Source organism: Staphylococcus equorum, from assembly GCF_029024965.1.
GTDB lineage: Bacteria > Bacillota > Bacilli > Staphylococcales > Staphylococcaceae > Staphylococcus > Staphylococcus equorum.
Window position 1 is genome coordinate 1499458 of sequence record NZ_CP118982.1, and the last position, 115343, is coordinate 1614800.

The window sequence follows — 115343 nt, forward strand, 5'->3', positions numbered from 1 at the left end:
TTAGAGAAAAGACTAGCAGCAATAACCTGATTGTCGTCATCTTTTAAGCCTAATAGTACAACTTGAAATCCATCTTCTTCTCTTGTTGCAATATTTTCTTTTACTTGAAAGTAATGACTCTCTAATGCCGGGTTTTGTACAAAATTGTCATACTCTTTGACGGTTAACTCTGTAAATTTCATTCTAGCTTAGTTCCCTTCTATAATTTATATCTACTTCTTAATATCTTTTAGTTTTTTTAATGTCGTATAAATTTTGTACATTGGCTTATTAATAGGTTTTACAAAATCTCCAACGTATTCTACGACTTCGGCATTAAATCCTTTTTTGAATTTCACTACGCCTGCATCTTCCGCATCTTCTGTGAAATTACCACTGATACCGTAGAAGTTATATCTATCTATATTATTGTCAATAGCGTAATTAATCATCTTCCACTGTATCGCATAACTACCAGCAAAGTGTCTAAATTCATTTGAAGTACCACCTGCATAATAAACCACTTCATAGGGATTAATAATAAAGTAAGCTGCAGAAATTGGTAATTCATTACCGTGTTCAGCCTGTAATGATTGCGCTTCTTCTATTTTTTGTTGATTTGCAATAAGCTGTTGTTCTAAATTATCTCGTTTATTATAAGCCTTTTTATTTTCAGGTCGCTTTTCTATATCTTTAATCGCTTTGTTAATATCTTTACTTAAGACATCACGCTCTGCTTTTAATTCTTCGATATACTCATCGAAGTCCATATAAGCTAATGGAACCAAGATACGATTCTTATAATATCTCAATCTATTATAATAAAAGCTATCTTCCCTATCATCAAATTCTTTTGATTCAGATGTATCTTCCATAAACGAGCGGAAGATTGGTAATTCGTCTTCTTCTAAGAATCTTACTTTAACACCATTCTTCTGAACTTTTTTTGTATTACGTTTACGTAGACTATCCATACCGTTAAGTACATCTTTAGCTGTTTTACCTGCTAAATCTAATACTGAATGGTATCTAATTTGAAGAATTGGATCAAAGCCAGTTAAAAATCCTTGGTGTTTGTATCCTAATTGTTTCATTTTGTCGAAAAACCAGTCATGACCAGCATTTTCTAACACTTCTCCGTCATGGTTACGATATTGATAAGCTAAATAAGGATCAACTCTTAAATGTAAACCTTTATGTTTTTTAACATATTTAGTTAATTCATTAAAGAAGTAATGAACAAGTTCTTTATTTTCAAAATCTATAACAGGTCCTCTGTTTGTATAAAAATATTTATAAAACTTCATTACTGGTACTGCAGTAAGTAAACATGCTGCAATGACTTCGTTTTCATTGTTTTTAATACCAACTAAGTGCGTTTCTGTACTTTCTGCAATTTTCAATTCGTAGTTTCCTACCATTTGTGTGAAATGACTATTTGGCATATTATCTGTAAATGTACCGAACTCTTTAGCAGTTAAATTCGTAAATTTCATTTTGTATACTCCTATTTGTTTATAATTCTTTTTTTATTTGAGTTTAAACTTCAATCTTGATTATTATACAATAACCATTTATAAAACTAAATCAATAGCATATATAAATTCATTATACATGAACTTTATGTATGACTTATTATATCACTACTTTTATTTTAACAAAGAATGAGCAATTAAACACATTTGCCCATAGTTATAACAACAAAAACTGGAAAACTTAATAAGTTTTCCAGTTTTCTTTATAGTTGGGAGTGGAACATGTATATCTGTCCCACTCCCTATCATACTATGTTCTAATTTAAAGCGTCTCGTAATGTTTCACCTATTACTACGCTTGATTGTGGATTTTGACCAGTAATAAATTGGTTATCTGTTTCTACGTGTTCAGTGAAGTTGTCTTGAGTTACAAATTGAGCACCTTGGTTTTCTAATTCTGACTGAGTTAAGAAAGGTACTTTGTCCTCAAAGCCCATTGCACGTTCCTCTTCATCTGTAAATGCAGTTAACGTCACACCCTTCACTAGGAAGTTACCTTTCTTATCTTTAGCACCGACAAAAGCACTCGGTCCGTGACATACAGATGCAATAATTTTATCATCTGCTTTAAAGTCAGCAAGTACTGAAGCTAACTTCTGATTATGCGCAAAATCAAATACAGTGCCGTGACCTCCTGGTAAATATACAGCGTCATATTGACTCACATCTATATCTTCTATACTTGATGCTGATTTCGTTTGCTCAACAAATGCTTTATATTTATTAAGCTCACCATTCTGTGTGGAATTGGGATCTAATGGGACTTCCCCGCCATTTATTGTAGCAATATCTACATTAATGTTTGCTGCTGTTAATATATTATAAGGTTCACTTGCTTCTTCTAACCATAATCCTGTTGGTGTACCATCTTCAAATTGGTTTACACTTGTTATGATAAACAAGACTTTTTTACTCAAATTATGTCACCTCTTTTAAAAAATAAGAGAATAGCTATATTTTATTCTATGAAATTGCATCACTTTAAATTACATGCTACATACTTCAAAAATGTATTCTCTCTTAGTAGCGTACCCATAATTCCAACGTATTACACACACAATGCTTTATTCACTTTTTTTATCGAGCGCACTTCTAATAGAATTAAAATAGCTGACTGTGTCTTCTTTTGGATCTCGTGCTAATCGTTTAACAATTTCACTCCCTATAACCACACCATCAGAAGCTTCTATGATATCTGATACATGTTTTGGTGTACGAATACCAAATCCTGCAACCACCGGCACATTGGACATTGATTTTATATGTTTAATTCTATCTTTAAGTTCAGGATGGAACTTACCATTTTCTCCTGTTGTCGCATTCATTGTTACTGTATAAATAAATCCTTCCGCATCTTGAACGATTTGATTACTACGTTCTTCAGATGTCGTCATAGCAATGAGTGAAATAATATTCACTTTTCTGTCAGGATGACGTTCTTTTAATTGTTGCATAAGTTCATGTGGCAAATCAGGAATGATTAAACCGTAGACACCTGCTTTTTCACAAGCTTTAAAAAATGCATCTTCTCCATAAAAATTAATAATATTATAATAAGTCATTAATACATATTTACTTGATATTGAGTCACGATGTTCAGTAAGTTGATCTAAAATATACTGAATATTGACGCCTTCTTCTATAGCTTTGCTACCAGCGTCCATAATGACTGGTCCATCAGCCACTGGGTCTGAAAATGGCACACCTACTTCAACAATATCAGCGCCTGCATCACTGACGGTTTTAAGATTTTCAATAAAAGATTTATTACCCATAATATATGGAATGAATAGTTTACGCATTAGAATCACCGCCTTCTTTCATATAATTTCTAATCGTTTCCATATCTTTATCGCCACGTCCCGAAACTGTAACAACAAGAATTTCATCTTTGCCCATCGTTGGTGCTAACGTTTCTACATAGCTTAATGCGTGTGCACTTTCTATAGCTGGAATAATACCTTCAGCTTTTGTAAATCTAACTAAAGCATCCATCGCTTGTTTATCACTTGCAGTTGCAAACTTCACTCTACCTATATCGTGATAATACGAATGTTCTGGTCCAACACCAGGATAATCTAAACCTGCAGATATGGAATGTGCTTGTTGAATTTGACCATTTTCATCTTGAATGAGATACATTTTAGTACCGTGTAATACGCCTTCTTTACCTTTGTTAATCGCTAGTGCATGTCTATCTGTATCATAACCTTCACCTGCAGCTTCTACGCCATATAATTTCACATCATCTTGAACGAATGGATAGAATGTACCAATGGCATTAGATCCACCACCAACACAAGCTACAATTGCATCTGGTAAACGCCCTTCTTTTTCTTGAATTTGTGCTTTGATTTCTGTACCGATGATTTTTTGTAAATCTCTTACAATAGTTGGAAATGGATCTGGTCCTAAAGCTGAACCTAATAAATAATGCGTATCATCTACATGGCTTACCCAGTATTGTAATGCTTTATTAACAGCGTCTGATAACGTCCCTTGACCTTCAGTTACAGATTCAACTTTCGCACCTAATAATTCCATTCTAAATACGTTTAACGATTGTCTTTTAATATCTTCTTCACCCATAAATACTACCAATTCCATATCAAATAATGCAGCAACCGTCGCACTCGCAACACCATGTTGACCCGCGCCTGTTTCAGCAACAAGTTTATTTTTACCCATTCTTTTGGCTAATAGTGCTTGGCCTAATGCATTGTTTATTTTATGCGCACCAGTGTGATTTAAATCTTCACGTTTTAAATAAATTTTGGCGCCACCAAGGGCTTCTGTATATGAATCAGCATATGTCAATGGTGTTTCACGACCAACATAGTCTTTAAGGTAACCATCTAATTCTTCTTGAAATTTAGGGTCTGCTTTGGCTTCTTGATAAGCTTGTTTCAATTCTTGAATTGCTGGCATTAACGTTTCTGGTACGTATTGACCACCATAAGCACCGAAGAAACCAAATTCATCTGCTTCTGTTTGTATGTTTTTATTCATAATTAATTTGCTCCTTTTACGAGTTTAATAATTGCTGCCATTTTTTCCATATCTTTTTCATTATTTGTTTCTATGCCACTAGCGATATCATAGCCTTGATGTTCTAAATCTAAAGATGTTACAGCTTGTATATTGTCGTAATTCATACCGCCTGCGATTAAATAGTTAACATCGTTGAGTGTTTTTAACATTTCCCAATCATATACTTTACCTGTACCACCATAAGACTTCGATGGTGTATCAATAATAAACATATCTACATTATCTTTATAATAATCAATAGCTGTCGTTAATGTTTGTTGGTCTGTTGCGGGTAAGGCTTTGATAACTTTAATGTTCGGATTACTTTTTTTAATAAAATGTACAGTTTCTAACGGTTCATTACCATGGAGTTGAATTGTTGAAATCTGCGTCTGCGTTATCAAATTGGTAATCGTGTCATAATCTGGATTAACAACGATGACTACTTTTTCTTTATCGTCAGGTATAACTTCAGTCAATTGTTTAATGGTTGGAATATCAACATATCTTTTACTCTTTGGAAAATGAATAAACCCCATTGCATCAATATTTAAGTCTTTTGCTTTGTTTACATCGGCTAATGTGCGGAAGCCACAAAACTTTAACTTCATCGTTGTACCTTGTCTAATTTTAGACCTGGTAAGAATTGACTTAAGTCATCACATTTCATTAATGATTCACCAATTAATAAACCATCTATACCCGAATCAACGATATTTTGAACATCTTGCTCATCTTTGATACCACTTTCTGAAATATAGTAATAACCTGTTTTTTTATCTTCTAAAATCTCATTTGTATGCAAGACATCTGTAATGAAACGCTTTAAATCTCTATTATTCACGCCGATAATTTTCGGATCTAATTTATATGCACGTGCCAATTCTTCTTTATCATGAACTTCTACGAGCACTTCTAAATTTTGCGATGTAGCATATTGATATAGTTCTCTTAATTCTGGGTCAGTTAAAACGTTAACGATAAGTAATATTATCGAAGCGCCTGCTTTTTTAGCAACATCAATTTGAATAGGATCTACTACAAAATCTTTACACAATACTGGTAATGATGTTTCTGTTGTCAATGCTTGTAAACGTTCATAGCTACCACCAAAATAGTGTTCATCAGTTAATATAGAAACTGCATTCGCGCCATGCGCTTCATAATCTTTCACTTGTTGCGCTAAGTCTCTTGCTGGTAATCCATCAAGTGTTGGACTTTTAGATTTAATTTCAGCAATTACCCCAAGTTGATTTGAATCGTCTAATTGTGATTGGAATGTTTTTTTATGTGAAATATCCACTGCTTCTAGTGTTGATAACTTATCTTCATAATAGCCTTGCTCTAGTAAACCTCTTTTATATGTTACAATCTCATCCAATATAGTCATACGTTTTGCCTCCCATTTTATTATATTGCGCTAAAGCTTTACCACTTTCTATTAATGCTCGTGCTGCTTTCACACCAGCTTCTATTGTTTCAGTTTTTTCTGCTACATAGAGTGCGATGCCTGCGTTCAAGATAACAACATCTCTCTTAGCACTATGATCTGTTCCATTTAATATATGCTTCGTGATTTCTAAATTGTCTTGTGGTGTACCTCCAACAAGTGCTTCGTTTGGCGCATAATCTAAACCTACATTTTTTGCATTCAGCGTATATTGTTTAATTTCTTCATTTGCTGTTACTTCATAAATAATATTGTCGCCAGATAATGTAGCTTCATCCATGCCATTTGCACCGTATACAACGATTGCTTTTTTACGTCCTAAATCTGCTAAGGTTTGTGCAATTTTTTCTAATTTTGATGTTTCGTAAACACCCATGACTTGATAATCTAATTTAAAAGGATTAATGATTGGCCCAGTAATATTAAATATTGTTGGATTGCTGATACCTTTTCTGATAGGTTGAATATTTTTCATTATCGGATATGTTTCAGTAGCATTTAAAAAGACCAATCCATTGTCGTCTAATTGTTTTGGTGTATCTTCAACAGTGCTTGACTTAATAGCCATTGCATTTAACAAATCCGTGCTTCCAGATGATGAAGTGACACTTTTATTACCATGCTTAATGACGGGTACACTTGCACTAGCGATAACAAAAGATACAGTTGTTGAGATATTAAAACTATTTGATTTATCTCCACCTGTGCCACAAACACACATAGCATTAGGATAGTACGGTTGTTCACGATACATAGAATGGATTAAACTATTTGATATATAAGTTAACTCCTCTTGTGTAGTTTCTTTTTCAGAAAACGTTTCGAGTAACTCGATTTTTACGCTGTCTTCTAGATTTTTAGAAATAAGTAATTCTATAAATTCATTCATTTGTGTTTGGTTGAGTGGTTTATATTGTTTTAACTGTGTTTGTAGCTCCATCTTCTGTTACCTCCTTCATTATGTTTAAAAAGTTATTAATGATTTGTTTACCATGTGCCGTAGCAAATGACTCGGGGTGATATTGAATCCCATAATGTAACAATTGTGTGTGTTCAAATGACTGTATGCAATCTTCTGTTTGTGCCGTTATTGTTAATGTTTCAGGTAGCGTTTGAGGGTTACTCATCAATGAATGATACCGCATAATTTCTGAATATTCTGGAATATCAGTGTATAACAATGTTTCTTTTGTGATACGCATTTGGTCTTTTTTACCATGTTTTATATAATCACATTGGATAACATCGCCACCATGATAACAAGTCAAAGCTTGCGACCCTAAGCAAACGCCTAAAATCGGTTTATTTTTATAATGATCAATGATTTGCATTAAATCGTTTGTATCTAATGGATGGCCAGGACCTGGTGAAATGATTACTCCGTCAATATTCAGATTATATATAGATGGGTCATCCGGATATTTAACTATCACTTCTTCTTTCTGTGCAATCATATCTACTAAGTTATAAGTAAATGAATCATAATTATCAACTATAAGTATCATGGTGACACCTCCAATAAGCTTTTAGCTTTTAATTTTGTCTCTTCAAGTTCTTTTTCTGGTATTGAATCATAAACCACACCACACCCTGCTTCCACATTAATGTGCGTGTCATCAATCATCATTGTGCGAATCGCTAATGCGAAATCTAAGTCGTGATTACAATTAATATAACCAATACCGCCACTGTATACGCCACGTTTTTGTGGTTGTACTTCATAGATACGTTGAATCGCTCTTAGCTTAGGTGCGCCTGATACAGTACCTGTAGGTAATAAACTCGCAATCACTGTCATCGGTGAATAATTGTCTTTAAGCTTTCCAGTAACTTCACTAACGATATGCATCACATGTTCGTAACGTTCAATTGTCATTAATTTACCGATTATCGAAGTCCCTGTTTCACTTACACGATGGATATCATTTCTACCCAAATCAACAAGCATACTGTGTTCGCTTAATTCTTTTTCATCGTTTTTTAAACTTGCTTCGTTTGCTTGGTCCTCTGCTTCAGTAGCACCTCGTTTTATCGTTCCAGCAATTGGATTAGTCACTACTGTTTGTCCTTTTACTTTTACAAAGCTTTCCGGTGAACTACCAACGACAATCGGCTGATCCATATTCAAGTAATACATATATGGACTTGGATTTTGACGTTTTAAATTTTGATAAAGCTGATAAGACATGGCTTGTAATTGTTGACCAAAATGATGTTCGTAACTATAAACGATAGATGGTACAACTTGGAACATATCACCTTGTTGAATAAGTGACTTCATTTTACTAATTGTATTAATAAATTGTTCAGGTGCAATATTTGATTTGATCTCTTTTTCTGTAGCTATATGTTCAAGCTCAGAAGGATAAATCGTAATTTGTTTTAATTCTTCTACACGTTTTGCCACGCGTGCTTTTAATTGCTCGTCATTTTCTTTTGAAAATAAGTTTGTTGCAATAACGTATAAATGCTCTTTGTAATGATCAAATATATATGCATCTTCAACCATATGAAACTTAGCATCATGTTGTGGATGATCTTCAAGATTGATTTGTTTCAGTACTGGGAATTCATGTCTTACTAAATCAAAACTACATGACCCTACAAAACCAGAAATAAAAGGTAATAACGCTAATGCTTCGTCTTCAATTTCTGCTTTATATTGATCAATTAAATCTTTCATTTTTTTATAAGGTTGCTCATGTTCTATTCTGTTTTCTTCTGGTGTACATACAGTCATTGTTTCATTATCTAACGTGATTGAACCGTAAGTATCGAAAATCACTATAGAATAACGCCCCTTTAGTTTCGATTGTTCTGAACTCTCTAATACGATTTTATTTTCTCTCAATCTTGCTAACGCTTCTGGTGTTACTTCTGCATTTAATCTTTGATATTGCACTTTCATTTTATTTTCCTCCTCATAAAAAAATCAGCATCCTTAAACATTGTTAAGGACGCTGACGCGCGGTACCACCTAAATTAGTAGATATATACTTGCTTTGATCTACTCTCTCATTGATTTATTCATTTGTTATCCAACAAAACCCAATTTCAGTATATGTAGGTGTTAGTTTCCATCAACCACTAACTTTCTGCTTGTTACCTTTACATCACTTACTTCATTTTGCTTTCTTATTTTTTGGTATATAAAAAACACCACACTAACGCATATCTGTAAGGACGCGTTACCGTGGTGCCACCTTAGTTAACAAATTATTTGTTCACTTTAAATATTATAATTTTTAATTACATCTAAAAGCCCAATTCACATTATATGTAGTGCTAATTTCCATCAACCATTAGCTTTCTGCTTGCTACATGTCATATATGCTACGTTATCTTTCAAATGGCAACCTAAGTTGCGAAAAGTAATTACCTAGTATGCTACAAGGATATTTTTAATTTGTCAACATTTGAATTTATATTAATTATTATTTTACTTTAAGCGATGATTATTGTTGAAATCATTTTGGTTATACTTTTTGAAGTTGGTTTTGAATACATAACCCCCAATGACTAGCATTAAAATAGGCATAATAATAATGACATATATCGCCTCACTACCAAAAAAGTTAGTGAAAAATGCTAAAGCAAAAATAATGAATAATATTAAAAACAAAAGGTTTAAGATTACTGTTTTTTTCATTCTGTATCTCCTTTTCATAAAACAAAAGTTACATTCAAGCTTATTTTTAGCATAGATTATCATCTTTGTACATGGAATCCGCTGAATTTCCATTACTATTTTATGATATTTTATATGAAAATCAATTATTTATTATCTATGAATACGATGCTTAATAAACAAAAATAGAATAGAATATATTTTTAATATTATAAATGATATAATATTAGTGTCGTCTATCTCTCAGGTGTCAATATGACGTAGAGAGGAGGTGCATATTAATGATCGAAGCTCTTGTTCATACCACTGTCACAGTAATTAGTGGTTGCATCGTTACCTTATTTGCGTATTGGTTACGTAATCGTAATGACAAGTAAAAGGCGACATTAACCACACCAAAAAAACCCCCTAGCTATTAGTGGTAGCGAGGGGGTTGGTGCATTCAATGCACGAAACTCTTGTTAAATATATTATAACATCATATATAGGGGCATTGCAAAATTAAATAGATAATCTAGGGTTCAATATATTTATGATTGAATCGGTGCTAAACAATAAGCATGTAACAATGCTTGTGTCGCTTTTAGTGAATTAATATGCGTACGTTCTAGTGCATGTGATGATTCGATACCTGCACCGAATAAGCCATGTTTTATATCTGCACCTGCTTTTAATGCTGCTGAAGCATCAGAACCATAATATGGATAAATATCAACTTTGTATGGGATTTTATTTGTTTTACATAGATTTACGAGTTGTTCACGTAATGCCTTATGATATGGACCTGATGCGTCTTTAGCGCAGATAGAAACCGTATATTCATCTGAAGCTTGACCGTCCCCTAAAGCACCCATATCGAATGCAATAAATTCAACAATATTTGATGAGATTGAAGCATTGGCACCGTATCCTATTTCTTCATTATTAGAAATGTAAAATTGTATCGTATGCGGTAATTTGAGATTTTCTTTTTTAACTGTTTTTAAAAACTCTATAATCATGGCAACACTTGCTTTGTCATCTAAATGACGTGATTTTATAAAACCCGAAGATGTGATTTGTGTTCTAGGATCAAAACTTATAAAATCACCTACCTCGATACCTAATTGTTCTGTATCTGCTTTTGTATTTACCTTTTCATCTAGTCTTACTTCCATATGGTCTATGTTTCTAGGCTCATTATCATTATTACGATATACATGTACGCTTGTTTCATGTAGACATATTGTCCCTGTGTAAGTTTGTCTTGCAGAAGTTTCAATTTCGCAATATTCCCCTTCTATTGCGTTATAACTAAAGCCACCAATTAAATCTAATGCTAAGCGACCGTCTTCCTTAATTTCTTTTACCATCGCACCTAATGTATCCACATGGGCTGTAATACATTTATGGTCTTGATTATTCTCGCCTTCTACAGTAATAATCAACGCGCCTTTGTTAGTAATATGAGTCGTATAACCTAACTTTTCAACTTCATCTTTAACGTATTTAACTGCCTTTTCTGCATGCCCTGAAGGACTATTAATATTCGTTAATGCTTGAATTGTCGTAAAAATGGATTCCGTCATACTATACCCTCCTTATATGTATATCTTTAGTTTAACTGTTATTTTCTAAAATTGGTAAGATTCTGAATAGAAATTCCTATTTGATAACAGTAATGCTAAACGCAAAAACTTTATCCTTTTATACAAATAGTATAAAAAAACTTTAAAATTGATTTACAGCATATGGAATTTATTATAAAAATATTGTAACAAATTACATCTCATAATAAGGTGGATGAATTATATTGAAAAAATTAATTTTAAATATAATTATGTGGGCTTTGTTTATAAGAAGCATAGTAACTTTGATAAATTGGTTTAATGGGAACAGTGACGTAAATATTATAATTATATTTGTCTATTTAGCTATTCTAACTTGGGTAATCATTTATCTCGGTTATAGCTTGGTTAAAAATCACCTTTATAAGAATATTAAAAAATGAGTCTTAATTCATAAAAGACTCATTTGCTTTTAATATGAAACTTTATTGCGATCAAGATCCAGTAAAAAAATCATACTTTGTACATTAAAACACAAATAACTTATATTTTTATTACAATTTAATAACCTCTACTGCAGTCTACTTGATTGGATAATGTTTCATCTCTTTCTATATGCTCTAATGTGTTATAGAAGCATGAAATAGCATCATCTAAATCTGTTAATGCTGAAATATGTGGCGTTATCGTAACATCTTCCCTGTGCCATAACTCTGATGATTTGGGTAATGGTTCTGACTCAAAGACATCTAATACTGCATGTCTGACTTTTTCAGAATCTAGTGCCTTTATAAGATGATTTGTATCAACACCCTGTCCTCTACCAACATTTATAAAATAAGCATTGTTTAAATAACTAAAGATTTGTTCATTAAATAGTTTTTCAGTTTGTTGTGTTAACGGTAAGGTACTAATAATATAATCCGATTGTTCAATCAATGGTTTGGATGTTTCTAACGTATTTACTTGTTTAAAGTACCTTTTGTTTTCTCCACTACTTGAAACACCGTATACAGTTGTGCCAAATGACGATAAAACTTTTGCTATTACTTTTCCAGTTTCACCAGTGCCGAATATCGTTATCGTTTGATCTTTCAAGGCAGCGGGTGTTTCGCATGACCAGATCTTATCTTTTTGTTGGGATTGGAATAATTTGTGATGTTGCAAATCTTTTAATATATAACTCAAACAATATTCACTCATTTTTTCTCCAAAGTCACTCACAGTTCTAGTTAATACCGTATTTGATGTCTTCCAGCCATCTATTGCTAAAAAATTATTTACACCGGCATTAAACGCATGGACCCAACTTACCTTAGCAGGATGAAATACTTTACTAGGCGCAAAGCCTACATAAGCATCTGCCCACTCCATATCACCTTCTGAAATCATATCAATCGATTGAAAACGCAAATGATACTTTTCTAAATGCATCAAATATTGCTGAAAAGCAGATTCATATTGACCAGCAATCAAAATATTTTGTATATTCAATTTCACCACTCCTATATAATTTAAATACTTTTTATTTTGTTTTTATTCTTTCATACATAAATCTTTATTGAATTATCTCATACCTTTTCATCATACAAAGTATATATCAATTCATTAAATTATAACTTGCTTAGTAAGTTAAATCTTCATTTCAGAATTTATGCATATTGCGAAATAACATTTGCTGCTTTACAATGTTACTATTCTGAAAATTTTGATAGAGGTGATTCGCACAATGAAACAAATACTTTTCGTTGGCTTAGGTCTTATTGGCGGAAGTCTAGCGAGTAATTTAAGATATTATCATGATGATATAGAAATCACAGCTTATGATGCAGATACCTCTCAATTAGATAAAGCTTTATCTATAGGTATTATTGATTTTCAATCGACAGATTATAAATCGAGCGTTGAAAGTGCAGATATCATCATTTACGCAACACCGGTACAACAAACGATAAAATACTTACAAGAATTACCAAACTATCATATGAAAAAGAATGTGATTATTACAGATACTGGCAGTACAAAGTCAACCATCCAACAATATGAACAACTTCTTTTATCTCACGATATCCATCTGATTGGTGGACACCCTATGGTGGGTAGTCATAAGTCAGGTGTGTTAAATGCTAAAAAACATTTATTTGAAAATGCATTTTATATACTCGTTCATGATGAATCAGCTAATGATATGGCTTTTGAAGAAATCCAAAGTTTATTAAAAACTACAGATGCGAAGTTTATTTCTATAACTCCAAAAGAGCATGATTTCGTGACAGGTGTCGTAAGCCATGTCCCCCACATTATTGCTTCGAGCTTGGTACATTTAAATGCCAAACATGCTGATGAATCTAGCCTTGTAAAAACACTTGCAGCTGGTGGCTTTAGGGATATCACAAGAATTGCGAGTGGTAGCCCTGTTATGTGGCGAGACATTACGATTGAAAATAAAAACACAATCTTAACTATTTTAAACGAATGGAAAACACAAATGGAAGATGTTATTGCTCTCATTGAGCGTGATAGCTCTGATGACTTATATGATTTTTATAACGATGCTAAAATATATCGTGATGAACTTCCCCTTAAATCACAAGGCGCGCTATCTATTGAGTATGATCTATATGTGGATATTCCGGATAAATCGGGTATGATAAGCAAAGTTACAAATATCTTGAGTTTACATAATATTTCTATAAGCAACCTAAGAATTTTAGAAGTGCGTGAAGATATTTATGGTGCATTACGTATTAGTTTTAAAAACCCAGAAGATCGCAAGAAAGGTGCTGAAGCACTGAGCGATTTTGATACTTATATAGCCTGATTTAATTAATAAGCCAAACGCTAATAAAGACGTTTGGCTTATTTTTATATTTAACATTATTAATTCCTAACTATTATTTAATAATGATAGTGATTTGAGCTGAATCTTGCGAAAAAAGCACGAGCCGAAGACTATAGGCTGATGCTGTGATCGAGAATATCGCGTACAAATCAATGCTTTACGTCGAATAATTTTATCAACAGGTTTAAACACTTCATTATCTAATATGCTAAGCATTTTTTACATCTTATGACCTGCCATGAGTCCTAGACGGCCGTGTTTTGTACCCGCATCAGTATAAGATACAGCTTTAGATACGATGCCTCGACCAAATTTCTGATGTAAGGCATCAATGGTTTTTGCTAATTTTTCATTTCTTTTTCTTTCATATTCATCTATAAACAAGTTTAACTGTCTGTCTTTTTCATCTATAAATTTCGTTAATGAAACACTTACAGTTCTAAATAACATAGTATGATCACATAATTTATCTGCGAAATGTTCAACGACTTTATAAATTTGCTCTTCCAAATTCGTCGGATCCGGTAAGGTGTATTGTTTATTAACGCTACCTTCATCACTATAACCAAATGAAAAATGAATTGTTTTTGCTAATTGATTTCTTGCCCTAACACGACTAGCAACATCTTCAATCAACTCACGCATGACAACCTTAGCTTCTTCATAATGATAATCGCGCATCAGTATTTGACTCTTACAAATCGACGGATTCATTACTTCATATTTATCTCTTACTCTACTTTGGTCTATGCCATTCGCATGTAAATGTAAATCAACGCCTACAATCCCTAAATCTCTCTTTAAATATTGATAAGGATAATTGGCTAAATCACCTATAGTAAAAATACCTCGTTTATTCAATTTTGCTTCTGTTTTCCTACTAATTCCCCAAAATTCACTTAACGGCTGAATAGGCCAAAGTTTATTCGGGACATCTTGGTAACGCCACTCTGCAATTAAACTAGAAGAATGTTTCGCTTCTACGTCCATTGCGATTTTACTTAAAAGCATATTTGAGCCAACACCAATAGAACAGTTAATTCCTGTTTCTTCTTCGATCTCACATTGCAATTTTTCACAAAAAGAATGAATCGTAGTACTAAAACGGTGATAGCTATCCGTAACATCCATAAAAAACTCATCAATACTATATTGATGTAGATCTTCTGGCGCTACATAACGTAATGCAATTTTTGATATTGCTACGGACACTTCCAAATATTTTCTCATACTCGGATTAATAATATATATGTCGCTTCTATGTGGTATTTCGAACAGTCTTGACCCAGTTTTAATACCTAGTGCTTTTAAAGGTCCTGTAGCAGCTAAAACAACTGATCCTTGTCTCTTCGTATCGGCAACAACGGCTAATTTCTCCTTCAATGGATCTAATCCTTTTTGAATACAAGACACACTTGCAAAAAAACTCTTTTGGTCTATACACAATACATCTCTTTCTTCCACTAGATTATAATCATACATATCAAATACCTCCCTCAATTAATTCTATTATATACGAACAAGTGTTCTCATTCAATACTAATAAGAACAATTGTTCTGTTTTAATTGTTTTTAGAATTTTGAGAATTTTCATGATATAATAAGTTCAAACTGTTATAGGAGGAAATACATATGCCAATCGTTAATGTAAAATTATTAGAAGGTCGTTCAGATGATCAACTTAAAGATTTAGTCTCTGAGGTAACACAAGCTGTAGAAAAAACTACAGGCGCTAATAAAGAAGCAATACAAGTTGTTATTGAAGAAATGAAAGCATCACACTATGGTGTTGCTGGCGTTAGAAAATCCGACCAATAAATTATCTATGCTAAATTTATACTTATAGACAACCCCAAACAAAAATTTTAATGACAAAACAAAAGGTAGGCAATCATAAAAATGACTGTCTACCTTTTGTTTTGTCATTACCACATATGGTAACTTCCTTATATTATTCGTTTAAAAACTTCTGAACTTCTTCTTTATTTTTCGCTTTATCGATTTCTAATGCACTACCATCACCAAATGTTTGAATATCTTGGTAACTTCCTTCGACAGGTAACGTTAGAGAATCAACATTTTTATCGCCTCGAATACCAAAGTTTAAACCTGCTTGCATAATTGCAGAGTCTGGCATGTTCGTATTCAAGTAACCTCTTAAAATACCAGCAACACGTGGCAATTTAGGAAGTGTATCGATACTTGCAAGTTCTCCTTTAAGTGCTTGCATCACTTGTTGTTGTCTACGGACACGACCAAAGTCCCCTTCAGCATCATGTCTAAATCTAGCATAACCTAAAAGCTCTTTACCATTTAATCGATGGTGACCTTCTTTCAGTGATACACCTATATTTTTCGACATATCTTTTTCAACATCTATAGGTACACCGTTAGGTTCTAGTTCATCAATCATTTTTTCAAAACCAGTAAAGTCTAAAATAGCGTAATACTCAGGATCTACACCTAAGTTTTTCTTCAGCGTTTTTCTCATTAATTCTGGACCGCCTATAGAATATGCAGAGTTAATCTTATGTTGCCCATTTCCAGGAATATCCGCATAGATATCACGCATGACAGACATCATTTTCAACTTTTTATGCACAAAATCATATTGAGCAATCATGATAGAGTCTGTTCTGGAGATACCGCCTTGCTCCTTATCTGCACCTAACACCATGACTGTAATCTTACCATCATTTTTTTGAGCACCATTAAATTTATGCTCTTTCAGTGTTTTACCATGGTCTTTAGCATAATCAATACCTGAATTATAACCATGAATTGCATAACCAATCACTATCGCCAATAGGATAATGATAATTAAAATAATGAAGGGAAGCTTTCTAATCCGCTTCTTTTTCACCCTTCGTAAAGGGGCTTGTGTTGTTTCTTCGTTCGCATCTGATGTACTTCTTTTTTTGTCCTTATTCATTAGTATCAACCTTATATCTTCAAAATTGCACTTCTATGTACTATAATTAACATATATTAAAGTTATATAAAAAGAGTATAAAAATCAAGTAATATCTTAATATATGGTACTAAGGTCTAATACAGAAAGGATGTTAAGCATGAATATAAACAAAGCATACTTCGCCGGAGGTTGCTTTTGGTGTATGGTCAAGCCTTTTGACACGTATGAAGGTATTGAACAAGTAACCTCTGGTTATATGGGAGGTACAGTTGATAACCCGTCATATGAACAAGTCAAGACTGGCAACACTGGGCATTATGAAACCGTCGAAATCGAATATGATGTCGCATTGTTTTCATATAATAAATTATTAGAAATTTTCTTTTCTGTAATAGATCCAACTGATGACGGCGGACAATTCCAAGATAGAGGTTCACAGTATAAGACAGCTATTTTTTATTCTAATGACAATCAAAAGGAAGTAGCTGAAACGTATATCGAAAAATTAAAACACACGATTAATAGAGACAAAGCAATTGCAACTCAAATCTTGCCCGCTTCTAAATTTTATAAAGCTGAAGCAGAACATCAAGAATTTTATAAAAAAAATCCAGAGCGTTATGCCGAAGAACAAGATGAACGTCAAAATTATAAGCATTAACAAATCAATCATAAAAGCCGGAGCATATCTTCTATGCATCCGGCTTTCTTATACTATATGATCGTACTCACTTATTAATATGCTATAGCGTTTCAAGCTATTTTTAGCTACTACTCTTGTTTTTTCATTTCTAATGGAATCTTATTCTTCTTCTCTATTTCCTTACCATTGTGTAAATCTATTACTGTTTTCAAACTTTCTTCACCCATCAAATCAGGTTGTTGCGCGACCGTAGCATATAACTTACCTTTGTCTACTGATTTAATTGCATCTTCATTACCATCGAAACCAATAACTTTAATATCTTTGCTGCCAACCGCTTCTATTGCGCCTAATGCCATTTCATCATTTTGTGCAAAGATGGCTTTAATATCTGGATGTGCTTGAATAATATTTTGAGTTACGTTCAATCCTTCTGTTCTATTAAATTTCGCACTTTGTTTGGATACCACATCAAGTGAGTCATCTGCTACGTTATGGAACCCTTTACCACGTTCTCTTGTAGCACTTGCCCCAGGTATACCTTCTAACTCTGCAACTTTAGTACCTTTTCCAAATTTATCAACGATGAGGTTTGCAGCCATTTCCCCACCTTTAACGTTATCTGACGCAATAAATGAAGCGACTTCCCCTTTAGCAACTTCTCTATCTAAGGTTACTACTGGTATATTCTGATCATTCGCTATTTGTATACTACCAGAAATTGCATCTGAGTCTGTAGGATTCACAATAAGATAATCTACATTTTGCTGTATTAAATCATCAATATCGTTTGCTTGTTTTGCTGCATCATCTTGCGCATCTGCAAACTTCACTTTAACACCTTGTTTTTTTGCCTCGTCTTCAATACCATCTTTAATTTTCACAAAAAATGGGTTGTTTAACGTGGATATACTTACACCGACGACAATATCAGATTTTTTCTTATCTGACTTACCACCATCATTATTTTCCAAAGGAGACTCAAGTGAACATCCTGTTAAAAATAATAAAATAGCAATTGCACTGATTAATATTTTTTTCATCTTGTTAACCTCCCACACTATTTATTCTTTCTATCAATTAATACAGCTATGATAATCACTACACCTTTAACAACCTGTTGATAGAATGATGAAACTCCTAATAAGTTCAAACCATTGTTTAACACACCGATAATAAGTACACCGATTAATGTACCGAGTATGCGTCCCTTACCACCCGTAAGTGATGTACCACCCAGTACAACGGCTGCAATCGCATCTAGCTCATATGACATCCCTGCTGTTGGTTGAGCAGAGTTTAAACGTGATGTTAATATTGCACCTGCCATTGCCGACATTAAGCCAGCTAAGCTATAAATCATGATTTTTAATTTATTTACTTTAATACCAGAAATAAATGCTGCCTTCTCATTACCTCCCATAGCATAAGTTTGTCTACCAAATACTGTTTTATGTAGCAAAATATATAAAATGATAAACGTAACAAACATTGTGACTGCCGGAACAGGTATGCCTAAAAAGTAACCACGACCAAATAATTGGAATGCATAGCTCCCATTTAAGTTTGTAATCGGGTTACCATCCGTAATTACGAGTGTTAAGCCCCTAAAGACGGTCATAGTAGCCAACGTTGCGATAAATGGTGCCATCTTACCTAAAGTAATTAACAAACCATTAACTGCCCCTAAAACTGCACCAAAGATACATCCAAGTAATAGGGCAATTATTGAATCTACACCTGATACCATTAAAATTGCTACCATTGCACTTGATAACGCCAATGTAGAACCGACCGACAAATCAATACCGCCCGTTAAAATAACAAATGTCATACCAAATGCAATGAGTCCATTAATCGATACTTGTCTCAGTAAATTAAATAAGTTGGATGGTTCTAAAAATGCACTGTTTAATGCACTAATGATAATAACTAATAAGATTAACCCAATAAATGGAATTATTTTTTCTAAATATGAAATTGATAATTTAGACTGTGTCATGTACTTCCCCTCCAGTAGCTAATGTCATAATACGTTCTTCTGTTAATGATGCTTTCTCTAACACGCCTGCAATATTTCCTTCATGCACAACGGCCACTCTATCACTCATACCTATGATTTCAGGTAATTCTGATGAAATCATAATGATAGACATGCCTCGTTCGGTCAATTCATTCATCAATTGATAAATCTCTCTTTTCGCACCTACATCAATACCACGCGTAGGCTCGTCTAATATGAGAACATGTGGCGCAGTCGCTATCCATTTGGCAATCACAACTTTTTGCTGGTTACCACCTGATAAATCCACACAAGCATCATTTTTCTTACCTTTAATATTCAAGCGTTGAATCATTTGTTCTGCATATTGCTCCATAGAACTTCGTGTTAAAAAGCCGGATTTCGAAAAACTTTTCAACGCTGGTAATGAGATATTTTCTAATATTGAATCTTGCAGCACCAAACCTTCTTCTTTTCTGTTCTCTGTGATAAATGCTAAGCCTTGTTTGATAGATTGATTAGGATTATTTATCTGTAATTGTTTATTATTGAGCGTTACTTGCATATGCCCTTTATCTAAACCGAACAATACACGCATAATTTCAGAACGTCCTGCACCCATCAATCCGCTAAAACCTAAAATTTCACCTTTATGTAGATTAAAGTGAATATCATTCAATTTATGTTCAGTTGAACTGAGGTTTTTAACAGAAAGAACAACTTCCTCATCTTGTGTGTAATGTCTATCTGGGTATTGATTATCTAAGTCTCTACCAATCATTGCCTTAACAATCTTCGCATTTGTTGTATCTGCAGTTGCAGAAGTTAAAATAGAACGTCCGTCTCGCATTACTGTAATACGATCTGAAATACTGAAAATTTCTTCCATTCTATGAGAGATATAGACAAATGACACGCCTTCACTTTTTAGTTTTCGAATTTGTTCAAATAAAATATCAATCTCGTTATTTGTTAATGCTGCAGTAGGCTCATCCATAATAATGACTTTTGAATCTTGCATTAAAGCTTTACTAATTTCTAACATCTGTTGCATACCTACAGATAAAGCACCCGCTTCTTTATTTAAGTCAATATTAATATTCAACTTTTTGAAAATAGCATTCGCCTGTTTTTTCATCGCTTTATTATCAACAATACTTAAGAACTTTGTTTCCTCTTTACCGAGAAATAAATTTTCTAATACCGTTAAATTAGGCCATATATTTAACTCTTGTTGTATGAACGACACACCATTAAGTTCCGCGTCTTTGGTATTTTTAAATTGAATCGCTTCACCGTTTTCTTCCACAGACCCACTATCCGACTTATATACACCAGTGAGTATTTTCATCAATGTACTTTTTCCAGCACCATTTTCTCCCATTAAGGCATGTATCTCACCATCACCGATTTCAAAATCCACGCCTCTTAATACGTCATTTTGCCCAAATGATTTATATATTTGTTCCATCTTTATCATCTTATTCACCCCTTAAAATAAAACACCGCTTGTTAGTACGACATTAGCAAATGGTTTAGCTTCGCCTGTGCGAATGATGGCTTTAACTGTTTTACTTTGGACTTTGAATTGCTCATGTGATGTCGTTTGAATTTCAATATTTTCATCTGATAATGTCTGGTATAATGTCGTGTTTTGCGTTATCATTTCTTCAGCTAATGTCATTTGCTCGATTTCCATATGTTTTTTTATAAGATTAAACACTTCTATAAAAGAAGGCTTTCCAAATTCCAATGCTAGATCAATCTTTTTCACACCTTCTGGAACTGGAAGTCCACAATCTGCAATGATAATTTGATCTGTATGCCCTAAATCACTTAACAATTTTGAAATTTCACTATTTAATATACCTGTCTTATACATTCAATCACTCCTAAAATTTTATGTAACCCGTTACATGTTGCGCATTAAAATCTCGTACTTTCCCTTCGCCTCACTGTAATTGCTACTTGATCAACGTGATGTTCGTCTCCCTCCTCATATAAATTGAGTAGTTTCGATACAGCAAGCTCACCTATACGGTATGCCGATTGGTCTATTGTTGTAATTTGAGGAAATGTCATTTTTGCAAATGGTATGTCATCATAGCCAACAAGTTGTATCTCATTCGGCACTTTAAATCCATGTTGTTGAATAACACCTAATATTTTAATCGCAATTAAATCATTACTACATATAATGCTATCGATATGATTTTGCCGTATTTGTTTAATAAATTGTGCTTCGTCATCTATTTGGTCTTCTTCACAACGGCAATATGACACATTATGTTGGTTGAGTACTGTTTCTACACCATTCACGCGTGAATGGAATGCACGTACATTTAAATCAGAATGCACGATTAATACATGCTGTGCCTGTCCTTCAATGATTAATTGAGCTTGGAGTTGGCCACCTTCAAAATGATTTGTTGAAATCCCTTTATTGCCATCATGAATGCGATCAACAAATACAAATGGAATACCATATGAATGAAGTGTATTTTCAATTACATTTTCATTTAGTGCTGTTGAAATCATACCCGTACAATTGTGTGCTACAAATGTAGAAAGATAATTTTTCGCTTTATCAATATCGTTATCGCTATTACCTATCAATACTTGGTAACCGTGTGCTAAAGCGACATCTTCTACTCCACGAGCAATAAGTGTGAAAAACGGATTACTAATATCTGGAAGCAATAATCCTATCATTTTAGATTTTCGCTTATACAGCGTACGTGCCGCTTCATTCGGTTGATAATTCAGCTCGCTAATCGCACTTTCAATTTGTGCTCTTGTTTGTGCTTTTACGTAACCATTATTATTGATTGCTCTAGAGACAGTTGCTACTGAGCATCCTGCCAATTGAGCTACTTCTTTTATAGTTGCCAATGCAATCACCTCAATTTGTGTAACCGCTTTCATATTACCACACCTTTTTATAATTTAATAGAACAATCATATGTTCTATTTATTAGATTAATTTTCTGTAGAGATATTTGCAGTTTTTTAAAATAAAAAACGGTATTCTTTTAACTTTAGAATACCGCTCTTACATATCAATGCCTTTATCAAATTATATGTAATGTCGTTCAATACTAAGACTATTGATCTAGTTATATTAAATAGCAAAATTACCACATTGTACTTTTTAACGATTACCGGTTACTTGATCAATACTTTCTATCCCCTTAATTTCACCATTTTGACCTACATAAACTTTTACCGAAAATTTATTATTAGGATTATCATCATAAATCATTGTATTTTTTTCGTAGTTTATTGTTCTTGTACCATGTACTTGTCTAAATTGTTGGACATTCACGTCTTCCGGTATGATAAAGAAGCGGCTCACTTTATGATTCGTGTAGTGAACCCCAATGTTACCGTATTTAACAACTTTCACACCGGCCATATCAATTGTTTGCTCACTTTTACCAAATTCAGCTTCTATTTTATCTTTGTGCATGCCCTTTGATACTTTATGATAACCATGTCTTGTATCATGATTCATGAAATCTGTGCTAAATTGCTGCGCTAACACATCTATTTTCGGCGGATGACCGTTACTTTTTTCTTTATTGTGCTCGTTACTCTGAGAAACTTGTTTTGTCCCTTTATAATTAGAATTAAGAGATTGGTATAAAAACGTGCCAGCAACAATTAATGCAATGACTAATAAGGCTAAGATAATACTAATTATGATTTTCTTCATTTTAATACGCCCCAATATTTTTAATTTATTTTATATCTTACTACAAATGATGAACTGATTGAATCTATTTTTAATATTAAATAATTATAATGCAATCTTATTTTTAGCGAGCGTTCCACTCTTAGTGAGTAGTAATAATACAATTAAATTTTAAAAGGAAATTATGTAGATAAAATGTCATTTTTTATTTGAATAATCTTACTTTCCATCATTGAAAGCGTTTTCTGATGATGATATATTATAATTATACCTTAACAAAGGGGTAACGAGAAATTCATATATAGTTAGAGTCAAATGATATTTAGAACAGTTCTACCAGTTAGTTTATTTAAAGTAGTTAATAACTTCTCCAGATATTAACTACAGAAACCATTAAACACTTTTAAACTCCTTAAAAAAGCAACCAACACATAAACGTGTGTTGGTTGCTTTTATATTTATTACTTCTTATTTATGCTTTCTAATTACACGCATCACTTTTAACATACTAAGCCATAATGAATGATGTTTTCTATAAACTAAAAATCTCGGTTCCCAAATAGGATTAAATTTCTCTTTGTATCTTCTGAGACCTTGAAATCTATACAAACCATTAAAATGCTCAAACACTCTACCTGCGATTCTCTCTCCATAAAATGAGAACGGCACTTGCCCTACATTAGATAATGTAGCCATACCCATGTTAAAGTGCTCATAATTATGCGCCTTTGCCCATAACAACATATTCAAATATAAACCATCCATTAAAGGTAACTTACTATCTGGCTTCCAACGAATTAAATCTACAGAAAGTGTTGCTTTGTAATACGTAGGCATAAAGGTACAAAATGCGATGATAGCTTCATTTTTATCTTTAATGACCGCTATAGGTGCTTGCGATAAATAATGCTCATTAAAGCTACCTACAGAAAAATGCATTTCATTTCTTTCTGCTAGCCAATCGTCACTAATGTTTTTCAACTCCGCAAGTAATTCGGGTGAAAACGATGGTTCTAAAACTTCAAAAGTTAGATTAAAATCATCAAACTTATTTAATGTTGCACGTAAGCCACGTTTCTTTTTACCTGATGTAGTAAATGTAGTTAAATCTATAACCGCTTCTTCACCTAACTTGAAAAATTGATTGCCAAAATCATGGTAAAGTGACATATATTTATCACTTACTTGATAAAAAATCACATCGTATCCTAAGTATTGCGCTTCACGGTAAAACGTCTCTAATAATTCATGAAATGATTCTGGATTGCCTACTGGGTCACCTAATACAATATATGCACTGTATTTATAACGATACATAATAAAGGCATCTTCTTTTTCATTGATAAAATAATACTTATCTCCACTGTATATTAAATGGCTTAAATAGTTACCGCCATATTGCGCTATGATTGCTTCGCACATTGCAATATTATTACTTCTATTCTTTACTCTATAACGATACTCAAACCACCAGACGATTACACCCACAATAATAGCAACGAGTAAAATCGTAAACCAGAAATAATACCTTAATATTGAACTGTCCATTTCCAAATGATAAATATCTAATGTATAGAATGTACCATCTATAACAATATGATTAGTATACAAAATAAGTGAACCTACAGCGACACTTAACCATAACCTTGTATATCTAAATGGTCTTTTAATTGTATTCGAACGTCTATAAAATACCAATAGTAGGACAAACATAACTGCAAGCCAACTCAGTAGTATAAAAGAAGCATAAGTATAGGCTGTAACAATAAATATTAAACTAATCGAAATCATTGAAAATAAAATAGCACGTTTAGATAGATGATATACACCAATTATATTTAATAATAAAAGTAAACATGCCGATGTATGCACTGATACGATAATGTAATAAATATAATGATTAGGATCATATAAACCATCATATATAATCGTCATGTTATTTAAAAAAGATATTAAGCTTGTATACATCAGTAATACCGCAATTGCAAACGACGGTACTCTTGCAATAATATCTTTTTGATACGATGCTACAAGTGATGTCATATCTTTCACTGGTAACATAAGCTTTGAATCTTCCCAATAGCGTTTTGCAGTACTCTTGAATTCAAATGTAGAAAGAATCAGCGCGATTAACACTGGGAATAAATAATAAGCAAAACGATAGAGTAATAATGCTAAAACAATTTCTTCTTCCGGTACATTTAAGCTTTTCAAACCTAATAAGACGACTAAATCAAATGTTCCAAATCCACCAGGGATAAAACTAATCAAACCTGATAATGACGCAATAATAAAAATACCAATAAATGTCGTAAATGGTATGTGGATGCCTACAATGACTAAAGCCATATATAATACAAATGAAGCTATCATCCATTCAACACCAGAAACAACTGTGCAATAAACACCAAGTAATTTATGTGATTGTTTAACTGGTTTTATATAAGTTATTATAATAAATATTGGTAAAAATAGCGCCACAATATACAATAACCAACGAATCCACGGAAAAGGACTAAATATATGCGTCACGTCAAATACTTGAATCACTACAAGGATAGACAGTAAACTAAGTCCTGTTAACATTGATATTAAAACAATAGAGATTGTATGCACTAACGCCTTTTTATCATCGGTTGCATTCTTGTACAATAAGAAACGTACACTTGCACCAATAAAACCTCCAAATCCTACGACAGCATTAAGTGCATTTACAATATAACCAATACGAATGGTTTTCAATAAAGAGAGTTTCAACTTTAACGTTTTTACTAAGAGGACATCATAAAGTGATAATACAATAATAGATAAACCACCACTTAAGAATAAAGCCACTAACCATACTCTATTAATATCCCCAAATGATTTTACTGTTTCTTTAAGATTAATATGTGAGAGTTCTTTATATAATGTGAAAACAACAAAAATAAATAATGTAACTGCAAATACTATTTTTAATATAGAAAATAATTTAATTCTTAATTCCTTAGACATATTTTCACTTCTCTTTTCAGTGTTTCTATTGTGTCATAAAAAATATAGCACAACACTAAAATATAATAAATAAATTTTTAATGACATCTATATAACATAATTGTTAGGTGGCTTTCATTTAAATCATTTATACGATGCACACTAGACTAAAATAATACTAAAACTTGTTTTCGTATAAAAAAAGAGCGTGAATAAGAAATCAAAAACTGATTTCCTATCCCCACTCTATAAGACTGACTATAACATGTAATACAGGAACTTGAAAAAAACTTTATTTAGGTATCAGATAGCTACTGTGCAATCTAATTGAAGATACGTTAATATTAACGAATTTCTTCTTCTGATGAAGTTTGATACTCACCTGCATCTTGACCATAATATTTATTATATCTACGTTTATACATAGAATATAAGTGTGAAATAAGCACTTTCAAAATAGCGTAAGCTGGTATACCTAAAATAACACCAACTACACCGAGTAAGTTACCCGCACTTAACAAGATGAAAATAATTGTTAGTGGATGTATTTTCAGTGTTTTACCCATTACATTCGGTGAAATAAAGTGCCCTTCAATAAATTGTACAGCCGTCCACACGACAATTAATTTCAATAACATAATTGGCGAAGTAATTAATGCAATGATAATTGCAGGTGAAATAGCAATCGTAGGACCAATATAAGGTACTACACTCGTTACAGCTGCAATAGATGCTAAGATTAAACTATAATCTAATCCGATAATACTATAACCAATAAATAATAGAATTCCAATACAGAACGAAACAACAATTTGTCCTTGGATATAAGAACCTACTTGAACACTCATTTTGTCTAATAAATCATGAAAATCTTTTCTGAATTTTGGTGGCATTAATTTTGTAGAAAAATCTTTAAAACGATAACCATCTTTTAACATAAAGAATAATACAAATGGTGTTGTTGCAATTACTACACCAACATTGACTAATGCTTCAGCAAAATTCTTAACTTTAGATCCAAAACCATTAAAATAATCAGAAACCATACTTGGTAATTTTTTGGCTAAAGTATCAAGTTGATCTTGAATCTGCGTATAGAAATTAGATATCACAGAAAATTTAGTAAGACTATCAATAAATTGATTCACTTTATCGACATAGTATGGGAAATTATTACCAAAACTTTTGAATTGAGACCCAATCACTGGGATAAGTAGATTAATTGCCAATGATATTACACCAACGATGAGTAGGAATAAAATGATAACGCCCCAAACTCTTGGAATATTATATCGTTCCATTAAATTAACTACCGGGTTAAATAAATAATAGAGAATAATTGAAACAATGATAGGTGCTGCAAGCGTATTAAATACGATAATAAATGGTTTGAAAATGTAAGAAACTTGATCAAATATAAAAATTGAGAAACCTACTAATATTAAAATCAACAAACCAAAAAGTAAATCTTTACCGCCTAAAAACTTCATGAAGCGGGTTTCTGGAAAACTCAGTTTCAATTTATCTTTTCCACTCTTTTTTTCTTGCTTTATATTTTCTTCATTCGACATATACTCACCATACCTTAATTTGATTCTAAATTATAATTTCACATTAAAATGATACAAAATGTAGTACAAAACTACGAACGTAAAATATGTTAATGTGTTGTCGATTTATTTGCTAATATTAATATTAACACATTCGTCATCTTCCAAACATATATTTTACCACATTATATATTGTAAGAATCTTTTCGAGAAATTATACACATAAATAAAAGACAACATTACTTTCATTATTTTTGTACTACTACATCTTTTAATAAAAAAGAACAAACCAAACATGATGATTTGCTTGGTTTGCCTAGACGTTAATAGATTCTACAATAATGCGAAAGCACTAAATTATTAATTTAAAGTAGGTTCATTTTCACGAACTGGTTCTTCGGTAATAACTTTATTTTTATTAGTCTTCTTTTTGGGAATCGGAACGATATAATTGCCATAAGGTAATTTGCCAATTAAGTATACTAATAATACTGATAGTGCAACTGCTGCAATAAAGACGCTCACCAATTTACTTTGTGGTGCTATGTTCTCTACAATTGGTAATCTTTTCACAAACTGTATGGCAACATAATGGACTAAGTAAATCCCCATTGAATAGTTACCAATTACAGTTAACGTATTTAATACAACTTTATTTTTCTTAACATGCTCATACATGTAATTAAGAAAAACGATAAAGAAAGGAATATAAATGATGTTCGAAATTGTGATTGAACTATTGAGATTTTCTAAATCAATACTGATAAGTAAATCTATAAATAATATTGCAATAATTATAGAAAGCAGCGTCTTATACTTAAATATCAATTCTTTTATTTCATTATAATATTTAGCATATACAATACCTAGCATAAAGAATGAAATCCAATTCAAAATAAACAGTTTATCATTAACAAAGCGTTCGACGCCTCCGCCACCCAATGAAATTGGCTGAATGATGATCCAAACAACGTTGACAATGGTCGCTAAAATGAAAACCGATATGATTGGCCAACCTTTTTTAAATTTATGCACAAATGGAAAAAGAAAATAAAATTGAATGACAGTCAAAATAAAGTATAAATGAAAATTAGCTTTACCATAAACGAAATAGTTAATTAACTTACCGTCGTCCTCAAGGTTATGTAAAAAATATTCTCTATATAACAAATAAAAAATCGTCCAAATTATGTAAGGGATAAAGATTTTACTAAATCTAGATTTCATAAAGTAATTTAAACTAAATCCTCTATTAATAACTGATATAGTCAATAAAAAAGCACTAATAACAGCAAATATAGGCGTCCCTAATCTTGCCATTTGATTGATATATCCTAAAGCGTCAGAAGTAAATTCGCCTGTTGAAGCTGAATAACCAATACTATTGACTGTATGAATTGCTACAACTAACATAGCCGCTACTGCTCTTATAATAGGCACTTCATCATAATACTTCACGTAACTGTAGCCCCCTACTCATAATTAACCTGAAGACTAAGTCTATAATGTTCATCATAAGCTGTAAACCTTGTTGGCGCTGAAATTTTAAATCTTAATACATTATTATATGTTATTTAATATTGTCTAAATACTCTTTACATTTCAACCTTTTTAAAAAGTAAAATTACTTTTTATCTAAATTATAAATTAAAATAACAAAATTCTTTAATTTAGTTTGTGAGTTTTAAAAATAACACCTAGTCATTTGAAATGACTAGGTGTTATTAGCAGTATTAACTGGGTCATATAATAAGTTTAATACATAAGTTTATATCATTGTTCGATTTCGTAATTAATTAAATTATGTTTGATCTGACGGCTTATCAACCATAAAATGATAAACATGTAATGTTAAATAAATGACCTCTGCCTCATATACAGTAACATTCAGTTCTTGTTGCAACATTTTCATTATTTTCAAGGCGATATTAAAACACAAAGGATACTGCGTTTTTAATAATTCTTCAAACGCACTTGTTTTTTGTAATACTTCTCCTTTATTTAATCTTCTTATTAAAAATTGAATGTGTCTAATAAACCGTTGATATTGAACTGTTTCTTTATCTATTGTATGTTTCAAATCATGCTCTAAAATAAAGATACTTTTATTAATTAATTCATTTATCTTTTCCATCTCACGTATGGACATTGTATCAGTATTAGAAGCAATATGTAATGCGATAAAACCAATCTCATCTTCTGGAAAATTCACTTCTAAAACATGGTTTAATCGTTCAATTACTTTTTCTGCTATTTCATATGCCTCACCATATAATTGCTTTGTTTCCATTACGAATGGATTATTAATTAATTGGTTTTGTTTCATACGCTTATAAGCAAAAATAATGTGATCTGTTAACGATACAACCAATTTTTGATTATCTATTTTCATTACCGAATTGGTAATAATATTTACTGCGTCGATCACGGCTTGTATCAAGTTATCATCAGCTAATTCAACCAATGTTTTATAATGATCTTGTTGTGATTTTTGATCTAATATATATAATTTTTCAATGGATTGGTTTTCATGTAATGTCATTCCAATCTTTTTATTAAAACCAATGCCTTTTGCAATTAATACATATTCTTGCATTTCATTAGTACAAATAATTACATTGTTATTTAAAACCTTTGTAATAAGGTAAGAACTCATGTCACTCATCCTTCTTATTATGTCAATAAGCATTATATAGTGAAAAATAGAAAAATGAAAGTAGTAAAGCGCTTTTCTATTAATTTTATAGTATTATTACATAAAAAAACTATGTATTTTCATTTTATAGAAAATACATAGTTACTCACTTTATATCATTATTTCTTTTTCATGCCCCAGCTTTCAATGCCAAATAAATTAATTTCTAATTCTTCTGGTTTAAAGATAGGTTTTTTGCCTGCTTTACGTTGACGTTGGTAATCATTCATAACTGCAAACGCAATATTAGATAATCCTATAATTGCCACTAAGTTGACGATCGCCATTAAGCCCATAAATACATCGGCTGTACCCCAAACGGTTTCCGTTTTAATTACTGCACCCACGAATACAAGTACAACAACTAAACATCTAAAAATAAATAATAATGTTTTGTTTTTTGATAAAAATTCAATATTCGATTGTCCATAGTAATAGTTTCCTACCACAGATGAAAAGGCAAATAATGATATTGCTACTGTTAAGAAAATACCACCAGCACTACCTAAATGTTCATTAAGTGCAGATTGTGTTACTGCAACGCCTTGAGCTGCATTTTCACCAAATTCTAATCCTGTATACAATAAAATCATAATCGCAGTTGCTGTACAAACAAGCATTGTATCAAAGAATACACCTAACGATTGAATTAAACCTTGTTTTACAGGGTGAGGAACGGCTGCTGTTGCGGCAGCATTAGGCGCAGAACCCATACCTGCTTCATTGGAGAACAAACCACGTTTAATACCTTGTAAAATTGCTGCACCAACTGCACCACCAGTCGCCTGTTCAAATCCAAAGGCGCTCGTAACAATCGTAGTAATCATCGGAATAATTTGATCATAATTGATAATCAGAATAACAAATACGAGACCAATATATATGACTGCCATAAATGGTACGATGACTGATGATATTTTAGCAATACTACGGACACCACCAAAAATAATAATACCTGTTAGTACTGCTAAAATAATACCGGTTACAACAGGGCTTATGCTATATTGTGTTTTTAATGATTCAGCGATTGTATTAGATTGCACAGTATTAAACACAAATGCAAATGTCACTGTAATTAATATGGCAAATAAAATACCTAGCCATTTTTGATTTAAACCTTTAGTTATGTAATAAGCTGGTCCCCCACGGAAACCCCCATCTTCATCAGGCACTTTATATACCTGCGCTAAAGTAGCTTCTATAAAAGCACTTGCCGCACCAATCAAAGCGATAACCCACATCCAGAACACAGCGCCTGGTCCACCTAAAACAATTGCAGTAGCCACACCTGCGATATTACCAGTACCGACACGAGATCCCGCGCTTATTGCAAAAGCTTGGAATGGTGAGATACCTTTCTTACCACTATCTAGTGTTTCGGGTTTTTCGCCAATGGCACGAAACATTTCTGGAATCCATCTTAATTGAACAAATTTAGAACTAATAGTAAAGTATAAACCTGCTGTTATTAGTAGCCCAATTAGGTATTGCGACCAGATTAAATCATTCCCGACTTGAACAAAAGTTTTGAACCAATCTGGAATTAAACTATCAAAATTACTCAATTTAATCCCTCTCATCTATATAATTTGAATTTTATAGCAAAATCAAGAGATTTATAGTTATTTCATGTACATATTAATAATCAAAATGCATATGTTGCACATGAAAGTGAGCGAAAGTTTAACAGTGTTAAGCTAAAAGCCTTGCACTATCATGTCTTGCTCCACTATAAATCTCTTGGTTTTATTTTTTATTGCACCTAAAAGGTATTTTATCACTATATAGTTGTATTTACTAACAGTTTTTTCAATTTATATTATTTAACAACTAAACTTTCTACTTCGCCAAAGTCATTAATATCTACTATAAAACTACCGTTCGTATATTGTTCTGATAAATGAATATCTTTAATATCGCCAGTTTCTTGTTGTTTATTTGAATAGATTGTATATTGCTTTTGTCCTGGTTGGACAACTTCGGCAGCTACAATACGATGTGGTGCTTTCTTAAGTTCCTTCAACAATGTAAGTCCACGTTGTGCACGTTTTGCTGTTTGCAATACTTTAAATCCTATACGTTTTAATGAACCTCTTTGCGTAGCCATTAGAATTGAATCCTTTTCAGAAATCAATTGTGTAAGCACTGCATAATCCTCATCTTTTAAGTTAATAGATTTAACGCCAGCTGCTCTTAAACCAGTATCAGAAAGTTCATCACTACTATATGTTAATGACATACCTTTATGTGTAAGTACTGTAATCAGTTGTGGCTCTTCTATGCGCATGACATTAATAATTTCATCATCCGTTTTTAACTTCATTGATACTAATGGTTTATTAAAGCGTGAAGTTTTGAACATAGAAACATTACTTTTCTTAATCATGCCATCACGTGTAGCAAGAACATAAAATGCTTCAGGTTTAAAGTCACGTTCACAAAAGACATCTATAACATGTTCACCTTCATCAATAGGTACGATTTGCGATACGTGTTGACCTAAATCTTTCCATTTGATCTCTGATAATTTATGCACTGGAATATACAAGTAACGTCCTTTATTAGTAAATACAAGTGCTGTATCTAAAGTATTAACTTCTTGATATTTCAACAACTCGTCGCCTTCTTTGACACCAACTTCTTCAGCGCCACTTGCGTTAAAACTACGTAAAGAAGTACGTTTGATATAACCATGTTTTGTGACACTCATGATTACAGTTTCACTTGGTATCATAACTTCTTTGTCAATTTTGATTTCTGTAATTTCCGCTTCAATTGAAGACAAACGTTTTTGTTTATAGCGATTTCTTATTTCAGTTAACTCTTCTTTAATAACATTTAATAAGGCATCATGATTATCTAAGATATTTCTTAAAGCTTCGATAGTCTTTTTCAATTCATCATGTTCATTTTGAAGTTCAACAATATCTGTATTTGTAAGTCGATACAATTGCAACGTCACAATTGCTTCAGCCTGAGCATCACTAAAATCATATTCCGCTACTAAATTATTTTTAGCATCTTTTTTGTTTTTAGAACTTCTAATGAGTTTTATGACCTCATCCAAAATAGAGAGTGCCTTCATTAAACCTTCTACAATATGCATTCTACTTTCAGCATGGTTTAATTCATAGCGCGTACGTTTCGTTACAACATCAATTTGGTGATTGATATAGCTGTCAATAAATTGACGTATACCCATAAGTATAGGACGTCCATCACTAATCGCAACCATATTAAAGTTATATGCAACTTGTAAATCAGTATTTTTGTATAAGAAGTTCGCTACCGCTTCACTATTTACGTCTTTCTTCAATTCAATTGCTATACGTAAACCAGTTCGGTCTGTTTCATCACGTACTTCAACAATACCGTCTACTTTTTTATCTGCACGTAACTCATCCATTTTTTTAACTAGTGAACTTTTATTCACTTCATATGGTACTTCGGTAACGATAAGCTCTTTTCTGCCATTTCTTAGTTCTTCTAATTCTACTTTAGAACGGACAATAATTTTACCTTTACCTGTTTCATAAGCTTTCTTGATACCGTCAATACCTTGGATAATACCACCAGTAGGAAAATCTGGTCCTTTAATATATTTCATCAACTGGCTCACTGTAATATCAGGATTGTCAATATATTTAAGCGTTGCTTGTATTACTTCTGCCAAGTTATGCGGTGGTATATCTGTTGCATAACCTGCAGATATACCGGTACTACCATTAATCAATAAATGAGGTAACCTTGCTGGTAATACCATAGGCTCCATTGTTGTGTCATCATAGTTCGGCATAAATGGCACTGTTTCTTTATTAATATCTCTTAATAATTCTTCTGAGATACGACTTAATTTAGCTTCCGTATAACGCATAGCTGCAGCCGGATCATTATCAATACTACCATTGTTCCCTTGCATTTCGATTAATACATGGCGTAATTTCCATTCTTGACTCAGTCGAACCATTGCGTCGTATACAGAGGAATCACCATGTGGATGATATTGTCCAATGACATCACCGACAGTTTTAGCACTTTTACGGAAATTTCTATCATACGTATTTCCACTTGAATACATTGCATATAAAATACGTCTTTGAACAGGTTTGAGCCCATCACGAACGTCTGGCAATGCACGTTCTTGAATGATGTATTTACTGTACCTACCGAATCGATCGCCAATAACATCTTCTAGCGATAAATCTTGAATTATTTCACTCAATTTATTTCCTCCTCATCGGGGTTTTCCTGTTCTAGAATTTGAATTTCATTATTATCCAAAATACTTTGTTCTTGTTGTAAGCCAAATTCAACATTTTTTTCAATCCATTCACGTCGTGGTGCTACTTTATCACCCATTAACGTTGTAACACGTTTAGAAGAACGCAATTCATCTTCAATTTGTACTCTAATTAATGTTCGCGTTTCAGGATTCATTGTTGTTTCCCACAATTGATCAGCGTTCATTTCACCCAGACCTTTATAACGTTGTAATGTAAAGCCTTTACCTAATTTATCTTGTAATTGCTCTAATTCTTCGTCAGTCCAAGCATACTCAATTTTTCTCGAAGCACCTTTACCTTTTTCTAATTTATATAAAGGAGGTAGCGCAATAAATACTCTTCCAGCTTCTACTAAAGGTTTCATATACTTAAAGAAGAATGTTAATAACAATACTTGGATATGTGCGCCATCGGTATCAGCATCTGTCATGATAATGATTCGATTATAATTGCTATCTTCAATCTTAAATTCATTACCGACACCTGCACCAATTGTATGGATAATTGTGTTGATTTCTTCATTTTTGAATATATCATCAAGTTTAGCTTTCTCTGTGTTTATTACTTTACCTCTTAGCGGTAATATAGCTTGATACTTACGATCTCTTCCTAATTTAGCAGAACCACCTGCTGAGTCACCCTCTACTAGGTATATTTCTTTCTTCTCAGTATTTTTACTTTGTGCAGGTGTTAACTTCCCTGAAAGCAATGTATCTTTACGTTTGTTTTTCTTGCCTGAGCGTGCATCTTCTCTTGCTTTACGTGCTGCTTCTCTCGCTTGTTGAGCTTTCAGTGCTTTTTTCACTAGAGATTTAGATAATTGCCCTTTTTCTTCTAAATAATACGGCAATTTGTCAGACACAACAGAATCAACTGCACTTCTAGCTTCTGGAGTACCCAATTTAGACTTGGTTTGGCCCTCGAATTGAAGTAATTCTTCCGGAATACGTAATGATATAATTGCTGTAAGTCCTTCTCTTATATCATTACCATCTAGATTCTTGTCTTTCTCTTTTAATTCGTTAATACGTCGTGCATAGTCATTAAACACACGAGTCATAGCTGATTTAAATCCAACTTCATGCGTGCCGCCATCTTTAGTACGTACATTATTAACGAAACTCAAGATACCTTCTGAATATTGATCGTTGTATTGAAATGCTACTTCTACTTCAATTTTATTCGCTTCACCTGAAAAATTAGCGACTTCGTGTAATACTTCTTTGCCTTCATTAACATAACTCACAAATTCTTTAATGCCATCTTCATAGTGGTAAACATCTTCACGTTCTTTACCAGCTCTTAAATCTCTAAGCGTGATTTTTAGGCTTTTAAGTAAAAAAGCCGACTCTTGCAATCTTTCACTTAACATATCGTAATTAAATGAAGTTGCTGCTTTGAAAATTTCAGGATCCGGTTTAAACGTTACTTTCGTCCCTGTTCTTTTTGTTTTACCGTGTTTTTCAAGTCCTGATGATGGTTTACCGCCATTTTTAAAACTTTGGGTATATATCGTACCATCTCTATAGATTTCAACCTCTAACCATTCACTTAGCGCATTGACAACTGATGCACCTACGCCGTGTAAACCACCTGAAGTCTTATATCCCCCTTGTCCAAACTTACCGCCTGCGTGAAGTACCGTGAAAATGACTTGAACTGTAGGCTTCCCTGATGTGTGGATACCTGTGGGCATGCCTCGTCCATTATCTTCTATAGTAATACTTTCATCTTTATTGATAGTTACTATAATTTCACTACCAAAACCGTTTAATACTTCATCGACGGAATTATCGACAACTTCATACACTAGATGATGTAATCCACGTTTATCGGTAGAACCAATATACATACCAGGTCTTTTTCTTACGGCCTCTAACCCCTCAAGAACCTGAATGGAATCATCCGAATAGTTATTTTGTTTATTCATTGCCAATCGTTTCGCCCTCCTACAAACATACGTTCGTTTTTAAAACTATACATTAGTTATTCTTATATAAATCTGGATAAATTGCAAGCACCAAATCAATTTTCAAAAAATAATTCATTTCTATATGAAAATTTTTATTCGTCTTATTATGGTCTTATATGGTAAAATAATTTTAATGTCATTAAAGGATGTGGATTATATATGATGATGATTATAATCATGTTGATACTAAGTTACCTCATTGGTGCATTTCCAAGTGGCTATGTAATAGGGAAATTATTTTATAAAAAAGATATCAGACAATTTGGTAGTGGCAACACTGGCGCGACAAATAGCTTTAGAGTATTAGGTAAACTAGCAGGATTCCTAGTTACTTTCTTAGACATATTTAAAGGTTTCATTGTTGTCTTCTTCCCACTATGGTTACCTGTCAGTGCAGAAGGTCCTATTAGTTCATTTTTCACAAATGGATTAATCGTTGGTGCTTTCGCAATTTTAGGTCATGTATATCCAGTTTACCTTGGATTCAAAGGCGGTAAAGCCGTTGCTACAAGTGCTGGCGTTATACTCGGTATGAATCCTATCTTATTAATTATATTAGCAGCTATTTTCTTTATAATATTGAAGTTAACAAAATATGTTTCGCTTTCAAGTATTATTGCGTCAATCTGTTGTCTTATTGGTGCTGTACTCATTCGAGACATCATCTTGGTTATCGTTAGCATCGGTGTGGTTGTATTACTAATCATTAGACACCGTTCTAATATTGTAAGAATATTCAAAGGTGAAGAACCTAAAATAAAATGGATGTAACTATTACACAAGTCACTATGTAAACAATCAAGTAATTAAAAAAAGCTAGAGGACATCATTGTCTCCAGCTTTTTATTTTTAGCTTAAGACCCCTAACATCCACATACGAAGAAGTAATTTCTCCGATCACTTTAAAACATCATTACTTCTATTATACTACTAATGTAGCGCTTTAACATAGATTTTCGCTATTTCACATATGTCTAAATTGTTTTTAAATAATTTTCTAATAATTTATGCTATAATATCTTTAGTATTACTCAAAACGGGTAATGTATATAATACTAATTTTTAGATTAGTGACTAACTATCATAAGTTAAGCACTTGTGAACCGAAAGGAGACTTTTATTATGGAAATAGAACTTTCAAATAATGCAGTGTCTTGGTTTAAAGAGGAACTTGAATTACCCGAAGGTGACAAAGTCTTACAATTTTTCGTTCGTTATGGTGGAGAATTCCAGTTAAAACAAGGATTTAGCCCTGCCTTTAGCGTAGACAAAAAAGATGAAGTTGAAATTGGTTACGAAAACAATTACGAAGGTTTAGACGTTGTAATCGCTGAAAAAGATTTATGGTATTTCAAAGATGATAATTTATTCATCGATATAAATGATAGCGTTGACGAGATTTCATATACTACAAAATAATATATAGTTAAATTATTTTGAACTTAAGTTAATGTACAATAGTGTTGATTATTATCTTTCTTCTATATAATATTGCTTACACAATTGTATTGAAACTATTATATTCAAATGATTTACTATTAGTATAATTAAGCAAGGTTTCGAGATAAAGCATTAAAGTTAAATAAGAAAAAGGATGATTTCTATTAAATACTATAGAAATCATCCTTTTTTATTTGTCTTGTCATGTATCATTTCATTAATACTTAACCCAAAACATTATTAAGTTTAACACCTCATACAAGCTCTAACGTTTCGCCTGCTTTATTTCTTTGATCAATATCAAGATAAGCTGTGTGCCACTCTGGGAAATACTTGTCTAGTCTAATAGGCTTAAAGTCTTCTTTTTTAATACAGGTTAAAGTAGTAGACCCTGTAGTCGCTAGCTCGCCTACTTCATTAAAAATTTCATAACGATAGACATATCTCAACCTAGAATATTTATCTACCCAAGTCTTAATTGTTACCTTTTCTGGATAAGTGATAGATTTAATATATTTAATGTCTATATCTGTTACAGGTGAGATAATACCCGCATCTTCCATGTCTTTATAACTGAAGCCTAATTTAGAGATATAATCTGTACGTGCGACTTCGAACCAAGTAGGATAATTACCATGATAAATCACTCCCATTTGGTCAGTCTCTTGATAACGTGATTCTATTTTTGTCATACTGTAAATCATTTTACGTCCTCTTTTCAAATACACATAGTCAATTATTACACATTAAATATTAACATAAAAAAGGGAGCAGGACAGAAATCAACGTTTGATCTCATTTTCCCACCCCCACAAGACTGATTAGATAAAGAAATACAAGTGCTTAAGCTCTTGAATAAGAACTTAAAACAAGTGAATTTATATATCAGACAGTTACTGTGTAATCTTTAAGTTATTAATTACTAGCTAATTTTTTTCTTAGTACAAGTTGTAAGATACCACCATGACGGTAATAATCCATTTCCACATTGGAATCAAAACGTGCAACTGCTTCAAATTCAATGACTTTACCATTTTCTTTTTTAGCTTGCACTTTAACTAAATCATGAGGTTTAACATTTTCATCAATATCAACTGAAATAACTTCAGTTCCATCGATGCCTAAACTTTCTGAAGACTCTCCGTCTTTAAATTGTAAAGGTAATACACCCATCATAACTAAGTTTGAACGGTGAATACGTTCGTAACTTTGAGCAATAACTGTTTTAACACCTAATAGATTTGTACCTTTAGCTGCCCAGTCACGTGAAGAACCCATGCCGTAGTCATTACCTGCTAATACTACTAAACCAGTGCCATCTTCTTTATATTTCATTGCTGCATCGTATATTGGCATTTGTTCACCTGTTGGCCAATATGTTGTGAACCCGCCTTCTGTACCTGGAGCCAATTCGTTTTTAATACGAATATTAGCAAAAGTACCACGGACCATAACTTCATGGTTACCACGACGTGAACCATATGAGTTAAATTGACGAATTGGAACATCGTGATCCAATAAGTATTTACCTGCTGGTGTGTCTTTACCAATAGCACCTGCTGGCGAAATATGATCAGTTGTTACTGAATCTCCAAATTTACCCATAACACGTAAGTTCTTAAGTGATTCAATTGTTCCTGGCTCTTTAGATAAGCCTTGGAAGAATGAAGGGTTTTGAATGTAAGTAGATTCAGAATCGAAATCATATAATGGTTTATCTGTAACATCGATTTCGTTCCACATTTCATTATTGTTGAATACCGTTGCATATTCTTCTTTGAACAATTCAGGTGTAACGACATTATCTACAGTATCAGAAACTTCTTTAATTGTAGGCCAAATGTCTTTTAGATATACATCTTCGCCATCTTTGCCTTTCCCTAGAGGTTCATTTTGTAAATCGATATTTACTGTACCTGCTAAAGCATAAGCAACAACTAATTGTGGTGAAGCTAAGTAGTTACCTTTAACTAAAGGATGGATACGTCCTTCAAAGTTACGGTTACCTGATAATACAGATGTAACTAATAAATCTTCTTCTGCTATAGCTTTTTCAATTTCTTCTAGTAATGGGCCAGAGTTACCAATACAAGTTGTACAACCATAACCTACAAGATTGAATCCAAGTTTATCAAGATAATCATTTAATCCTGAATCATTTAAATAACCTGTTACAACTTTTGAACCAGGCGCTAATGAAGTTTTAACGTATTCTGGAACTTCTAAACCTTTTTCAACTGCTTTTTTAGCAACAAGTCCAGCACCTAACATTACATATGGGTTAGAAGTGTTTGTACATGATGTAATCGCAGCAATAGCTAAGTCACCAGTTTTCATTGTTGTACTTGAACCGTCTTTAAATTCAATATCAACAGTTTTATCAAATTCGCTTTCATCAAATCCGTGACCTTGGTTACCTGCTGGTGCAGTAACTGATTTTTGGAATTCAGATTTCATATCACTTAAGGCAATTAAATCTTGAGGACGTTTTGGTCCTGCTAATGAAGCTTCAACAGTTGATAAATCTAATTCAACAACTTTAGTATATTCTGGTTCGTCTTCTTCTACGGTGAAGAACATGCTGTTTTCTTGTAAATATTTTTTCACAAGTTGGATTTGATCCTCAGAACGACCTGTTAAGCGCATATATTTTAATGCTTCTTCATCGACTGGGAAGAAACCACAAGTCGCACCATATTCTGGAGCCATGTTTGCGATTGTTGCACGGTCTGCTAATGGTAAATGTTGTACACCTGGACCAAAGAATTCCACAAACTTGCCAACTACGCCTTGTTTACGTAACTCTTGAGTCACTCGTAAAGCTAAATCTGTAGCTGTTGCACCTTGTGGTAATGCGTTAGATAATCTAACACCAATTACTTCAGGAATTGGGAAGTATGAAGGTTGACCAAGCATTCCGGCTTCAGCTTCGATACCACCTACGCCCCAACCTAATACACCAAGACCATTAATCATTGTCGTATGTGAGTCCGTACCAACTAATGTGTCAGGAAATGCTACTGTTTCACCATCTACTTCACGAGCATGAACAACATTTGCTAAATACTCTAAGTTAACTTGGTGAACGATACCAGTTGCTGGTGGCACTGCACTGTAGTTGTTAAATGCTTTAGTAGCCCAATTTAAAAATTGATAACGTTCGTAGTTTCTTTCAAACTCTAATTTCATATTACGTTCTAATGCATCTGGGTTTGCATAACTATCAACTTGAACCGAGTGGTCAATAACTAAATCTACTGGTACTTCTGGATTGATTTTATCCAAATCTCCACCTACATCATTCATTGCTTTACGTAATGATGCTAAGTCTACAACAGCAGGAACCCCTGTGAAATCTTGTAGAATAACACGTGAAGGTTTAAATGGTACTTCGCCTTCTGTGCCTTTAGTGAAATCAGATAATGCTTTGATGTGTTCATCAGTGATTACAAAACCATCTTCTTGTCTTAAAACAGACTCTAGTAATACTCTTATTGAGTACGGTAATTTTGATACTTTCGTTAAACCTTGTTCTTCTAACGTGTTTAAATCATAAAACGTATATGATTTTCCGTTAAGCTCAAACGATTTTTTCGCTTGTTGTTTGATATTAGAAGCCATAAAAATCCCCCTTGAAATTTATATTGATTATATGCCGTTATCTGAATTGTATAATTAAATGCAACTTAAAACAACTACATAAGACTAGAAACCTATATAATTTAGATTTGATTTTTCAATCAGTATGTATAAGTATAACTTATCACGCTATGATTGTGTAATAAGTTAATGTTATCAATTGAGAATCATTATCAGCTATATTTAATTTTATATACATTTCTTTTTACTATTTTACATAGTTCTATTTACTTATATTTTTTATTTATATTAAATGCTTTAACATTAGCCGCTCATACTCAATACTTAATCTTTTTGCGCACAAAAAAACTGGGGATCCATTAGGATTCCCCAGTTAGTTCACATTATTTTTCGTTTTTTTCATTGTCTCTTAATGGTTTACGTCTTTCAATAATGTCATCTTCATAATCGTCTTCTTGATGTTGTACATAATCTTGCAATCTATGTTTGTTAGGTGCCAATGTTAAGCCTAAGAACTTACGCTCTTTGTTCGCATCTTTGTAGAATGAAACCATCATCATTATAACTACAAAGGAGAACGGTAAGGCACTTATAATGGCGGCACTCTGAATCGCATTCAGGGCTTGTGCGCCATCACCACCACCAGCAAATAATAATACGAAAGCAATTAATGACTGTGCGATACCCCAAGTGACTTTAACGTAATTCGAAGGATTTAATGAACCATATGTTGTTTGCATTCCTAATACAAATGTCGCTGAGTCAGCTGATGTAATAAAGAATGAAGCAATTAATACCAATGCAATTATTGATAATATAATGCCCATAGGTATTTCGTTAAATACAGCAAAGAGTTGTGTTTCTACAGTCATGTCGAATATTTCAGGATTTTTCTTACCAGTTTCAATACCTAGTACACCAAATACACTGAACCAAACGAAACTTACTAATGCAGGTACTAAGAGCACACCAGCGATAAATTCGCGGATAGAACGTCCTTTAGATACACGTGCAATAAATATACCTACGAATGGACTCCAGCTTAACCACCAGCCCCAATAGTAAAGTGTCCAACTAGACATCCATTCATTTTTTTGAGGGTTTAAAGCTGCTGTATCAAATGAATTAAATAAGAATGTGTTCAATAGACTACCTGTTGAACTTGTCATCATATTTAAAATTAATACTGTTGGCCCAATAATTAGTACAGCTACCATCAATATTAAACCTAAACTAATATTTAGGTTACTTAAATATTGGATACCTTTACTTAATCCAGACCAAGCACTCATAAGGAATAATATTGTTACAACTAATATGATAAGTCCTTGTATCCATATATTAGTTGGGACGCCAAATAAGTAATTCAAACCACCATTGATTTGTAATGCACCCATACCAAGTGATACGGCCACACCTACAACAGTAGCAAATACTGCTAATACATCAATCATTGTCCCGATAGGACCTTCTACTTTATCGCCTAAGATAGGACGTAAAGTTCTAGAAATAAGTCCTGGTTCACCTTTTCTAAATTGAGCATACGCAAGCGCTAATGCTACTACGCCATAAATTGCCCATGCGTGGAATCCCCAGTGGAAGAATGTTGCGCGTAAACCTTCAGTATACGCTTCAGTTGTTTTTGGATCTGCAGTTGGTGGGGCAGCAAAGTTAGCCATTGGTTCAGCCGCACCATAGAATACAAGTCCAATCCCCATACCAGCACTAAATAACATTGCAAACCATGAAATCGTATTAAACTCTGGCTTGTCATTTGGTTTACCTAGTTTCAGTTTACCAATAGGACTAAATATTAGGAAAACACAGAAGAAAACAATGAGCGTTGTAAGTATTAAATAATACCATCCAAGTTTGTCCGTTATCCATAGTTTGATTGTATTCGTAACAGTGTCAAACTGTTCTGGTAGAAATGCACCAATAAGTACTACAATCGCTACGATAATCGCACTATAGATAAAAACTGGAGATATCTTCTTACCGCTAGGTTGGTTGTTAGAAGAATTCATAAATAATAACTCCCTTTCTCATCTTATTTAATTTTTAAAAAACCTAAATAGAAAAATTACAATAATTTCTATTTTTATCTTTCGCCACGTCTTAGAATAACAAACCCCCGAGTTAATATCAAATTTAGTTAAAAAAACTATTCTCTTTATTTGAAACTTATTGTATAATAAAATTTATATTTAATTAAGAGGTGTTATATAATGTTAAAGGAATTTAAAGAATTTGCATTAAAAGGTAATGTCTTAGATTTAGCAGTAGCTGTAGTTATGGGTGCAGCTTTCAACAAAATTGTTACAGCACTAGTTGCATACATTATCATGCCTCTAATTGGTTTGATTTTCGGAACTGTTGACTTTGCAAAAAGTTGGACGTTTATGGGTATCGAATATGGTATGTTCGTACAATCAATCATAGATTTCATTATCATCGCTTTTGCATTGTTCATATTTGTTAAAATTGCAAATACATTAATGAAACCTGAAGAAGACGAAGTCGAAGAAAACACTGTATTACTAACAGAAATTCGCGATTTACTACGTGAAAAAAATTAATCAAACTAGCCTTAGACATTTGATGTTTATTGCTTTTAAATACCAACAAAATCTATCGATTCCGTTGGTATTTTTTATGCCTATTTTTGCGTATAATCTTAAAACTGTAAACATAATTTAGCTTTTTATTATAAAATAAGTGTTTCAATAAAAAATGATATAAACAAACCAACCAATTGTTATATAATCAATCGGTTGGTTTGTTTAATTATTGCCTTTTAAATTGTGTTGTACTTTGATATTGCTCTGTACTAACTTCAAGTATTAACGGTATTCTTTGCTTAAGTTCACTTACGTGAGAAATAATACCTACCATTCTCCCTGTAGATTTCAAACTCAGTAATGTATCTAACGCTGTTTCTAATGTTTCTTGATCTAATGTTCCGAAACCTTCATCTACAAACATTGAATCTAAAGCAATTCCTCCAGATTCTTGTTGAACTACTTCACTAAGTCCTAATGCTAAGGCTAATGATGCTTGGAAAGTTTCTCCACCAGATAATGATGAAATATGTCGAGATTGATTCGAATGCGAATCAAAGACGTCTATTTCAAGTCCACTGTAACCCTGTGATATTTGTTCTCTTCTTGTTAATTGATAGCGTTGCCCTGTCATCAATGCTAAACGTTGATTGGCTTGAGCAAGAATTCGTTCCAAGTAGTAAATTAATACATAGTTTTCTAAAGTTAACTTTTGATCATTTTTACCTGACAAGATTTCCGCTAATTGAAACACTTCTTGCTGTGCTTTCAATTCCTTTTCTAATTTTTCTATAATTGTATTAATTTCATTGATTTTCTTCTGATTAAAATCAATCTTATATTCATGTTGGCTTAATTCCGTAGCTATCTCGTCTAATACTTGTTGCTTTTGTTGATGAATTTCTTTTAAATGTTGGCTATCTTGGAGTTTTTTATTTTTAGTTTCCTCACTGAGTTGCGAAATAACTAATTCCAAAGATTGTTTCTCTTTATTGTAAGTATTAATCTCCGCTTCAATTTTATCTTTATCTGCTATTTTAACTATCGTTGCTTTCACCTGCTCAAATTTTGTGAAGCCAATTCTACCCATTTCCTCATCTATCTTCAGATTCATATTTTCCAATTCATTTTTTAATTCTTTTAGGCTTGATTCTAAATATGCTTTACTATTTTCTTCAATAGACAGTTGTTGGTTACTATTTAGAATATTTTGTTCTAATTTATAACAAACATCGTCATATTCTTTTATCTTTTCTAAATTACTTTCATAAACTTTCACAAACTTAGCAACATTATCAAATTCGGTGTTATATTCGAAGTCATTTATAGCAATGTCATTTTCTCTTAAAGTATGTTGCTTATTTTTCATATCTAATTCAAGCGTATGATAACTTTGTTCGTTTTTTTGTAATTGCTCTTTTAATTGATTAATCTCTTCATTTTCTTTTTCTAAGTTCTCTTTTTCAACATATTTATGATCAATACGCTTTTCAAGTTCATGATAATTCGTATTATTAAGCTCTTCTTGAGAAAATTTTTCTATTTGTTCATTCAAATAGTTCAATTCACTTTCACATTTTATCTTTTTCTCTTTTATATTTTTATGTTGTTCTTCTATTGCAGTTAACGCTTGATGTCTTTCCGTAAGTTCATCAAAGTCTAAATGTTGCTCAATTGAATGTACTTCATTTCCACAAACTGGACATATATCACCTGAATTTAATGCTGATTGAACTTTTGCAATAATATCCTTTTTATTGTTTAAATCTATATTTGTTTTGTCTATTTTAGAATATTTGTCATCTAATTGTTGAAGCTGCAAGTGAAATTTTTCTATATCTCTTAACTTCTGTTTTTTTCTGTTTTGTAAGCTTTCAAATTCAATTTTTTTGAGTTCATTCTGTTTTAACTCTTTGATTTCATTATTTAAATTGAAAATTTGTGAATTAAGCAATTCGACTTTTTTATAATCACTCTTACGATGGTTTAACTTCTTAGCGAGATCATCCAGTAGTTGCTTTTGTGTTTTAACCTTTTCTTCAAGTGTTTCGTAAGCTTTATTTATTGTTTCACGTTGATGATATGCCTCTTGATATTTACTTGCTTTATCATAAAACAACTTACATTTTTCTACATACTTTCTAAAACCTTCTAATATATCCGAAGTCTGTAAATGTTTTTCGAGTTGTTTTTTATTTTCATGTGCCTTATCTTTGAGAGTATTAATCGAGTTTTGTTTTTCTTCTATATCTTTTATTGATTTTTCTTTTTTTAAAGATAGCGTTTCTTTAGACTCTAGCAAATTGGCTAACGGTCTTACTTCATAAATTTCATTTAATAGTTTTATTTTCTTCTTGATTTCGTCATCGTTTAAAAGTAACTGTTCATATTGCTGTTGTTTCTCTTCAAGCTGAGTTAATGCTTCTTCAAGTTTTAAATTATGATTTAAATTATTTTCTGCCGAAGTCACTTCAGCTTTATATTTACTCTTTTTTTCTTTTATTTCCTGTTGTATTTTTCGTGCTTTTTCTTTAAATTCAGGTAATACTTCCATAATTCGATTTGTTTGTCTAGCATTGATTGTTTTATATTCAGTTAATATTTCATCATCAAATGTTTCAATGTCATGCCAATTATTTTCTAATATATTGAATTTCTTTTCAATTTGTTCTCTAACTTCTTTTACATCGTTACTCAAGTGTTTCTGTATTTCTTCAAAACGCTGACTATTAAAAAGTGTTCTTAAAATTTCTTGCTTCTCTGAGCTTTTAGATAGTAAAAATCGCTTAAATTCGCCTTGAGGTAATATGAAAAGTTGTCTGAATTGCTCAGCGTTTACGCCTAATAAATCTCTGATAAATTGATTACCCGTATTTATTTTACTCTCTCTGAGATTATACTCATCGTCTTCGTATTGGTATATGGCTAACTGGCCTAGTGTTTTATTTTTATTACCTTCTTTAATAAATGCGCCTTGTCTCACAATTTTAAAAATATGATCTCTTAGCTTAAATTCAAATTCTACAGTCATAGGAGTCTTGCTATCTGCAAAATGACTCCTTAAATCACTCTCTTTTCTATCTTTAGTAGACGCTTCACCAAAAAGCGCATACACAATTGCGTCAAAAACCATTGTCTTACCTGATCCAGTTTTACCACTGATTAAAAAAAGTTGATTATCTTTTACGTTATTAAAATCTATCACTTCTTTTAAGAAAGGTCCGAAATTATTTAAATTTAATGTTAAAGGTCTCATTTATTCAGACCCTCCTTCTAGTAAATCATTTAACACCTTAGCTACAGTTTTACTTTGAGTTTGTGTTAGTTCTTCATCAGTAATATTTTTATAGAATTTATCAATTATCGTTTCATCATCTAATTTTTGAATTTCATAGTTATCTTGATGAATATGTGCGCTAAAATCAAAAGTCTGGTTTGTAAGTGCTAATGTATTAGGATAAATTTGTTTTAAATGTACCATTGGATCACTGACATGAGACATATGCTTTAATTTGAAATGTAAATAATTATCTTTACCCTTTACCTTTAATTTTTCTTGTATCGCATCTTCGTAATCGCCTTCTATAACTTCTAATTGTCTTAAAGGCGCAATCGGTATGAACTTCTCTTTGATTGTATCTTCCTTAATTTCAATGATTCTATATCCTTTAGGTTGATTCACTTCAGAAAAAGAATACTGAAGTATTGACCCACTATAGCTTATAAAATCAGAATCTATGCTAAACGGATGGTGTAGATGACCCAGCATAACTCTATCAAACTGTTGAAACGAGTCAGCTTCAACAGATTCGACTGTCCCTATAGATAAAGGTCTCTCTGATTCTGAACGCACACCACCTTGTACAGTTAAGTGACCGATAAGAATATTGGTATTATTCTTATTTATATTATTACTCATATATTCAATAGATTTACTTAAAGCTTGTTGATAAGTTTCTATCGTATTATCTTTTAAAAAGTGTTGAGTTTCATTAATTGTTGCAAACGGTAGCGTATAAAAATCTACATTTCCAATTGAAATAGGTATATTTATGTCTTCAAGTTTTGTACGTATATATAAATTTGACTTTTCAAACCACTTGGAACCATAGTTCAATCGTTCTTTACTATCATGATTACCGCTTATCATAATAATCGGAATGCCCATCTCTAGATTCAAAGTATCAATTGTACTTTCTAATAATTGGATGGCATCTTTATTCGGATAACTCGTATCATATAAATCACCCGCAATTACTATGACATCCGGTTGTTCATTGTCCATCGCTTCTATAAAACGATTTAAAATATATGCTTGGTCTTCTAATAATGATTTACCATTTAAAATTCTGCCTAAATGCCAATCGGCTGTATGTATTACTTTCATTTTTACACCTCTAATAGAACGTTTGTTCGTATTTATATAATATAATATCTTTACCACTAAGACAAGTATAAACATAATGGTATTAAACTGTTTTTCCTTTTCTTCAACTACTGCTAATAAAACAATTGAGGCTGAGACATGTATGTATGCCCCAGCCTCCCCAAACTATTGAATTAATGTGCTTTTAAGCTTCTTATATTTATATAACATTGCTAAGCGCCAAGGAACAATCATTGAAAAACCAAGTAAGAAAAACATGCCACCAATTTCTCCTGGATCTATTTTATTGCTAATAAATATTTTAAGTAATGTACGTATTAACAGTAGTGAAATAAGAATGATAGGAAAAGCTTTAGAGCGCTTCATATATATTTCACTGCCCTGAGTTTCAAATTTAGATGTCCATATTAAAATTGTAGAAAACGCTATACCTAAAATAATACATTCTACAATTTCAAGACCAGTTAATCTAAAATATGGAACAACATACATTAAAGCACCTGTTGCCATAAAAAATGGCGGTAATATAATTTTCTTTTCATTAACTGGAAAATTTTGCGCTTTCATTCGCACAAAGATAGCACCTAGTCCCATTATAAAAGCGAAAATTATAGAAATTACTAAATATAACACACTTACACCTTCTTTAAATTTCTATAAGATGATATTTACTTTCGATAGTATATCACTTAACAAAATATTAATCAGTATTTTTAATTCGTTTTCACCTATTTTATCGTTTCTAACATTACATAGTATATATTAGCATTTTTAAATTAAGTAAATAACAACTATCAATATCTTTTCCTTCTATAAATTATAAATTTCCTATACTAACATATATGCGAAGAATATAAATTTATACTATTGTTCCTTTTTTATTCTTGGGAAAAGTGAAGTGCTATGACTAAAGCTTTGTGAACCTAAAAAATCTAAAACATACACCATAAAAAATGCCAACAAAGTCGTTAAGACTTTGTCGACAATGTGAATGAACCTTGGTAAAGGTTTATTCTATCATTTTTGCTCTATTACACATGCGAATTAACACATGCTGATAATGCATCATTTAGTGTATATCTAAGATAATTCATATCATGAGTTTGCATTGCATTATGATATTTCTTAAAAGCTTCATCGTTCGGAAAGTTAATGTGCATATTAGCTAGACGATCTAATACTTCTCTGTCTTCCATGTCATAAGCATCCTTCACTTATCGATACCTCCCTTATATATATACAATTATAACAAAAATCATATCACAATCAAATATTTTCTGAATATTTGAAATATAATACTTACATTTTATTCATTGAATACTCTAGAGTTTGCGACTTAAAACCTTTTATAATACTATCCTTCACTTTGAAAAATATTTAATATGTCTAAGTATTTAATACATTAACCTTATTGCTAAAAAATAAAGGTTCAAACCAATTCACTTATTGGCTCGAACCTTTTATAGAACATTATTTTGTTTTTTTCATTTGATCTTGTTGATTTTTGTTCATCATCGTCATCATTTGATTTATTTTCTTTTGAGATGGTTTTTGACCCATTTGCATCATCATCATACGTAGCATCTCTTCGTTAATTGGTGGGTTCTTTTTAAGATAATCCATCATATATTTTCTTGCAAGGAAAAATCCACCGACTAGTCCTAGAATTAGTGCTAACACGATTAATAAAATTGCTAACCAAGTTGCCATTGTTTCACCCACTTTCCTATCCTAATGAATTTTACTAAAATTGGTGCTCCTTTTCAAGAGCAACTCAATTAATATATTTTTTCAACCTTATGTATTATATCAATTACAAAATCAATTTGTAAATATAAGCTATGCTTTATATCTAATAATAAAAATTGGTATGAGAACTTTCGCTCTCATACCAACAATTTAAATAATTAATTATATTAATTAGAATGTTTGTATTTGATTCAATACGTTTTCTTTAGTGAAACCATATTTTTCAATTACTAAATCACCAGGCGCACTTGCACCAAATCCATCAATTGCGATGACTTTGCCTTGCGTGCCGACATATTTATGCCAACCAAGTGGTGAAGCCATTTCAATAGCTACACGTTTTGTAATTGATGATGGTAGTACTGATTCTTTATACTCAGCAGATTGTTGATCGAATGCATTCCAGTTAGGCATTGATACAACACGAACGCCTTTACCTTGTGCTTCTAAATCTTTTGCTGCATCTACAGCAAGATTAACTTCTGATCCAGTTGCTAATAATAAGAATTCTGCTTCTTTATCAGATTCAAATACTACATAAGCACCTTTACGTACGCCCTCTTCAACTGTCTCTTTTGGTAAGTCCATTGTTGTAAGGTTTTGACGTGTTAATACTAATGATGTCGGTGTACTTTCTGATTCTAGTGCTACTTCCCAAGCTACACGTGTTTCGTTACCATCTGCAGGACGAATCACATTCATATTAGGAATCGCACGTAAACCAGCTAATTGTTCGATTGGTTCATGTGTTGGACCATCTTCACCAACAGCAATTGAATCATGCGTAAAGATGAATGTTGAATTTAAGCCCATGATTGATGATAAACGAAGAGCTGGTTTTAAATAGTCACTGAATACAAAGAATGTTGCACCGTATGGATGTAATCCTCCATGTGCAGCCATACCATTTACTGCAGCTCCCATTGCGAATTCACGCACACCAAACCAAATGTTTTTGCCTTCTGGTGTATCTTTGTCAAAATCAGCTGCATCCTTCACATTTGATTTGTTAGAACCAGCTAAGTCAGCTGACCCACCAAAGAATGAAGGTACTGTTTTACTTAATGCTTGGATTACTTCACCTGAATCAGCACGAGAAGCACCGCTATGACCAGCTTCAAAGTGTGGCAATTCATCTTTATAATTTACTGGTAATTTACCACTAATAGCTAGTTTGAATTCTTCAGCTAAATCTGAGTACTTACTGCTATATTCTTCAACAAGCTTATTCCATGCTTCTTCTTTTTCGTTAGCACGTTTTAGCATACTTTGTTGGAAAATTTCATATACTTCTTCAGGCACATTGAAACGTTTTTCAGGGTCTAGACCATAATTTTCGAAAGCTAATTTTCTTTCGTCTTCACCTAATGGTGCACCGTGCACGCCATGAGAAGCTTGTTTGTTTGGTGCACCATAACCAATAATTGTTTTAACTTCGATTATTGTAGGTACATCATTAGACTTCGCTTCTTCAATTGCTTTATCAATTGCTTCGATATCATTACCGTCTTCAACTAAAATATGTTTCCAACCGTATGCTTCGAAACGACCTTTTACATCTTCAGAGAATGCTTTATCTAAATCACCATCTAAAGAAATATCATTAGAATCATATAAAACAATAAGCTTATCTAATTGACTATGACCTGCTAATGAAGCAGCTTCATGTGAAATACCTTCCATTAAGTCACCATCAGAAGCAAGTACATAAGTATAATGATCTACAACTTGTGCATCATCTTTATTAAACTTGCCAGCTAAGTGTTTTTCTGCCATTGCCATACCAACTGACATAGCGAAACCTTGTCCAAGTGGACCTGTTGTTACTTCAATGCCATCCGTATGTCTAAATTCAGGATGACCAGGCGTTTTAGAATCCCATTGTCTAAATTGTTTAAGTTCTTCTAATTCTAAACTACCTGAAACATGTAATAAACTGTATAATAACGCAGAACCATGTCCCGCAGATAATACAAAGCGATCTCTATCAAAGAAATCTTTTGATTGGGGGTTAAAGTTTAAATGACGCGTCCATAATGTATAGGCCATAGGAGCAGCGCCCATTGGTAATCCAGGGTGACCTGAGTTTGCTTTTTCAATAGCGTCGATACTTAACGCTCTAATCGTATCTATCGCTAATTGATCTTTTTCTATATTCATCTAATATGACTTCCTTTCTTCTAGCAAGATTCAATATCATTATACATTACTTTTCTTCTATTTAACAAAAAATTGATTTAGTTTTTATCTTCTTTATCTTTAGAATCTAATATTTTTTTCACTTTCTTAGGTGTAACATCATTTCCTTCTGAATCAATAACTCTCGTACTTTCAATTTGTTGTTTGAACTTGCCTCTAAATTCATCTAAATAAGCTTTGCGCAACTTAGATTGTTCTTTAGCTTCAGTTTGAGTTAGTCCTTGTTCCTTTTTCTTCTTTGCTAATTCATTAATACGTTCTAAATCTACGCCACCCTTGTTAGCCATAGTAAACCTCCGTAATTTATAATCTAGAAAAAATATAACAAAAAAGTGAGCGAAACTAAATCGTTTCGCTCACTTTATCCCTATTTACTATTAACATGCTTGCTTTCCCAAATCACTTCTATTTAGATCGTTATTTAACTGCTGCTATAACCGGTTGGTGTTCGTGTTCGCTATTACCTTCAGTTTTCACGTTATATTGTTCGCTTTGTACCGGTTCACTCGTTAATTGATGATCGGTCATTTCGTACGTCTGTTCTGATTCTGCGTTGTTATGCGCACTTATAATAAATAATGCGCTTAATAACATCGTAACAAATAACACTGTTATATATGCTTTTATTTGGTGTTTATATATTTTTATCATTAATAGTCACTCCTAGAACGTTTGTTTGTATTTATACCTTACCAGAACACGTGTTCCGAGTCAACAATAAACGAACAAACGTTTGTAATATATATATATGCATGCTATAATAAAAACAAATTAATCTAGGGAGTGCCTACTATGAGAGAGTTAACAAAGCGACAAAGTGAAATTTTCGAATATATAAAACAAACAGTTCATTCAAAAGGATATCCGCCAAGTGTAAGAGAGATTGGTGAAGCCGTTGGATTAGCATCAAGTTCTACAGTTCACGGTCATTTATCAAGGTTAGAAGAAAAGGGTTATATAAAAAGGGATCCTACTAAACCTCGGGCAATTGAAATTGTATCAGAACAATTAGGTGATACTTTAAATATGGAAGAAACTATCCACGTTCCTGTAATCGGTAAAGTAACAGCTGGCATACCTATTACTGCTGTAGAGAACGTTGAGGAGTATTTCCCATTACCCGAACACTTCACTTCAACTCATAATAGTGATATTTTCATTCTCAATGTAGTTGGTGACAGTATGGTTGAAGCAGGTATCTTAGATGGCGATAAAGTAATCGTTAGAAGCCAGACAATCGCTGAAAATGGTGATATTATCGTTGCTATGACTGAAGATAATGAAGCTACTGTTAAACGATTCTATAAAGAAAAGTCACGTTATCGCTTGCAACCTGAGAATAGTACAATGGACCCTATCTATTTAGAACATGTAACTGTATTAGGTAAAGTTGTAGGACTATTTAGAGAAATGTAATTATAAATTTAACCCTTTAAAAACACTCTCACAAAAATAAGAGGTTGAGCTATGAGCTCAACCTCTTATTTTTTGTCTTTTTTATCTAAGACTTCTTTTACTTTTTCAAGTATATCTTCTGTTTTATCTTTTTTATTTGTTGTCATAACTTATTCATCCTCACAAATAGTAAGATACCCTCTTATAACAATCAATAAACACTATCCACTGTAATTTTCAGTCCAATAAGGTTGTCTTTCCTCATTAAAGTCCACACCTACACCTAATGTTTTGAATTCTTTTTTTAGTATGTTCTTTCTATGTCCTAATGAATTCATTAAACCTTGGTGTGCATAAATGCTACTTGTTTGACCATAAGCTAGATTTTCACCTGCTGCATTAAAATCATGACCGTCTGCTTCTAATCTGTCGAACGGTGATTCGCCTGATAAATTATCATGATTAAAATAGTCATGCTCTGCCATATCTATACTATGTTTTCTCGCAGTATCAGAAATACTAGCCGAATAATTTAACGATGCTAAATCACGTTGGACTCTCTCAGCGTTTACTAAATCAAAGTTTTGTAATTCAAAACTTTGTGCCAATCCTTCTGATGGTGCAGCATATTGTTGTTGTAAGCGGTTTTCCATTTTTTCGCTAACTTGTAGAAGTGCAGTTAAGTTATTGTTTTCATGTTTGTCATAAAAAGCTGTTGTATAAATTTGATCATCATGAAAATTGTCAAATTCATCATCTTGCACATCAAATTTTACATGACCTTTTTCTTTTTCAGTAATAGGTTCACCTAATCTATCTCTAACGACTTCTTTCGGTGTTCCATATTTAATTTTTGATTTTGATGAAATTACATTCTGATTACTATAAAGTGCGTTTACTTTATCATCAATGTAACTCACCATCACAAATGATCTATAATCACCAGAATAGTAAGTATGCCAATTTGTGCCATACTCATTAGAAGTCACACGTTGTGCGTCTCCTAACTTTTTGTCAACTTCATCCTTAGTCATATTCATTTGAATATTATTTACAGCAAATTCTTGTTCACTTGGCACTTTTAGCGCATCATCAGATGTAGATTGTTCTGATGTCCAACCGTCCACTTTTGATTTAAACTGTTGTTGTAATGATGTCAGAGGTGTAGTTTCTTGGATTGGAACGACTAATACTATTATTAAAAAAACAACTATATATAATAAAATTTTTCTGATTTTATACACCCACTATAAAACTAATCTCTATCACCATTAAAAATAGAGTTTCTAACGATTACATAATCCACTTTTCTTAATGATTTCAAATCTTTGCCACCTGAATACGAAATTGAACTTTGTAAATCTTGTTGCATTTCTATTAGAGTATTAAGTAAAGAACCTTTGTGTTCAACAAACATTTTTTTACCTTCAACATTTTTGTGTTCGCCTTTTTGGAATTCAGAAGCACTACCAAAATATTCTTTATACATTTTACCATCTAATTCAACAGTTTCGCCAGGAGATTCTTCATGAGCTGCAAATAATGAGCCCACCATTACCATTGATGCCCCAAAGCGAATTGATTTAGCGATATCTCCATGCGTTCTGATACCACCATCAGCAATGATTGGTTTGCGTGCTGCTTTACTACAATGGTTGAGTGCCGATAACTGCCAGCCGCCAGTACCAAAACCAGTTTTAATTTTAGTAATACAAACTCGACCAGGCCCTATACCTACTTTCGTTGCATCCGCGCCTGCATTTTCAAGTTCACGAACGCCTTCAGGTGTACCCACATTACCAGCAATTACAAATGTCTCTGGAATATGTGCTTTTATATGTTTAATCATATTAATGACTGAATCTGAATGACCATGTGCAATATCAATTGTAATATAGTCAGGGATTATATTTTCTGCTGCCAATTTTTCAACAAAACCGAATTCACGTTCTTTTACTCCTACAGAAATAGAAGCGAACCAACCTTTATCTTGCATCTTTTTAGTAAAAGGAATACGAGCTTCTTCATCAAATCTATGCATAATATAAAAATAATTATTTTCCGCAAACCATTCTGCTAATTCTTCATTCATAACTGTTTGCATATTTGCTGGTACTACAGGCAACTTAAAGTTTCTTGAACCAAATTTGACAGTTGTATCACATTCAGAGCGACTATCAACAATACATTTATTTGGTATCAATTGGATATCTTCATAATCAAAAATTTTCATAATTTAACAAACCCCTAACATTTTTAATAAAACAATAATACAATCGTAAGATTTTCATGATGATTTCAAATATTGTACAAGGAAAATACATATATTTACAGCAAATTCCGAACAATAACTTTTTGATTTATCTTAACCAATTGATAATATACATTGTTTTACTACAAATGTAAACGAACTTGGGTCGTATTTACCAACTTGATTTTTTAACCCCTGGAATTTGTCCTTTATGCGCATATTCACGAAAAGCAATTCTAGACATTCCAAATTTTCTATAAACACCTCTGGGTCTTCCAGTAACCTTACAACGACGTGTCAATCTTGTCGGTGATGCATCTCTCGGTAATTTTCTTAAAGCTTCATAATCTCCTTTAGCTTTTAATTCTTGACGTAATTCATAATACTGAGCGACTAAGCGTTCTCTTTTTTGTTCTTTTGCTATTTTTGATTTTTTTGCCATAATGTATCTCTCCTTTTAAATCGTAATCATTTCGTTTTAAATCATAACACATCCTTTTCATTAATCAAACAGAAAGTTCCATATTCAAATTTTTATTGCAATTTTTTGAATGACATCATTTGTTTCTTCATTATTAGATATTTATATTTATAGAAAAGTAATTGAAATTGCATAATTTATATGGTAGAATTTTAAAGCGTAATCATTCCTGTTAAGAAAGAGGTGTTAACTTTGCGCGTAAATATTACATTGGCTTGTACTGAGTCTGGCGAGCGTAACTATATTACTACTAAAAATAAACGTAATAATCCTGAGCGTATAGAACTTAAAAAGTTCTGCCCAAGATTAAATAAATATACGTTACATCGTGAAACAAAATAATATGATGTTAGACCTTATCTTTTGAATACGACATATTTAAAAGTAATACTGAACTTAAATTATTTGTTAAGTTCCAGAGATAAAGGTGTTTCCATAATGGAGACATCTAAGAACTTAGATAAACCAATTGCTATAAAAGCATTTGGTTTATTTTTTTAAGTATTTTTATTGAAAGTATCTTTTTGTCTATTCTATTATTTAAGGCTTTTCATAATAAAGAGGCCTTCATTTTAATTTAAAACTTTAAATTTCATTAGATTATCACAAGTAAATAAGCCCTTTTGCTACGTATTTTATAATTTTCAAATCTTATTTTTCATTAATAAGTGTTAATTAACATTTTACAACTTAATTGTCACTTTTAAATTTTTGCACAGTCTTCTAATCAACCGTGAAACATCTTATAATAGTATAACCATCTATTATTGGAGGAGAATTTTATGGAAAATCGCCACATGTCAGACGAGCAGAAAAGTCATATCATTAATTCAATAACGACAAAAACGAAAAACAAAAGTATTTGTAATTGTGAACATCCTAAAATCGAAATTTTAAATGGTCATTATTTCGCACCCCTATTAACAGCTTCATTAGGAAATGATGCAACTCCATTAATTGCACTGATGTGCAATAATTGTGGTAAACTTCATTTTTATTCACAAAACTTTTTAGGTATTAAAACGAGATAACATAAAAAGGTAGCTTCCATTATATTGGAAGCTACCTTTAATTATAAATTCTGCTTTAAAGTTTTAAAAATCTTAAAAGTTAATACCCATCATATTAACTTAGTCTGCTGCTTCTATGTCTACATCATTGATATCAATGCCTAATGCATTTGCCACACCTTTACCATATTCACTGTCAGCTTTGTAACAATGACGGATATGACGATGTTGAACTTCTAATGTAGTACCTTGCATTTCGTTTGCAGTATTTACAAATATACGCTCTTGTTGCTCTTTAGATTGTAATCTAAATAAGCGACCTGGTTGTTCGAAGTAATTGTCATCATCTTGTCTATAATCATATTCATATGCTTCGCCTTCAATTGGTAATCCAGGTTTTTTAAATTGTGGTTGATCCTCAAAAGAACCATCACTATTTGGATAATAGTGTGTGCCACCGCCTTGATTATTATCTAAAATTCTCATTTGACCATCTCTACTGAATGGACAAATATTTTCAACACCTACACCTTTAGGTTGGTTTACTGGAATTTGCCAATGGTTAGCACCTAAACGATATCTTTGTGTATCACCATATGAGAATAAACGACCTTGTAACATTTTATCCGGTGAAAAATCTAATCCTGGAACAATGTTTGTTGGCGCAAATGCAGCTTGTTCAACATCTTGGAAGTAATTATCAGGGTTACGGTTAAGTTCCCATTCACCAACTTCAATTAGTGGGTAATCACCTTTATACCAGACTTTAGTTAAATCAAACGGATTATCTTTATGATTTCTTGCTTGTTCTTCAGTCATCACTTGAATATATAATTTCCATTTTGGATAATCTTTATTTTCAATTGCTTCGAATAAATCACGTTGTGATGATTCTCTATCGTTAGCAATAACACTTGCTGCTTCCTCAGGTTGTAAGTTTTCAATGCCTTGTTGAGTTCTGTGATGGAATTTCACCCATACACGTTCACCCTTGTCATTGTACATTGAATAAGTATGAGAACCAAAACCGTGCATATTTCTAAAACCTTTTGGAATCCCTCGATCTGACATCAAAATTGTTACTTGATGCAATGCTTCAGGTAACGAAGTCCAAAAATCCCAATTGTTTTGTGAACTACGCATATTCGTTCTTGGATCACGTTTTACTGCGTGATTAAGACTCGCAAATAATTTAGGATCTCTAAAGAAGAATACTGGTGTGTTATTACCTACTAAATCCCAGTTACCTTCATCCGTATAAAATTTCAAAGCAAATCCACGGATATCACGTTCAGCGTCTGCTGCCCCACGTTCCCCAGCTACTGTAGAAAAACGTGCAAACATTTCTGTTTGTTTTCCAACTTCTGAAAAAATACTTGCAGAAGTATACTTTGTAATATCATTTGTAACTGTGAACGTACCAAATGCGCCAGAACCTTTCGCATGCATGCGTCGTTCAGGAATAACTTCTCTATCAAAATGAGCCATTTGCTCTAAAAAGTACCAATCTTGCATTAATAATGGCCCTCTAGGTCCTGCCGTCATACTATTTTCTCTGTCCGAGACTGGCGCACCAAAAAGACTTGTCAATTTTTTATCATTACTCATAAAAATTCCCCCTCGATTTTCTAAATAATAATAATTATTATCTAGCACTTATTTTAATGTAATATAACTTTAAAAGCAACAAAGTCTCATTGAAATATGTGAAAGTTTTCTAAATATTTAAATATTTTATGAATTTTAAGTCACAAAAGGCATTGCTTGTATCACTTAAAAGCATTAAAATGGATTGTATATATAAAATTCAATAGATTATAGGAGATTTTTTATGGCACAAAATAATATGAATCGTGGTCTTAACTCTCGACATATTTCAATGATAGCAATTGGTGGCGCCATCGGTACCGGGTTATTTGTAGCAACTGGGAATGTTATATCTCAAGCTGGTCCAGGCGGCGCAATATTGGCTTACTTGATTATTGGCGTAATGCTATATTTCTTAATGTCGTCTATCGGTGAATTAGCCACGTTTTATCCTGTTTCGGGATCATTCAGTTCATACTCTACCCGTTTCGTGGATAGTTCATTAGGCTTTACGATGGGTTGGTTATATTGGGCAATATGGTTACTCGTAACGAGTGTTGATATTATTATATCTGCAAGCGTACTTTATTATTGGGATGTATTTCAATTCTTTTCACCAATGACGTGGAGTATTATCTTTTTATGCTTACTCTTTTTACTGAACATTTTTTCAGTTAAAGCTTTTGGTGAAACAGAATTTTGGTTATCTCTAATCAAAGTAATAACAATTGTTGTATTCATCGTAATTGGTGTATTAACTATTGTTGGTATCTTAGGCGGTAAAACATATGGCTTAAGCAATTTCACAAGCGGAGAAGCACCGTTTGTGGGTGGATTTTCAGGCTTTTTAGGCGTATTACTGGTCGCAGGTTTCTCTGTTGGTGGTACTGAAGTTGTTGCTGTAACAGCTGGAGAATCATCGAATCCACATCGATCAATGCCTAAAGCAATTAAACAAGTATTTTGGAGAATTTTATTATTCTATGTATTATCAATAGCTGTCATATCAGCAATTATTCCTTATACTGATCCAATGTTATTGAACCAAAGTGAATCAGTAGCACAAAGTCCATTTACAATTGTATTTGACCGTGTAGGTATTGCATTTGCAGCATCGGTAATTAATGCTGTAATTTTAACTGCATTATTATCTGCAGCGAATTCTGGTATCTATACAACGAGTCGTATGCTATTCTCAATGGCTGAAGATAAGCAGGCACCAAGATTCTTAGGTAAATTAAATAAAACTACAAAATTACCGATGGCTGCACTTTTCACTACTTTTATCATTGTATTAGCAATAATTATTATCGCTCAATTTAAATCAGACATTATTTTCACATTACTTAATATCATTGGTTCTTTAGTCATTGTAATTTGGGGATCCAGTATTTTAGCACAAATAAGATTACGGTCAGCAATTAAAAAACAAAATAAAAATCCTGATGATGTACTTCCTTATAAAGCACCATTTTATCCATTAGGACCAATCATTGTAATTCTTTCCTTACTATTCTTATTTGTCGGAAATTCATTTGGCGCTGTTATGGCTGGTGATTTTGGAGCATTATTCCGAAATATTTTCCCTATGATTATTTTAGCAATTATTTACTTTGCACATAAGTATTTCAAAAAAACTAAAATTGTTAAACTAGAAGAATTGGATTTAAAGAGCCACGATTATAGTTAACATTTCAGCATTGATACACAGAAGCAATTATTTGTTTCTTGGATCAATGCTTTTTCTTTTATAATAAATAGCGTTTATTTAATTCAATACGATTTCAAATCTATAAAGCATTGATATTTTCAGTTGAAGGGAAATATAGTATAATAGTTTATAATAATAAACGTAACTTAGAGGTGGAAACTATGATTGGACAAACGAATTTATTTGACGATATTTTAGAAACTGAGGAACGCTTCGTTATTGTTGTGCAATCACTTGAAGATAGACATAACCGCTTAATAAAACGCACATTAAGGGAGTATAGTAGTTTAGACCATTCACAAATGGAAAGTCTTTTTAACCATCTTAAAGATTTATTTCTCGAGGAAGATTTCGAAGAAAATCAATCTGCATTTTCTATTACAGTCTACACAAATTTAGATTATGCAGCCGATCAAGTATACGCACATGTTAAACGACATCGTGGTAAAAATGAATGGACACATACAGCAAAATAAATACGAAAACATACTTAATGCTCTATTCATAAAACAAATCACCAATTCAACGGCTTAATATGCCGATGAATTGGTGATTTTTAAATACCACGAATATAAACTGGACTTAAATCCAAGCCTATTTCTATTTTATTATTTTTTGTAAAGTGTGTGGAATACCATTATCAATATTACTTAAAGTAATTTCATCAGCTACAGCTTTCACAGCATCATTTGCATTGTCCATGGCTACTGCATAGCCTACAACTTCAAGCATTGATATATCGTTAGAACTATCACCAAATGCGATAACTTGCGCTATATCTATATCCAATTTCTCACATAGAGCAATAATTGCATTTCCTTTAGAGACGTCTTTAGTCATGAATTCTAAAAAATAAGGTTTGCTCGTTGTAACATCAACAGCATCATTGAAACTACCATCTAATTCAGTGTTAATAGCTGAAACCTTAGAAACATAATCTACACCCATAATCTTAGGCACATCTGTTTGAATATACGCCTTCATATCATCTACATGTTTCATTGGTAAACCAGTAAGTTCTGATTCAATGTTCATATATTCGTGTTCACCTTCATAAATGATGTGACCATCTTGATAAGTTAATACAAACAACTCATGTTTTCTACAAAAATCTACAATTAAATCAAAATTTTCTTTTGTTATTGCACGGCTCACTTCAACCGCTTCATCACGAACATTGATTGTTTGACCACCATTATAACTAATCACATAACTATTATGTTGATCTAACTCTAATAATTTCGCAGTGGGTAGCATACCTTCAGTTGGACGACCTGAAGCTAAAATAACTTTATACCCTTGTTTTTGTATCTCAATTAAATAAGATTCTGTTTCAGGGCTGACTTTATTTTCAGCATTCATCAAAGTATCGTCCATATCCATTACTATAACTTTATATTTACTCATGTTGCCTATCTCCTTTCAACATCTTCAATCTATACTACACCAAATTAAAGATGTTGGTACAATACTTTAGATTCTACACCAGATTCGTTGATTGTAACAAGTTCAGATCGGCAATTTTCAAATTCATGCTTCAATTCCCTTACTAGCTCCCCACTTCGTTCAGGTGCGATTAAATTTAATACCGTAGGCCCTGCACCACTTATTACTGTCGCATAAGCTTGGTATTGTTTAGCAATCGCTTTAATCGATTGGAATTCAGGTATTAAATGCTGTCTATATGGTTCATGGAAGCCATCTTGCTCCATCATCTTGCCAGCGAGTTCATAATTGTGCTGTATGAGTGCACTAATCATCGTATTACTTATTGCACTGTTTTGAACTGCCTTTTTGTGTGAAAAAGTATCAGGTAATGCATTTCTTGAGTCAGTTGTCTTCAATTCATACGACGGAATTGTGATAATGATATCTACCTTAGGTGTATCAATATAAGACACATCTGTAACTTTTGTATCTGGATTATAATATCCGAGTACTAAACCACCATATATCGTCGGTGCTACGTTATCAGGATGTCCTTCAAATTCTGTAGCAAGTTGCAGCAATTCATACTTAGACAGCTCTATGTCACCAAAATAATTAGCAATATAAAGCGCACCAACCAAAGCAGACGCTGAAGAGCCTAATCCTCTCGCCAATGGAATTTCACTTCTCATTTCTATCTCTAGGTTGGGTAACATAACGTTATATTTACGCGCAACCTTTTGAGCAACTTGATAAATATAGTGACTGTTATCAGTTGGTAATCCTTCAACATTGGGCCCAATATGGTTAAATGTCCAAACATTACTTTCACTTACTTTCACATCTAAATATAAAAATTTATTTAAAGCCATTCCTATAGAATCAAAACCGACACCTAAATTTGCAGTAGATGCCGGAATTTTTAAATATAACCTATCGCTCATGCTATAGTGCTCCTTTGATGTAGTCTAGAATACTCTTTCTATCATTTGGTAAAGGTTTAATAGGGTTATCTAATAAAGAAATTGCAGTATCAGGATCTTTTAAGCCATTACCTGTTAATATGGCCACTACTTTTTTATCTTTTGGTAATTTTCCAGAACGGTGTAGTTTAATTAATCCCGCGATTGAAGCATTACTTGCAGGTTCACTAAAGACGCCTTCTTTTCGTGCCATAAGTTGATATGCTTCTAAGATTTCTTCATCAGTCACACTGTCGACTAATCCATTAGATTCATTCAATGCATTTGTCGCTTTATCCCAACTTGCAGGGTTTCCTATTCTAATTGCTGTTGCAACTGTATCAGGATCCTTTACTACTTTATTTTGTACAATTGGTGAAGCACCTTCAGCTTGAAATCCATACATGTTAGGTAATTGCGTATCATGTTTGTCGTGATATTCTTTAAAACCTTTCCAATAAGCTGAAATATTTCCAGCATTACCTACTGGTATAGATAGAATATCAGGTGCAACACCGTCTAATTGTTGAATTACTTCAAAGGCACCTGTTTTTTGACCTTCAATACGGTATGGATTCACTGAATTTACAAGTGCAATTTCACCGTTTTCAGCAACTTCCTGAACAATCTCTAAAGCTTCATCGAAATTGCCTTCTATTGAAACAATTTCAGCACCATACATAACTGCTTGAGATAATTTGCCTAAAGCAATTTTCCCTTCAGGTATTACTACGATTGCTTTTAAACCAGCACGTGCAGCGTATGCTGCAGCTGATGCTGATGTATTACCTGTAGAGGCACAAATCACTATCTTTTTGCCTTCTTCTTTTGCTTTAGCCATAGCCATAACCATGCCTCTATCTTTAAACGAACCTGTTGGGTTTGCACCTTCATACTTCACATGTAATTCAATACCAAGCATCTCTGACATGTTCTCACAGTATATTAATGGAGTATGACCTTCGTTTAATGTTAACTGTGGTGTCTCTTCATTTACTGGTAAATATGTTTTAAATTCTTCAACTAATCCTTGCCATCTTTTCATAAATATTAAACCCCTTCTACTGGATAAATTTTCTTAACAATATAACCTGACTCTGTAATAGAGGTCTCTGGTGCTTCATCAATACCCACAATGACTATACCTACAGTATGTGCATCGCGCTCTGATACTGATAATGATTTATGGAAAGGTAATTTACTTTTAATTTGAGTTTCAACTTTGTTTATTTCTTCACCATCTGTTTGGACTACTAAGTAATAACTTTCTTTATCTTTAAGAGAAATTGTATCATCGTCATCCATCATTTCTTTTGTTTCTGCAGTTTTCAATTCAAAGTGTGGTGGTAATGTATGCAAATTCGTTTCGAAATTTAATGTGACATTTAATAAGTCACTTACTACAGCACTACCTGTAGCTAAACTACCCGCACCTTTACCATAGAACATCGTTTCACCGACAGCATCACCAATAACATAAATTGCATTGAATTCATCTTCAACTGAAGCTAATTGATGTGCTTTATTAATTAGTGTTGGCGCAACAGAAGCTTGTACTTGGCTATTTTCATATGTACCTTTACCAATTAATTTGATTTTATAGCCTAATTCATCGGCTACTTTAATATCTGAAAGTTCAACGTCACTAATACCATGTCTATCTACATCAGCTAAATTGATAACTTGATTAAATGATAAATAAGACGTAATTACTACTTTTCTTGCTGCATCGATACCTTCCACATCATCAGTAGGGTCTGCTTCTGCAAAACCTAATCTTTGTGCTTCATCTAAAGCATCTTTAAATGATGTTTCTTCTTGAGTCATTTTACTTAAAATAAAGTTTGATGTTCCATTTAAAATACCCATGAATTTACTGATATTATTTGCATTCAAACCGTTATTTATCGCATTGACGATTGGTATACCACCTGCAACACTAGCTTCATATTTTAAAGCTACATCATTTTTTTGCGCTAATTCTTCTAATACATTCAAGTGAACTGCCAATAAATCCTTATTTGCTGTAATAACATGTTTTTTCTCGCTTAAAGCACTTTTCAACCAATCTACTGTTGGTTCAATACCACCCATGACTTCTACGACGATATCAATTGAATCATCCTTTAATATTTCATCAATATCTTCCGTCAAATGATACTTCGAAACATTTATAGGTCTTGAACGACTCTTGTCGCGTACCAAGATATGTCTAATATTAATATCTTTGTTCATTGTTTCTTTAATTTGTTCTCTATTCTCTTCAATAATTTTTACTACACCTGAACCTACAGTACCTAAACCGAGCAGGGCTACATTTAATTCCTTCATAAATTCATTCCTCCGATTGTTCTTCTAAAAAATACAATTGTACAGTTGAAAAATACTTGAATATGGTATAGTATAAATTCATTCATTATTTTTGTAAAGCTTGAAAATCTAAATCGTATATCTATCCTATCACTCTCGTGATAAAAACTAAACAAAATTTTCTGATTTTTTAGAAAGGTTGTATGTCACTATGAAAGTTTCAAAATTTGGAGGAAGTTCTGTTTCCAACGCAGAACAAATTAAAAAAGTATTAAATATTATCAATTCGGATGAAGATAGAAAGATCACTATTGTTTCTGCACCAGGTAAACGACATAAAGAAGATGTGAAAACAACTGACTTATTAATTCGTCTATACGAAAAAGTAATCGATCATTTAGACTATATTTCTAAAAAAGAAGAAATCATTCAGCGTTATGCCGATATTATTCATGAATTACATATGAGTGATACATTACTATCTACGATTGATCAAACTCTAGAGTCTTACATTGCTACATTAAAAGACAAACCTTCTCGTTTGTTAGATGCATTATTATCTTGTGGAGAAAATTTTAATGCTCAATTGATCGCTGAGTATAATAACAGCCAAGGTATTCCTACCCGTTATATTTCGCCCGGAGATGCTGGCATAACTGTTACAGATTTACCTCAAAATGCCCAAATCTTAGATCAATCTTATGAAGCGTTATATAAATTAAGAGAATATGATGAAAAATTAATCATCCCAGGTTTCTTTGGTCTTTCAAGACAAAATTACATCGTTACATTTCCTCGTGGCGGATCTGATATTACTGGAGCAATTGTCGCTAGAGGCGTTAGAGCAGATATATATGAAAACTTCACAGATGTATCTGGTATTTTTAGAGCCAATCCTTCTATTGTAAAAGATCCTGAAGTGATTGATGAAATTACTTATAGAGAAATGCGTGAACTTTCATACGCTGGCTTTGGTGTCTTCCATGATGAAGCATTGCAACCATTGCATAAAGATAGAATTCCTGTCGTTATTAAAAATACGAACAGACCCAATGATATAGGGACATATATTCGTCATGATAGAGAAATCAACTCTAATAATGTTATCAGTGGTATAAGTTGTGACAAAGATTTTACAGTACTGAACATCAAAAAATATTTAATGAATAGACAAGTAGGTTTTACACGTAAAATATTAGGTGTACTTGAAGATTATGAGATTTCATTCGATCATATGCCTTCAGGTATAGACAGTATCAGTATCATTATGCGTTCAAAAGAAATTCAACATCGAGAAGAACAAGTCTTGAACGATATTCGCGAACGTTGTGATGTTGATGAGTTGAGTGTAGAGCACGATTTAGCTGTACTCATGATTGTAGGAGAAGGCATGCATAGAATTATCGGCACAGCCAATACAATAACGCATGCGCTTGCTGAGGCTAATATAAATTTAAAAATGATGAACCAAGGTGCTTCGGAAATATCTATCATGTTCGGAATAGATGTATCAGATGCAGAAAAAGCGGTTAAATCAACATATGAATACTGCTATAATGGTCAATGTTTAAAGATTTAACATGTTTTATTCATAAATATTAGATAATAAAAATCCTTCAAATCAAATGGTTCTTAAGTTAAAAGACTGACATTCTAATTTGAAGGATTTTATATTGCTTTCTTTTCTGAAATTAATGCTTGGTTAATACGTTCATCTCCTACAACTAAGCGTAAAATAACAAATTGATAATAACTTAATGAATCAATAACGCTCCTGTAATTAGGAATTTGATGATAATCGATAGGATCTAACAATTCATACATCAAGACAATCTCTGGTTTAACATAATCTACATCCCATTTGATTGAATGGAAATAAATATGTTTCTCAGGCATCCTGATATTATGATTCCATCTAAACATCCAATCTTCATCTTCTACATCATAAACAATAATCGTCATGATGATTTCTTCATTATCAAAGATATTGGCATGTGTCACTTTAGGAAAATCAATTTTCGTGAAATCTGACGTTGAGGATGTGCCATCATAAAGCACAGATTTAAATGTTTTTGGTATATATTTTAAAACTTCCCCTAAAAATTTCCTTTCAACACTGATATCTACTTTTCCATTTAAATTAAATTCATCATGCAAAAATAATTGTTTAGCAACTTCACCATTATATTTAAATAAACTAGCTACATTTTCGTTTAACGTCTCTACAATTTGTTTAATATTTTTATTTTTAGTATCTGGCAAATGAGCACCTCCTATTAAAAGTAAGCGTTTCCAATAATATTCATTATATAATTTGTAGAAGCGTTTTTCAATGTATAAAACATGAAAATGTGAAATAAAACACATTTAATTTTAAAAGTCTCCTATATGTATAAAATCATGTGCTAATCTGGTATTTAGAAATTCAGGTCTATTTATAACCAAAAACTGATCAGCACTTTGTTTTAGTGCAATTTGAATTTCAGCTACTTCAGGTATAGTCTGATACAATGAATTATCTGCCATATAAGGCATTGCAGCAAAATACCGACTAATACGATATTTTGAAAATGTTTGAGCAACATCTGTGCCTACTATAATATGATATTCACTACTTACCACGCCATTTGATAATATAATGTTAAAGTTTGTATATTTAGCTACATATTTAATAATATCCGTAGAATAACTAATCACTGAGATTTTAATTCCATTATAAAATAATTGATCAATTATTTTATAAGCAGCAGGATGATTATCAAATGCAATAATTTCATTTTCATTGATTTTCTCAGTAATTTGTTCGAGATAACTTTTAATTGCACTCAAATTGTCGTCCTCCATCTACACTATTTATATTGCGCATAATTTATTATATCTATTTATGGTCATAAATAAAACTATAAATCATTGTTCAAACGTTCGTTTTGTTAACTTTTATTATAGAATTAATCGTAACAATCATTACAATCATTATTAATAATTATTTTATTGTATTTTTTATAACAATTTAATAAATACAATTTGTACTACTTTAAAGAAAGGCGTAAAATAAACCTTGTTAAAAATTAAATTAAGATTAGGATGGTACACATGTTTTTAATTTCTATTTTACTCATAATAATTGTTCTATTAATTATTATTGTATTTATAAATCATCACCTTATGAAACATAAGCTTGATACTGAAATATATTCTAAGAATCAATTAGTTAATAAAATCAGTATGGTTACGAGTGAAAACACACATTTAAAAAATCAGATGTTAGATATTGACGCAAATAACGATACATATCATCATGGATTAAGAAAAGCTAAACAAGTTTTAAATGAAATTTTATCACAATACAAAACAGATGCTCAGATTAAGTTTTATGACATCATTGCTACGAGTAATCTTGCGGTAAAACATCCGTTATTTGAATATGCAAGAACATTCGATTATATCATCATAACTGATAAAGGGCTCTTCAACATTAATGTCAAAAATTGGAAACAAAAAACGTTCTACCATTTTAATGCTGACTCTAACTTAGAAACTTTATCTAATAATGACGACACTGTAAATCAAACTGTCGGTCGCTACATTGCGAATCAATACCATTCACAATTTCAAACAAAGCGAAAAACAAATTATACATTTATAGAACGTATCAAAAATAATTCAGTAATTTTTGAATTTTATAATTATGATCCATATGAACAATCTTCACAAAATGCCAAAGTATTAGAAGATAAAATAAATGAACATCTCAAACGTCAAATCAAGAGTATAGGTCTTGTTTATTTTACAGATGGTAGTGTGAATATCATAGATGGACCAGCAATTAGAGGAAATTACGCAGAAACCGTCTCTTCAAAATCATCTTTAAAAGAAGTCATTGGTGAAACACTAGCATCTTCTAACGAATCATTAACTGAAGAACAATATAATAAATTAGTAAATCATATGCATTAATCGAATTACAACAAATGTCATTTCAAAATCGATATTACTAGAAAGAATAGTAGCAAAAATAAAAGGTAGCTTCCTAAAATGGGAAGCTACCTTTTATTTTGTGCACAAAGTCACATGATTTCTTTTAGCATTTATGTGCATACCTTGTACAACAATGTTCAGTTAATTACTTTAACTCCAAATATTCTCATTGTTATTTTTTGCTTGTTGTTCAGCTTTTTCAAATATATCTCTGTATTTACCATTAGGTGCATAATATTTTTCTTTAGCCAAACCTTTTTTTATTAACTCTTCATTAAACATTGTATCCTTATCTAACCATAAATAAGCTAATGTTCTTCCATATTGATCTTCTTGCTCTTCATCATATTCCAAAAAAACGTCTTTGTTCGTTAATTGTGCTTTAGAATAATCTGAAGCTTCTTTACCATATGGTTGAACTGGTGTATCAGGTTTAACTGTTTCTGGTGTATCCACTCCGATAAGTCTAACCTTCAGTTCTTTATTATTGTCATTTTTGGCAACCAAAGTATCACCATCAACAACACGTTCAATGTGCACTTCTTCAGTTTCTTTAGGTCCAGATTCTGATTTTGATCCATTATTTTGAAAAGGCCCTGTTTCATTTATAAATTGAAACGCAAGTACACCTAACACAATCATACTAACAACTAATATTGTCATTTTTTTAGTCGATTTCACAGTTGCACCTACTTCTTTTGAATTGTCCAAATTATCATATAGAAAATCAATTAAGTCGTCAAGTTAGCGTAGTCCACAATATTTTATACTTTAATTCAAATGACAAAATTCTGTTATAATATCCAACGTAAATATAATGACGAATAATAATATTTTATTTCATATCACTGATAAACTCGTGCTATAATACATTAGATAGGAGTGAACAAATTGAGTATATTTAAAGAAAATATGATTACAATTATCGCAGTGATTATTGCAGTGATTGTGGGGCTCATATTACAAAATCAATTTCAATTACCATTAATGGTATCAGCAGTCGTAGCGGTTTGTTTAGGTATCCTTATTGGGTTCATTGTTTTTGTTATCCAAACAATCGTAACGAAATATAAAAAGAAATAATCTTTACTGCCGCATATCAAAATGCAGGCAGTTTTTTTATGTATCATTTGAATACGTATTAACTATAGGATGAGAAGGAATGAAACGTTTTCTTTAGTTTACATAATTATATTATAGTTTAATGAATTCCTTTTAAAGCTTTTTAATTAGTTTCATTACTCTATACGTTGCTTTCACAAAATAAAAAAGTCGTGTAAAAAGTTTTATAACTTCATACACGACTTTTTATTTTAATCATTTTTTACGAATGTCAGTATAGCATTAAACTCTTCTTCATTCGATGAGTATGTGCGTTCCTCAACTTCTCGCACTGTAGCATTTAGTAACTGATAACCTGCAACTTCATCATCTTCTAAAAATGCATTAATACTACTCTCTAATTCTTTTAATGATGCCGCTCTCAATGTACTTAGTTTAATCTTGTTCATCTAACCATCCCCTTATCAAGATAAATAATATTTATTAGTTACATATTACTACTTATACATCATACATACAATTAATAATACAATAGCATCAAATATTAACGTGGATTTAAATGCTCTTTGTTGACTCTTATAATCTTTTTATCTTAAAATTAAGTTTCAGTTTATAATGATTGAGGTGATTATTTTCTTCAAATCAAAAGAAGCGCGTGCATTTATTATATACTTTGGAATATGTCTTACTTTATTAACATTATATTTATTACCTTTCGTGCACGCGATATTCGGTTAATATAGTCGTATCATTACATTTACATTATCTCAACAAACAAACAGGTTCAAATCACTCAATAGATTGAGCGATTTGAACCTGTTTTTTAATAAAAATAATTTAGCATAGAATATTCTTTTAAATTCACAAAAATCATTCGTTCACTTCGGTATAAATTTGAAATCTTACTCCAAATTTATCTTTAACTACTCCAAATGCCGGACTAAAACCTGTTTCAGATAATGGCATTTCAATTTGACCTTCTTTTCCTAAAGTTTCAAAAATTTGGCTTGCTTTATTTTTATTATTTAAAGTAATACAGATTATAACTACATTACCCTCTTGAGACGGATAACCTGGGAACGTATCTACAATCATAATTTTCGAATTCTCTATTTCCAACGCTGAGTGAGAAATTAAATCTTTTGTATTTTCAGGAAGTGAAAAACCTGGGTCCTCTGGAAGATCCCCATATGTCATAATCCCTAAATTCTTAGCTCCAAAAGTATTTTCATAAAACTCAATTGCTTCTCTAGCATTTCCATTTAATTGCAAATAAGGACTTAACTCCATCTTTTAGTCTCCTCTTCATCTATTCACACAATTTTCACCTTAATATATTTTAACAATACCCTAGATAAACAAAAGTTAACGATAAAAGTACCAAAAACGAGCATTAAGTGGACCACAACTTTCATAACAATCATTAGTATATGAAACTTTTGCATAAAAGTACTTACATATTTGTCCTTTATGTTCAATTTCTTCAATCTTATTTTCAAAGATAATATTTGGGTCTTCAATTCCAAGTGTGTTTGATATAAAATGATTCATAGGCGCATAATCTCTCCTTAATTTATTTGGTAGGATATTTAAATTATAGAGATTTTTGCGCCTTTTTCATACAAAAAACAACCCGAAATCATTCATTCAAAATGACCCGAGTTGTTGATATTACTAATATTATCCCTCTTGCTTAGCACCTAGTATTCTTTAAGGTATTGTTCTCTTTCCCATTCAGAAACTTGTGTTCTATAATAATCCCACTCAATTGATTTAGAGTTAATAAATTGATTATAAATATGATTGCCTAAAGCTTCTTTAATTGGTGCGTTATTTTTCATTGCTTTTACAGCAGTGTATAAAGTTGAAGGTAAATCTTCGATACCAACAGCTTCACGTTCTTCACGATTCATTTCATAAATGTTTTGGTTAACTGGTTCTGGTACTTCTAGTTTATTTTTAATACCATCTAAACCTGCTTCTAAAAGTGCTGCTAATGCTAAATATGGATTGGCAGCTGGATCTACTGAACGTACTTCAACACGTGTAGATAATCCACGAGAAGTTGGTACACGGATTAATGGTGAACGGTTTTTACCACTCCAAGCGATATAACATGGTGCTTCGTAACCTGGAACTAAACGTTTGTATGAGTTTACTAAAGGATTACATACAGCTGTGAAACCACGTGCGTTTTTTAAAGTACCTGCTATGAAATGATAAGCATCTTTCGTCATTTGCATATCGCCATCTGGATCATAGAATGCGTTCTCTTTGCCTTTGAATAATGACATGTTAAAGTGCATTCCACTACCATTAACACCGAATAAAGGTTTCGGCATGAACGTCGCATGTAGATTATGTTGACGTGCAATTGTTTTTACAACAAGTTTAAATGTTTGAATGTTATCACAAGCTGTAATTGCATCTGCATATTTAAAATCTATTTCGTGTTGACCTGGTGCGACTTCATGGTGACTCGCTTCAATATCAAAGCCCATGTCCTCAAGTTCTAATACAATATCACGACGACAATTTTCACCTAAATCTGTTGGTGCAAGGTCAAAGTATCCACCATTATCATTTAATTCTAATGTTGGTTCACCTTTTTCATCTAATTTAAATAAGAAGAATTCTGGCTCAGGCCCTAAATTCAAATCTGTGAATCCTAATTCTCTCATATTTTCTAAGACACGTTTTAAGTTTGAACGTGGGTCACCTTCAAATGGTGTATGATCTGTTTTATAAACATCACAGATAAGTCGTGCAACTTTTCCTTGTCCTGCCGTCCATGGGAAGATAACCCATGTATCTAAATCTGGGTATAAATACATATCTGACTCTTCAATTCGAACAAAACCTTCAATTGAAGAACCATCAAACATCATTTCATTATCTAATACTTTTTCTAGTTGGCTAACTGGTACTTCTACGTTTTTAATTACGCCTAAAATATCAGTAAATTGTAAGCGTAAATATCTTACGTTTTCTTCTTTAGCAAACTTATGAATATCTTCTTTAGTAAATGTACGTTTTGGCATTGTAAATGTCCCCCGTTAATATTATTTGATAAAACGTGATAAGTCACCACGATTTATCGGTATTGCTTCTCGCTGTGGTTTCTGGGTAGCTTCAACTATCATTTGTTTTCTTGTTTCTTGTTCATCATCAGAAAGATGACTTTGCTCTTCATTAAGAATTTGCTTAATACCCTTGATATTAAATCCTTTTTCAATCAGTTTTTTAATTTCTAAAAGTCGTTCCAAATCATTTAATGAAAAGAGCCTCTTATTGCCTTCTGAACGTTGTGGTTTAATCAGTTCATGTGTTTCATAGTAGCGAATTTGCCTTGCGGTTAATTCGCTCAATTTAGTTACAACACTGATAGAGAATACAGGCATATTGCGTCTTAATGTATCGTTTGACTTCAATTCCCTCACCTCTATTTTTGAACTTGTTCTAAATTTAGCACAATTTTTCAATAATTTCAAAAATATGTAAGGTTTCCTTACATATCCTTTGAACCCTTGGTATCACTAGCGTACGTCTTATCAACACTCGTGAATCATATTAATTTTTAGAAAATTCCTTTAATTTGTTCAAAAAAAATCCATATATTTTATCAAAATTCACATCATTAACAAGTATATTACTTCAAAATGTGTGTTTGATAGAATACATGGATTTCAACTTCTTTTTATATCAGTTGCTGTGATTTAAGATTTGCTGCAGCTCTTGTTACTGCCAATTTCACATGTTCGTAGGTTAAGCCACCTTGTACATAGGCTTCATAAGGGGGGCGAATTGGACCATCAGCTGATAATTCAATAGACGAACCCTGGATAAATGTACCAGCAGCCATAATAACATCATCTTCATAGCCTGGCATAGAAGCAGGTTCTGGCTTAAAGTGCGCATTGATCGGTGAAGCTTGTTGAATACTTTGGCAAAATTGAATCATTTGCTCTTTAGTATCGAATTCAACCGTTTGTATAAGATCGGTTCTAGGAACATCGTATCTTGGTTTTGTACGCATGTTCATTTTTTCTAATAAAAGACTTGTAAATAATGCACCTTTTAAACTTTGGCTAACAACATGAGGTGCTAAGAAAAAGCCTTGGTACATTTCTTGTAATGAGTTAAGAGAAGCGCCCGCTTCTTTACCTATACCAGGTGCAGTTAAACGGTATCCACATCTCGCAACCAAGGATTCTTTGCCAGCAATATAACCACCAATTTTAGCTAAACCACCACCTGGATTTTTAATTAATGATCCAGCAATTAAATCCGCACCACATTCTATTGGTTCATGCGTTTCAACGAATTCACCATAACAATTATCTACAAAAATAATCACGTCTGGATACTGTGCTTTTATTGTTTGAATTGCACTCTCAATTACTTCTAAATTAAGAGATGGTCGTTGGTCATACCCTTTAGAACGTTGAATTGCAATAACTTTAGTTTGTGGTTTGATTTGATTCATTACTTCTTCTATATCTATATCATCTTCTTTTAAATCAACTTTATTATAACTCACGCCATATTCTTTCAAACTTTCAATACCATTTCCATTTATGCCAATAACCTCTAATAAAGTATCATAAGGATTTCCTGTTATATATAACAGCTCATCACCATACTTTAATGTGCTTTGTAAAGCAATCGTTATTGCGTGAGTACCTGAAATAATTTGTGGTCTGACAATAGCATCTTCTGCTTTAAAAACATGGGCATAAATTTCTTCTAAATGGTCTCTACCAAAATCATCATAGCCATAACCAGTAGTGCCTTGTAAATCATTTTCAGTTGCTCTTACCGCATGAAATGCATCTAATACTTTTTCCTGATTAACATATGCTGTTGCCTCAATGTTTCTAAAATATGGTGCTAATGTTTCTTCTGTATTAGCAATCAGCTGTTTCATATCTTCCATTAATCATTACTTCCTTCTATTCTTTTTTATATCCTTTAATTTCGTAAGTTGCATCATCTTCATTAAATATTAATTCTGACACAAGTGTATGCTGTTTAAGAAAGTATAATCTATCCGCATTCGCACTTGGGATGGTTTCTTCATAATATGTGAGTATTTTTTTAACTTGATCAAATAGTAATTGTTTTACTTTGTCTATATCTGTTTCATCCCGACTAGAAACAAATACCGATGGCTTATTCGTTGTCGGCGTCGCACCTTCATGCAAATCTTTTTTATTAAATATAATTGCTTGCGGAATTTGTGCCATATCTAAATCTGCAACAATTCCATTCACAGTATCATATTGTGCTCTATACTCAGGATGACTACTATCAACGACATGTAATAATAGATCCGCATTTTTTGCTTCTTCAAGCGTTGATTTAAAAGCTGCAATTAATGTCGTTGGTAGCTTTTGAATAAAACCAACTGTATCAGAAATAATTAAGTTAAACCCATCATTTATCTGGATTTGTCGTGTTTTAGGATCAAGTGTTGCGAATAATAAATTCTTTTCATATGTTGTTTCATTGGCAAGCATGTTAAACCAAGATGATTTACCTGCGTTCGTATAACCTATGAGTGCAACTTGGAAAACATGGTTCTGTTCACGTTTATTACGATAACGTTCACGATGTTCAACCACTGTTTCTAATTGGTGCTTAATTTCGTTCATTCTCGTTCTAATATGACGACGGTCCATTTCTAGTTTCGTTTCACCAGGGCCTCTTGTCCCAATACCGCCACCTAAACGTGACAAACTACGTCCATGTCCTTGCAATCTAGGCATTAAATAATCAAGTTGCGCTAATTCAACTTGTAATTTTCCATCTTTACTACTTGCTCTTAATGCAAAAATCTCTAATATTAATTGCGTTCTGTCGATAATTTTCACATTTAAATTTCCATTTAGCGCTTTTGATTGTGCTGTTGTTAATTCATCATTAGCAACAACGACATCGATATCATGATATTCAATATACGCTCGAATATCTTCTAATTTCCCTTTACCAACATAATATTTTCTATCAAAATGTGTTCTGTTTTGAGTAAACTGTTCTTGAACGTTTAGTTGACACGTTTCTGACAATGATGCTAATTCTTCCATTGTCGACTCAAAATCAAATTCGTCATCATTTTGAGCATGTACTCCAACTAAAATAGCTGTTTCTAATTCTTTTTTTGTATTATAAGTTTGTTGTTGGGTCATAACATGCACCTCTTTTCTTAGCTATTCTATCATAGTGTATATATAAAGACTACAGCGCCAAATTATGTTAGATTACTTATAAGAGGTGAATTAAAATGACTATATATGACATAGAAGTTCAGAAACCAAATGGAGAATCGTACAAATTAGATACGTACCAAGGACAACCCATGTTAATTGTTAACACGGCTAGTGAATGTGGTTTTACACCACAGTTCGAAGGACTTCAAAGTTTATATGATAAATATAAAGATCAAAATTTTATAGTATTAGGTTTCCCTTGTAATCAATTTGGAGGTCAAGAGCCTGGCACTGGTGAAGAAGCTACACAAAACTGTAAAATTAACTACGGTGTTATCTTCCCAATGCATGAAAAAGTTGATGTCAAAGGTGAAAATCAACACCCACTATTTGAATTTTTAACTAAAGAACAAAATGGTGTCTTCAATGAAAAAATCAAATGGAACTTCACTAAATTCCTAGTAGATAAAGATGGTAAAGTTGTAAAACGCTTTTCTCCACAGAAAAAACCTAATCAAATCGAATCAGAAATTGAAGCATTATTATAATTTGAAAATTCTATGATTTTCTGAAACAATATTAAGCATTACAATATCTATAAACAAATATAAGCTACACTAGATATCAATTAATCTAGTGTAGCTTATTTAGTTTTTAACTTTTAATTATATATTTTCTAATTATGATGTTTGAGGTGCATCATCAATTGTGAAAGTACTAATAGCATGTTTATAAATAAAATGCTGTTTACCTTGAGATAATAAGCATACTACATACTTATCATAATCCTCAATAACACCTTTCATTTGAAAACCATTCATTAAAAACACAATCACTTTTGTTTGATCAGTCTTAAATTGTCCTAGGAATTTATCTTGGATGTTTTCTGTTGTCTTCATGTTCTATACTCCTTTTCTTTATTTGGACTGAAACTTCATCTAACATCGATGAAAGTGACATTTTCTCTTTATCTAACCATACTAGGTCTAGCTTATTTTTGAACCAAGTCATCTGTCGCTTTGCATAGTTTCGAGAATGTTGCTTTAATTTATCTATTGCGTCATTTTTATTTGTACCGCACTTCACTACAGGCAACATTTCTTTATAGCCTATAGCCTGCATACTTTGACATGATTCATATCCCGCATCTACGAGTTGTTTCACTTCATCAAGTAAACCACGTTCCAACATTATATCTACGCGTTTATTTATCCTTTGATATAATATGTCACGCGACATTTCTATCCCTAATAATAATGTATCATAATTTTCTGTATATTGTTGAACTTTCTTTCGAGAACTTAAAAGTTTTTTTGTTTTTAAATAATATTGAATTGCTCTGCGCACTCTTTTTCTATTATTGGGATGAATATCTTCTGCAGACTCACTATCAAATGATGATAAATACTGATGTAACGCTGCATTTGATAGCTGATCTAATTCTGCTAACTTTTTGTCTACTACTTCACTTTCTTCGTCTGTGATTGTTTCATCTTCAAACGCATAATCGTGTATCAAAGACTGGATATATAAGCCCGTGCCTCCAGCAATTATAGGCACACATCCTCTATCAGTAATCTCAGTTATTAATTGCTGCGCTCTATTTTTAAAATCAAACGCAGAAAACGTTTCATCTGGCTCTAATATATCTACCATATGATGTGGCACACCTGACATTTCATCTGACGTTATCTTTGCTGTACCTATATCCATATGTTTATATACTTGCATTGAATCGCCACTGATAATTTCACCATTAAATTTTTTCGCTAATTCAATGCTGAATTCTGTCTTTCCTACAGCAGTCGGACCTACAAGTACGATTAAAAAAGGTTTATCGTTATGCACGTGTATATCAACTCTCTTTATTTACTATTGTTATTTATCTTTTTTAAAATTTGCTTTTCAATCCATTCATACATGTTATTCCATGTAATATCAGAATCCGTATCGAATAAAACTTCATGGCGTTTATTTTTGTATAAATGGACGGTTACATGTTTCACGCCGCAGCGTTTATATAATTTCCCTAGTTTTCTAATACCTTTACCTTTGCCACCTAACGGATCATCTTTTCCCGATATGAGCAATACAGGAAGTTCTGTGTTCATTTTTTCGATGTTTTTTACACGGCTTGTGCCTAACGCGTGTTTTATTATTTGGTATATGAGTTGATTGGAAACTAAAAAACCAGTATTTGGATCTTTGATAAATTTAGCAACTTCTCGAGCATCGCTAGATAACCAATCGCTTGAAGTTTTTTGATTTTTAATATCTTTATTAAATGATTTATACATTAATCGATTAACCCACTTCAATCGACGTCGTTTTCCTAATATTAAAGTAATGATTTTCATTAACACAGCAATAGGTAGACCTAAATACTTTGGATATTGGGCTGTGCCACTAAGAATTAAACCTTGCGCTGCATCAGGATATTTTTGAGCAAATATACGGGCTATAATAGAACCCATAGAATGACCTATCATAATGTATGGGATGTTCGTGTAGTGTGTACACATTGTCTGCGCAATTTCATATGTATCATCCGCAACTTGCGATATATCATCTATATGTCCACGTTCTTTTTCCTTTATTTCTTTCCCATGACCTCTATGGTTATGGCGTAATACATCATATCCTTGTTGATTAAACGATTCAACAAGTTCATCATATCTTCCCATATGTTCTGCCATACCATGAAGCAAATGTACAACACCAATTGTTTCATGCTTGGCTTTATCTAATTTCACTTCTAACATTGTGCCATCTTCAACAGTAATCTTAAATTCCTTTTGACTCATGTGATAGCCCCCAAATCATGCATCATTTCAAACTTCTTATACTATACAATATACCCTCAAAATTCAATGTTATCAAATAGAATGCAAAACGTTAACCACTAGACAACGATATATTAAAAAACATTGATTTTATAAAAACTCAAGCAAGTGTTTTACTTAATAAAAACGTAATTATTATTCGAAACACTAATATAATTCTATTTTAAAAATGTTATACTCAATATCAAGTATTAAGTCAGGTTGTCGACTATATCAATAACTTTGTTGATAGTTTATTGGTTAAACTATATGGAGACAAATGCATACAAACCTTTTTCTTCATTTCTAATTAATTATTAAATAAAGCAATTAATGAACACAGTTTGTCTCAAAGAAAAATATTTTTTAATATCAAATGCTCTTATAGCAATTGGTTTAGCTACATTTTGAATCAGTAAGTAATAAGTATCGAGTTATTTGTACTCAACATAAAATGTAACACAGACAACAATTCATCGAGGAGGGCATCTAATGGATATAACAATTTTTATTTTTATTTTATTAGCTATATTCTTAGGTGCTTTAGTACGTACATACTTTGGCTTTGGAGAAGCTTTAATAAGCATGCCTTTATTAGCTTTAATAGGTTTAGACATAAAAACAGCAATATCTTTAGTTGGTATCGCTGGTCTAACTGTAGCTTTATTTAATATTTTTTCTGAAATGAAGTATATTAAATATAGAACTTTGGCAGTCATGATGTCAGGTAGTTTAATCGGCATACCTGTAGGCATATGGATACTCCATCATTTTGATACTGGGAAAATCCAATTACTATTAGCTATTTTTCTAATTCTTTATGGTATTTATGCTTTTATCAAAACCGTTTTTCTCACCCACCATTCTAAAATCAAACTAAAATCTTCTCTATGGGAAGGTTTGGCAGGACTTGTTTCTGGTGTATTAGGCAGTGTTTATAATTCACACGGTGTACCAATCGTTATTTTCGGAACGCTAAGTCAATGGCATATTAAAGACTTTAAAAGTACAATTCAAGCTCATTTTCTATTAACAGCTATCTTTGTTGTCATGGGTCAATTATTAGGCGGTATATGGACGAGCCAAACTATTCGATTATTCTTAGCTACTTTACCTATATTGATTGTTGCAGTTTTATTAGGTAAGTATTTATCGAAAAAGACACACCATAATCATTTTGAAAAATGGATTTATATTTTTATAGTTATCTTAGGTATATTAATGCTCTCAACACAGTAATTGGCTTTTTGTATAATTTGCTTCTGAAAACAAAAATACAAATATAATTTAGCAAAGGTTGGTTTATTATTATGTTTGAAGAATATGCTTCTAAAAAGTTAATAAATAAAATGGATGAAATGGTAAATGACTTTTCCCCAGTTAATTTTGAAATTGAAAAATGGAATCGTGAGTATGAAGGTTTTAATTTTAGCTTAACTCATCACACTTTTAAAAGTCGTTTAGCTAAGAAGACACCTAAAAAAACTGGTTATTTCGTTGCAATGTGGCAAAAAAATGAAATAGCTAAAAATATCCCTTTTAATTGCGAGAATTCTAAAGATTACTTGGTTATTAATATTATTGATGGTGCCCGTACAGGACAATTTATTTTCCCGAAAGATATCTTGTTAGCAAACGGCATAATAACATCTACTAAACACAAAGGAAAAATGGCAATGCGTGTTTATCCGCATTGGGAATCCAATTTGAATAAGACTGCACTAAAAACACAAAAGTGGCAAAGCCCTTACTTTTTAGATTTATCTACCACCCTCAATGAAAAAGATATCTGTACATATTATGAGATAAAGTAACACGAAGATATATTGAGATAGACAAACCATTTGCTCTAAAGGCATTTAGTTTATTTTTTTATAAATATAACTTAATTTTAAAAACAAAAAGTGGTCTTTCAGACCATTTCTGGCCCTTTTATAAGCCACATTACCATTTTCTTAAGATTCATGGCAACACTAATCAGCGTGGTATCCATGGAAACTTTTTTGATACCTCTATATCGTGTCCATCTCATACCATGCTGCTCTTTTGCATCTCCAAATCTTCTTTCAATTGTTAGGATTGGATACATACAGTCTGTGACCTATTGGCATTGTTCGTTTAAATATTAATGTTTCATCGTTAGGACAAATATAATTATCATAGTAACCAGAGTCCGGATCAGGCGTACTTACTTTTTTTACTTTTGTATTCCTCCTTCTTTTTCTTTTTTATAGGCTTTTTTCCTTGAGATAATCTTTGTTCATTAATTTCATTATCTAATTCTTCTTGGAAATGAAGAGAATCTTTCTTTTTTCACTAATTCAGTTATATATTTATTTTTATTTGCGTTTGCTTTTATGTGGGTTGAATTAATGAATAAAGATGAATGATCTATTAAATTATTTTTTATTGCGATTTTAAGAATTCTTTCAAATATTTGTTCAAATAAATCTGTATCATGAAAACGACGTGTATAGTTTTTACTAAATGTACCGAAATGAGGTACTTTATCTAAAAAGCTATAACCTAAATACCAACGGCAAGCTACGTTCGTTTCTATTTCTTTTATCTTTTGTCTCATTGATTTTATTCCAATTAATCTTTGAATAAATAATATCTTCACTAAAATTACAAGGTCAATTGATGGTCTTTCATTATCAAGACAATATTTTTCTTCGACAAGTTCATAAATGAAATTTAAATCCAATATATTATCTACTCTACGTAATAAGTGATTACTAGAAACTAATTCCGATATTGAAATCATTTCATATTGATCTCTTTTATCAGTTGATTTATTCAACATTACAAACACCACCATTGTTTAATTTAAATATATTATATTATTTTTGTTTAAAAATGGCAGTAATTTGTGCCGACTCCTGCGGGAAAAGCACTAGCCGAAGACTATAGGCTGAGGCTGTGCCCGCGGAAAGCGTGCACAAAAAAGTGCCAACAAAGTCGGAGACTTTGTCGACACTCTGAAACTGGCGACAAAGTCCTAAGACCTTGTCGCCAGTTTTAATATTTACGCTTTAACTGCTGGTTGGTTATTACCTGTTTGTGCTTCTTTAATCGCAGTTTCTAATTCTTTTGTATATAATTCTTTTTGAATGTTTGTATAGCCTAATAATTCAGCCATTACATCGATTACTTGTTCTTTATAATTTAATACATCATCAATTTTGAAATATAATTTACCTGTACGACGGATAAAGAAATCAGTTGGACGGTGAACCATTTCATTTTGAATTGAATAAATTAATTCTGTGTAGATATCTAACGGTAAACCAGTTTCTTGATATTGCGCAGTTTGTGCAATTTTGAATAACTCTTCAGCGTTTGAACCATATTTAGATACAAAGTGACGTGCAGTCGCTTCGTCGATTTGATAAGCTTTTGCATCTTCAACTTTTTGTTCAATATATTTATCAAAGTTTTTACTGCCGCCTACATCGCCACCAGAGATTGTTAAGTGTTTTGTTGCCGCTTTATCAAAAGTAAGTTTATATTCTGATTTTAAGCGTTTTGCTAATAAATCAACAATCTCTACTGCCATATGACGGTAACCAGTTAATTTACCACCTGCAATTGTTAATAAACCAGATTTACCTTCCCAAACTTCGTCTTTACGAGAAATTTCTGAAGGATCTTTACCTTCTTCTAAAATAAGTGGTCTTACACCAGCCCATGATGATTCGATATCTTCATCAGATACATTAACATCAGGGAACATATAGTTAATTGCTTCAATTAAATAATCTCTATCTTCTTGGTTAACTAACGGTGATGTCTTAACATTGTCATAAAATGTATCTGTAGTACCAACATATGCTTTACCTTCACGTGGAATAGCAAAAATCATACGGCCATCGTTTTCTGTATCAAAGTATACAGCTTGACCTAGTGGGAATTTAGATTGATCAATTACAACATGAACACCTTTTGTTAAACGTAATTCTTTATTATTACGTGCATAATCGCCACTACGTACTTCATCTACCCATGGACCACTTGCATTGATAACTTTTTTAGCTTTAATTGGGTAAGTTTCATTGCTAATTTGGTCTTCTACTTGAATACCATTAACTGTTTCATTTGAGTCATATGTGAAATGAACAGATTTTGTATGGTTAATGATAGTAGCGCCTTTTTCTTCAGCACGTTTCATTACTTCAATAGTTAATCGTGCATCATCTGTACGGTATTCAACATAAGAGCCACCAGCTTTAAGACCAGCTTTCTTAACAAGTGGTTCTTTTGCAAGTGTTTCTTTTGCATTTAACATTGTTTTACGTTCAGCTTTTTTAACACCTGCTAATCTATCATAAACGCCTAAACCAATCGATGTAGTGAATTTACCCATAGATCCGCCTTTATGCAATGGTAACAGCATACGTTCTGGTGTCGTTACATGTGGACCATTTTCATAAACAATCGCACGTTCGCGACCAGTTTCTGCAACCACGCCTACTTGTAATTGTTTTAAATAACGTAAGCCACCATGTACTAATTTAGTAGAACGTGAGCTTGTACCTTGTGCAAAGTCTTGCATCTCTACTAAAGCGACTTTCATACCTCTGTTACTAGCATCTAAAGCAATCCCAGCTCCGGTAATTCCGCCACCGATAATCACAACGTCATAAGCGTCATTTTTCAATTCTTTCTTAATCTGTTCTCTTTTTAAAGTTGATAAACTCATAAAATCCAGCGCCTCCTAAAGTATTAAAAAAAGAGAGACTCATCCCATACATATATAATTGTACGAATTGAATCTCTCATTTCTCATCTCGATATTATTAACTTACCCGTATTGTAGCATAGATAACACTTTTAAGTCTAATTTTTTTACTCATCGTCTAATTTAAAGACTTGAGTAGCTTCTACAGCTTTCTTCCAGCCTTTGTAATGTTTTTCTCTTTCTTGTTCTACCATATCTGGATTGAATTGCTTATCTAACTTCCAACGGTTAGCAATTTCATCTTTACTATCCCAGAATCCAACTGCAAGTCCAGCTAAGTATGCTGCACCTAATGCTGTTGTTTCACTAATTTCTGGACGTTCAACACCAACATTTAAGATATCAGATTGGAATTGCATGATGAAATTATTTTTAACTGCGCCACCATCAACACGTAAATTATTTACTTTGATACCTGAATCTTTTTCCATAGCTTCTAATACGTCACGTGTTTGATAACATAATGATTCTAAAGTAGCTCGGATGAAATGTTCTTTTTCAGTACCGCGTGTAAGTCCGAAAATAGCACCTCGTGCTTCTGCATCCCAGTACGGTGTACCAAGACCAACAAATGCTGGCACAACATAAACACCTTCTGTTGATTCAACACGTTCTGCATAATTTTCTGATTGTGGTGCTGAATTAATCATTCTTAATCCATCTCTTAACCATTGAATTGCAGAGCCTGAAACAAAGATAGATCCTTCAAGTGCATAGTTGACTTTACCATCAATACCATATGCAATAGTCGTTAATAAACCACTTTTAGAAGTAACTGCCTCTTCTCCTGTATTCATTAACATAAATCCACCAGTACCATAAGTGTTTTTCGCATCACCACGTTCGAAACATGCTTGACCGAATAATGCTGCTTGTTGGTCACCAGCGATACCAGAAATCGGCACTTCTTTACCGAAGAAATGATAATCTACAGTATTAGCATAAACCTCACTTGAAGATTTTACTTCAGGGAGCATTGAATTTGGAATTTCTAAAATATCTAATAATTCTTGATCCCATTCCAAATCATGAATATTGTAAATTAATGTACGACTTGCATTTGTATAATCTGTGATATGTGCTTTTCCACCTGATAATTTCCATACTAACCATGAATCTATTGTTCCGAATAATAAATCGCCATTTTCAGCTTTTTCTCTAGTACCTTCTACATTATCAAGTATCCATTTTACTTTTGTACCTGCAAAATAAGGATCTAATAAAAGACCTGTTTTTTCACGGAATTTACTTTCTAAGCCTTGGTCTTTTAAGTTCTGACAAATACTTTGTGTTTGACGAGATTGCCATACAATTGCATGATATACTGGGCGAGACGTATGTTTATCCCATACTACTGCTGTTTCACGTTGATTTGTAATACCGATACTCGCGATTTGATCTGCGCCAATATTCTCTTCATTTAACACTTCAGCAATAACTGCTAAAACAGATGTCCAAATTTCATTTGCATCATGCTCTACCCAACCTGATTTAGGAAAATATTGTTTGAATTCACGTTGTGCTACACCTTGGATTTTTCCATCTTGATCAAAAAGAATTGCTCTTGAACTTGTTGTACCTTGGTCAATTGACAAAATATATTTTTTCATAATGATAATCTCCCTTATATTATGTTTGTAGGATGGACAATAATGTATGTAAAATGAATAATTCCCAACAACATATTTATATACATTCTATTTTAATAATCCAACAAACATATTCATATTATTTATTTTTTTATAATATAAGACCTGTTTATATTTTAACGTATAAACAGGACAGTTAAAACTTATTTAATAAATTGATTCGATACCTTTTGCACTTTTTGCTTTATTTAAAGCGATTCCAAGCGCAATTGTTACGATTAGCAACACTATTGATACAACAGACATCATATCAAAAGCACCTTTATAGAATAATCTATAAATAACTGCACCCATCATACCACCTGTAATAGGCCCTAAAATTGGAACAATTGCATAACCCCAATTTGAGTTACCTTTTCCAGCAATTGGTAAAATGGCATGTGCAATACGTGGACCTAAATCACGAGCAGGATTAATGGCATATCCAGTTGGACCACCTAAACTTAAGCCGATAGCAACGATTAAACTACCAACAATTAGTGGATTTAAACCATCAGCAATTTTATTCATCCCAATGAATAATAAGCCCATTGTTAAAGCAGCAGTACCAATAATTTCACTTAAGAAGTTGGCAAAGTAATTTTTTATTGCTGGTGCTGTAGAAAACACAGCTAATTTTGTATCTTTGTCTTCAGTTGCTTTCCATTGCGCTAAGTACATTAACCAAACTAAAGTACCACCGATGATACCACCAAGTATTTGACAAATGATGTATCCTGGAACCATACCCCAGCTTAATGCACCGTCCATTGCGAACGCTAATGTAACGGCCGGATTTAAATGCGCACCAGATATTTCACCTGTAGCATAAACACCCATGGTTACAGCAAGTCCCCAACCTGTGGCAATTACAATCCAATCAGCACCGTTACCATTGCTTCGTTTTAAATTAACGTTGGCAACAACGCCACCCCCAAATAATACTAATATTGCTGTTCCCAATAATTCAGCAAAATATACACTCATAGAGACTCCTCCTAAAAAAAGACAAAGAGATTCCTACAATTATGTCCAGCGTTAATACACTGGTTTAATGACTGTAGAAATCTCCCATCTCTGTTCTAATTATTAACTTGTGTTTATCTTACACCTCTATTGAAAGCGTTGTCAATCTTTTTTGTAAAAAAATTGCCACAATTTAAAAATCAATAACAGCGCTTTCTTTAATTTCGAATTGCTGAGTATAACAATTTATTTTTGCTGATAAGCCATAAGGCATGCTGTGCTTGGGCTCATTGTGTCCAAATGACAAATTATATAAAATTGGAACGTTTGGATTTTTACTTTTTTTAATAATTTTTAATATTTCATTTTTATACGCTTCATAATATATTTGATTAAATGGTTTACCAAAAACAATGCCTTCAACTTTATCTAACACACCTATTTGTAATAATTGGTTAAACATTTTTGAAAATTCTAAAGGAGATGGTGTATCTTCTGAAGTTTCCAAAAAAAGTATCGCATGATTAAATTGCTCTAATTCCGGAAATATGGAAGTATCTATCAAACTCACAAACGTTTCTAAATTACCTCCGATTAAATGACCACTCACAATATCGGCTCCATTTATAACTTCATAACTTTGGTTATCTCGTTTAGTCCTAGCAATATTTTTATTTTCTACTTTCCATTCTAATCCTGTTGGTCTTGTATAAGGCGTAGGCAATCGTTCGCCAATCGCTGAACTATTGAACCAACATTTTTCAATATCATTAATTGTAAAGCTATCCATTTCTATATTCTCCGCAAAATCTGTTAATAAGGCTTGTCCATAAAAACTAACAATACCCATTTTATAAAACATCATGTGGACAGTCGTTGAATCAGAGTAACCCGAGAAAATTTTTGGGTTATCGTAAATTGCTTGAAAATCTACATAAGGTAATATTCGAATGGCATCTTCACCACCAATACAACTTATAATCGCTTTTACATCACTATCTTGTAATGCTTCATTTAAATCAGAAGCACGCAGTTCAGGGTGTTCACGTACATATTTAATACCTTTGAGTGCATTGGGCATGACTTTCACATGCAAACCAAATACGGATTCCAGTCGTTCGATTCCTTGTTTAGTTCGCCATAAAATCGAATCTTCTCCGGCTAAACCAGAAGATAAAGATACAATTGCAACAGTGTCGCCTCTTAATAATTTTCTTGGTTTTATCATTAAATCTCCCCCTAGGATTTTAATTTATATAAATTAATACTATTCATTAAAAAATGGTAAAAAAAAAGAATTAGCTATAAGCTTTAGAAATGATTATACATTAATAAAATGATTTAATGCGTTTCTAAAATAGCTAATTCTAGTAAGACAATTACATTATAGTCAATGCCATTCAACCTTTATTCTTTATTAGAACGACTGTTAATTTAACTGCTTTAGTTGTATTACCATAAATCCCTATCGCTTGTAGTGATATATTTCGCACCATTTTCCACCGCAACATCAACTTCCTCAACATCATTAATCAAACCACCAGCAATCACAGACGTATTTGTCTCTTCATTAATGATTTTTATTGCCTTTGTTGCTATACCAGGCAACACTTCAACAAAGTCAGGTTCAACACGTTTTATAAGCTCAATACTTCTAGTTAGTGCATGACTATCTAGAATAAATACACGAAAAACAGTAGTCGTATTCAACGCTTTGGCTTTGTTTATAACTTTCGTTTTTGTTGATACGATGCCTTTGGGATGGTAGTTTTGAATGATAAATTCACAAGCAAATTCATCGTGACTCATACCTCTAATTAAATCGATATGCATATACACTTCTATATTATTCTTCTTCATCAATTCCATAATGCTTTTGATATGACCTATATGCGTATCTAATAACACACATTCTTTATAATCTGTCTGTATCAGTTTTTCTAAATCTTTCATTGAGCGAATAGCCGGTAAAATATATGGCTTCATCCACTAACCTCCTATATAATACGCTTAAATAAGCGTTCTAATTCATAATTTGAAAAATTAATGATTATCGGTCTGCCATGTGGACATGTAAACGGATCTTCTGTTTCTCTCAATTGATTCACTAAATCTGCCATTTCATTATTTTTTAAATAGTGATTTGCTTTAATTGATTTCTTACAACTCATCATAATAGCAGCTTCTTCACGTATTTTTTTAACATTCACTTTTTTATGCTCTAAGACATACTCAATCATATCTTTAATAATTTCTTCCGCTTCAGCAGCAGGAAACCACACTGGATAACTATCAACAATATAATCATTACCACCAAACGGTTCTAAATGCACGCCTACTTTATCTAATTCTTCTACGTGTTGATTGATAATCATCAACTCGTCTTTTGAGAAGTGAAAAGTTAAAGGAATTAATAAATTTTGTATTTCATTAGAGACATCGCCTATTTTTTCTCTAAAATATTCGTATTTAATTCGTTCCTGTGCAGCATGTTGATCAATCATAAACATACCGTTCTCATTTTGCGCAATAATATATGTGCCATGCACTTGACCTACGACTTCCATATAAGGTATACGCTGTGAAGGGTTGCTACTGATACTTCCTTTAATATCTGATGCCTCAGATACATCTTCAGAAGGTGCTAATGTATCAGTAATATCTTGTTCTTCCATATCAGTCAACACATCTCTTTGCGTCTTAGCATAATCATAAGTCGATTCTTTCACTGAATAGGAATCGTTTGAAGTGGTATTCGGATTTGAGAATGTATTATCTAAGGTTTGATTAGATTGATTTGTTTCATTGGGCTGATTATCATCAAGGTCAAAATTCAAATTCGTTGAATGTGTAGCATCTCTTTGCTGTTTGCGTTTCTCAAAATCAATTTTCTGTTGTTCAAATTTATCCAGCACTTTATTTTTCTGCGTCAATTTATTCATATCATTTTGCGGTATTAAAATACGATCTTTAAAAGCTTCTCGTATTTTTTCTACGATCAGTTCAAACAACTGATCTTCTTTAGATAAACGCACCTCTAATTTAGTTGGATGCACATTGACGTCTACCAGTATCGGATCCATTTCAATATTAATATAACAAATTGGAAATCTGCCAATCATTAGCAGTGTATGATAGCCTTCTAAAATTGCTTTGTTTATTAAAAAGTTTTTTATATATCTACCATTAATAAAAATAGATATATAATGTTTATTACTTCGTGAATGTTCTGGTTTAGCAACATAGCCTTCTAAGCGATAGTCGCTTGTTTCACCCGTAATGTGTACTAAATCCTTAGCCACTTTCATCCCATATATTTCTGCCATAACTTCATTTGTACGTCCTGAACCATTTGTTTTTAGAATCGTTCTGCCATCTGAAATAAGTGAAATACGGATATCTGGATGACTCATCGCCATACGATTTACGATATCTGTAATTTTACCTAATTCAGTATATAAACTTTTAATATATTTTAAGCGCGCTGGTGTATTATAAAATAATGATTCAACCAATATATCAGTACCTTGTTTCGCTTTTGCAGGTTTTTGATTAAGAATTTCACCATTTTCCACATAAATCTCTTGGCCTTCTTGATTATCTGTACATGTTTTCAGTGTCACTTTGGAAACAGAAGAGATACTTGCTAACGCTTCTCCACGAAATCCAAGTGTGCGAATATGAAACAAGTCATCGTCTGCATCTAGTTTACTTGTTGCATGTCGATGAAAGACGAGACCTAAATCTTCTATATGAATACCCGTACCATTGTCAACTACACGAATAGATGCTACGCCAGATTGTTCAACTTCGATATTGATTTCAGTCGCTTGGGCGTCAATGGCATTTTCTAATAACTCTTTGACTACTGAACCTGGACGGTCAACAACTTCCCCAGCAGCAATCTTATTCGCTAATGATGTTTGCAACTCTTTAATCTTACCCATTTGACTTCACCTCTATTTCAATTGTTTTTGTAATTCACTTAATTTAATTAATGCTTCTATCGGTGTCATATTAGATAAATTCAACGTCTTAATTTCATTTTCTATTTCAGATTGCTCGACCGGCGCATCAAATAGTTCAAATGCTGTTTGTTCAAATTGATTTTTTTTATCATCCTGTTTTGCATATTCCGATTGCTCAGGATATGTTGCAACTGGTTCTACTACATTTGAGTATTGTGCATCTTGAATACTTGAGTCTACTTCAAGTTTGTTAACTACGACTTGGTTTTCTTGTTTGTCAGTCTGTTCAAACGCATCTAATATGACTTGCGCACGTGAAATTACTTCGTCAGGTAGATGTGCTAATTTAGCTACTTGAATACCATAACTATCATCTACTGCGCCATCTTTAACCTTATGCAAGAAGATAAGTTCACCTTTGTATTCGTTTGCTGCTACATGCACATTTTTCAAACAAGATAAAGACTGATCTAAAGTTGTTAACTCATGATAATGCGTAGAAAATAGTGTTTTAGCATGAGACGTATTCGCAACATATTCTATCATTGATTGTGCAAGTGCTAATCCATCGTAGGTCGAAGTACCTCTTCCAATTTCATCAAAAATAATCAAACTATTTTCTGTCGCATGTGCGAGTGCTTTCTGCGCTTCTAACATTTCAACCATAAATGTACTTTTACCTGATACAAGATCATCTGCGGCGCCTATTCTTGTAAATATCTGGTCAAAGACTGGGAGCGTTGCCGATTCACAAGGGACGTATGCTCCCATTTGAGCCATGATACTAATTATGGCTACTTGGCGCATATATGTGGATTTACCAGACATATTAGGCCCAGTTATTAAATAGACAAATGTATCTTGATCTAATTCACAATCATTTGGCACATAATCATTATGGTCCATCACGCGTTCGACAACCGGATGACGCGAATTGGTTAATTGTAGTGTTTTGTCTTCGCTAAAAGTTGGACGTGCATAGTTATATTTTTGTGCAATTTCTGCAAAACTTTGTAAACAATCAAGTTCTGATATAACTTTTGCTTGTTTTTGTAAACGTTCTGTATAGGTTTTAATTTTTTCTCTTAGTTGAACAAACAATTGATATTCTAAGTCGATTGCTTTATCTTCAGCACCAAGAATAATGTCTTCTTTTTCTTTCAATTCATCTGTGATAAAACGTTCTGCATTAGATAATGTTTGCTTACGATGATATCCAAATGCTGTTGGGTCGAAACCTTGTAAGTTCGCTCTAGTAATTTCAATAAAGTAACCAAACACTTTATTAAAACTAATCTTTAACGATTTAATGCCAGTACGTTGGCGTTCTTTTGCCTGTAATTCAGCTAGCCATGACTTTCCATTTTTAGATGCCTCTAAATACTCGTCTAACTCACTATTAAAACCAGTTTTAAAAAGGCCACCTTCTTTTACAGAGATTGGTGGTTCTTCTTTTAAACTTTCTTCTAGTAAGCCAAGTAATTCTTCTAAAGGCTCTAGCGCTTTAAATTGTGCAGTCATCTGTTCATCAAAATCATTAAGTAGATTTTTAATATTTGGGATTTCTGAAATAGAATGTTTCAACTGAATTAAATCACGTGCATTGACGTTACCATAACTTACACGGCCTACTAAGCGTTCAATATCATAAACTTGATTCAAATGATTTCTTAATGTATCTCTTTCGATGAAATGATTAAGAAACTGTTCTACTGTATCTAAACGAGATTCTATATGTGCTTTATGGATAAGTGGTCTATCAATCCACTGTTTTAATCGTCTGGCACCCATTGGCGTCTTAGTCTCATCCATTAACCAGAGCAATGTTCCTTTTTTAGTTTTTAAACGAATACTTTCTGTTAATTCTAAATTTCGTTTAGCGTAAAAATCCATTTTCATAAAGTCTACCGCTTCATATTTAACAACTGCTTCAATATGGGATAAATCTCTTTTCTGTGTGTGATATATATAATCTAACAACAATTGTGTCGCATTAAACAAGTTGTGTTCTTTCATAGTATTTACATTATATTGTGCATCTGAAATTTCCGATAATACCGTTATCGTTTCAGTTGTTAAACTGATTTGTCGTTTTAAATCATCACCAATATTCTCGTTTACGACGATTTCATTAGGATTAATAGTTGTAATTTCATTCATTAGCGTCGCTTCATCTTCGAAATGTGTAACTTTCAACTCTCCAGTTGAAACATCACAATAACTTAATGCATAAGCGGCACTATCTTTCACAAAACTCAATATATAGTTGTTTTGTTTTTCATCAACGCCACCTTTATCCATTACCGTTCCAGGAGTAACAATTCTAACAACTTCACGACGAACCATACCTTTAGTCTGTCTTGGATCTTCCATTTGTTCACATATAGCTACTTTATATCCATTGCTAATCAATGTTTCAATATAGCCATCTGCTGCATGATAAGGTACACCACACATCGGTATTGGGTTCGTTTTTTTGGCATCCCTTTTCGTCAAAGTGATTTCTAATACTCTTGACGCCTCTTTCGCATCATCAAAAAACATTTCATAAAAATCGCCCAATCTAAAAAATAATAGACAATCTTGATATTGTGATTTTATTTTTAAATACTGTTGCATCATAGGAGTTTGGTTAGTCATTTTGATATTTCACAATCCTTCTATTAGTTTCTTACTTTTAAATTATCAATTTGGATTATACTTAATTTTGAATATGTAAGTTGCATTGTATCAATGTTTTTACATTTATCTATTTAGTAAAAATTAGCATTTATGTTATCGCTATCCATTTAATTTTCTTTAACTTAATTAGTTAATTTAACTCTTAAATTTTAACATAACTTTAGATATTACGCCTATTTATTCAATCATAGCGTTAAAGCTTAATTATTATCAAACGCTTTTATAAGCGTTTTTAGAAAAACCTTAATTTTAAGTATTCAAACTATATTGATGCGTATATATTATATGTATATTGTCTATGCAAATGTAATGATAAAGTCACACGAACAAAACCCCTCACTACTGGCACAGTGAGGGGTTTTGTATTTATACTACAAATCCTAATAATAATCAATTTACATATAATTATTTATGCTTTAATTCTTCATTTGCGGCATTGATAAAGTCATGTACTGTCGCTATATCCATATCGAGCATTATAAGTGAACGTAATGGTAAATTTTCAAAAAGTGGCGCAAGTTCTGGATCTTCTGTTACCTTACCTATGAGTTCGTCTAATTGATATTGTTTCAGTGATTGTTTGATTTCATTTTTTCTTAACACTAATTCATATACATAAGTATCTTCATGAATCCAATACGATTTTGTTTGATTAGTTATATCTAAAGTAATTGATTGCTCTAATCTGATATCTTCAACTGAAGAACCTACATATACTACGTACTCTCCATCATCTATTTGCCATTGTCTCGTATTATTATTAAACCAGCGCAAAGCTTTATAAGGTATATCAAACGTAATTATTTTTGATTCGTTTGCATCTAAAGCAATACGTTCAAAATCTCTAAGTTCTTTGAGTGGCATATCTATATCACTTGCACGATTTCCAATATAAACTTGTATAACTTCTTCCCCAAATATTTTCCCAGTATTTTTGATATCCAGATTAATTTTCAAGCTATTTTCTTGAGGAGCAATTTTGATATTAGAATACTCAAAGGTTGTATAACTTAAACCATGGCCAAATGGAAATTGCGTTTTGATATGTTTTGTATCGTAATATCTATAACCTACATATATGCCTTCTCTGTAATCTTCTTCTGCTTTACTTTGATTAAATGTTAAATACGAGGGAACGTCTTCAAGTCGTTTTGGAACAGTTTCTGTTAATTTACCTGCTGGATTTTGTTTACCAGTTAAGACATCTTTGATTGCTTCTCCTACTGCTTCACCTGATAAATAGGTTTCAACAATAGATTTCACTTTATGTGCCCAAGGCATAAGTACTGTCCCACCATTTTGTAAAACAACAGTTACATTTTGATTCTCTCTCGTTACTACATCTAATAATGTTAATTGATTGTCTGGTAATGCTAAAGCATTTTTATCGAATCCTTCAGTTTCATAACTTTCAGGATAGCCTAAAAATAATATTACTTGGTCGTTTTGTTGCGCTACTTTTACTGCTTCTTGTTGAAGCTTTTGATCTACTTCATGATTACTAATGTAATAACCCTGAGCATATTCAACTTGATGTTTATTAAAAGCTTCCAATGGCGTTACAATGTTATATGGATTAACTTTAGAAGAACCGCCACCTTGAATTCTTGGTTTAGCTGCAAGTTCACCAATCAAGCCTAATGATGATGAATTTATTGGTAGGTTATTGTTTTCATTTTTTAATAAAATAATACTTTTACTTGCTAGTACTCTTGAGAAATCATGGTAACTCGCTTTGTCATAAGACTGCGCTTCATCTTTGATTTGATGTTGTTTAATTAACGTTAAAACACGATCCACTGAGATATCTAGTATATGCTCGTCCAATTCGCCATTTTTTACAGCATTTGTTACTTCAGTCAATGTGCTTTGTCCCTTACCAGGCATTTCTAAATTCAGCCCTGCTTTTAATGAATTGGAACGATGTTTTATCGCCGACCAGTCAGAGACAACGACACCTTGATATCCCCATTCATTTCTCAGCACATCTGTAAGTAGCCATTTATTCTCAGAAACAGGAACATGGTTAATAGCATTATAAGAACTCATAATCGTAGCTGGTTGAGCATATTTTACAACTGTTTCAAATGCACTAAGATAAATTTCTCTCAGTGTTCGTTCATCTATATTAGAAGAATTGGTAAATCGTTGATTCTCTCTATTATTAGCGGCAAAGTGTTTTACACTTGATCCAATACCCTGAGACTGTAAACCATTAATATAAGCTGTTGCAAGCTTACCAGCTACTAAAGGATCTTCAGACATGTATTCAAAATTCCTACCAGCCAAAGGGTTTCTTTTAATATTTATACCAGGACCTAACAACACATTAACTTTTTCACTTTTTGCTATTTGTCCTAAATATTCACCATATTGACGTAGCAAATTTTTATCAAATGAACTAGCAATTAGTGCTAAACTTGGAAAACTAATAGTTTTTATGCTTTGATTTAAGCCTAAAGCATCAGCTCCCTCTTCTTGCTTTCTTACCCCAGAAGGACCATCAGTTAGTAGTAGTGCATTTAATCCTTTATCTTCTAGGTCATACGTATACCAAAATGCATGGCCAGTTACAATTTTAATTTTTTCTTCTAACGATAAATTTTTAATTATTTCATTGTTTTTCATAAGACATTTCTCCCTTAAAATAAGTATTACGAAATTTGTGTCGCTCCAAATGAATTTTTTACTTGTCAAAATTTTCTTGTTTAGTTTGTAATAAAATGAATAGTTTCTTCAAGTGCATCATCAGCTTCAGGTGAATATCCAAGATCATTTATGAATGCGTGATAAGCATTTTCATATAATAGGCATGATACTTTATGCCCAGATTTTTCTAATAACTCAGCGTATTCTATACCATCACTTTTTAGCCCATCATTTTCAGCTACCATAATTAAAGTATTAGGCATTTCAGTTGGTATATTTGCTCTTAATGGTGATACATAAGGTAAGTGTTTGTCCTTTTTGTTCTTTAAATATAAACGCTGACATACGAAAATTAGTTTTTTCATCCCTTGAAAAGCTGCACCTTGTTGTTTATAGCTGGGTTTGTCTAAAGAAACTAAATCTGTCAAAGGATAATATAAAATTTGGTTTTGGATTTTAATCTGTTCTTTTGCTAATTTTAATATTAATGCCGCTGCTAAATTACCACCTGCACTATCCCCGGCTATGCTAATTTGAGTTGTATCAATATCAAAATCACTCGCGTATTTCAATAAATAGTTTAAGCCCTTATAGCAATCGTTTAACCCTTCTGGATATTTAGCTTCAGGTGATAAGGTATAATCTACACTCGCAATAACGTAACCTGTTCTGTCAGCAAGTGCTCTCATGAAATTATCATTTACATAGGAAGAACCACCAATAAATGCACCACCATGAATAAAATAAAGTAGCGGTTTCTTGCCATCCGCGTTACTATCACTTCGATATATATTTAATGAAATTAAATTTTTCCAACCGTAAATTTTATACGTTTCTTTATAAATTGGTTGACTGTAATTTAATAGTTTTTGATCTTGATTTTCCATAGCTTTTCTAAAAGTTTTAAGATTGAATCTAATCAAATATTCTAATACAGGGCCAGGAAGTTTAGTTAATAACTTCATACTATTTATAGCATTTTCTTTTTTATCTTCACTTAATTTTTTTCTTACTATATCCACAGTAGCGTCACTCCTTTTATTTACAAACAGCGTAATAAATAAATCTTTTCTTATATCACTTATTCTATTCTTTTCCCAAAAGATTTAATTGCACTTTTTCCATAAAAATAGTATATTTTCTATCAATAAGGGAGGAAGCTTTATGAAATATGAAAAAAAGATGAACTTGATTATATTTGTAAAATGCTACAAGAAAATACTGGTATGAATATTTCAATAAGCAAGGCAAATATCACTATTAAAGAATTTAAGTTTGTAAATCGGGAAAACCCTTTTCTTCCCACAGATGGACTTTATCAAGAACTATTTACTGAAAATGAATCTATTTTTGAAATACCCTTCATCAGATCACTTAATGATATAGAATGTTTTTTATGTTTACGAACAACATACTTTGACTTAACTATAGGGCCTTGTGTGTTAGAAGAAGTGACTAACAGTCTTTTTTATGATTATATAAAGCGTTATAAAGTGCCACTTTATTTAAAAAAGAATTTAAGAATTTATTTTAACTCCATCCCTATCTATAAAAAAAATGACCTCATTAGTATGGGACAACTAGTTTATTTTCTGTTATTTAACAAACAACTATCTCCATTAACTATTAAAGAACAATCACTTAATACGTTAATCTTAGAAAATGATATTGATTTCGAGCTTTCAATTAAACGTCTTAATGAACAATTACATCATGATATTTTATTAGAAAATAAATTTAATGAATATATAAAACAAGGAGATATTGATAGTATAAAAAATATTTTTAAAAATACAATTGATTTAGAAAAAGTTGGGGTAGTTATGCCTGATAATCTTACTCGTAATGATAAAAATTTAGCTATTTCTGCAGTAGCCATAGCGAGTAGATCAGCAATCGAAGGTGGATTACACTATGAAGTAGCTTACTCAATGAGTGATATACTCATCCAAAAGATAGAGGTAGAAAAGGAAATTGACTTATTAAAATCAGTAGAATATATATTTATAGAATTTGCTAATCAAGTAAAAAAATTAAATAGTGATAAATATTCACAGCCCATTAATTTAGTGCAACAATATATTTATAACCATTTATATCAACTTTTAACTTTAGATATATTAGCAAAGCATGTAAATTTAAGTTCAAAATATTTATCTCATTTATTCAAGAAAGAAGTTGGTATTACGATAAGTGCCTATATTACAGAGAAAAAACTAGAAGAAGCTAAATTATGGCTAGATAACTCAAGTTTATCCATTTCTGAAATAGCTCATCAGCTCAGCTTTTCAGATCAAAGCTACTTTATTAAAGTTTTCAAACGTTCTATTGGACTAACTCCAAAACAATACCGCTTAAAAAATTATAAAACATAAAATACCTTTAATGTTATCAAGATTGTAAAAGTAAAGTAGTCATAAGTCTTTATTCATAAAAACGAGACCAAGTCTCTATAAGTAATCAAGAATATTAGCATGTCATAACTTGTTTCGTTATCCATCCAAAAACTTCATGATTAATTATTTGAGTCTTAATCTCGTTTCGTAAATCTTATATAGCTTATAAGAAGCGTTTTAATATACCTTTTCTTTTCAATATCATTAATAATATATAACTGATGATAGCACCAATAATGCTTGAAACGATAAATGCTAACATTAACGGTTTAATAGCAAAGTTAGAAAAGCCAAGTATCCAGGCTAATGGAATACAAACTATACTACCAATAATACCTGTCCCTATCACTTCCCCTACCGCAGCCATAAAGATATGCTTACGGTAATGGTAAAAACCACTTGCGAGTAGTACACCTACCATACTTCCAGGAAAGGCGAAGAAGCTACCAGTACCAAAAATCATACGTAATACAGAAGAAATAAATGCTTGAGCTAGTCCAAACCAAGGGCCAACAAACACGGCACATAGTACATTAATTAAATGTTGAATAGGTGCTGCTTTAATCGGGCCTAACGGAATGACAATAATACTACTCAACACTACATTGATAGCGATGAATATTGCGGTTAACGTTAACCTTTTCGTCTTAATTGACTTCATTCGGTTCATTCCTTTCCTGAAAGTACATTACTTGCTAGTCCTCATTTTGCTCATGTTGATTCAAACGATCAGACATTGTACTTATCATCATTTGTAATAAATCGTTGGCTTCAGTTTGCGATTCTCTGAATTCTTCCACTATCGGTAGAACATTAATATCTTGCTCAATACCTTGTATTTTACCTTCAGATTGTTTTAAAGCTTCTGTTTTACCGTAATTTTGTAAATTTACGGATTGCTTTTGTGTTTTTTTTAAATCTTTCATGCGTTGTTCAATATTTTTATTGTAATGAATTTGTTGTTCAACAGTGTGATAATCTTTAACTGTATCCAATGATTTGATTCGTTCACTAATGCGATTTGCTTCAGCTAATATGTCATCTTTTTCATACATTATTGAGTCACCACTGCTTTTTCACTCGCACGTAAAAATGTACCGTTTAATGAAAATTGCTTCGCTTCGTCAACTTGTACATCAACAATTCTGCCTATCATTTCTTTAGGCGCTTTGAAGTTAACAAGTTTATTTTTAGAAGTATAACCCGCTAACACAGCATTATCCTTCTTACTGGAACCTTCACACAATACTTGGATTACTTTGCCTTCATATTGCTTCATAGCTTGTTCTGAATAATAAGCCACTTTTTTATTTAATTGTTGTAATCTATCTTTCTTCACTTCTAAAGGCACATTATCTTTCATCTTCGCTGCTGGTGTACCATCTCTTTGTGAATAAATATAAGTATATGCATGTTCAAATTCAACTTCGTCATACAATGTTAAAGTTTCTTCAAATTGTGCTTCAGTTTCATTTGGATAACCTACGATAATATCTGTAGTCAATGCCACGTTAGGTATCTTCATTTTAATTCTATTTACTAAATCTAAATAGCTTTCACGTGTATATTTACGTCCCATAATTTTTAATACTGCGTTGTTACCTGATTGAACTGGTAAATGTACGTGAGGTACAATATTGCCCCCGTTCGCAATAACTTCAATCATACGATCCGTAAAGTCCCAAGGATGACTTGTAGTAAATCTCACTCTTGGTATATCAATTTGTGTAATATCTTCTAATAAATCACCCAAACCATATTCTAAGCCCTCTATATCTTTACCATAAGCATTAACGTTTTGACCCAGCAACGTAATTTCTTGATAACCTTGGCGTGCTAAATCTCTCACTTCAGCAATGATATCTTCTGGACGTCTACTACGCTCTTTACCTCTTGTAAAAGGCACAATACAATATGTACAGAATTTATCACAGCCATACATAATATTTACCCAAGCTTTAATATTACCTTTTCTTACTTTAGGAAGGTTTTCAATAACGTCTCCTTCTTTTGACCATACTTCTACTACCATCGCTTTTGATAAATAAGCTTCTTCTAAAATTTCTGGTAAACGATGAATATTATGTGTTCCGAAAATAATATCAACGTTCTGGTATGATTTAAGAATTTTGTTAACAACTGATTCTTCTTGTGACATACAACCACATACACCGATAACTGTTTCTGGCTTTTCTCGTTTTAAGTGTTTTAAATTACCAATTTCACTAAACACTTTACTCTCTGCATTTTCACGTATTGCACATGTGTTAATTAAAATCACATCAGCATGATTAATATCTTCTGTAGCAGTATAACCTAAAGCGCCTAAAATACCAGCCATGACTTCTGTATCATGCGCGTTCATTTGACAACCATATGTTTTAATTAAGAAGGTCTTCCCTTGACCCATATTGCGGAATTTTTCATCTATGTGGAAATCACGGTTATAGTTCACTTCTTCTTTACCACGTTTACGTGCTTCCTTTAAACTTGGTGGTTGATAGACATGCTCAAAATACTTGCTATAATCTTTAGTCTTCTTATCTCGTTCGGCTAAAATATCTATAGAAGTACTTTTTCTTTGCTCTTCATTCACTCTACAAAATCCTTTCTATATCATATAAACTATGAACACATGTTTTAAAATATGTTTTATATTTTGGTATTTCAACCTAGTCGTTCAAAGTTCTATAACTTTATCCATAATCATTACTTCATTATATTAAATTTAGCCCCAAAGTGCAAAAGTCTTTCCCAATAAGCAAAAACGATTCAACATCTTGATATGTTGAATCGCTTTTCTTTATTATATATTTTTTTAAATTTCGTCATATTTTCCAGTAAGTGTCTCGATTGTAATACCTTCAGGAACATGATAAAACTTAACCTGACTAATCGTACTCGGTATCTCCAATTCGACCATACGCTCATTTAACTTTTGAATCAAGATCAAACATTCATTCATCTCACCTTGTACTGTCGTTTCTAGTGGTCCAACTCTATAAGCCAAACCAGAATCATCAATTATTTTTATCGCTTCATCAACATAAGGTATAACATCTTCACCATTAGCAGTTTTCGGAATAATTTGGACACTCATTAACGTATCATGCATATCACTTCAGCCCCTTATCTGTTTTATTTATCTTTTAGTCTATCAAATAAGATGTTCAAGGCATAGATATAAAGCGTTAATCATTTATCTCATAAGATATATTTTAAAAATCTTCATTGATTTGTGTCATCATTATCATTTTAGCAACCATACCGCCATTGGCCGCTGCATCTATAATTTGGCCAGCGAAATTATCTTTCGTTTCTCCTGCAATATAAAAATGCTTAATTGAAGTTTCACCAAATGCATTGACTTCAAATTTTTCATTTTCATCACGCTCTAAACTCAAATTTTTCAAGAAATCAAAATGAGTATCCCATTGCATTTGGCTAAATCCACCTTCAACTTCAACTTTTTCATCATTTGCTAATGTAATATGAGTCAATTGACCATTTTCACCATTTAAATCAGCAATGAAATCGGTATATATATCAATGTTTTTAGCTTTAAGCCATGCTTTATCTTCGGTTGTAACACTTTCACCATTTGTAAAAACGATAAGATCTTTTGAAAAGTTACTTAATAATTTAACCATATGTGCCATCCTCTCAACTGTATAAATGATAGCCAATTTACGGTGACGCATTTCATAGCCATCACACCACGGACAATAAAATATTGATTGTCCATAAAATTCATTGAAACTAGGTATGTCTGGTCCTCGTTCTCTTAAACCTGTTGCGAGTAACACTTGTCTTGCTGTAAATGATTGTCCTGGGGTAAAAACTTCAAATCCGTCATCGTTTTCCTTAATATCTAAAACACGTTCTGCTAAAAATGATACATCTTTGTATTTAGCAATATCTTGTTTTGCTTTTTGTTTGAATTCAGTTGGTGAAATACCATCTTGCGTTAAATAACCATGTGATTCTGATGTCACTCGATTTCGTGGTTTATCCTCATCAATAACCAATGTATGCATCATACCTCTTCCAAAATTCAATGCTGCGCTTAAGCCAGCAGGACCGCCACCAATAACTATGATTTCATAATCCATTTACTCCACTCCTTTACACCTTTTAAAGATTCTTAATATCTATAATTAATTGAATAATATAAGGACTTAGTATTAAGCTAAGTCCTTTAATTTTTTTTGTTCTAAATTATTTATTAAACTACGTTCCGCTTCATCCATGATTTGTTTAATAGAACAACCTTCACCATGGTTAAAACTATCTTCTAGTAAGCTTTGTTTGCCATCAATAGTTACAATAATTTCATATATTGAAACCTCTTGCCATCCATTTTTTAATTGATAGCCGCCTTTAGCACCACTATTTGCTGAAATTATCCCAGCTTTTACAAGTCGTGTTAAAATTTTAGATAAATAAGTAGTAGAAACTTTCAATGCAGCTGCTAAGTCTTGTACTGGTATTCTTTTTGAATCACCGTTACTTTTTATCATAAATAATAAAGCGTGTAATGCATAATCTGTTGCCTTAGAACATTTCATTTGTTTATCAACTTCCTATTATCGATATCATATATCTATAATATCTTATTATGTTTTGTTTTGCAAATATTAATTATAATGTTGGTTAGAATGACATCATAAATGGTTAATTGGGCTCATGTTGATAATGGTTTACAGCGTCAACAATTGCTTGCGTAAAATTAGTCATTAATGGAGACCAATTATCTCGATTTTCCCTATCATAAAGATTATATCTTTTGTTAATAAAGAATTTTTTTCTTAGACGCGCAGTTATTTCTAGCTGAACGCCAGCTTTGTGTTGACAACAATTAACAAAATTATCATCGTGAAGTCCAGAAATATGAGCTGGCGCATCTTTAACGATGATATTAATTTCAGATAAATATTGTTTAATATAATTTATCAGTGCTTGATCTCTTCCACCAATATATACTTCTGGTTTATCACCCATACAACCGTGAACAGAAATCGCATGTCTATTGTCATTGATCATTTGTAAAAGTTTGGGCTCATCGAAATGTCTTGATGTCACATGTAGTTCGTGATTTTTATTGTGGCGTACCCCTTTAAAAGTATAAAAATCATAGTTACCGCGTTCGCTTATAGATTGAGCAAGTTCAGTTGTTCCACGTTCAATCGCCCCACCATGGACTGCCGTAATAATCATTGGCTGAGCTGTTTGCCGCGTATGAATTTCCCAATCTTCACCTTCACTTGTATGTAACATAAGTTCAGTCATTGAATTAAATTGGTCTATCATGGTATTCCCTCCAAAGTATAAAGCCCTATTTAGTTTCTATAATACTATAAATCAGAATATGTTATTCCTTCATTTACTAAAAAAGCTGATACTATACGGTGTTGAATGTGTCTCAATCCAACTCCGTATGTAATCAGCTTATATGCTATCATTTAATTATTTTTACTATATTAGTATTATCTATACTTCCAATTTAAACAAATTGTTTTGTTAATTCATTGAATTGCGTTTCATCAATATGAATATCTCTTTTAGCTAATGGCGTATCTTCCATTTCTTCAATTTGAGATTCATATGAAGGTGTTTCAGTATCTTGATAAACAATGCCTTTAATTAGCGAATCATACTCTAAAACTTTTTGTGTTGCTTTACTTTTATCTGTAACATCAAAACCTTCTATATCTTCAATGCTTGTAAGGTTTTCTTTAAACCAATCATAAGTATTCACTTTATTATATGTGACACATGGTGAAAAGACGTTCACAAATGAAAAACCGTCGTGGTTAATAGCATCTTCAAGCATTTTTGTAAGTCCTTTTATATCACTTGAGAAACCTTGTGCTACAAATGTTGCCCCAGAAGATAACGCGAGCTCTAATGGTTTAACATTTTGCTCGATATTTCCTTTTGGTGTTGATTTTGTAACAAAACCTGGCGCTGATGAAGGTGATGTTTGACCTTTAGTCAGTCCATAAATTTGGTTATCCATTACAATATATGTCATGTTCATATTTCTACGCAATGCATGAACGGTATGGCCCATACCTATTGCATAACCGTCACCATCTCCTCCGGAAGCAATAACAGTCAAGTCTTTGTTCGCCATTTTCACGCCTTGTGCTAATGGTAATGAACGACCATGTATACCATGTACACCATAAGAATTCACATAGCCAGATAAACGACCTGAACAGCCGATACCAGTAATGATTGCTACTTCTTCAGGTTCCAAGCCAATATTGGCTGCTGCTTTTTGAATCGCTGCTTGGACTGAAAAATCTCCACAACCTGGGCACCAATTGGGCTTAACATTATTTCTAAAATCTTTAAACGTTGCCATTTATACCAGCTCCTTTAAATCTTTGGCAATCTCAAGTCCTTTTGTTTCAATTTCATGTGGCAAGAATGGCGTACCATCGTATTTTGTTTGGTTCACTAATTTATCACCTAATGTAACATTCATTTTCAAGATGCTTGCAAGTTGTCCTTGGTAATTGTGTTCAACTACGACAACTTTTGATGCTTTATCAATGGATTTTTGTAGTGTTTCTTTAGGAAAAGGATGCAATTGTCTAATTTGTAAATGATTTACTTTTAAGCCTTGCGCTTCTAGTCTATCTTTACCTTCTTGAATTGCGCCCTTAGTAGAAATGAAACCTAAATATAAGATGTCTGCTTCATCATGTTGTTCATCTGCCTCTACTGGGTCTTTAATCAGTAAATGCTCAGTTTTACGCATACGTTTATCCATTTGTTGTTGTCTATTATCAGCCGCTTCACTCGTCTTACCTTCTTCGTTATGCTCTACACCTGTTACATGGTGTATACCGCCTTTAACACCTGGAATCGGTCTAGGTGATACGCCACTTTCAGTCAATGCATAACGTTTGAAATACGCTTTGTCATCTTCTTCTCGTTCTATATCAGATTGGATTGTTTCGCCACGGTTAATTTCTATTTTGTTATAATCTAATTTTTCAACAGTTTGTTTGCCTAATGACAATTGTAAATCACTTAAAATAATCACTGGGCACTGATACATTTCTGCTAAATTAAATGCTTCAATTGTTAGATAAAATGCATCTGCTGCATCTGTAGGTGCAACTACGATTTTAGGGATATCCCCATGTGTACCGTAAATCATCTGCATTAAATCAGATTGTTCTTGCTTGGTAGGCAATCCTGTAGAAGGCCCGCCACGTTGAGTATTAACCACTACAAATGGTGTTTCTGTCATACCCGATAGACCAATCGCTTCCATCATTAATGAAAGTCCAGGTCCAGCACTAGCTGTAAAAGCACGTACGCCAGCATAATTTGATCCAATAGCCATGTTTGCCGCAGCAATTTCATCTTCAGTTTGTACAACTGTGCCGCCTACTTTTGGTAGATTATCAATCATATACTCCATAATTTCTGAAGCAGGCGTAATAGGATATGCCGCCATAAATCTTGATCCAGCTGATAAAGCGCCTAAGCCGATTGCATCATTACCAATCATATATAGATGTGGTGTTCCATCTGTTTCTTCTAAAACAAAGTCACCTTCAACATCATTAAGTTGCTCCATCATTAAACGATAACCTTCATTTAATGCTTCTATATTCATTTCGACAACTTTCTCGCCTTTTCTAGTAAACATATTAGTAATAAGCGTTTCAAAAGCTGAAATATCTAATTTCATTACTGCACATGTAGCACCAATAGCAACCATGTTTTTCATTAAGGCAGTGCCTAATTCTTTTGCTGTTGCCGTAAATGGTAAAACTATAAGTTGCGCACGACAACCTTCAGGTTTTTCTGGTTTTGCCTTGCTGTCTGCAATAATAATACTATCTGTTCTCATTTCATGATGGTTAACTTCTATTGTTTCTTGATCAAAAGCGATTAATATATCTAAATCATCACTTATCGCATGTACAGGTGATGTTGAAACTCTTATTTTATTATTCGTATGTCCGCCCATTATTCTACTTGAAAAATGACGATATCCATATAAATAGTATCCTTTACGGTTCATCGCAGTAGCAAAGATTTCCCCCGTTGATTCAATACCTTCACCTTGCTGGCCGCCAACTTTCCATGATACTTGTGATTTCATACCATCTTGCCTCCTAATGGTTATAATAATTCATAATCAATCATATCAAAATAAACCACCCTATTACTATGTAAAGAGTGGTTTATTTTAAAATTCATACTAACGGACGATAATTAAAATGGATGATCATCGTTGATAAGTACGCGTTCAATATGCGTTGCTTTACCATCTTTATTAATATCTATTATAACACCAGACAAGACACTACGTCCTTCATCCGGCACTACATGTCTTTGTGGTAAGCTAGTAATAAAGCGTGTGATAACTTCTCCTCTATTGATTCCAAGTATACCATCGTAAAATCCAGTCATACCTACATCTGTAATATAACCTGTACCACCTGGCAATATTCTTTCATCAGAAGTTTGAATATGTGTATGTGTACCTACTACAGCACTCACTCTATTATCTAAATACCAACCCATTGCATTTTTTTCAGAAGTTGTTTCCGCATGAAAATCTACAAATATATAATCTGTCTCTTTTTGTGCTTCAGCAATTAATTCATCTGCTTTTTTGAATGGATCATCTATGTCTTGCATAAATGCACGACCTTGTAGGTTGATAATCGCCAATTTAAGATCGTTGATTTGAATAATGCGCATACCTACACCTGGCGCTTCATCTGGAAAATTTGCTGGTCGAACCATACGCTTAGCACTTTCTATAAAATCATAAATTTGACGTTGTCCGTATGTATGGTTCCCCATAGTCATGAAATCTACGCCTTCTCTTAATAATTCTTTATATATCTTTTCAGTTAATCCTTTACCATGTGCGGCATTTTCCGCATTTACGATTGTAACTGTAGGACGATGCGTTTGTTTAAGCTTAGGCAAGTACGTGTTAATTGCTTCTCTACCTACTTTACCTACGATATCTCCAATAAATAATATTCTCATTTACTTGTTCATCCTCTCTTAATGCTAGTTTAATGTAAATGATTTACATTGAAAAGGCTCTTTAGTAAATATTCCTTTAATTTTTAAGTTTTATATTTTGTAATGGGGGTATAACTCATTATAGTAATTATTTTAATCCACAATATAGGAGTTGGAAGTAATACATGTCAATTAATATCGATCCACAACATTTTGCTGATCTAGTTGTTACAGCAAACCCATCAAAAAGTGAAGATGCAGAAGATATAGCAAAAGATAGTCTAGAGCTATATATCAATGCTTACCGTTTAGCAGAAAGATATGCAAATATCGCTACAAATTGCTATGACACAGCTGAAATTATCAAAGAAGTTAAAGTTGCAGATTTGGAATTAAACAAATAAACATATAAATTGCTTAGTATAATGAGGTTTACTTCAATATATCGATAAGGAGTCTTTTAACTTTATAGTTAAAGGCTCTTTTTTGTTATTTGAGACTTTGAAGTTCTTTTACTATTTAAATAACATCATAAAACAGTAAATGATACGAATCATCAAAAAACTGCCAACAAGTCCTATGACTTTGTTGGCAGTCTCTAGTTAGACATTTAATGACTAACATTTATTTTGCATATTCAATTGCTCTAGTCTCACGAACAACTGTCACTTTTATATGACCAGGATATTGAAGTTCGTCTTCAATTTGGCTTTTTATATCTCTTGCTAAGCGATGTGATTTTAAGTCGTCGATAGTATCTGGTGATACAATAACTCGAATTTCTCTACCTGCTTGAATTGCAAACGCTTTTTCGACACCATCATAATTTTCAGATAGTGTTTCTAATCTTTCCAATCTTCTAATATAATTTTCTAAAGTCTCTTTACGAGCACCTGGTCTCGCAGCTGATAATGCATCTGCTGCTGCTACCAATATAGAAATAATTGAAGTTGGTTCAACATCACCATGGTGGGAATGAATTGCGTTAATTACTGTTTCATTTTCAGCATATTTTTTTGCTAATTCTACACCTATTTCAACATGGCTACCTTCAACTTCATGATCGATTGCTTTACCAACATCATGAAGTAGACCAGCACGTTTAGCTAATGTAACATCTTCACCTAATTCAGCCGCTAACATACCACTTAAGTGTGCAACTTCGATAGAATGTTTCAATACATTTTGTCCATAGCTTGTACGATATTGTAAACGACCTAAGATTTTAACTAAATCTGGATGCATATTATGCACATTTATTTCAAATGTAGCTTGTTCCCCTGCATCTCGAATAATATCGTCTACTTCTTTACGAGCTTTGTCTACCATATCTTCTATTCGTCCAGGATGGATGCGTCCATCTGAAACAAGATTTACTAATGCAGTTCTTGCAATTTCACGTCTGATTGGGTCAAAACCAGAGAGGATAACCGCTTCTGGCGTATCATCTATAATTAAGTCAATACCCGTTAATGTTTCTAACGTACGGATATTTCTTCCTTCTCTACCAATGATTCGACCTTTCATTTCGTCGTTTGGTAAATTAACAACTGATACTGTAGATTCAGAAGTATGTTCTGCTGCTAATCTTTGAACAGTAGTTGCTAACAATTCTTTTGCATTTTTATCGACTGCTTCTTTTGCTTCTTTCTCTTTTTCCTTAACAAGTATTGCAATATCTTGTGACAATTCATCTTCAACTCTTTGAAGTTGCTCTTGTGCTGCTTCTTCTTGAGAGAGACCAGAGATGCGTTCTAATTCTTGTTCATGCTTATTTATTAATGTTTGAACACTACTCTCTTTTGCATCTACTTGTTGTTGTCGTTCTTCAAGTTTAGACTCTTTTTGCTCTAAAATCTCATCTTTTTTATCTAATAAATCAGATTTTCGCTCTAAGTTTTCTTCTTTTTGCAGAAGTCGAGCTTCTTGCTTTTGAAGATCACCACGTCTTTCACGCAGTTCGTTTTCACTTTGTTCTTTTAAGATTTGGTTTTCTTCTTTAGCTTCTAGGAGCTTTTCCTTCTTAGTATTCTCTGCTTCTTTATTACCTTGTTCAATAATATCTTCTGCAGTTTGTCTTGCTTGTAATTGCTTTTGATGCAATAGATTACGGGCTACAATGTACCCTACAACAACTCCGAGAATAATACCTAGCAAAATGAGTAGGAGGTCTAATAAACTCACACAAACACCCCCTTTTTATCTAGGATTTTGCTCTGTATATCAATTTCAATATGATTATATCAAGTTATATAAGAATCATACAATGTAATTGTACGGTTTTAAACTAAGAAGTGTCAAGGTTTCTGACACATTAATTCAATATTTGAGTCTCCTCTTTTACACTATTTCCACTATAATTATTGTTGTCACTTATATTATAAAGCTCATATAGCAAAATATTTGTTATATTATATTTTAAAATTCTTATATTGATGTAAAAAAATAAGCGCATATTTTTACATATACGCTTATTTTATAGTAAATATTTAATTAATTTTAGATAACACTATTCATCTTCAAGAAGCGTAGTTTGTTTTTCACTTTCGTCTTCTTTAACATCACCATCGATAATGCCTAGAGCTTCACGCAATCTACGATTAATATCTTCTTTGATTTCAGGGTTTTCTTTCAGATATAATTTAACATTTTCTTTACCTTGTCCCATACGATCTCCATTGTATGAATACCAAGCACCTGATTTATCTACAATTTCATTTTCAACACCTAAGTCAATAAGTTCTCCTTCTTTAGAGATACCTTTACCATACATCATATCCACTTCTGCAACTCTGAATGGCGGTGCTACTTTATTTTTAACAACTTTAATTTTCGTTCTATTACCAACAATATCTTGGCCTTGTTTTAATTGTTCAGCACGACGTACTTCTAAACGTACAGAACTATAGAATTTCAATGCACGTCCACCCGGTGTTACTTCAGGATTACCGAACATCACGCCTACTTTTTCGCGAATTTGGTTAATAAATACTGCTGTTGTTTTTGATTTAGAAATAGCGCCTGAAAGTTTACGCAATGCTTGTGACATTAAACGCGCTTGTAAACCAACATGTGTATCTCCCATTTCACCTTCAATTTCAGCTTTTGGAGTTAACGCAGCAACGGAGTCAACAACTACGATGTCAACAGCACCACTTCTAACGAATGCTTCGGCAATTTCCAATCCTTGTTCCCCATGGTCAGGTTGAGATAAATATAGATTTTGAATATCTACACCTAAAGCTTCTGCATAAACAGGATCTAACGCATGTTCAGCATCAATAAACGCCGCAATCCCACCATTTTTTTGTACTTCTGCAATAGCATGTAATGCCACTGTAGTTTTACCAGAACTTTCTGGCCCATATATTTCTATAATTCTTCCTTTAGGGTAGCCACCTACACCTAACGCATTATCCAAAGTAACTGAACCACTTGAAACGCTAGACACTCTTTGGGCTTTATTATCGCCTAATTTCATAACTGCGCCTTTACCAAATGATTTTTCCATATTTTTAATTACTGTATCTAAAGCTTTTTGACGATCGTTATCCAATGTTGGACCTCCTAATTGAGATTAATCTCTGTAAAATATCTTAATCCTACTATACCTTGATTTAAATAATTCTGCAAGCGTTTTGCGAATATTTGTTCGCTTATATAGACGGAAGTTACAACGAAAACAGAACACACGTACTATATTTTTAAATTTTTGTAGACTTTAAATGCTTATTTAAACCAATTTAGTAATCGTATTAGTACAAAATTTTGAGTTCTGCTTTTTATTGAATTTCTTCTTTGCGTCATTTTAAAGGACTGAATTCCAAGTCTCTCATTTTCTAAAATGCCTAAATAAATTTTATCCTTATGCTTCATTATTGAAATACCAACTTCTGTTTGATACAAAGCTTTAACGATATTGGCAGAGACAGAAAGTTGAGTTTCAATTGTATCACGTTCATCTATAAATTGTGTATGATGTGGTAACATTCCTTGAAGCAATTGTGATGTATTAAAATTCTGCAGTCTGGAATATAATTCTCCATCTGTAACAGCATCATATATAGCAAATGATTGGTGTATTTGATCCATCAAAGATTGTTCCAGTAATATATCATCAGAACCATAATAATATTCACCAATACGTGATAAAATTTCTGCTTTAATAGGAGCGATGAGTTGCTCGCATTCACGTTGCGTATCTCCATTTGCCGTTAATCTAATATTAACTTCGTGCGTTCCAGCCAATGGCGCAATCGTAGGATTTGTTTGTCCATCTATTAAATCCATTAATACTGTTTCTACTTTAGATTCGCCGATGCCTGCAAAACGCAATAATTCTGAGAATATAGTACTTTCACCATTGAAAAAGAATGGCAAAAGTTCGTTTTTAGCCATAGGTTGCATTTCTCTTGGTGGCCCTGGTAACAATACAATACGTCTTTCATCTTGATCTACTAACATACCTGGCGCCATACCGACTTTATTTTCTAATACATGTGAACCTTCTATAACTAACGCTTGTTGGCGGTTATTTGGAGTCATTTCAATATTCTGTTCTTCGAAGAATTGTTCAATGTAATTCAAAGCATGTTTATCAATTACTAATTCTCGACCTAATACCTTAGCAACCGTATGTTTCGTTAAGTCATCTTTAGTTGGGCCTAAGCCACCTGTTAGTATAACAGTATCATAATGATTAAATGATGCTTTTATGACTCTTTCTAATCGTTCTGGATTATCACCGATTACAGTATGCTCTACCACACTGTGACCTACACCATTTAGCAATTTTGATAAATATTGACCATTGGTATTAGCTATTTGCCCCAACAATAATTCTGAGCCCACCGCAATGATAGATATCTTCACAACTTCTCCTCCTCAACACTAAGTTACATAATTCACTTTAGTCTATACTTTTTACTCACTTAAAAGCGAGCGGAAAAATGTTTTACGATAAACTTAATTATAAATCTTAATTCCTTAAAAAACTAAAGATTAGATTTTTATGTCTTTTTAAAAGCTCCGTAAATCTTAACAAATCAATTTTTTTGTTATTTGATAAAATAACATAAAAACAGCCCAAATTTTATCGCTTTGGACTGTTTTGCTATATCATAGTACTTAATTTTATTGATAAGTATGGGAGTAGTAAATGTATTGGAACTAACCTCAATTATTTTGCTTTAAATACATCTCTACCTTTATAGAAGTATTCAATTCCAGATAACACTGTGAAGAATACACCGATGTATAACAGCACTTGTCCTAATTCAAAACCAATCCAAGTTGCTAAAGGATCACCTAGGAGAATCCAAACAATAGCAACCATCGTAACAGCAGTTTTAATCTTACCTAATTGCCCTGCAGCACTTACAAAACCTTGCTCAATTTGTAATAAACGTAATCCTGTTACAGCGAACTCACGTGCAATGATAATAATTGCAACGATTGAATTTGTTAAATCAATTTGCACAAGTGCGATTAAAGCACTTGAAACGAGTAATTTATCAGCTAATGGGTCCAAGAATTTCCCCATATTTGTTACAAGCTCCCATTTTCTTGCTAAATAGCCATCAACAAAATCACTTAACGACGCGATAATAAAAATAACACCACTAATTAATAATTCAATTCTAATTTCATTACCACCGATAAATGAAATGTTGCCAAATCCAAAATCTATCAGTGCAAATAGAAGAAATATTGGAATTAGTATAACTCTAAAAACAGTTATCCAATTCGGTATATTCATAAAAAGTCCTCTTTTCTTTTTTATAACTTAATCGTTGCTATATATTAATCAATTATAATACTAAAACAGCTAAAATCCATAATAGTGCTGAAATGATAATAACAACACTTACTATAACAGCTACTTGCAGCGGCTCTTTATTCTTACTACGATATGTCGGCTTATTTTCTTTAGAAAAAGCTTCAATCGTCTCTTGCATGCTTTCGTCATTATTTGGAATTTCGTCTCTATGTGCTTTAATTAACTGTACAGAATCAATATTAACGGCTTTTGCATATTTTTTAATAAAACCTTCTGCATAATCAACCTTATTTAATGATTCAAAATCGTTATTTTCTATCAAAGTCAAAGTTTGACGTTTTATCTGTGTGCGTGTTTCTAATTCATTTAAAGTCATACCTAAACGTTCTCGACGTCCCTTTAAAGTTTGACCAACTGTGTTCACGATGTTAGTCCTCCTTGATAACTACTCATTTTTTTATTCAAAGAAACCAAAACCGCCACCAAATTCATCGTTACCAAAATCTAAGTTGTTTTTACTTTTAACAGTTTGTTTCTTCATTTCTTCGTAATGAATTTCTTGGTTCTTATTTTCTCTTAATTCAATAATATAATCGAAATCGCTCATCTCATAGTCACTTGTTTCAACAAACAAGTCAGGATGTTCAACCACCTTGATTGAAGGCAAACTCATAACTTCTTTTACTAATTCTTGGTGTTTTACATTAGATTCTCTTGCTGTTACTGCTCCGTCAATGATATAAACATGATTAGTATCGTACTCACCTTTAATTAATGAGCTACGCACTGTTTGTTTGATTAATGTAGAACTGATGAACAACCAACGTTTATGCGCACAGACACTGCCAGCAACAATAGATTCTGTCTTTCCTACCCTAGGCATACCCCTAATTCCTATTAGCTTATGACCTTCTTCTTTAAATAATTCTGCCATAAAATCAACGAGCAAACCTAAGTCTTCTCTTTCAAAACGAAATGTCTTTTTATCATCGGCATCTTGCTCTATGTACCTGCCATGTCTCACTGCCAATCGATCACGAAGTTCAGGTTTACGTAATTTAGTAATAGAAATATCATCAATTTCAGTGACAATATTTTCAAATCTACTTACTTTTTCTAAGTTATCAGACTTAATGAGTAAACCTCTACGACCTTCATCAACACCATTGATTGTTACAATATTGATGCCCATCATACCTAACAAACTAGATACATCGCCCAATAAACCTGATCTGTTCAACGTTATCTCATATTCTAAATACCATTCTTTTTTAGTAGCTACTGTCATGAAATAAACACCCCTTAGTTTAAAAACAACGGTTATTTTATAATAGATTGGTGCTCAAGAAACATCTATTAATATCACTTTTTTAAATCCTGTGATTTATTGTATTGTTATTATATCATTGAATGTTTCATAGTTGGCTTATTTTTTTACACAATATTAAAATTTATAAATACCATGCTCCGTTTACTTTTTGTATCGTTCCAGTAATACTCTTAGCTAATGGGTGGCATAAATAACTACATGTATGTGCAATCTCTTCAGGTTCAATCAATCTTTGTTGTGGCAGTTCTTTTGTTATCTCGCTAAGTTCATCTGCTGTCCAAACTTGAGTCATGTTACCACTGACAAACCCGGG

At 32.4% G+C, this 115343-nt stretch carries 105 protein-coding genes and 1 pseudogene (2 of these 106 only partly in view); 20 read left to right on the forward strand and 86 right to left on the reverse strand.

The genetic code is table 11. From position 1 onward, the window contains the following. From PYW44_RS07320 to PYW44_RS07370, 11 genes are all read right to left on the reverse strand, one after another. Positions 1-182, reverse strand: partial view of an aminoacyltransferase gene (locus PYW44_RS07320; protein WP_002507659.1) — the beginning only. It extends 1078 nt beyond the left edge of the window; the window shows 182 of its 1260 coding nt (coding positions 1-182); it begins with the start codon at positions 180-182; its stop codon lies off the left edge, out of view. 30 nt (positions 183-212) lie between these two features. Next, a complete protein-coding gene (locus PYW44_RS07325; RefSeq protein WP_002507660.1) occupies positions 213-1475 on the reverse strand; it encodes an aminoacyltransferase in 1263 nt (420 codons plus the stop codon). A gap of 296 nt (positions 1476-1771) precedes the next feature. Continuing rightward, positions 1772-2431: a type 1 glutamine amidotransferase domain-containing protein gene (locus PYW44_RS07330; protein ID WP_021338821.1), complete on the reverse strand. Its 660-nt coding sequence runs from the start codon at positions 2429-2431 to the stop codon at positions 1772-1774. 147 nt (positions 2432-2578) lie between these two features. Further along, entirely contained in the window at positions 2579-3316 is a 738-nt protein-coding gene (gene trpA / locus PYW44_RS07335) for a tryptophan synthase subunit alpha (RefSeq protein WP_115076005.1), read from the reverse strand. Further along, positions 3309-4523: a tryptophan synthase subunit beta gene (gene trpB / locus PYW44_RS07340; protein WP_021338819.1), complete on the reverse strand. Its 1215-nt coding sequence runs from the start codon at positions 4521-4523 to the stop codon at positions 3309-3311. The genes trpA and trpB overlap by 8 nt, the downstream gene beginning before the upstream one ends. A gap of 2 nt (positions 4524-4525) precedes the next feature. Next, on the reverse strand, positions 4526-5155 hold the full coding sequence (locus PYW44_RS07345) for a phosphoribosylanthranilate isomerase (RefSeq protein WP_021338818.1): 630 nt from the start codon (positions 5153-5155) through the stop codon (positions 4526-4528). Then, positions 5152-5934, reverse strand: a complete 783-nt coding sequence (trpC, locus tag PYW44_RS07350; RefSeq protein ID WP_002507665.1) for an indole-3-glycerol phosphate synthase TrpC — start codon at positions 5932-5934, stop codon at positions 5152-5154. Before trpC ends, PYW44_RS07345 begins: the two co-directional genes overlap by 4 nt. Beyond that, positions 5918-6934, reverse strand: a complete 1017-nt coding sequence (trpD, locus tag PYW44_RS07355) for an anthranilate phosphoribosyltransferase (RefSeq protein WP_021338817.1) — start codon at positions 6932-6934, stop codon at positions 5918-5920. Before trpD ends, trpC begins: the two co-directional genes overlap by 17 nt. After that, positions 6903-7499, reverse strand: a complete 597-nt coding sequence (locus PYW44_RS07360) for an anthranilate synthase component II (protein WP_021338816.1) — start codon at positions 7497-7499, stop codon at positions 6903-6905. The genes trpD and PYW44_RS07360 overlap by 32 nt, the downstream gene beginning before the upstream one ends. Then, on the reverse strand, positions 7496-8902 hold the full coding sequence (locus tag PYW44_RS07365) for an anthranilate synthase component I (protein WP_021338815.1): 1407 nt from the start codon (positions 8900-8902) through the stop codon (positions 7496-7498). Before PYW44_RS07365 ends, PYW44_RS07360 begins: the two co-directional genes overlap by 4 nt. A 531-nt stretch (positions 8903-9433) precedes the next feature. After that, positions 9434-9643 (reverse strand): hypothetical protein, encoded by a 210-nt coding sequence (locus PYW44_RS07370; protein WP_021338814.1) that lies wholly within the window; start codon positions 9641-9643, stop codon positions 9434-9436. A 260-nt stretch (positions 9644-9903) separates the two neighbouring features. On the opposite strand from PYW44_RS07370, the gene PYW44_RS07375 reads away from it, so the two are divergent. Next, the gene (locus PYW44_RS07375; RefSeq protein WP_002512389.1) at positions 9904-9999 is read left to right on the forward strand and encodes a type I toxin-antitoxin system Fst family toxin; all 96 of its coding nucleotides are present in this window, start codon (positions 9904-9906) and stop codon (positions 9997-9999) included. A 153-nt stretch (positions 10000-10152) separates the two neighbouring features. Here PYW44_RS07375 and PYW44_RS07380 read toward each other — a convergent pair whose 3' ends face one another. Together PYW44_RS07380 and PYW44_RS07385 are read right to left on the reverse strand one after the other, a co-directional pair. After that, positions 10153-11190: a M42 family metallopeptidase gene (locus PYW44_RS07380; RefSeq protein ID WP_115076006.1), complete on the reverse strand. Its 1038-nt coding sequence runs from the start codon at positions 11188-11190 to the stop codon at positions 10153-10155. Positions 11191-11730: 540 nt separating this feature from the next. Continuing rightward, positions 11731-12663, reverse strand: coding sequence for a D-2-hydroxyacid dehydrogenase (locus PYW44_RS07385; RefSeq protein ID WP_046465294.1), 933 nt, complete (start codon positions 12661-12663; stop codon positions 11731-11733). Between the two features lie 235 nt (positions 12664-12898). On the opposite strand from PYW44_RS07385, the gene PYW44_RS07390 reads away from it, so the two are divergent. Then, positions 12899-13990, forward strand: a complete 1092-nt coding sequence (locus PYW44_RS07390; protein WP_021338810.1) for a prephenate dehydrogenase — start codon at positions 12899-12901, stop codon at positions 13988-13990. Positions 13991-14230: 240 nt separating this feature from the next. Here the strand turns inward: PYW44_RS07390 and PYW44_RS07395 are convergent, their stop codons facing one another. Next, positions 14231-15493, reverse strand: coding sequence for a Y-family DNA polymerase (locus PYW44_RS07395; protein ID WP_021338809.1), 1263 nt, complete (start codon positions 15491-15493; stop codon positions 14231-14233). Positions 15494-15643: 150 nt separating this feature from the next. Between PYW44_RS07395 and PYW44_RS07400 the strand changes: the two genes are divergently transcribed. Next, the gene (locus PYW44_RS07400; RefSeq protein WP_002507674.1) at positions 15644-15829 is read left to right on the forward strand and encodes a 2-hydroxymuconate tautomerase; all 186 of its coding nucleotides are present in this window, start codon (positions 15644-15646) and stop codon (positions 15827-15829) included. A gap of 133 nt (positions 15830-15962) precedes the next feature. Here PYW44_RS07400 and PYW44_RS07405 read toward each other — a convergent pair whose 3' ends face one another. Next, a complete protein-coding gene (locus PYW44_RS07405) occupies positions 15963-16943 on the reverse strand; it encodes an LCP family protein (RefSeq protein ID WP_002507675.1) in 981 nt (326 codons plus the stop codon). Positions 16944-17082: 139 nt separating this feature from the next. Here PYW44_RS07405 and msrA point away from each other — a divergent pair, with 139 nt between their 5' ends. Beyond that, the gene (msrA, locus tag PYW44_RS07410) at positions 17083-17586 is read left to right on the forward strand and encodes a peptide-methionine (S)-S-oxide reductase MsrA (RefSeq protein WP_031265910.1); all 504 of its coding nucleotides are present in this window, start codon (positions 17083-17085) and stop codon (positions 17584-17586) included. A 110-nt stretch (positions 17587-17696) separates the two neighbouring features. On the opposite strand, the gene PYW44_RS07415 is transcribed toward msrA, so the two are convergent. From PYW44_RS07415 to parE, 13 genes are all read right to left on the reverse strand, one after another. Beyond that, complete coding sequence (locus tag PYW44_RS07415) at positions 17697-18611, reverse strand: D-ribose ABC transporter substrate-binding protein (RefSeq protein ID WP_021338807.1); 915 nt, start codon at positions 18609-18611, stop codon at positions 17697-17699. 17 nt (positions 18612-18628) lie between these two features. Beyond that, positions 18629-19570, reverse strand: a complete 942-nt coding sequence (locus tag PYW44_RS07420; RefSeq protein ID WP_002507678.1) for an ABC transporter permease — start codon at positions 19568-19570, stop codon at positions 18629-18631. Continuing rightward, positions 19557-21050: a sugar ABC transporter ATP-binding protein gene (locus PYW44_RS07425; protein WP_115076007.1), complete on the reverse strand. Its 1494-nt coding sequence runs from the start codon at positions 21048-21050 to the stop codon at positions 19557-19559. Before PYW44_RS07425 ends, PYW44_RS07420 begins: the two co-directional genes overlap by 14 nt. Positions 21051-21062: 12 nt before the next feature. Then, a complete protein-coding gene (gene rbsD, locus PYW44_RS07430; RefSeq protein ID WP_021338805.1) occupies positions 21063-21452 on the reverse strand; it encodes a D-ribose pyranase in 390 nt (129 codons plus the stop codon). Between the two features lie 44 nt (positions 21453-21496). Then, positions 21497-22495, reverse strand: coding sequence for a LacI family DNA-binding transcriptional regulator (locus PYW44_RS07435; RefSeq protein WP_021338804.1), 999 nt, complete (start codon positions 22493-22495; stop codon positions 21497-21499). A gap of 226 nt (positions 22496-22721) precedes the next feature. Beyond that, positions 22722-23285: a hypothetical protein gene (locus PYW44_RS07440; RefSeq protein ID WP_021338803.1), complete on the reverse strand. Its 564-nt coding sequence runs from the start codon at positions 23283-23285 to the stop codon at positions 22722-22724. A gap of 447 nt (positions 23286-23732) precedes the next feature. Further along, on the reverse strand, positions 23733-26258 hold the full coding sequence (gene mprF / locus PYW44_RS07445) for a bifunctional lysylphosphatidylglycerol flippase/synthetase MprF (RefSeq protein ID WP_021338802.1): 2526 nt from the start codon (positions 26256-26258) through the stop codon (positions 23733-23735). 323 nt (positions 26259-26581) lie between these two features. Further along, positions 26582-27808: an AI-2E family transporter gene (locus tag PYW44_RS07450; RefSeq protein ID WP_002507685.1), complete on the reverse strand. Its 1227-nt coding sequence runs from the start codon at positions 27806-27808 to the stop codon at positions 26582-26584. Between the two features lie 339 nt (positions 27809-28147). Then, entirely contained in the window at positions 28148-29245 is a 1098-nt protein-coding gene (locus PYW44_RS07455; RefSeq protein WP_021338801.1) for an acyltransferase family protein, read from the reverse strand. Positions 29246-29588: 343 nt separating this feature from the next. Further along, entirely contained in the window at positions 29589-30443 is an 855-nt protein-coding gene (gene glcT / locus PYW44_RS07460) for a glucose PTS transporter transcription antiterminator GlcT (protein WP_021338800.1), read from the reverse strand. A gap of 158 nt (positions 30444-30601) precedes the next feature. Beyond that, positions 30602-32047 carry a glutamine transporter AlsT gene (gene alsT, locus PYW44_RS07465; protein ID WP_002507688.1) on the reverse strand — a complete coding sequence of 482 codons (1446 nt, stop codon included), beginning with the start codon at positions 32045-32047 and terminating at the stop codon, positions 30602-30604. A gap of 254 nt (positions 32048-32301) precedes the next feature. Further along, complete coding sequence (parC, locus tag PYW44_RS07470; RefSeq protein WP_021338799.1) at positions 32302-34704, reverse strand: DNA topoisomerase IV subunit A; 2403 nt, start codon at positions 34702-34704, stop codon at positions 32302-32304. Further along, positions 34701-36695: a DNA topoisomerase IV subunit B gene (gene parE / locus PYW44_RS07475; RefSeq protein ID WP_031265907.1), complete on the reverse strand. Its 1995-nt coding sequence runs from the start codon at positions 36693-36695 to the stop codon at positions 34701-34703. The genes parC and parE overlap by 4 nt, the downstream gene beginning before the upstream one ends. A 204-nt stretch (positions 36696-36899) precedes the next feature. Between parE and plsY the strand changes: the two genes are divergently transcribed. Together plsY and PYW44_RS07485 are read left to right on the forward strand one after the other, a co-directional pair. After that, the gene (gene plsY / locus PYW44_RS07480; protein ID WP_107513936.1) at positions 36900-37508 is read left to right on the forward strand and encodes a glycerol-3-phosphate 1-O-acyltransferase PlsY; all 609 of its coding nucleotides are present in this window, start codon (positions 36900-36902) and stop codon (positions 37506-37508) included. Positions 37509-37859: 351 nt separating this feature from the next. Then, positions 37860-38156 carry a HesB/YadR/YfhF family protein gene (locus PYW44_RS07485; protein WP_002507692.1) on the forward strand — a complete coding sequence of 99 codons (297 nt, stop codon included), beginning with the start codon at positions 37860-37862 and terminating at the stop codon, positions 38154-38156. A gap of 275 nt (positions 38157-38431) precedes the next feature. Here PYW44_RS07485 and menI read toward each other — a convergent pair whose 3' ends face one another. The 3 genes from menI to PYW44_RS07500 form a co-directional block, all read right to left on the reverse strand. Next, on the reverse strand, positions 38432-38881 hold the full coding sequence (menI, locus tag PYW44_RS07490) for a 1,4-dihydroxy-2-naphthoyl-CoA hydrolase MenI (RefSeq protein WP_002507693.1): 450 nt from the start codon (positions 38879-38881) through the stop codon (positions 38432-38434). Between the two features lie 211 nt (positions 38882-39092). Continuing rightward, complete coding sequence (gene acnA, locus PYW44_RS07495) at positions 39093-41798, reverse strand: aconitate hydratase AcnA (protein WP_021338797.1); 2706 nt, start codon at positions 41796-41798, stop codon at positions 39093-39095. Between the two features lie 362 nt (positions 41799-42160). After that, the gene (locus tag PYW44_RS07500) at positions 42161-43804 is read right to left on the reverse strand and encodes a glycine betaine uptake BCCT transporter (protein ID WP_021338796.1); all 1644 of its coding nucleotides are present in this window, start codon (positions 43802-43804) and stop codon (positions 42161-42163) included. A gap of 201 nt (positions 43805-44005) precedes the next feature. Here PYW44_RS07500 and mscL point away from each other — a divergent pair, with 201 nt between their 5' ends. Continuing rightward, entirely contained in the window at positions 44006-44356 is a 351-nt protein-coding gene (gene mscL, locus PYW44_RS07505; protein ID WP_002507696.1) for a large conductance mechanosensitive channel protein MscL, read from the forward strand. Positions 44357-44564: 208 nt separating this feature from the next. Here the strand turns inward: mscL and sbcC are convergent, their stop codons facing one another. The 8 genes from sbcC to sosA all read right to left on the reverse strand — a co-directional run bounded on the left by sbcC (position 44565) and on the right by sosA (position 53324). Beyond that, positions 44565-47594, reverse strand: a complete 3030-nt coding sequence (sbcC, locus tag PYW44_RS07510) for an exonuclease subunit SbcC (RefSeq protein WP_021338795.1) — start codon at positions 47592-47594, stop codon at positions 44565-44567. After that, positions 47595-48725, reverse strand: coding sequence for an exonuclease subunit SbcD (sbcD, locus tag PYW44_RS07515; RefSeq protein ID WP_002512381.1), 1131 nt, complete (start codon positions 48723-48725; stop codon positions 47595-47597). Between the two features lie 165 nt (positions 48726-48890). Then, complete coding sequence (locus tag PYW44_RS07520; protein WP_002507699.1) at positions 48891-49358, reverse strand: CcdC family protein; 468 nt, start codon at positions 49356-49358, stop codon at positions 48891-48893. A 398-nt stretch (positions 49359-49756) separates the two neighbouring features. Beyond that, the gene (locus PYW44_RS07525; protein ID WP_002507700.1) at positions 49757-49939 is read right to left on the reverse strand and encodes a hypothetical protein; all 183 of its coding nucleotides are present in this window, start codon (positions 49937-49939) and stop codon (positions 49757-49759) included. 256 nt (positions 49940-50195) lie between these two features. Further along, the gene (locus PYW44_RS07530) at positions 50196-50435 is read right to left on the reverse strand and encodes a YneF family protein (RefSeq protein WP_021338794.1); all 240 of its coding nucleotides are present in this window, start codon (positions 50433-50435) and stop codon (positions 50196-50198) included. Between the two features lie 210 nt (positions 50436-50645). Continuing rightward, positions 50646-52634 (reverse strand): transketolase, encoded by a 1989-nt coding sequence (tkt, locus tag PYW44_RS07535; RefSeq protein WP_021338793.1) that lies wholly within the window; start codon positions 52632-52634, stop codon positions 50646-50648. A gap of 77 nt (positions 52635-52711) precedes the next feature. Further along, entirely contained in the window at positions 52712-52960 is a 249-nt protein-coding gene (locus PYW44_RS07540; protein WP_002507767.1) for a DUF896 domain-containing protein, read from the reverse strand. A 130-nt stretch (positions 52961-53090) separates the two neighbouring features. Then, complete coding sequence (gene sosA, locus PYW44_RS07545) at positions 53091-53324, reverse strand: DNA damage-induced cell division inhibitor SosA (protein ID WP_002507768.1); 234 nt, start codon at positions 53322-53324, stop codon at positions 53091-53093. 141 nt (positions 53325-53465) lie between these two features. Here sosA and lexA point away from each other — a divergent pair, with 141 nt between their 5' ends. Next, the gene (gene lexA, locus PYW44_RS07550; RefSeq protein ID WP_021338792.1) at positions 53466-54089 is read left to right on the forward strand and encodes a transcriptional repressor LexA; all 624 of its coding nucleotides are present in this window, start codon (positions 53466-53468) and stop codon (positions 54087-54089) included. Between the two features lie 200 nt (positions 54090-54289). Here the strand turns inward: lexA and PYW44_RS07555 are convergent, their stop codons facing one another. The 3 genes from PYW44_RS07555 to rpsN all read right to left on the reverse strand — a co-directional run bounded on the left by PYW44_RS07555 (position 54290) and on the right by rpsN (position 56761). After that, a complete protein-coding gene (locus PYW44_RS07555; RefSeq protein WP_002507770.1) occupies positions 54290-55312 on the reverse strand; it encodes a CAP domain-containing protein in 1023 nt (340 codons plus the stop codon). Positions 55313-55323: 11 nt separating this feature from the next. Further along, positions 55324-56301 (reverse strand): GMP reductase, encoded by a 978-nt coding sequence (gene guaC / locus PYW44_RS07560; RefSeq protein ID WP_002507771.1) that lies wholly within the window; start codon positions 56299-56301, stop codon positions 55324-55326. 190 nt (positions 56302-56491) lie between these two features. After that, positions 56492-56761 carry a 30S ribosomal protein S14 gene (gene rpsN, locus PYW44_RS07565; protein WP_021338790.1) on the reverse strand — a complete coding sequence of 90 codons (270 nt, stop codon included), beginning with the start codon at positions 56759-56761 and terminating at the stop codon, positions 56492-56494. Between the two features lie 231 nt (positions 56762-56992). On the opposite strand from rpsN, the gene rpmG reads away from it, so the two are divergent. Both rpmG and PYW44_RS07575 read left to right on the forward strand, forming a co-directional pair. Beyond that, a complete protein-coding gene (rpmG, locus tag PYW44_RS07570; protein ID WP_002507773.1) occupies positions 56993-57142 on the forward strand; it encodes a 50S ribosomal protein L33 in 150 nt (49 codons plus the stop codon). Positions 57143-57582: 440 nt separating this feature from the next. Then, positions 57583-57831, forward strand: coding sequence for a hypothetical protein (locus PYW44_RS07575; protein WP_002507774.1), 249 nt, complete (start codon positions 57583-57585; stop codon positions 57829-57831). 99 nt (positions 57832-57930) lie between these two features. On the opposite strand, the gene PYW44_RS07580 is transcribed toward PYW44_RS07575, so the two are convergent. Continuing rightward, positions 57931-59418, reverse strand: a complete 1488-nt coding sequence (locus PYW44_RS07580) for a catalase (RefSeq protein ID WP_021338789.1) — start codon at positions 59416-59418, stop codon at positions 57931-57933. Positions 59419-59641: 223 nt separating this feature from the next. Between PYW44_RS07580 and PYW44_RS07585 the strand changes: the two genes are divergently transcribed. Then, a complete protein-coding gene (locus tag PYW44_RS07585) occupies positions 59642-61087 on the forward strand; it encodes an amino acid permease (RefSeq protein ID WP_021338788.1) in 1446 nt (481 codons plus the stop codon). A 182-nt stretch (positions 61088-61269) separates the two neighbouring features. Continuing rightward, entirely contained in the window at positions 61270-61584 is a 315-nt protein-coding gene (locus PYW44_RS07590) for a hypothetical protein (RefSeq protein WP_002507777.1), read from the forward strand. A gap of 124 nt (positions 61585-61708) precedes the next feature. Here PYW44_RS07590 and PYW44_RS07595 read toward each other — a convergent pair whose 3' ends face one another. Genes PYW44_RS07595 through PYW44_RS07610 form a run of 4 tightly spaced genes read right to left on the reverse strand, consistent with a single transcriptional unit; the run spans position 61709 to position 65829 of the window. After that, positions 61709-62515 (reverse strand): Cof-type HAD-IIB family hydrolase, encoded by an 807-nt coding sequence (locus PYW44_RS07595; protein ID WP_021338787.1) that lies wholly within the window; start codon positions 62513-62515, stop codon positions 61709-61711. Positions 62516-62559: 44 nt separating this feature from the next. Beyond that, positions 62560-63480, reverse strand: coding sequence for a homoserine kinase (gene thrB / locus PYW44_RS07600; RefSeq protein WP_021338786.1), 921 nt, complete (start codon positions 63478-63480; stop codon positions 62560-62562). A gap of 1 nt (position 63481) precedes the next feature. Continuing rightward, positions 63482-64543 carry a threonine synthase gene (gene thrC / locus PYW44_RS07605; protein WP_021338785.1) on the reverse strand — a complete coding sequence of 354 codons (1062 nt, stop codon included), beginning with the start codon at positions 64541-64543 and terminating at the stop codon, positions 63482-63484. Between the two features lie 5 nt (positions 64544-64548). Next, positions 64549-65829 carry a homoserine dehydrogenase gene (locus PYW44_RS07610; protein ID WP_002512325.1) on the reverse strand — a complete coding sequence of 427 codons (1281 nt, stop codon included), beginning with the start codon at positions 65827-65829 and terminating at the stop codon, positions 64549-64551. A gap of 190 nt (positions 65830-66019) precedes the next feature. On the opposite strand from PYW44_RS07610, the gene PYW44_RS07615 reads away from it, so the two are divergent. After that, positions 66020-67387, forward strand: a complete 1368-nt coding sequence (locus PYW44_RS07615) for an aspartate kinase (protein ID WP_021338784.1) — start codon at positions 66020-66022, stop codon at positions 67385-67387. 89 nt (positions 67388-67476) lie between these two features. On the opposite strand, the gene PYW44_RS07620 is transcribed toward PYW44_RS07615, so the two are convergent. Together PYW44_RS07620 and PYW44_RS07625 are read right to left on the reverse strand one after the other, a co-directional pair. Further along, positions 67477-68070 carry a hypothetical protein gene (locus PYW44_RS07620; protein ID WP_002507783.1) on the reverse strand — a complete coding sequence of 198 codons (594 nt, stop codon included), beginning with the start codon at positions 68068-68070 and terminating at the stop codon, positions 67477-67479. A 111-nt stretch (positions 68071-68181) separates the two neighbouring features. Then, positions 68182-68637 (reverse strand): sugar phosphate isomerase family, encoded by a 456-nt coding sequence (locus PYW44_RS07625; RefSeq protein WP_021338782.1) that lies wholly within the window; start codon positions 68635-68637, stop codon positions 68182-68184. A gap of 264 nt (positions 68638-68901) precedes the next feature. Between PYW44_RS07625 and PYW44_RS07630 the strand changes: the two genes are divergently transcribed. Next, on the forward strand, positions 68902-69765 hold the full coding sequence (locus PYW44_RS07630) for a hypothetical protein (RefSeq protein ID WP_021338781.1): 864 nt from the start codon (positions 68902-68904) through the stop codon (positions 69763-69765). A 171-nt stretch (positions 69766-69936) separates the two neighbouring features. Here the strand turns inward: PYW44_RS07630 and nucI are convergent, their stop codons facing one another. Continuing rightward, positions 69937-70467 (reverse strand): thermonuclease NucI, encoded by a 531-nt coding sequence (gene nucI, locus PYW44_RS07635; protein ID WP_046465290.1) that lies wholly within the window; start codon positions 70465-70467, stop codon positions 69937-69939. A gap of 210 nt (positions 70468-70677) precedes the next feature. On the opposite strand from nucI, the gene PYW44_RS07640 reads away from it, so the two are divergent. Continuing rightward, positions 70678-70869 carry a hypothetical protein gene (locus PYW44_RS07640; RefSeq protein WP_002507787.1) on the forward strand — a complete coding sequence of 64 codons (192 nt, stop codon included), beginning with the start codon at positions 70678-70680 and terminating at the stop codon, positions 70867-70869. A 230-nt stretch (positions 70870-71099) separates the two neighbouring features. On the opposite strand, the gene PYW44_RS07645 is transcribed toward PYW44_RS07640, so the two are convergent. The 6 genes from PYW44_RS07645 to hflX form a co-directional block, all read right to left on the reverse strand. Then, complete coding sequence (locus PYW44_RS07645; RefSeq protein ID WP_021338779.1) at positions 71100-71297, reverse strand: hypothetical protein; 198 nt, start codon at positions 71295-71297, stop codon at positions 71100-71102. A 421-nt stretch (positions 71298-71718) separates the two neighbouring features. Next, a complete protein-coding gene (locus tag PYW44_RS07650; protein ID WP_002512323.1) occupies positions 71719-72138 on the reverse strand; it encodes a VOC family protein in 420 nt (139 codons plus the stop codon). A 410-nt stretch (positions 72139-72548) separates the two neighbouring features. Further along, positions 72549-73889, reverse strand: coding sequence for a type I glutamate--ammonia ligase (gene glnA, locus PYW44_RS07655; protein WP_002507791.1), 1341 nt, complete (start codon positions 73887-73889; stop codon positions 72549-72551). 21 nt (positions 73890-73910) lie between these two features. Beyond that, a complete protein-coding gene (locus tag PYW44_RS07660) occupies positions 73911-74279 on the reverse strand; it encodes a MerR family transcriptional regulator (RefSeq protein ID WP_002507792.1) in 369 nt (122 codons plus the stop codon). 266 nt (positions 74280-74545) lie between these two features. Continuing rightward, the gene (locus PYW44_RS07665) at positions 74546-75784 is read right to left on the reverse strand and encodes a methionine gamma-lyase family protein (protein ID WP_021338777.1); all 1239 of its coding nucleotides are present in this window, start codon (positions 75782-75784) and stop codon (positions 74546-74548) included. 16 nt (positions 75785-75800) lie between these two features. After that, complete coding sequence (gene hflX, locus PYW44_RS07670) at positions 75801-77036, reverse strand: GTPase HflX (RefSeq protein WP_002507794.1); 1236 nt, start codon at positions 77034-77036, stop codon at positions 75801-75803. 95 nt (positions 77037-77131) lie between these two features. Between hflX and PYW44_RS07675 the strand changes: the two genes are divergently transcribed. Further along, positions 77132-77605, forward strand: a complete 474-nt coding sequence (locus tag PYW44_RS07675) for a glutathione peroxidase (protein WP_107510927.1) — start codon at positions 77132-77134, stop codon at positions 77603-77605. A gap of 132 nt (positions 77606-77737) precedes the next feature. Here PYW44_RS07675 and hfq read toward each other — a convergent pair whose 3' ends face one another. Genes hfq through PYW44_RS07690 form a run of 3 tightly spaced genes read right to left on the reverse strand, consistent with a single transcriptional unit; the run spans position 77738 to position 79861 of the window. Further along, positions 77738-77956, reverse strand: coding sequence for an RNA chaperone Hfq (hfq, locus tag PYW44_RS07680; protein ID WP_002507796.1), 219 nt, complete (start codon positions 77954-77956; stop codon positions 77738-77740). Beyond that, the gene (miaA, locus tag PYW44_RS07685; RefSeq protein WP_115076008.1) at positions 77928-78905 is read right to left on the reverse strand and encodes a tRNA (adenosine(37)-N6)-dimethylallyltransferase MiaA; all 978 of its coding nucleotides are present in this window, start codon (positions 78903-78905) and stop codon (positions 77928-77930) included. Before miaA ends, hfq begins: the two co-directional genes overlap by 29 nt. A 17-nt stretch (positions 78906-78922) precedes the next feature. Then, the gene (locus PYW44_RS07690) at positions 78923-79861 is read right to left on the reverse strand and encodes an alpha/beta hydrolase (RefSeq protein WP_021338775.1); all 939 of its coding nucleotides are present in this window, start codon (positions 79859-79861) and stop codon (positions 78923-78925) included. Between the two features lie 510 nt (positions 79862-80371). Here PYW44_RS07690 and PYW44_RS07695 point away from each other — a divergent pair. After that, on the forward strand, positions 80372-81118 hold the full coding sequence (locus tag PYW44_RS07695) for a sulfite exporter TauE/SafE family protein (RefSeq protein WP_021338774.1): 747 nt from the start codon (positions 80372-80374) through the stop codon (positions 81116-81118). A 71-nt stretch (positions 81119-81189) separates the two neighbouring features. Further along, positions 81190-81693 carry a MepB family protein gene (locus tag PYW44_RS07700; RefSeq protein ID WP_021338773.1) on the forward strand — a complete coding sequence of 168 codons (504 nt, stop codon included), beginning with the start codon at positions 81190-81192 and terminating at the stop codon, positions 81691-81693. A 98-nt stretch (positions 81694-81791) separates the two neighbouring features. Here the strand turns inward: PYW44_RS07700 and PYW44_RS13385 are convergent. The 10 genes and pseudogenes from PYW44_RS13385 to PYW44_RS07755 all read right to left on the reverse strand — a co-directional run bounded on the left by PYW44_RS13385 (position 81792) and on the right by PYW44_RS07755 (position 97535). After that, positions 81792-82685 (reverse strand): annotated as a pseudogene (locus PYW44_RS13385) (transposase). Between the two features lie 222 nt (positions 82686-82907). Continuing rightward, entirely contained in the window at positions 82908-84581 is a 1674-nt protein-coding gene (locus tag PYW44_RS07715; RefSeq protein ID WP_002507804.1) for a glycerol-3-phosphate dehydrogenase/oxidase, read from the reverse strand. A gap of 146 nt (positions 84582-84727) precedes the next feature. Beyond that, positions 84728-86230 carry a glycerol kinase GlpK gene (gene glpK / locus PYW44_RS07720; RefSeq protein WP_021338770.1) on the reverse strand — a complete coding sequence of 501 codons (1503 nt, stop codon included), beginning with the start codon at positions 86228-86230 and terminating at the stop codon, positions 84728-84730. A gap of 186 nt (positions 86231-86416) precedes the next feature. Then, positions 86417-87235 carry an MIP/aquaporin family protein gene (locus PYW44_RS07725; protein ID WP_021338769.1) on the reverse strand — a complete coding sequence of 273 codons (819 nt, stop codon included), beginning with the start codon at positions 87233-87235 and terminating at the stop codon, positions 86417-86419. Between the two features lie 172 nt (positions 87236-87407). Continuing rightward, positions 87408-88442 (reverse strand): S66 family peptidase, encoded by a 1035-nt coding sequence (locus PYW44_RS07730; protein WP_021338768.1) that lies wholly within the window; start codon positions 88440-88442, stop codon positions 87408-87410. Between the two features lie 224 nt (positions 88443-88666). After that, on the reverse strand, positions 88667-89200 hold the full coding sequence (locus tag PYW44_RS07735; RefSeq protein ID WP_002507808.1) for a glycerol-3-phosphate responsive antiterminator: 534 nt from the start codon (positions 89198-89200) through the stop codon (positions 88667-88669). Positions 89201-89211: 11 nt separating this feature from the next. Continuing rightward, positions 89212-91161, reverse strand: a complete 1950-nt coding sequence (gene mutL, locus PYW44_RS07740) for a DNA mismatch repair endonuclease MutL (protein ID WP_115076009.1) — start codon at positions 91159-91161, stop codon at positions 89212-89214. Positions 91162-91173: 12 nt separating this feature from the next. After that, complete coding sequence (gene mutS / locus PYW44_RS07745) at positions 91174-93822, reverse strand: DNA mismatch repair protein MutS (RefSeq protein ID WP_069828211.1); 2649 nt, start codon at positions 93820-93822, stop codon at positions 91174-91176. A 447-nt stretch (positions 93823-94269) separates the two neighbouring features. After that, positions 94270-96492 carry a beta-glucosidase gene (locus PYW44_RS07750; RefSeq protein ID WP_021338765.1) on the reverse strand — a complete coding sequence of 741 codons (2223 nt, stop codon included), beginning with the start codon at positions 96490-96492 and terminating at the stop codon, positions 94270-94272. 80 nt (positions 96493-96572) lie between these two features. Further along, on the reverse strand, positions 96573-97535 hold the full coding sequence (locus PYW44_RS07755) for an alpha/beta hydrolase (protein WP_021338764.1): 963 nt from the start codon (positions 97533-97535) through the stop codon (positions 96573-96575). 183 nt (positions 97536-97718) lie between these two features. Between PYW44_RS07755 and PYW44_RS07760 the strand changes: the two genes are divergently transcribed. Next, positions 97719-98888: a helix-turn-helix domain-containing protein gene (locus PYW44_RS07760; RefSeq protein WP_064782955.1), complete on the forward strand. Its 1170-nt coding sequence runs from the start codon at positions 97719-97721 to the stop codon at positions 98886-98888. Between the two features lie 184 nt (positions 98889-99072). Here the strand turns inward: PYW44_RS07760 and thiW are convergent, their stop codons facing one another. The 10 genes from thiW to PYW44_RS07810 form a co-directional block, all read right to left on the reverse strand. Beyond that, positions 99073-99570: an energy coupling factor transporter S component ThiW gene (thiW, locus tag PYW44_RS07765; protein WP_002507815.1), complete on the reverse strand. Its 498-nt coding sequence runs from the start codon at positions 99568-99570 to the stop codon at positions 99073-99075. A 34-nt stretch (positions 99571-99604) separates the two neighbouring features. Further along, a complete protein-coding gene (locus PYW44_RS07770; protein ID WP_002507816.1) occupies positions 99605-99964 on the reverse strand; it encodes a YlbF/YmcA family competence regulator in 360 nt (119 codons plus the stop codon). Next, positions 99964-101505, reverse strand: coding sequence for a tRNA (N6-isopentenyl adenosine(37)-C2)-methylthiotransferase MiaB (miaB, locus tag PYW44_RS07775; RefSeq protein ID WP_021338762.1), 1542 nt, complete (start codon positions 101503-101505; stop codon positions 99964-99966). The genes PYW44_RS07770 and miaB overlap by 1 nt, the downstream gene beginning before the upstream one ends. Before the next feature lie 222 nt (positions 101506-101727). Continuing rightward, positions 101728-102024 carry a thiamine-binding protein gene (locus tag PYW44_RS07780; RefSeq protein WP_002507818.1) on the reverse strand — a complete coding sequence of 99 codons (297 nt, stop codon included), beginning with the start codon at positions 102022-102024 and terminating at the stop codon, positions 101728-101730. Between the two features lie 103 nt (positions 102025-102127). Beyond that, on the reverse strand, positions 102128-103021 hold the full coding sequence (locus tag PYW44_RS07785; protein WP_021338761.1) for an NAD(P)/FAD-dependent oxidoreductase: 894 nt from the start codon (positions 103019-103021) through the stop codon (positions 102128-102130). A gap of 72 nt (positions 103022-103093) precedes the next feature. After that, positions 103094-103477 (reverse strand): RrF2 family transcriptional regulator, encoded by a 384-nt coding sequence (locus PYW44_RS07790; protein ID WP_046465286.1) that lies wholly within the window; start codon positions 103475-103477, stop codon positions 103094-103096. Between the two features lie 106 nt (positions 103478-103583). After that, positions 103584-104219: a poly-gamma-glutamate hydrolase family protein gene (locus tag PYW44_RS07795; RefSeq protein ID WP_021338759.1), complete on the reverse strand. Its 636-nt coding sequence runs from the start codon at positions 104217-104219 to the stop codon at positions 103584-103586. A 193-nt stretch (positions 104220-104412) separates the two neighbouring features. Then, positions 104413-105279, reverse strand: a complete 867-nt coding sequence (locus PYW44_RS07800; RefSeq protein ID WP_021338758.1) for a 2-oxoacid:ferredoxin oxidoreductase subunit beta — start codon at positions 105277-105279, stop codon at positions 104413-104415. Further along, entirely contained in the window at positions 105280-107040 is a 1761-nt protein-coding gene (locus tag PYW44_RS07805) for a 2-oxoacid:acceptor oxidoreductase subunit alpha (RefSeq protein WP_021338757.1), read from the reverse strand. A 113-nt stretch (positions 107041-107153) separates the two neighbouring features. Then, positions 107154-107942, reverse strand: a complete 789-nt coding sequence (locus PYW44_RS07810) for a TIGR00282 family metallophosphoesterase (RefSeq protein ID WP_002507824.1) — start codon at positions 107940-107942, stop codon at positions 107154-107156. A 164-nt stretch (positions 107943-108106) separates the two neighbouring features. On the opposite strand from PYW44_RS07810, the gene PYW44_RS07815 reads away from it, so the two are divergent. Then, a complete protein-coding gene (locus tag PYW44_RS07815; protein WP_002507825.1) occupies positions 108107-108325 on the forward strand; it encodes a hypothetical protein in 219 nt (72 codons plus the stop codon). A gap of 220 nt (positions 108326-108545) precedes the next feature. Here PYW44_RS07815 and rny read toward each other — a convergent pair whose 3' ends face one another. The 7 genes from rny to ymfI form a co-directional block, all read right to left on the reverse strand. Next, on the reverse strand, positions 108546-110105 hold the full coding sequence (gene rny, locus PYW44_RS07820) for a ribonuclease Y (RefSeq protein ID WP_021338756.1): 1560 nt from the start codon (positions 110103-110105) through the stop codon (positions 108546-108548). A gap of 325 nt (positions 110106-110430) precedes the next feature. Beyond that, positions 110431-111477: a recombinase RecA gene (gene recA, locus PYW44_RS07825; protein ID WP_021338755.1), complete on the reverse strand. Its 1047-nt coding sequence runs from the start codon at positions 111475-111477 to the stop codon at positions 110431-110433. 173 nt (positions 111478-111650) lie between these two features. Beyond that, positions 111651-112793, reverse strand: a complete 1143-nt coding sequence (locus PYW44_RS07830) for a CinA family nicotinamide mononucleotide deamidase-related protein (RefSeq protein ID WP_021338754.1) — start codon at positions 112791-112793, stop codon at positions 111651-111653. Between the two features lie 307 nt (positions 112794-113100). Then, a complete protein-coding gene (pgsA, locus tag PYW44_RS07835) occupies positions 113101-113679 on the reverse strand; it encodes a CDP-diacylglycerol--glycerol-3-phosphate 3-phosphatidyltransferase (protein WP_002507829.1) in 579 nt (192 codons plus the stop codon). 52 nt (positions 113680-113731) lie between these two features. Beyond that, positions 113732-114124, reverse strand: coding sequence for a helix-turn-helix domain-containing protein (locus tag PYW44_RS07840; protein WP_002507830.1), 393 nt, complete (start codon positions 114122-114124; stop codon positions 113732-113734). 33 nt (positions 114125-114157) lie between these two features. Next, on the reverse strand, positions 114158-114988 hold the full coding sequence (locus tag PYW44_RS07845; RefSeq protein WP_021338753.1) for a YmfK family protein: 831 nt from the start codon (positions 114986-114988) through the stop codon (positions 114158-114160). 163 nt (positions 114989-115151) lie between these two features. Next, positions 115152-115343, reverse strand: partial view of an elongation factor P 5-aminopentanone reductase gene (ymfI, locus tag PYW44_RS07850; protein WP_021338752.1) — the 3' portion only. The gene runs 513 nt beyond the window's last position; the window shows 192 of its 705 coding nt (coding positions 514-705); its start codon lies off the right edge, out of view; it ends in the stop codon at positions 115152-115154.

Excerpts from the sequence above, each read along its gene's own strand:
- sosA (WP_002507768.1), bottom strand. The coding sequence starts at position 53,324 with ATGATAAAAATATATAAACACCAAATAAAAGCATATATAACAGTGTTA.
- menI (WP_002507693.1), bottom strand. The coding sequence starts at position 38,881 with ATGATTTACAGTATGACAAAAATAGAATCACGTTATCAAGAGACTGAC.
- PYW44_RS07435 (WP_021338804.1), bottom strand. The coding sequence starts at position 22,495 with ATGAAAGCGGTTACACAAATTGAGGTGATTGCATTGGCAACTATAAAA.
- PYW44_RS07415 (WP_021338807.1), bottom strand. The coding sequence starts at position 18,611 with ATGAAAAAAATATTAATCAGTGCAATTGCTATTTTATTATTTTTAACA.
- acnA (WP_021338797.1), bottom strand. The coding sequence starts at position 41,798 with ATGGCTTCTAATATCAAACAACAAGCGAAAAAATCGTTTGAGCTTAAC.
- sbcC (WP_021338795.1), bottom strand. The coding sequence starts at position 47,594 with ATGAGACCTTTAACATTAAATTTAAATAATTTCGGACCTTTCTTAAAA.
- PYW44_RS07440 (WP_021338803.1), bottom strand. The coding sequence starts at position 23,285 with ATGAAGAAAATCATAATTAGTATTATCTTAGCCTTATTAGTCATTGCA.
- PYW44_RS07400 (WP_002507674.1), top strand. The coding sequence starts at position 15,644 with ATGCCAATCGTTAATGTAAAATTATTAGAAGGTCGTTCAGATGATCAA.
- plsY (WP_107513936.1), top strand. The coding sequence starts at position 36,900 with ATGATGATTATAATCATGTTGATACTAAGTTACCTCATTGGTGCATTT.
- PYW44_RS07590 (WP_002507777.1), top strand. The coding sequence starts at position 61,270 with ATGATTGGACAAACGAATTTATTTGACGATATTTTAGAAACTGAGGAA.
- mprF (WP_021338802.1), bottom strand. The coding sequence starts at position 26,258 with ATGTCTAAGGAATTAAGAATTAAATTATTTTCTATATTAAAAATAGTA.
- PYW44_RS07815 (WP_002507825.1), top strand. The coding sequence starts at position 108,107 with ATGTCAATTAATATCGATCCACAACATTTTGCTGATCTAGTTGTTACA.
- PYW44_RS07695 (WP_021338774.1), top strand. The coding sequence starts at position 80,372 with ATGGATATAACAATTTTTATTTTTATTTTATTAGCTATATTCTTAGGT.
- PYW44_RS07700 (WP_021338773.1), top strand. The coding sequence starts at position 81,190 with ATGTTTGAAGAATATGCTTCTAAAAAGTTAATAAATAAAATGGATGAA.
- mscL (WP_002507696.1), top strand. The coding sequence starts at position 44,006 with ATGTTAAAGGAATTTAAAGAATTTGCATTAAAAGGTAATGTCTTAGAT.
- PYW44_RS07370 (WP_021338814.1), bottom strand. The coding sequence starts at position 9,643 with ATGAAAAAAACAGTAATCTTAAACCTTTTGTTTTTAATATTATTCATT.
- pgsA (WP_002507829.1), bottom strand. The coding sequence starts at position 113,679 with ATGAATATACCGAATTGGATAACTGTTTTTAGAGTTATACTAATTCCA.
- thrC (WP_021338785.1), bottom strand. The coding sequence starts at position 64,543 with ATGAAAAGATGGCAAGGATTAGTTGAAGAATTTAAAACATATTTACCA.
- PYW44_RS07575 (WP_002507774.1), top strand. The coding sequence starts at position 57,583 with ATGGAAAATCGCCACATGTCAGACGAGCAGAAAAGTCATATCATTAAT.
- PYW44_RS07725 (WP_021338769.1), bottom strand. The coding sequence starts at position 87,235 with ATGAGTGTATATTTTGCTGAATTATTGGGAACAGCAATATTAGTATTA.
- PYW44_RS07365 (WP_021338815.1), bottom strand. The coding sequence starts at position 8,902 with ATGAAAGTGCAATATCAAAGATTAAATGCAGAAGTAACACCAGAAGCG.
- PYW44_RS07420 (WP_002507678.1), bottom strand. The coding sequence starts at position 19,570 with ATGACACAGTCTAAATTATCAATTTCATATTTAGAAAAAATAATTCCA.
- sbcD (WP_002512381.1), bottom strand. The coding sequence starts at position 48,725 with ATGAAAGTAATACATACAGCCGATTGGCATTTAGGCAGAATTTTAAAT.
- glcT (WP_021338800.1), bottom strand. The coding sequence starts at position 30,443 with ATGAGTTCTTACCTTATTACAAAGGTTTTAAATAACAATGTAATTATT.
- PYW44_RS07770 (WP_002507816.1), bottom strand. The coding sequence starts at position 99,964 with ATGTATGAAAAAGATGACATATTAGCTGAAGCAAATCGCATTAGTGAA.
- PYW44_RS07380 (WP_115076006.1), bottom strand. The coding sequence starts at position 11,190 with ATGACGGAATCCATTTTTACGACAATTCAAGCATTAACGAATATTAAT.
- PYW44_RS07780 (WP_002507818.1), bottom strand. The coding sequence starts at position 102,024 with ATGCATGATACGTTAATGAGTGTCCAAATTATTCCGAAAACTGCTAAT.
- PYW44_RS07405 (WP_002507675.1), bottom strand. The coding sequence starts at position 16,943 with ATGAATAAGGACAAAAAAAGAAGTACATCAGATGCGAACGAAGAAACA.
- PYW44_RS07325 (WP_002507660.1), bottom strand. The coding sequence starts at position 1,475 with ATGAAATTTACGAATTTAACTGCTAAAGAGTTCGGTACATTTACAGAT.
- PYW44_RS07540 (WP_002507767.1), bottom strand. The coding sequence starts at position 52,960 with ATGGCTAACAAGGGTGGCGTAGATTTAGAACGTATTAATGAATTAGCA.
- mutS (WP_069828211.1), bottom strand. The coding sequence starts at position 93,822 with ATGACTAACCAAACTCCTATGATGCAACAGTATTTAAAAATAAAATCA.
- PYW44_RS07650 (WP_002512323.1), bottom strand. The coding sequence starts at position 72,138 with ATGGAGTTAAGTCCTTATTTGCAATTAAATGGAAATGCTAGAGAAGCA.
- PYW44_RS07810 (WP_002507824.1), bottom strand. The coding sequence starts at position 107,942 with ATGAGAATATTATTTATTGGAGATATCGTAGGTAAAGTAGGTAGAGAA.
- glnA (WP_002507791.1), bottom strand. The coding sequence starts at position 73,889 with ATGCCAAAACGTACATTTACTAAAGAAGATATTCATAAGTTTGCTAAA.
- PYW44_RS07530 (WP_021338794.1), bottom strand. The coding sequence starts at position 50,435 with ATGGCAACTTGGTTAGCAATTTTATTAATCGTGTTAGCACTAATTCTA.
- glpK (WP_021338770.1), bottom strand. The coding sequence starts at position 86,230 with ATGAAAAAATATATTTTGTCAATTGACCAAGGTACAACAAGTTCAAGA.
- rbsD (WP_021338805.1), bottom strand. The coding sequence starts at position 21,452 with ATGTATAAGACAGGTATATTAAATAGTGAAATTTCAAAATTGTTAAGT.
- PYW44_RS07595 (WP_021338787.1), bottom strand. The coding sequence starts at position 62,515 with ATGAGTAAATATAAAGTTATAGTAATGGATATGGACGATACTTTGATG.
- PYW44_RS07615 (WP_021338784.1), top strand. The coding sequence starts at position 66,020 with ATGAAAGTTTCAAAATTTGGAGGAAGTTCTGTTTCCAACGCAGAACAA.
- PYW44_RS07760 (WP_064782955.1), top strand. The coding sequence starts at position 97,719 with ATGCTACAAGAAAATACTGGTATGAATATTTCAATAAGCAAGGCAAAT.
- lexA (WP_021338792.1), top strand. The coding sequence starts at position 53,466 with ATGAGAGAGTTAACAAAGCGACAAAGTGAAATTTTCGAATATATAAAA.
- PYW44_RS07500 (WP_021338796.1), bottom strand. The coding sequence starts at position 43,804 with ATGAATTCTTCTAACAACCAACCTAGCGGTAAGAAGATATCTCCAGTT.
- msrA (WP_031265910.1), top strand. The coding sequence starts at position 17,083 with ATGAATATAAACAAAGCATACTTCGCCGGAGGTTGCTTTTGGTGTATG.
- PYW44_RS07750 (WP_021338765.1), bottom strand. The coding sequence starts at position 96,492 with ATGAAAAACAATGAAATAATTAAAAATTTATCGTTAGAAGAAAAAATT.
- PYW44_RS07585 (WP_021338788.1), top strand. The coding sequence starts at position 59,642 with ATGGCACAAAATAATATGAATCGTGGTCTTAACTCTCGACATATTTCA.
- guaC (WP_002507771.1), bottom strand. The coding sequence starts at position 56,301 with ATGAAAATTTTTGATTATGAAGATATCCAATTGATACCAAATAAATGT.
- hflX (WP_002507794.1), bottom strand. The coding sequence starts at position 77,036 with ATGACCCAACAACAAACTTATAATACAAAAAAAGAATTAGAAACAGCT.
- PYW44_RS07730 (WP_021338768.1), bottom strand. The coding sequence starts at position 88,442 with ATGATAAAACCAAGAAAATTATTAAGAGGCGACACTGTTGCAATTGTA.
- PYW44_RS07715 (WP_002507804.1), bottom strand. The coding sequence starts at position 84,581 with ATGAGTTTATCAACTTTAAAAAGAGAACAGATTAAGAAAGAATTGAAA.
- mutL (WP_115076009.1), bottom strand. The coding sequence starts at position 91,161 with ATGGGTAAGATTAAAGAGTTGCAAACATCATTAGCGAATAAGATTGCT.
- tkt (WP_021338793.1), bottom strand. The coding sequence starts at position 52,634 with ATGAATATAGAAAAAGATCAATTAGCGATAGATACGATTAGAGCGTTA.
- PYW44_RS07360 (WP_021338816.1), bottom strand. The coding sequence starts at position 7,499 with ATGATACTTATAGTTGATAATTATGATTCATTTACTTATAACTTAGTA.
- trpC (WP_002507665.1), bottom strand. The coding sequence starts at position 5,934 with ATGACTATATTGGATGAGATTGTAACATATAAAAGAGGTTTACTAGAG.
- PYW44_RS07665 (WP_021338777.1), bottom strand. The coding sequence starts at position 75,784 with ATGGAAGATATGAAACAGCTGATTGCTAATACAGAAGAAACATTAGCA.
- trpD (WP_021338817.1), bottom strand. The coding sequence starts at position 6,934 with ATGGAGCTACAAACACAGTTAAAACAATATAAACCACTCAACCAAACA.
- PYW44_RS07395 (WP_021338809.1), bottom strand. The coding sequence starts at position 15,493 with ATGTATGATTATAATCTAGTGGAAGAAAGAGATGTATTGTGTATAGAC.
- PYW44_RS07790 (WP_046465286.1), bottom strand. The coding sequence starts at position 103,477 with ATGAAATGTTCTAAGGCAACAGATTATGCATTACACGCTTTATTATTT.
- PYW44_RS07645 (WP_021338779.1), bottom strand. The coding sequence starts at position 71,297 with ATGAACAAGATTAAACTAAGTACATTGAGAGCGGCATCATTAAAAGAA.
- PYW44_RS07610 (WP_002512325.1), bottom strand. The coding sequence starts at position 65,829 with ATGAAGGAATTAAATGTAGCCCTGCTCGGTTTAGGTACTGTAGGTTCA.
- PYW44_RS07805 (WP_021338757.1), bottom strand. The coding sequence starts at position 107,040 with ATGAAATCACAAGTATCATGGAAAGTTGGCGGCCAGCAAGGTGAAGGT.
- PYW44_RS07795 (WP_021338759.1), bottom strand. The coding sequence starts at position 104,219 with ATGATAGACCAATTTAATTCAATGACTGAACTTATGTTACATACAAGT.
- PYW44_RS07390 (WP_021338810.1), top strand. The coding sequence starts at position 12,899 with ATGAAACAAATACTTTTCGTTGGCTTAGGTCTTATTGGCGGAAGTCTA.
- PYW44_RS07785 (WP_021338761.1), bottom strand. The coding sequence starts at position 103,021 with ATGGATTATGAAATCATAGTTATTGGTGGCGGTCCTGCTGGCTTAAGC.
- PYW44_RS07845 (WP_021338753.1), bottom strand. The coding sequence starts at position 114,988 with ATGACAGTAGCTACTAAAAAAGAATGGTATTTAGAATATGAGATAACG.
- thrB (WP_021338786.1), bottom strand. The coding sequence starts at position 63,480 with ATGAGCGATAGGTTATATTTAAAAATTCCGGCATCTACTGCAAATTTA.
- PYW44_RS07375 (WP_002512389.1), top strand. The coding sequence starts at position 9,904 with ATGATCGAAGCTCTTGTTCATACCACTGTCACAGTAATTAGTGGTTGC.
- rpsN (WP_021338790.1), bottom strand. The coding sequence starts at position 56,761 with ATGGCAAAAAAATCAAAAATAGCAAAAGAACAAAAAAGAGAACGCTTA.
- PYW44_RS07485 (WP_002507692.1), top strand. The coding sequence starts at position 37,860 with ATGGAAATAGAACTTTCAAATAATGCAGTGTCTTGGTTTAAAGAGGAA.
- PYW44_RS07735 (WP_002507808.1), bottom strand. The coding sequence starts at position 89,200 with ATGAAGCCATATATTTTACCGGCTATTCGCTCAATGAAAGATTTAGAA.
- PYW44_RS07450 (WP_002507685.1), bottom strand. The coding sequence starts at position 27,808 with ATGTCGAATGAAGAAAATATAAAGCAAGAAAAAAAGAGTGGAAAAGAT.
- PYW44_RS07675 (WP_107510927.1), top strand. The coding sequence starts at position 77,132 with ATGACTATATATGACATAGAAGTTCAGAAACCAAATGGAGAATCGTAC.
- trpA (WP_115076005.1), bottom strand. The coding sequence starts at position 3,316 with ATGCGTAAACTATTCATTCCATATATTATGGGTAATAAATCTTTTATT.
- hfq (WP_002507796.1), bottom strand. The coding sequence starts at position 77,956 with ATGAAGACAACAGAAAACATCCAAGATAAATTCCTAGGACAATTTAAG.
- PYW44_RS07690 (WP_021338775.1), bottom strand. The coding sequence starts at position 79,861 with ATGAGTCAAAAGGAATTTAAGATTACTGTTGAAGATGGCACAATGTTA.
- PYW44_RS07800 (WP_021338758.1), bottom strand. The coding sequence starts at position 105,279 with ATGGCAACGTTTAAAGATTTTAGAAATAATGTTAAGCCCAATTGGTGC.
- PYW44_RS07580 (WP_021338789.1), bottom strand. The coding sequence starts at position 59,418 with ATGAGTAATGATAAAAAATTGACAAGTCTTTTTGGTGCGCCAGTCTCG.
- PYW44_RS07345 (WP_021338818.1), bottom strand. The coding sequence starts at position 5,155 with ATGAAGTTAAAGTTTTGTGGCTTCCGCACATTAGCCGATGTAAACAAA.
- thiW (WP_002507815.1), bottom strand. The coding sequence starts at position 99,570 with ATGAAGTCAATTAAGACGAAAAGGTTAACGTTAACCGCAATATTCATC.
- PYW44_RS07425 (WP_115076007.1), bottom strand. The coding sequence starts at position 21,050 with ATGATAAAGATGGAACAAATATATAAATCATTTGGGCAAAATGACGTA.
- trpB (WP_021338819.1), bottom strand. The coding sequence starts at position 4,523 with ATGAATAAAAACATACAAACAGAAGCAGATGAATTTGGTTTCTTCGGT.
- parE (WP_031265907.1), bottom strand. The coding sequence starts at position 36,695 with ATGAATAAACAAAATAACTATTCGGATGATTCCATTCAGGTTCTTGAG.
- PYW44_RS07630 (WP_021338781.1), top strand. The coding sequence starts at position 68,902 with ATGTTTTTAATTTCTATTTTACTCATAATAATTGTTCTATTAATTATT.